This is a genomic window from Rhodococcus sp. IEGM 27 (genome assembly GCF_033142305.1).
Lineage (GTDB): Bacteria > Actinomycetota > Actinomycetes > Mycobacteriales > Mycobacteriaceae > Rhodococcus_F > Rhodococcus_F oxybenzonivorans.
Genome location: NZ_JAWLSG010000011.1, coordinates 1 through 115,343 on the forward strand (window position 1 = coordinate 1; position 115,343 = coordinate 115,343).

General features: G+C 64.4%; 93 protein-coding genes and 1 pseudogene (1 of these 94 running past the window's edge). 28 read left to right on the forward strand and 66 right to left on the reverse strand.

All coding sequences use genetic code 11. The features are described from left to right. From R4P95_RS27725 to R4P95_RS27745, 5 genes are all read right to left on the reverse strand, one after another. Positions 1-1,299: zinc-ribbon domain-containing protein (locus R4P95_RS27725; RefSeq protein WP_317840484.1), on the reverse strand; the 1,299-nt coding region annotated here is incomplete at its 3' end. A gap of 164 nt (positions 1,300-1,463) precedes the next feature. After that, entirely contained in the window at positions 1,464-1,811 is a 348-nt protein-coding gene (locus R4P95_RS27730) for an Lsr2 family protein (RefSeq protein ID WP_317747384.1), read from the reverse strand. A gap of 326 nt (positions 1,812-2,137) precedes the next feature. After that, positions 2,138-2,584, reverse strand: coding sequence for a hypothetical protein (locus tag R4P95_RS27735; protein WP_317747385.1), 447 nt, complete (start codon positions 2,582-2,584; stop codon positions 2,138-2,140). 53 nt (positions 2,585-2,637) lie between these two features. After that, the gene (locus R4P95_RS27740; RefSeq protein WP_317747386.1) at positions 2,638-3,135 is read right to left on the reverse strand and encodes a winged helix-turn-helix domain-containing protein; all 498 of its coding nucleotides are present in this window, start codon (positions 3,133-3,135) and stop codon (positions 2,638-2,640) included. 128 nt (positions 3,136-3,263) lie between these two features. Further along, positions 3,264-3,800 (reverse strand): CopG family transcriptional regulator, encoded by a 537-nt coding sequence (locus R4P95_RS27745; protein ID WP_317747387.1) that lies wholly within the window; start codon positions 3,798-3,800, stop codon positions 3,264-3,266. A gap of 876 nt (positions 3,801-4,676) precedes the next feature. On the opposite strand from R4P95_RS27745, the gene R4P95_RS27750 reads away from it, so the two are divergent. Further along, complete coding sequence (locus R4P95_RS27750) at positions 4,677-5,402, forward strand: neutral zinc metallopeptidase (RefSeq protein WP_317747388.1); 726 nt, start codon at positions 4,677-4,679, stop codon at positions 5,400-5,402. Positions 5,403-6,023: 621 nt separating this feature from the next. Here R4P95_RS27750 and drmC read toward each other — a convergent pair. The 5 genes from drmC to drmD are packed head-to-tail and all read right to left on the reverse strand — an operon-like array spanning position 6,024 to position 20,316. Further along, the gene (gene drmC, locus R4P95_RS27755) at positions 6,024-6,797 is read right to left on the reverse strand and encodes a DISARM system phospholipase D-like protein DrmC (RefSeq protein ID WP_317747389.1); all 774 of its coding nucleotides are present in this window, start codon (positions 6,795-6,797) and stop codon (positions 6,024-6,026) included. Between the two features lie 4 nt (positions 6,798-6,801). Continuing rightward, positions 6,802-8,718 carry a DUF1998 domain-containing protein gene (locus R4P95_RS27760; RefSeq protein WP_317747390.1) on the reverse strand — a complete coding sequence of 639 codons (1,917 nt, stop codon included), beginning with the start codon at positions 8,716-8,718 and terminating at the stop codon, positions 6,802-6,804. Continuing rightward, on the reverse strand, positions 8,715-12,515 hold the full coding sequence (drmA, locus tag R4P95_RS27765) for a DISARM system helicase DrmA (protein WP_317747391.1): 3,801 nt from the start codon (positions 12,513-12,515) through the stop codon (positions 8,715-8,717). Before drmA ends, R4P95_RS27760 begins: the two co-directional genes overlap by 4 nt. Further along, the gene (locus R4P95_RS27770; RefSeq protein WP_317747392.1) at positions 12,512-16,621 is read right to left on the reverse strand and encodes a DNA methyltransferase; all 4,110 of its coding nucleotides are present in this window, start codon (positions 16,619-16,621) and stop codon (positions 12,512-12,514) included. Before R4P95_RS27770 ends, drmA begins: the two co-directional genes overlap by 4 nt. After that, complete coding sequence (gene drmD, locus R4P95_RS27775; RefSeq protein ID WP_317747393.1) at positions 16,618-20,316, reverse strand: DISARM system SNF2-like helicase DrmD; 3,699 nt, start codon at positions 20,314-20,316, stop codon at positions 16,618-16,620. The genes R4P95_RS27770 and drmD overlap by 4 nt, the downstream gene beginning before the upstream one ends. A gap of 405 nt (positions 20,317-20,721) precedes the next feature. Here drmD and R4P95_RS27780 point away from each other — a divergent pair, with 405 nt between their 5' ends. Together R4P95_RS27780 and R4P95_RS27785 are read left to right on the forward strand one after the other, a co-directional pair. Continuing rightward, positions 20,722-21,171 carry a hypothetical protein gene (locus R4P95_RS27780; protein ID WP_317747394.1) on the forward strand — a complete coding sequence of 150 codons (450 nt, stop codon included), beginning with the start codon at positions 20,722-20,724 and terminating at the stop codon, positions 21,169-21,171. Next, positions 21,168-22,622: a hypothetical protein gene (locus R4P95_RS27785; RefSeq protein ID WP_317747395.1), complete on the forward strand. Its 1,455-nt coding sequence runs from the start codon at positions 21,168-21,170 to the stop codon at positions 22,620-22,622. Before R4P95_RS27780 ends, R4P95_RS27785 begins: the two co-directional genes overlap by 4 nt. Before the next feature lie 27 nt (positions 22,623-22,649). Here R4P95_RS27785 and R4P95_RS33695 read toward each other — a convergent pair. The 4 genes and pseudogenes from R4P95_RS33695 to R4P95_RS27800 all read right to left on the reverse strand — a co-directional run. Further along, positions 22,650-22,979, reverse strand: a pseudogene (locus R4P95_RS33695) (DUF6924 domain-containing protein); the annotation flags it as partial. Positions 22,980-23,222: 243 nt separating this feature from the next. After that, on the reverse strand, positions 23,223-24,905 hold the full coding sequence (locus R4P95_RS27790; protein ID WP_317747396.1) for a ribbon-helix-helix protein, CopG family: 1,683 nt from the start codon (positions 24,903-24,905) through the stop codon (positions 23,223-23,225). A 476-nt stretch (positions 24,906-25,381) separates the two neighbouring features. Further along, a complete protein-coding gene (locus tag R4P95_RS27795; RefSeq protein ID WP_317747397.1) occupies positions 25,382-25,591 on the reverse strand; it encodes a hypothetical protein in 210 nt (69 codons plus the stop codon). A gap of 198 nt (positions 25,592-25,789) precedes the next feature. Further along, positions 25,790-27,064 (reverse strand): hypothetical protein, encoded by a 1,275-nt coding sequence (locus R4P95_RS27800; RefSeq protein WP_317747398.1) that lies wholly within the window; start codon positions 27,062-27,064, stop codon positions 25,790-25,792. Between the two features lie 270 nt (positions 27,065-27,334). On the opposite strand from R4P95_RS27800, the gene R4P95_RS27805 reads away from it, so the two are divergent. From R4P95_RS27805 to R4P95_RS27840, 8 genes are all read left to right on the forward strand, one after another. Next, positions 27,335-29,224 (forward strand): dynamin family protein, encoded by a 1,890-nt coding sequence (locus tag R4P95_RS27805; RefSeq protein ID WP_317747399.1) that lies wholly within the window; start codon positions 27,335-27,337, stop codon positions 29,222-29,224. Beyond that, entirely contained in the window at positions 29,221-30,648 is a 1,428-nt protein-coding gene (locus R4P95_RS27810; protein WP_317747400.1) for a GTPase, read from the forward strand. The genes R4P95_RS27805 and R4P95_RS27810 overlap by 4 nt, the downstream gene beginning before the upstream one ends. 242 nt (positions 30,649-30,890) lie before the next feature. Continuing rightward, the gene (locus R4P95_RS27815; protein ID WP_317747401.1) at positions 30,891-32,789 is read left to right on the forward strand and encodes an Hsp70 family protein; all 1,899 of its coding nucleotides are present in this window, start codon (positions 30,891-30,893) and stop codon (positions 32,787-32,789) included. Between the two features lie 216 nt (positions 32,790-33,005). Further along, positions 33,006-33,875, forward strand: coding sequence for a hypothetical protein (locus R4P95_RS27820; RefSeq protein ID WP_317747402.1), 870 nt, complete (start codon positions 33,006-33,008; stop codon positions 33,873-33,875). 135 nt (positions 33,876-34,010) lie between these two features. Continuing rightward, the gene (locus R4P95_RS27825; protein ID WP_317747403.1) at positions 34,011-34,937 is read left to right on the forward strand and encodes a C39 family peptidase; all 927 of its coding nucleotides are present in this window, start codon (positions 34,011-34,013) and stop codon (positions 34,935-34,937) included. Positions 34,938-35,111: 174 nt separating this feature from the next. Continuing rightward, entirely contained in the window at positions 35,112-35,507 is a 396-nt protein-coding gene (locus tag R4P95_RS27830; RefSeq protein ID WP_317747404.1) for a hypothetical protein, read from the forward strand. Positions 35,508-35,648: 141 nt separating this feature from the next. Then, positions 35,649-36,191: an RNA polymerase sigma factor gene (locus R4P95_RS27835; protein ID WP_317747405.1), complete on the forward strand. Its 543-nt coding sequence runs from the start codon at positions 35,649-35,651 to the stop codon at positions 36,189-36,191. Between the two features lie 88 nt (positions 36,192-36,279). After that, entirely contained in the window at positions 36,280-37,350 is a 1,071-nt protein-coding gene (locus R4P95_RS27840) for a YhcG family protein (protein WP_317747406.1), read from the forward strand. A gap of 583 nt (positions 37,351-37,933) precedes the next feature. Here R4P95_RS27840 and R4P95_RS27845 read toward each other — a convergent pair. The 3 genes from R4P95_RS27845 to R4P95_RS27855 all read right to left on the reverse strand — a co-directional run bounded on the left by R4P95_RS27845 (position 37,934) and on the right by R4P95_RS27855 (position 40,543). Further along, positions 37,934-38,554, reverse strand: coding sequence for an SMI1/KNR4 family protein (locus tag R4P95_RS27845; protein WP_317747407.1), 621 nt, complete (start codon positions 38,552-38,554; stop codon positions 37,934-37,936). A gap of 63 nt (positions 38,555-38,617) precedes the next feature. Then, positions 38,618-39,742 carry a hypothetical protein gene (locus R4P95_RS27850; RefSeq protein WP_317747408.1) on the reverse strand — a complete coding sequence of 375 codons (1,125 nt, stop codon included), beginning with the start codon at positions 39,740-39,742 and terminating at the stop codon, positions 38,618-38,620. Between the two features lie 153 nt (positions 39,743-39,895). Continuing rightward, positions 39,896-40,543 (reverse strand): MspA family porin, encoded by a 648-nt coding sequence (locus tag R4P95_RS27855; protein WP_317747409.1) that lies wholly within the window; start codon positions 40,541-40,543, stop codon positions 39,896-39,898. 256 nt (positions 40,544-40,799) lie between these two features. On the opposite strand from R4P95_RS27855, the gene R4P95_RS27860 reads away from it, so the two are divergent. Then, on the forward strand, positions 40,800-40,991 hold the full coding sequence (locus R4P95_RS27860; protein WP_317747410.1) for a hypothetical protein: 192 nt from the start codon (positions 40,800-40,802) through the stop codon (positions 40,989-40,991). An 87-nt stretch (positions 40,992-41,078) separates the two neighbouring features. Continuing rightward, on the forward strand, positions 41,079-41,570 hold the full coding sequence (locus tag R4P95_RS27865; RefSeq protein ID WP_317747411.1) for a hypothetical protein: 492 nt from the start codon (positions 41,079-41,081) through the stop codon (positions 41,568-41,570). A gap of 320 nt (positions 41,571-41,890) precedes the next feature. Here R4P95_RS27865 and R4P95_RS27870 read toward each other — a convergent pair whose 3' ends face one another. Together R4P95_RS27870 and R4P95_RS27875 are read right to left on the reverse strand one after the other, a co-directional pair. Beyond that, positions 41,891-42,604: an HNH endonuclease family protein gene (locus tag R4P95_RS27870; RefSeq protein WP_317747412.1), complete on the reverse strand. Its 714-nt coding sequence runs from the start codon at positions 42,602-42,604 to the stop codon at positions 41,891-41,893. A gap of 155 nt (positions 42,605-42,759) precedes the next feature. Then, positions 42,760-43,032, reverse strand: a complete 273-nt coding sequence (locus tag R4P95_RS27875) for a hypothetical protein (RefSeq protein WP_317747413.1) — start codon at positions 43,030-43,032, stop codon at positions 42,760-42,762. Between the two features lie 519 nt (positions 43,033-43,551). On the opposite strand from R4P95_RS27875, the gene R4P95_RS27880 reads away from it, so the two are divergent. From R4P95_RS27880 to R4P95_RS27895, 4 genes are all read left to right on the forward strand, one after another. Beyond that, positions 43,552-45,429 (forward strand): RNB domain-containing ribonuclease, encoded by a 1,878-nt coding sequence (locus tag R4P95_RS27880; RefSeq protein ID WP_317747414.1) that lies wholly within the window; start codon positions 43,552-43,554, stop codon positions 45,427-45,429. Between the two features lie 205 nt (positions 45,430-45,634). After that, positions 45,635-46,348, forward strand: a complete 714-nt coding sequence (locus R4P95_RS27885; RefSeq protein ID WP_109336429.1) for a ParA family protein — start codon at positions 45,635-45,637, stop codon at positions 46,346-46,348. Then, on the forward strand, positions 46,348-47,211 hold the full coding sequence (locus R4P95_RS27890) for a ParB/RepB/Spo0J family partition protein (protein ID WP_317747415.1): 864 nt from the start codon (positions 46,348-46,350) through the stop codon (positions 47,209-47,211). The genes R4P95_RS27885 and R4P95_RS27890 overlap by 1 nt, the downstream gene beginning before the upstream one ends. Before the next feature lie 1,758 nt (positions 47,212-48,969). Next, positions 48,970-50,085, forward strand: coding sequence for a DUF4268 domain-containing protein (locus tag R4P95_RS27895; RefSeq protein ID WP_317747416.1), 1,116 nt, complete (start codon positions 48,970-48,972; stop codon positions 50,083-50,085). Between the two features lie 327 nt (positions 50,086-50,412). Here R4P95_RS27895 and R4P95_RS33700 read toward each other — a convergent pair whose 3' ends face one another. The 5 genes from R4P95_RS33700 to R4P95_RS27915 all read right to left on the reverse strand — a co-directional run bounded on the left by R4P95_RS33700 (position 50,413) and on the right by R4P95_RS27915 (position 56,175). Beyond that, complete coding sequence (locus R4P95_RS33700) at positions 50,413-50,916, reverse strand: HNH endonuclease (RefSeq protein WP_397517957.1); 504 nt, start codon at positions 50,914-50,916, stop codon at positions 50,413-50,415. Between the two features lie 134 nt (positions 50,917-51,050). Then, on the reverse strand, positions 51,051-52,571 hold the full coding sequence (locus tag R4P95_RS27900) for an AAA family ATPase (RefSeq protein ID WP_317747417.1): 1,521 nt from the start codon (positions 52,569-52,571) through the stop codon (positions 51,051-51,053). Positions 52,572-52,960: 389 nt separating this feature from the next. Beyond that, the gene (locus R4P95_RS27905; RefSeq protein ID WP_317747418.1) at positions 52,961-53,974 is read right to left on the reverse strand and encodes a hypothetical protein; all 1,014 of its coding nucleotides are present in this window, start codon (positions 53,972-53,974) and stop codon (positions 52,961-52,963) included. Between the two features lie 3 nt (positions 53,975-53,977). Further along, a complete protein-coding gene (locus R4P95_RS27910; protein ID WP_317747419.1) occupies positions 53,978-55,144 on the reverse strand; it encodes a site-specific integrase in 1,167 nt (388 codons plus the stop codon). Positions 55,145-55,737: 593 nt separating this feature from the next. Beyond that, the gene (locus tag R4P95_RS27915) at positions 55,738-56,175 is read right to left on the reverse strand and encodes a hypothetical protein (protein ID WP_317747420.1); all 438 of its coding nucleotides are present in this window, start codon (positions 56,173-56,175) and stop codon (positions 55,738-55,740) included. A 129-nt stretch (positions 56,176-56,304) separates the two neighbouring features. Between R4P95_RS27915 and R4P95_RS27920 the strand changes: the two genes are divergently transcribed. Then, positions 56,305-56,505, forward strand: coding sequence for a hypothetical protein (locus R4P95_RS27920; protein ID WP_317747421.1), 201 nt, complete (start codon positions 56,305-56,307; stop codon positions 56,503-56,505). Positions 56,506-56,612: 107 nt separating this feature from the next. Here the strand turns inward: R4P95_RS27920 and R4P95_RS27925 are convergent, their stop codons facing one another. The 13 genes from R4P95_RS27925 to R4P95_RS27985 form a co-directional block, all read right to left on the reverse strand. Continuing rightward, entirely contained in the window at positions 56,613-57,152 is a 540-nt protein-coding gene (locus R4P95_RS27925; protein WP_317747422.1) for a hypothetical protein, read from the reverse strand. A 271-nt stretch (positions 57,153-57,423) separates the two neighbouring features. Continuing rightward, positions 57,424-58,413 carry a TniQ family protein gene (locus tag R4P95_RS27930; protein ID WP_317747423.1) on the reverse strand — a complete coding sequence of 330 codons (990 nt, stop codon included), beginning with the start codon at positions 58,411-58,413 and terminating at the stop codon, positions 57,424-57,426. Beyond that, positions 58,410-59,438 carry an ATP-binding protein gene (locus tag R4P95_RS27935; RefSeq protein ID WP_317747424.1) on the reverse strand — a complete coding sequence of 343 codons (1,029 nt, stop codon included), beginning with the start codon at positions 59,436-59,438 and terminating at the stop codon, positions 58,410-58,412. The genes R4P95_RS27930 and R4P95_RS27935 overlap by 4 nt, the downstream gene beginning before the upstream one ends. Next, complete coding sequence (locus R4P95_RS27940) at positions 59,429-61,384, reverse strand: Mu transposase C-terminal domain-containing protein (protein ID WP_397517774.1); 1,956 nt, start codon at positions 61,382-61,384, stop codon at positions 59,429-59,431. The genes R4P95_RS27935 and R4P95_RS27940 overlap by 10 nt, the downstream gene beginning before the upstream one ends. A gap of 119 nt (positions 61,385-61,503) precedes the next feature. Further along, positions 61,504-62,262: a TnsA-like heteromeric transposase endonuclease subunit gene (locus R4P95_RS27945; protein WP_317747426.1), complete on the reverse strand. Its 759-nt coding sequence runs from the start codon at positions 62,260-62,262 to the stop codon at positions 61,504-61,506. Between the two features lie 398 nt (positions 62,263-62,660). Beyond that, positions 62,661-63,110: a hypothetical protein gene (locus tag R4P95_RS27950; protein WP_317840485.1), complete on the reverse strand. Its 450-nt coding sequence runs from the start codon at positions 63,108-63,110 to the stop codon at positions 62,661-62,663. Continuing rightward, the gene (locus R4P95_RS27955; protein WP_317840486.1) at positions 63,107-65,203 is read right to left on the reverse strand and encodes a hypothetical protein; all 2,097 of its coding nucleotides are present in this window, start codon (positions 65,201-65,203) and stop codon (positions 63,107-63,109) included. Before R4P95_RS27955 ends, R4P95_RS27950 begins: the two co-directional genes overlap by 4 nt. Then, positions 65,200-67,122: a hypothetical protein gene (locus tag R4P95_RS27960; RefSeq protein WP_317840487.1), complete on the reverse strand. Its 1,923-nt coding sequence runs from the start codon at positions 67,120-67,122 to the stop codon at positions 65,200-65,202. The genes R4P95_RS27955 and R4P95_RS27960 overlap by 4 nt, the downstream gene beginning before the upstream one ends. Beyond that, positions 67,122-68,585 carry a site-specific integrase gene (locus R4P95_RS27965; RefSeq protein WP_317840488.1) on the reverse strand — a complete coding sequence of 488 codons (1,464 nt, stop codon included), beginning with the start codon at positions 68,583-68,585 and terminating at the stop codon, positions 67,122-67,124. Before R4P95_RS27965 ends, R4P95_RS27960 begins: the two co-directional genes overlap by 1 nt. Before the next feature lie 43 nt (positions 68,586-68,628). Further along, positions 68,629-68,862, reverse strand: coding sequence for a hypothetical protein (locus R4P95_RS27970; RefSeq protein WP_317840489.1), 234 nt, complete (start codon positions 68,860-68,862; stop codon positions 68,629-68,631). Then, positions 68,862-69,527, reverse strand: a complete 666-nt coding sequence (locus R4P95_RS27975) for a hypothetical protein (RefSeq protein WP_317840490.1) — start codon at positions 69,525-69,527, stop codon at positions 68,862-68,864. Before R4P95_RS27975 ends, R4P95_RS27970 begins: the two co-directional genes overlap by 1 nt. Next, on the reverse strand, positions 69,464-69,898 hold the full coding sequence (locus R4P95_RS27980) for a hypothetical protein (RefSeq protein WP_317840491.1): 435 nt from the start codon (positions 69,896-69,898) through the stop codon (positions 69,464-69,466). Before R4P95_RS27980 ends, R4P95_RS27975 begins: the two co-directional genes overlap by 64 nt. Continuing rightward, a complete protein-coding gene (locus R4P95_RS27985) occupies positions 69,895-70,332 on the reverse strand; it encodes a hypothetical protein (protein WP_317840492.1) in 438 nt (145 codons plus the stop codon). The genes R4P95_RS27980 and R4P95_RS27985 overlap by 4 nt, the downstream gene beginning before the upstream one ends. A 177-nt stretch (positions 70,333-70,509) precedes the next feature. Here R4P95_RS27985 and istA (R4P95_RS27990) point away from each other — a divergent pair, with 177 nt between their 5' ends. After that, entirely contained in the window at positions 70,510-72,048 is a 1,539-nt protein-coding gene (istA, locus tag R4P95_RS27990) for an IS21 family transposase (protein WP_159929406.1), read from the forward strand. Positions 72,049-72,112: 64 nt separating this feature from the next. Further along, a complete protein-coding gene (gene istB / locus R4P95_RS27995) occupies positions 72,113-72,877 on the forward strand; it encodes an IS21-like element helper ATPase IstB (RefSeq protein WP_159929404.1) in 765 nt (254 codons plus the stop codon). A gap of 123 nt (positions 72,878-73,000) precedes the next feature. Here the strand turns inward: istB (R4P95_RS27995) and R4P95_RS28000 are convergent, their stop codons facing one another. After that, positions 73,001-73,954, reverse strand: a complete 954-nt coding sequence (locus R4P95_RS28000; RefSeq protein WP_317840493.1) for an alpha/beta fold hydrolase — start codon at positions 73,952-73,954, stop codon at positions 73,001-73,003. Between the two features lie 669 nt (positions 73,955-74,623). Between R4P95_RS28000 and R4P95_RS28005 the strand changes: the two genes are divergently transcribed. After that, a complete protein-coding gene (locus R4P95_RS28005) occupies positions 74,624-77,467 on the forward strand; it encodes an NACHT domain-containing protein (protein WP_317840494.1) in 2,844 nt (947 codons plus the stop codon). Positions 77,468-77,678: 211 nt separating this feature from the next. Here R4P95_RS28005 and R4P95_RS28010 read toward each other — a convergent pair whose 3' ends face one another. The 4 genes from R4P95_RS28010 to istA (R4P95_RS28025) all read right to left on the reverse strand — a co-directional run bounded on the left by R4P95_RS28010 (position 77,679) and on the right by istA (R4P95_RS28025) (position 81,800). After that, a complete protein-coding gene (locus tag R4P95_RS28010) occupies positions 77,679-78,014 on the reverse strand; it encodes a hypothetical protein (protein WP_317840495.1) in 336 nt (111 codons plus the stop codon). Between the two features lie 71 nt (positions 78,015-78,085). Continuing rightward, positions 78,086-78,949 carry a hypothetical protein gene (locus R4P95_RS28015; RefSeq protein ID WP_317840496.1) on the reverse strand — a complete coding sequence of 288 codons (864 nt, stop codon included), beginning with the start codon at positions 78,947-78,949 and terminating at the stop codon, positions 78,086-78,088. Positions 78,950-79,473: 524 nt separating this feature from the next. After that, positions 79,474-80,265, reverse strand: a complete 792-nt coding sequence (gene istB / locus R4P95_RS28020) for an IS21-like element helper ATPase IstB (RefSeq protein ID WP_317747508.1) — start codon at positions 80,263-80,265, stop codon at positions 79,474-79,476. Further along, on the reverse strand, positions 80,265-81,800 hold the full coding sequence (istA, locus tag R4P95_RS28025) for an IS21 family transposase (RefSeq protein ID WP_317747509.1): 1,536 nt from the start codon (positions 81,798-81,800) through the stop codon (positions 80,265-80,267). Before istA (R4P95_RS28025) ends, istB (R4P95_RS28020) begins: the two co-directional genes overlap by 1 nt. A gap of 146 nt (positions 81,801-81,946) precedes the next feature. On the opposite strand from istA (R4P95_RS28025), the gene R4P95_RS28030 reads away from it, so the two are divergent. Next, the gene (locus R4P95_RS28030; RefSeq protein WP_317840497.1) at positions 81,947-82,300 is read left to right on the forward strand and encodes a hypothetical protein; all 354 of its coding nucleotides are present in this window, start codon (positions 81,947-81,949) and stop codon (positions 82,298-82,300) included. A 99-nt stretch (positions 82,301-82,399) separates the two neighbouring features. Beyond that, positions 82,400-82,990, forward strand: coding sequence for a hypothetical protein (locus R4P95_RS28035; protein WP_317840498.1), 591 nt, complete (start codon positions 82,400-82,402; stop codon positions 82,988-82,990). 370 nt (positions 82,991-83,360) lie between these two features. Here R4P95_RS28035 and R4P95_RS28040 read toward each other — a convergent pair whose 3' ends face one another. The 13 genes from R4P95_RS28040 to R4P95_RS28100 form a co-directional block, all read right to left on the reverse strand. Then, entirely contained in the window at positions 83,361-83,747 is a 387-nt protein-coding gene (locus R4P95_RS28040; RefSeq protein WP_317840499.1) for a hypothetical protein, read from the reverse strand. 577 nt (positions 83,748-84,324) lie between these two features. Beyond that, a complete protein-coding gene (locus R4P95_RS28045; protein WP_317840500.1) occupies positions 84,325-84,963 on the reverse strand; it encodes a hypothetical protein in 639 nt (212 codons plus the stop codon). A gap of 11 nt (positions 84,964-84,974) precedes the next feature. Next, complete coding sequence (locus tag R4P95_RS28050) at positions 84,975-85,535, reverse strand: hypothetical protein (RefSeq protein WP_317840501.1); 561 nt, start codon at positions 85,533-85,535, stop codon at positions 84,975-84,977. Beyond that, the gene (locus R4P95_RS28055; RefSeq protein WP_317840502.1) at positions 85,532-88,735 is read right to left on the reverse strand and encodes a LysM peptidoglycan-binding domain-containing protein; all 3,204 of its coding nucleotides are present in this window, start codon (positions 88,733-88,735) and stop codon (positions 85,532-85,534) included. Before R4P95_RS28055 ends, R4P95_RS28050 begins: the two co-directional genes overlap by 4 nt. Next, entirely contained in the window at positions 88,732-89,193 is a 462-nt protein-coding gene (locus R4P95_RS28060; RefSeq protein WP_005560298.1) for a TadE/TadG family type IV pilus assembly protein, read from the reverse strand. Before R4P95_RS28060 ends, R4P95_RS28055 begins: the two co-directional genes overlap by 4 nt. Further along, on the reverse strand, positions 89,190-89,642 hold the full coding sequence (locus R4P95_RS28065) for a TadE/TadG family type IV pilus assembly protein (RefSeq protein ID WP_317840503.1): 453 nt from the start codon (positions 89,640-89,642) through the stop codon (positions 89,190-89,192). The genes R4P95_RS28060 and R4P95_RS28065 overlap by 4 nt, the downstream gene beginning before the upstream one ends. Beyond that, positions 89,639-90,055 carry a hypothetical protein gene (locus R4P95_RS28070; protein WP_317840504.1) on the reverse strand — a complete coding sequence of 139 codons (417 nt, stop codon included), beginning with the start codon at positions 90,053-90,055 and terminating at the stop codon, positions 89,639-89,641. The genes R4P95_RS28065 and R4P95_RS28070 overlap by 4 nt, the downstream gene beginning before the upstream one ends. A gap of 190 nt (positions 90,056-90,245) precedes the next feature. Next, positions 90,246-90,503 carry a hypothetical protein gene (locus R4P95_RS28075; protein ID WP_317840505.1) on the reverse strand — a complete coding sequence of 86 codons (258 nt, stop codon included), beginning with the start codon at positions 90,501-90,503 and terminating at the stop codon, positions 90,246-90,248. 126 nt (positions 90,504-90,629) lie between these two features. Further along, positions 90,630-91,529, reverse strand: a complete 900-nt coding sequence (locus R4P95_RS28080) for a type II secretion system F family protein (protein ID WP_007299973.1) — start codon at positions 91,527-91,529, stop codon at positions 90,630-90,632. Next, positions 91,526-92,401, reverse strand: coding sequence for a type II secretion system F family protein (locus R4P95_RS28085; RefSeq protein WP_317840506.1), 876 nt, complete (start codon positions 92,399-92,401; stop codon positions 91,526-91,528). Before R4P95_RS28085 ends, R4P95_RS28080 begins: the two co-directional genes overlap by 4 nt. Beyond that, positions 92,401-94,047 carry a CpaF family protein gene (locus tag R4P95_RS28090; protein WP_317840507.1) on the reverse strand — a complete coding sequence of 549 codons (1,647 nt, stop codon included), beginning with the start codon at positions 94,045-94,047 and terminating at the stop codon, positions 92,401-92,403. The genes R4P95_RS28085 and R4P95_RS28090 overlap by 1 nt, the downstream gene beginning before the upstream one ends. Then, positions 94,044-94,823 (reverse strand): hypothetical protein, encoded by a 780-nt coding sequence (locus R4P95_RS28095; protein ID WP_317840508.1) that lies wholly within the window; start codon positions 94,821-94,823, stop codon positions 94,044-94,046. Before R4P95_RS28095 ends, R4P95_RS28090 begins: the two co-directional genes overlap by 4 nt. Positions 94,824-94,868: 45 nt before the next feature. Beyond that, positions 94,869-95,576 carry an SAF domain-containing protein gene (locus R4P95_RS28100; protein ID WP_317840509.1) on the reverse strand — a complete coding sequence of 236 codons (708 nt, stop codon included), beginning with the start codon at positions 95,574-95,576 and terminating at the stop codon, positions 94,869-94,871. Positions 95,577-96,382: 806 nt separating this feature from the next. Between R4P95_RS28100 and R4P95_RS28105 the strand changes: the two genes are divergently transcribed. Further along, positions 96,383-97,165 (forward strand): helix-turn-helix transcriptional regulator, encoded by a 783-nt coding sequence (locus tag R4P95_RS28105; protein WP_317840510.1) that lies wholly within the window; start codon positions 96,383-96,385, stop codon positions 97,163-97,165. 1 nt (position 97,166) lies between these two features. Here R4P95_RS28105 and R4P95_RS28110 read toward each other — a convergent pair whose 3' ends face one another. The 3 genes from R4P95_RS28110 to R4P95_RS28120 all read right to left on the reverse strand — a co-directional run bounded on the left by R4P95_RS28110 (position 97,167) and on the right by R4P95_RS28120 (position 99,092). Then, the gene (locus R4P95_RS28110) at positions 97,167-97,955 is read right to left on the reverse strand and encodes an alpha/beta fold hydrolase (RefSeq protein ID WP_317840511.1); all 789 of its coding nucleotides are present in this window, start codon (positions 97,953-97,955) and stop codon (positions 97,167-97,169) included. Between the two features lie 127 nt (positions 97,956-98,082). Then, positions 98,083-98,649: a hypothetical protein gene (locus tag R4P95_RS28115; RefSeq protein ID WP_317840512.1), complete on the reverse strand. Its 567-nt coding sequence runs from the start codon at positions 98,647-98,649 to the stop codon at positions 98,083-98,085. Positions 98,650-98,759: 110 nt separating this feature from the next. Then, positions 98,760-99,092 carry a hypothetical protein gene (locus R4P95_RS28120; protein ID WP_317840513.1) on the reverse strand — a complete coding sequence of 111 codons (333 nt, stop codon included), beginning with the start codon at positions 99,090-99,092 and terminating at the stop codon, positions 98,760-98,762. 1,739 nt (positions 99,093-100,831) lie between these two features. Here R4P95_RS28120 and R4P95_RS28125 point away from each other — a divergent pair. Next, complete coding sequence (locus tag R4P95_RS28125; RefSeq protein ID WP_317840514.1) at positions 100,832-101,299, forward strand: helix-turn-helix transcriptional regulator; 468 nt, start codon at positions 100,832-100,834, stop codon at positions 101,297-101,299. 23 nt (positions 101,300-101,322) lie between these two features. On the opposite strand, the gene R4P95_RS28130 is transcribed toward R4P95_RS28125, so the two are convergent. Next, positions 101,323-101,598 (reverse strand): hypothetical protein, encoded by a 276-nt coding sequence (locus tag R4P95_RS28130; protein WP_317840515.1) that lies wholly within the window; start codon positions 101,596-101,598, stop codon positions 101,323-101,325. A 379-nt stretch (positions 101,599-101,977) separates the two neighbouring features. Between R4P95_RS28130 and R4P95_RS28135 the strand changes: the two genes are divergently transcribed. From R4P95_RS28135 to R4P95_RS28145, 3 genes are read left to right on the forward strand one after another with little or no spacing between them, the layout of a single operon-like run. Next, complete coding sequence (locus R4P95_RS28135; protein ID WP_087562104.1) at positions 101,978-102,358, forward strand: TIR domain-containing protein; 381 nt, start codon at positions 101,978-101,980, stop codon at positions 102,356-102,358. Then, positions 102,348-102,821, forward strand: coding sequence for a hypothetical protein (locus tag R4P95_RS28140; protein ID WP_317840516.1), 474 nt, complete (start codon positions 102,348-102,350; stop codon positions 102,819-102,821). Before R4P95_RS28135 ends, R4P95_RS28140 begins: the two co-directional genes overlap by 11 nt. After that, entirely contained in the window at positions 102,818-103,111 is a 294-nt protein-coding gene (locus R4P95_RS28145) for a hypothetical protein (protein WP_317840517.1), read from the forward strand. Before R4P95_RS28140 ends, R4P95_RS28145 begins: the two co-directional genes overlap by 4 nt. 29 nt (positions 103,112-103,140) lie before the next feature. Here the strand turns inward: R4P95_RS28145 and R4P95_RS28150 are convergent, their stop codons facing one another. The 7 genes from R4P95_RS28150 to R4P95_RS28180 form a co-directional block, all read right to left on the reverse strand. Beyond that, positions 103,141-106,017, reverse strand: coding sequence for a TIR domain-containing protein (locus tag R4P95_RS28150; RefSeq protein WP_317840518.1), 2,877 nt, complete (start codon positions 106,015-106,017; stop codon positions 103,141-103,143). Between the two features lie 550 nt (positions 106,018-106,567). Next, on the reverse strand, positions 106,568-108,925 hold the full coding sequence (locus R4P95_RS28155; protein WP_397504829.1) for an FtsK/SpoIIIE domain-containing protein: 2,358 nt from the start codon (positions 108,923-108,925) through the stop codon (positions 106,568-106,570). A 965-nt stretch (positions 108,926-109,890) separates the two neighbouring features. After that, positions 109,891-110,703 (reverse strand): ATP-binding protein, encoded by an 813-nt coding sequence (locus tag R4P95_RS28160; RefSeq protein WP_054246178.1) that lies wholly within the window; start codon positions 110,701-110,703, stop codon positions 109,891-109,893. Further along, a complete protein-coding gene (gene istA, locus R4P95_RS28165; protein WP_082359731.1) occupies positions 110,700-112,394 on the reverse strand; it encodes an IS21 family transposase in 1,695 nt (564 codons plus the stop codon). The genes R4P95_RS28160 and istA (R4P95_RS28165) overlap by 4 nt, the downstream gene beginning before the upstream one ends. Before the next feature lie 383 nt (positions 112,395-112,777). Continuing rightward, complete coding sequence (locus R4P95_RS28170) at positions 112,778-113,767, reverse strand: TniQ family protein (RefSeq protein WP_317747423.1); 990 nt, start codon at positions 113,765-113,767, stop codon at positions 112,778-112,780. Then, the gene (locus R4P95_RS28175) at positions 113,764-114,792 is read right to left on the reverse strand and encodes an ATP-binding protein (protein WP_317747424.1); all 1,029 of its coding nucleotides are present in this window, start codon (positions 114,790-114,792) and stop codon (positions 113,764-113,766) included. Before R4P95_RS28175 ends, R4P95_RS28170 begins: the two co-directional genes overlap by 4 nt. Next, positions 114,783-115,343 carry the 3' end of a Mu transposase C-terminal domain-containing protein gene (locus tag R4P95_RS28180; RefSeq protein ID WP_397517774.1) on the reverse strand. The gene runs 1,395 nt beyond the window's last position, so 561 of the gene's 1,956 nt are visible here — the last part of the coding sequence; its start codon lies off the right edge, out of view; the stop codon is at positions 114,783-114,785. Before R4P95_RS28180 ends, R4P95_RS28175 begins: the two co-directional genes overlap by 10 nt.

The window sequence follows — 115,343 nt, forward strand, 5'->3', positions numbered from 1 at the left end:
AGGGAAGACAGCGCCTGACCTGCTCATACAGCGGCATTTCCGCTCACTCTCCGGCGCGGACCCCCAGGGAACAAGGGGATTCGGTGTATGCAGCGGGTCAGGCTCGCCGATAAGAGGGTGATCGGTGAGTGGCTCACCGAGGATGGCCAGGCCGCCCCGGTGCAGGGTCAGTCCGGCGATCGACGCAATCAGCACAACGGTCTTGTCGTGGGCCAAAAGCATGATCTTCGAGGCAGCGACATGATCTGCACGGAACTTCCAAATCCCCCGGCCGCGCTCCCACAGTTCCTGTGACGTGAGACCTGGGGCGTAACCGACGTGCGTTCTGCCGAGAGGGTCGTCAGGTTGGGCGGGTGAGGATGCGGTGAGCGTGACCCGTAAGGCCGCTGAACGCGGGGGAAGCTGCTTCGGCCGAAACCGCCGCAGCTCGGACGACGCACCCTTCTCGCGGTCACGGGGGAGGTGAGCGAAATTGGGGTAGTGCCGATTCGCGAGGTGGACTGGAGGCAGCTCACCGGTCCGGGTGAAGCGTTGCTGCTCGCAGAATTGCACGCGTCGCTCGATATCGTCGTCTAGGGATGCGTCGAGGATGCCGAAGCCGAGTTTCTTGAGTGCCCATCCGATCTGGGTGGAATGCTCGCCGGGGAGATACCGGCCATGAAAGTGGCCGGCATCGTCCGGCACGGCCGAGTGCATCTCCTCGCGGCAACTCTGCGGCAATGGTTCGAGGATGCGCAGCATGCAGGCGCCGAGCAACCTCGATGCCGGGTAGCTCAACGTGGGACGATGCTCGACGGTCTGGATAGCGACGTACAGGCTCACCATCCGCACGAAGTACGCCTCCACCAGCGGGAAGATCTCTACCCACCACTCGACGGTGTCGGCCGCTCTGCCGCAGAAAAGGGCGTAGTGCGGGCTGTCATCGAGGATGCGGACCGCGGCCGCGGCCGAGTCCTCATGCGCGTCGAGGATCAGCCGCGTGTGCTCTGTGATCTCGCACTTGTCGCACGGGTGGGCGAGCACACGAAAGGTGGATTCGCTGGGCCTGAGGCTGCGGTGGCCGCAACTGTGCACAATGCAACCGGGAGCGACGCAGTACAGGCATGCGTGGAGGTCCCCCTTCTTCCACGTCGCGGGTGATCGCCGTTGCAACGGCGTTTCTTGCCACTCGTGGCCCACGGGGCATCGCCACCACAGCATCTTCTGCGACGAGTTCGGGATCGCATCGAGGTCGACCCCGGCATTGCGGGCTCGGTGTAGTTGCTGAAACAGTTCTGGGTGCTCGTCTTTGAAACGCATACCCCCCTTGGGTCTTAAGCGGTATAGCTACGCACTCTTGTATCAACTGCGCGGAAAAATAGTTGGCGCAACCCCCTCGACTGTGGTGGAGGTGGTAACGGGTCGATGGGCGCCAGAAAGCCGCCGGGACGGGATGTCTCAACGAGCCAAGGTGAGCGGGGGCGTCAGTGGGCGTCGTGGAAGGCCTGCTCGATCTCGGTGGGGATACGACCGCGGGAAGCTAGTTCGTAGCCCTGCTCGATCGCCCATTCGCGGATCTTCTTCGTTTCTCCCGATGCGCGCTTTGCGGCAGGCGGATTGACCGGTCGGTCCGCGCGGTGTTTGCGGCCGCCGACCCGGGTGGAGTGGGCGATGTAGTACTCGAAGGTTTCGCGGAGTTCCTTCGCGTGCTCGTCCTTCAAGTCGATCACGTACTCGACGCCGTCGACCGCATAGTGGATGCTCTCGCCGTCCTCACCGAAGACGGTGCCGTCGATATCGTCAACCATCTCTACTACGACCTTGCGTGCCACAGATTCCACTCCTCGAATTCTTCGCTAGGGACCAGATGACAGTACTGGTAGTACCAGGAATCCCCAGCGGACCCAGCAGGGCCTATCGGCGCCCCACCGCCTACGAGAACTGCGGCTCGGCGCCCTGGTGACGCGAGAGCAGTTCTTCCCATGTGCGCGTGGGCAGCCGGGTGGGTTCGTAGACGTCCAGGGCCAGTGCGGCGTCAGGTGGTCGGCCCACGTTCTCTCCGTTCGTTGTCTTCGATGGCCGCGCGGGTACCGCGTGCATCGGTGAGTTGGTCGCGTCGTTCGTCAGTTCCTTGGCGGCCGCCCGTTGCTGCACCTGGTCAGATCAGTGGAGTCCCAGTATTTCCTGGCCAGGCGGCTACGAGACGTTCTGTGCTGGCGTGCAGCTGGTTGAGTCCGTCGACGACCAGGGCCAGGAATTCGCCGGGCTGCTGGGTAGGGTCGGGGAAGCTCGCCGGCACGTCTGTTTCTTCTTCCGTGGTCAGCTCGTTCCAGTTGTCCGGGAGTTCCGCGTGGATCCCTCCGGTGATCGTCGGCCCGTCCTTCGAGACCATGTAACTGATCACGAGTTCCCGGGGACGTAGGTCGTCTTTGTTCTCGGGTTCGACGCCGAGAATCAGGTGCCCCCACACCGCTTTGTCCCAGGTGATGATCTCGGCGTCGACGGCCTTCTGCAGAAGCCAATGTCCAGCGAGATAGTAGCCGTCGCTGACCTGGCTGGGGATGAGTCGGTCGAGTCGGTCGGTGTGCAGTGTCAGCAACGTCATTCGGGGTCCTTACGGGATGAGGTGTCGGGCGAGATGGTTGCATTGGCAAGGACTCACACTGCGTCTTCCACCTTCTGCCGGAGCCGGTCTGCCGTTTCGGCCCACTCGATGTGGTGGGGACCGTTCGGATGATCGGGTTCGTCCTCGACCCGGTCACGCATTCGACCTGCCCATTCTTCAAGTGCATCGGTCAGCACGAAGTACAGATGAGGCTCGGTCGGATCGTCGAGATCGATGGTCAGGCGATGGCGCTTCTGGCCGTCCATCGCGGCGAGGACCGTAGTGAGTCGATCCCGGATTTGTGCCAGTTCTCCGTGCACGTCGACTGCCGTCAGCGATTCGGTGCCGACGACGAAGGCGCCGACTCCTTGGCGGGTCTCGAGCAGTCCTTCCTCGGCGAGGCGCTGCTGCGCGGCGCGCACGGTATTCAGGCTGCGGATCCCGTACTCCTCTTGCAGTTCGCTGATACTGGGCAGCTTGACGCCGACTTTCCATTCACCAGACGTAATCCGATCGCGAAGTCGGTCGGCGAGATCGTGGTAAACGGCCATGCCAACACTATAGCACTCTGTGTGATGAGTTGAGATAAGTTAGGCACCCAAGACCGCGCCTGGCCTGGTGCGCGAGCACTACGGTCGTCGCGAACGCGCTCACATGGCATCACGCTCACATGGCATCACTACTTTGCGCTGAAAGGTGTCTGTACAGCGTCGCACGGCCGATCCCCAGGACTGCGGCAAAAGGTGTGCGGTTGATCAGTCAGGGGGCGTGTGGCGCCGCGCCTGGCGACGGGCGTGGCGGGCCATGAGAGGCGCTCTGTTCTTTTCCTGCGGAAGATCTCGTGGTTCACTGCCTGTTCGATCATTCCGGGGGCCTCGAGCACACGCTGCGCGGCCAGACGCATCAACTCGGCGCGATCGGACCCAACCCGTGCGGCCAACCCGTCGAGCCTGTCCCGCAGCGGGGCGTCGAAGTGCACATTCACCCTGGCCGGATAGATCTCGGGCCGAAGATCGCGCAGCGGTGCGATGGCCTCCAGGCCCCCCGTGAGGTCACCGGGCTCATCGAGCAGACGGCGTAGCGCAACCCGAAGAAGGGCGGTGCCCAGTTTGTCCCCGTGTCGGCCGGCGAGGCGCCAGATCCGGTGCTTGCTCGACGGGTTGACCATTACCTCGACCTTGTCGGGCAGTCCGGTCCGCTCCGCCTCGCGGAGCATCGAATGTTTGTAGCGGCCGGGGGTTTGAGCATGACCAGCGGGACCGAACGCCGCACGTACGAGACTCGCCGCGCTTCGGCGAGGCCGGTGCCGACGGAGTGACCAGGCGGTGGCAGGCGACGCGGATCAACGCCCCGAACCGGCGCGGGCCGAGGCCCTCGGCCAACTGCTCGAGTCGGTGTTTGGTCTCCGGGTCGAAGCGCAGCGCGACGGGATCGCCCACCGGGATCCGCCCCGGCCTCGACTCCGTCATTGCGTGCCCTTCTCGTCCGGCTGTGCGCAGGGTTGTGCCCCGGCATCGGGGGGGGAGGTGATGCCGGGGCACAGGGGGTGTTCTGAGAACGAATGGGGGGTGCTCACCAGAACGAATCCGAGTCTACGGATCGCCACCGACAGGGAATCGCGCGGCCGCAACTTGCGAGTCGGCAAAGTATCTCGTGGATCCGCTACGGACATCATGCTCACCGAGGCCGGTCGGCACCATCGTCATCCGACTGGAGCGAGACAAAGGTCTACCAGCTGACCTACCAGGAGAAAGGGCGACTACGAGCTACCGGAATGACGCCGGTTACGCAAGGACCGGGGCTGAGACTATCGATCCGTTTCGACACCACGCCTGAACAGCACATTCGCGAGCTCAGGGGCGTCGAGAACCTATGTCGAAAACTGTGTCGAACCTCAACTGGCCGTTGATCGTCCACCTCTCACTGGAGCGGGAGGAAGCCACCTACCAGACGTACCCTGAAATCCGAACCACATGCGCGGTTCCTTCTGGTCCTTGCTAACGATCAGTGACTTCGAATCGGCCATAGAGGAAGATGGAAAGAAACCAACCAGCCTCCATTGCGAGCCGAGCTCGAGAAACGATCCGCGGTCATGTGTACGCGTCAAACTTTCGCTTCGGTCGTTTCCGTCATTGCGGTGCTGATCTGTGCCTGCGGAAGCAGCGATGTCGGAACTCCCACTGCAATCTCAGCATCAGACGAGCTGGCACCCCAGGTCGCAGGCCCACAACGAGAACAACCCTCCGGGACAAACACCGACGACATGCTCACCGATATCGATACGGCTGTCAGCGTCGTCAATCAATTCTGGGCGCAGCATTGGAGCGAGCTGTTCACGGGAAAATACACCGCGCCTTATGTGGTCGGGCTATACGATGGTGGCACCAGCAATGCTGCCACTTGCGCGGGCGAGCCGTTCGTCGCGAACAACGCGTTCTACTGCCCCCCTCCTGAGGATTTCGTGGCGTGGGACAGAGGATTGATGGCGGAAGGTTATGCCGAGGGCGATGCCTGGGTCTACCTGGTAGTGGCACACGAGTGGGGGCACGCAATACAGCATCGCCTTGCCGATGACTTAGTTTCAATAGGAAAAGAATTGCAGGCGGACTGCCTTGCGGGTGCTGTGCTATACGGGGCAGCGAGCGATGGAACATTGCTTTTCGAGGAAGGCGACCAGAAGGAGTTGGCTGCCGGGTTGGTAAATCTCGCGGACGAGACTCCGTGGACGGATTCCAAGGACCACGGCGACCCATTCCAGCGGGTAGATTGGTTCGACCTCGGAAGAGCGGGCGGAGTTAAGGCGTGTTTCCCGTCGTGACGTCACTTACGGGTGGGGCGCTGATATGCCAGATGCGTGACTCAAAAGGAAGTGCTCTTTGCGAACTCCACAGACTCGAACTCGGTTCTCTCACCTGTGAACTGTGCCCCGTGAACAATGTCGCCGTGCTGGCGAACTGTGTCTTCAAGAACATGGTCACACTTCCGTTGAACTGCGTGTTCATGGCCACCGGAAGTGGGCACAGCTCCCGACGTGTTTACGTCGATTGAGGTAAAAGCGTCGATGGACCCGGGCAAGCCGAGTACACATGGCCAACTTGGGCCGACAGAGTCCGACTACCTTGCCATACAGCTTCAGCGCGCAAGGTCACCAGGAGCGCTGGCCGGCATACAGGGGCCGACCGCGACAAGACGTACATCGTTAACGGTGAAGAATATTTGTCTTCGACGACCGCAGCTAACGTCTCGGTGGATTTGTGCGCCAAAACTGCTGGCAACAGATATTTTCGAAACGCCGATAATTTATATTATGTCAACTTTGAGCAGGGATATGTTCTACCTCAATGAATTTCATTCTCCTCCCCGCACAAGCATTTCCGATTCTCACGCCCGGGATGGATCCTGCTGCGGGACGATGCCATCAACCGGATTCTGGGCCGTGTTAAGCCCAGCGCAGAACCTGCTGTTGAAGTAGTTGGTTGACGTGGCCGACGAGACGTTGCGGGATGTCGCCTCCGCGTACGAGCAGACCGGCTTCGATGTTGTCGCCGGCAGCGCGTTTGGTGATATTTGCGCTGGTGATCAGGGCAGTGTCCTCGTCGATGACGACGACCTTCGCATGCAGGGCAGCCCCGGTAGGAGGACGTTGATCGGTGTGCCAGCGCAGTCGGTTGACGACGAGGCCCGATAACGCTTTGGTTGGTGTGCCGGAGAACTTGGGGTTGTCGTCGGGGTCTTCGGCCAGGACGGTTACTGTCACGCCTCGAGCGGTGGCCGCGGTCAGCGCGTCCCTCAGGTGCTCGTGCATGTGCAGGGCGTAGGTGATGAGCAGAATACTTTGTGTGGCCTGATCGATCAGTTGCAGCAAGACCTGCTCGGTTCGGCGGGCGTGGATGACCTTGCTCGTCGGTCCACTGACGACGAGTTCGAGGTGCGGGTTACGCCGTGCGTCCTGATGGGCGTGGGCTGCGGCCGCGATAGCGGTCCCGACCGTGAGGCCCCGTGGTCCGGGATGCTCCGACCACGCCGCGAGCAGGAGTTGCACGCTCTGCCCGAACGCGGGCGTCGGTATGAGACCGACAAGATGTTGCGCCTCGTCCGCGTGTTCCAGGGGTGCGAGAGCGGCCGCGAGCCGTTCGGCATGGGCGGGCCGCAGCCCGCGTCCCACGCTCGCTGCCGTTTCGAGGAGCTGCCGGGATGCGAGTTCGCCGTCCACGGGATCAGCCGGTCCCGACCGTGAAGTACCCGTTCAGTGCCAGTTCCGGTTCGACCGGGTCGATCGGCACAATCAGCCTGCGGTCGAGAAATCGGTTGCCCCGCTCGCAGGTGGTTTCGGACGCGAAAAGGCAGGCGTGGCAGGCGGCCCCGTGCAGGGTTTCCTCGGTCACCAGGGGGGCGTGCTCCGCACACAGGGGATCGGACGAACAACGGCGGGCGTTGGCGAAGGCGGCCCGCAGAAGCCTGTCCATCTGGATGGGGTCGGACAGCCGGACGAGACCGCCGAGGGTTCCCTCGCTGTCGCTGGCCGCGGTGTACAACAGAATCCCCGCCTCGCCGCGTTCGGTGTTCGAGTAGATCCGCTCGGTGATGCTGGCCGAGGAATACCCGCACTCGAGTGCTATTTCGCGGACCAGGAGATGAGAAAGGGTGTGCAACAGGAGGTATCGGTCGCCCGGCCAATGGTCCTCAGGGGGGCCTTCCATTTGACGATTGTTGCGCCACCGGACATGCGCCGCCCGCAACCGGCTCAGGTGGGTGCTGCGCTCGGCGGCTTCCTCCCAGGCAGCAATGACGTCGGGTTGTAGCACCAGGAAGATGCCTTCACCGTGGGTTGTGGACGCCGGAACCCAGTCCAATTCGGCCTTGCTCAGCGGGGCCCGTTGGCTGCTGTCGGGTTCACCCCAGTCTGGGGCGTCCACGCGGGTGAACCCGACCATGGCTTTGGTTTCCCGGAGCCGGCTCAGCCGCACCACCTTGGACACCAGGCCCGTCCACGCGGTCGGTGTGGTTACCACGTCCGCGGTGAAGTCACGATCACGCCGGGCCTTCGTGGGGTCGACCAGCGCCTCGTATTCCCGCGCTGTCAAATCCACCGGTTCGTCCGGCAGATCCTCGTCGGCCTTCTGCCGTGCCTGGATCTCGGCCCAGATCGCCGCGGGGTCGTGTTCGCGCAGTTGTGACAGTTCGAGGATGGTGTCCAGGGCGAAGGCCAGAATGTCGAGGCTACCGACCTTGGACAGGCGTCCCCAATGTTTGTCGACCAGTGCCGCCAGCTCGCTGCCGAGGGCCGGAATGTAGAGGGCTTTCGCTAGAAGGCTGAACCATTGATTGCTCGCCCCGAGGACCATCGCCCGCACGGGCGCAGTGCACCCTTTGGGGTCGAACCACCCCAGATGCGGGTGACGCGCCCGGCACCCGGGCAAGGCATTACTGCCCGCCGTCCGATGATGTTTCAGGGCGTCACGCATGTTGCGCCTGGCCCCGCAGGAGCACCGAATGGTGATTTGAGAGCCGTAATTGCCACCGGGATCGAGCAGCATCAGCCGCCCCTCGCGGCCCTTTGGGCAGGATCCCGCGTGGTGGACGTACTCGACATACGGGAATTCATCGAGATGTCCACCGGTGCAGGCGGTGACGAAACGTGCCGGCACCACGGTCGGCTGCAGAACCTTTCGGCCCCCGGGAGCGGTTTGGCGACAGTCGTGGACGAATCGGGCCTCGTCGGGACGGTACTTGTTCTTGTTCTCGAACCGGAACGGACCGGTTCCTTCGGCGTTGATACCGGCGAGGGTGTTGCAACTGGTGCAGCGCATCCAACGCGGAAAGGGAGTGACCGGCACTCCCACCCGGTTCGACTCGGTGTCGTCGGGGTCGGTGCTGTCCTCCCGGTGGGGAGTGGCGCGGAGCTGACGCACGTGGGGGCCGAGGATCTGTCGGACCCGTTGGAGCAGGCGAGGTTCGGTCAGTTCGAAATCGGTGGCTTGTCGATAGTCCCAGTAGTCCAATCCCTGCACCACCACCGACAGGTGCGGCAGGTCGACGACGGAACCGACACCGTCGGAATACAGCAGGGCGTTGGGGCGTTGGCTGCCCACCCGGCGAAGGTACTTGTCGGAGCTGGTGGATGTGGTGCTCATCGGTGGGGCTCTCCCTCTGCTGCCGGGACCGGCTGCGCCGTGAGCAGTCCCGCCTCGTCGGCCGGTTCCGTCTCGTCCTCGTCCTCGTCGTCGACTGCCGGACCGGATCCGTCACCGAAGGCCCACTCCGGTCGATTGGCCACTTCGGGGGCGGCCAGGTTGATCAGCAGGTTCGTCTCCGGTTCGACCTCGCGCAGCGACCACCCCGCCGACCAGGTGCCCCACCGGCCGACACCGGAGTCCAGGAGTGGGTCGAGGCCGTTGCGGTCACTGGTGTAGGAGAGGCCGCCGACCTCGAGACCCTTGCGGCGCCGGTCCCAGTCGTCGAGCAGGGCACGGCACATGTTCTCGATTTCGGCCACCTTGACGGCATCACCGAGCACGTCCCCGGCGCGTTCGGAGATCCACTCGATCGCGGCGTCGACATCGGGATCGGTCACCGGCACGGCGTGGGCGTCTGGTTCGCTTTCCCAGTCCTCGCGTGCGTGGCGCAGTGCCGCGACGAGCACCGCCGCCAGCCCGCGGTCGAGGGCCCGATCGGCGAATGGGGTCACCGACAGCGGTTCCACTCGGGCGTAGAACGTTTCGTGGAAGTGGGTGAAGGTTTCCAGATGTCCGAGGTCGCGGGGGCGGGCCCAGTTGAACAGGGTCACCACCAGTCCGGGTCGGGAGGGGTCTCGGCCGACCCGGGAGGAGGCCTGAATGTATTCGGCGCTGTTCTTCGGTTGGCCGGTGACGACCATCAGTCCGAGCCGCGACACGTCGACGCCGACCTGCAGCATGCTGGTGGCGAGGAGCACGTCGATTGGTTTCTTCTCCCACTCGTGCCGGGGCAGGGCATCGAGTTCGGCGCGGGCCGCTCGCGCCTCCGGTGTTTTCCCGCCGCCAGCCCGTGACTCTTTGCGGAGCCTCGCGGCGGTGGCCTTGGCGGCGCTCGAGTCGATGTCCGGGTCGAATGGGTTGGCCAGCGCACTGAGTGCTTTGCCGATGTCTTGGCTGTTGATCCGCGCGGTGAGTTCGCGGACCTCCAAGTTGCGGCGATCACGCAGTCCGCGGCGGGCCTGCTGCCGCAATCGGGTCGAGATGTCGTCGTCGACCAGGCGTCGCATTCCGGCGAGTTCGGTGGTGGAGGAGAAGTAGTCCACGAGTGTCATGTACGGGTCGGCGGCGTCGCCGTGTTCGTCGAATAACAGCTGGCCCGCTGCGAGCAGTAGCTGCGCGACCCGGATCTGGACCTGTTTGAGGCGTTGCCCGTGCGCGCACACCCCGAGGTAGCGGCGGCCGGGGTGATTGTCGTCGACGGGAATCTGGGTGGAGAAGAAGGTTTCCCCGGCGTCGAGGACCGGGGCCGGGAAGATTGCCAGATCCCGGTTGAACAGACCGTGCACCTGCTCCTTGGCCCGGCGGACCGTCGCCGTGGACGCGACCACCTTCGGGCGGATGGTGGTGCCGTTCACCGACCATCCGGCGAGCCGATCTACCGCGGTTTCGTATAACCCGACCATGGTGCCGAGCGCCCCGGAGATCAGGTGCAGCTCGTCCTGGATGATCAGATCTGGTGGCCGAAGGGGTCCGCAGTTCTGTGGTTTGGTTCCCGGCTGGGTTCCGCGCCGGGGGTGTCCGCCGTCCTTGCAGTCGGTCTTGCGGGTCAGATCCGGGTGCCGGTAGCCGTGGCGTTCACACCATGAGGACGTTCGCCCGAACAGCAGCCCGGTCTGTCCCCGCAGCGGTAGCTGCGCGAATTTGTCGACGGTTCCGATCACCAGGGAGGGGGCCAGCCGGAACACCTCCTCGTCCACGGTGACCACCGGAAGGCCCTCACCCCACCTGGTGGACTGTTTGCGGGAGAACGCGCACAACCCGTCCGGGTCGCCGCACCACACCAGCACCCGTCGGCGGGAGTCGTCGCATTCGGCATCCTGTCCGGGTTCGATGTCCCGTCCGCACCACGGGCAGGCCAGCACCTGAATCGGGTTGGTCGCTCCCGCCCCGGCATACCGGTGGCGCATCGCATCCAAGGCCGATTTGGCCTGGTCGTACCAGTTCGGGGTGACCTTGGAGCCGACCCATAACCCGATCCGGAACGGTTCCTCTCCCCACGGGTTCAGCGGCCCGCCGGCGTGTTGGGCGGCCGCAGCGGTGCGGCGTAGCTGTTCGGCGGCGCAGATCAGGGTGGCGGCGCGCTGAAACTGCTGAGCGGTCAGCAGGCGCAGTGTGTACCGCATGAGGACCGCCACCCCGGCCCGCCCATCACGCGCGTCCGCGCCTTCCCCGATCACGCCTTGGAGTCGGCGGATGGCGAGCGTGAATGCGGTCAGACCGAGATAGGCCTCGGTTTTGCCGCCACCGGTGGGGAAGAACAGCAGATCCGCCATCCCGGGTCCGTTCGTCGCGCCGGCCAACGCCCGGTCCGGATGCGCCGGATCGGTCAGAGAGGGCAGATTGAGCAGAACGAACGCGAGCTGGAACGGCCGCCACGACCGCCGCCGAGGCTCGTCGACCAGGGCTGCGGCGGCAGCGAGGGTGAGGTCAGGATTCTTGGCGCGTTCCGCCGCGATCTCGGTGTGCTCGCGCTGCATCGCCATGGCGAGGTTAGCGAACTGCCATGCCTGCCAGGCCTTCTCGTCTGCACCCAGCAGGTCGATCCCCACGGCGATTCGCCGCGCCGCCTCGCGTGCATCCCTCAAATGACTGTGGGCCGCGACACCGTGTCCAGTCAAAGTCGGATCGGACGCGAGCCGTTGGTCCTGCTCCTCCAGCCACTGCAAGTACCCATCGGTCAACGGACGCAGCGCAGCCAACACCTCGGTGCGGGGTGCGGTCGCCAGAGTGCGCATGTCGACCTCGAGTCCCGTCAGCTGCGGCACCTGGGCGGGTGCGGGAGCGACGGTCTGCTCCACCTCGTAGGCGGGCATGTTGGTGGTGGCGACACGCCACGCGGACCCGTCTCCGGGGCGCTGATCCACATCGACGCCGGCATTGCGGCCAACCGCGAATTGGCGGGCGCGCCGGTACAGCATTGCCAGGCCCTGCACCTCCAGATCGGTACCGGGTGCGGTCTCGTCGGCCACGACATGGGAGGGGTCGTTGTGCGGCAGGAACACTGCCTTGTGTCCATCGAGCGCAGTGACCTCGATGCGCACCTGGAAGATCTTGGCGGCGTCCTTGCGGTCGGGAGGCTCCGGCTGGGCGTTAACGATCGCCACATCAACGACCCGGCACTTCGCTTGAGGGCGGCACCGGGCACGCACCACCACGCCAGGCTGCTCTGGGTCCGGTACTTCGGTCGACTCCGGTTCGGTTACATCGAGGTCGACCGATCCTCCGGCAGATTCCCGCCGCCACACCAGCCGCGGCGCCCCTGCGTCGGTGACATCGGTAGCGGATTCGCCCTGCACGTACCGCCCCCACGATGCACGAACGCGCACCGAGGAAATCTCCAGGGGCAGGCTGAACGAGAGGCCGAGTGAGGCCGGGGCCATCGAACCCGCGGCCGCCGCCGCCGTCACCTCGGCGGCCCCCTCCCCAGAACCGTCGTCGCTGGCGGTGTCGTCGGTGACCTCCGCATCCAGCGATACACGAGCCGGAGACAACACCCCGAGGATGTACCGCTCGGACGGGATGGTGCCGGCGGGGAGCTCCTCCGTGTCACCGGCCCACGGGCCCAGGAGATCCCGGACCAGGAAGCGTTCGAGTTCTGCGCGGGCCTGACGCGACGACCAGGCTTGTGACTCAGATGGTTCCGGTGCCGATTCGTCGGTGCCGGCCTGTCCGGGGGTTGTGGCCTGAGTATTCATGCATCCTCATCGGTATCGAACAACGTGGCCTCGGCGGGTTGCGCGGACTTGGCACGCTTCTTGTGACTTACGGGCGATGCGGTCGAAGCTGCCCGCTCTTCGGCATACCGGACTTGGTTGAGCTCCAACAACCGATCAAGCAGCTCAAGCCGTGCGACCGGGGAAACAGTCCAGCGGACACCCTGGCGAGTGTCGTGATGAGCATGGTCTAGGGGCAAGTCGTCCCAGCCGTAGGCGGCGCACACCGCCTGATCGACCTCCACATGCATTGCCCGCAGGTGCGCGACCTCAACATCAGCGACCGTCGGATCATGGAGAAGGTTGTAGGTCTTCGTCAGACCCAATTGGCGGTCCAGCATGAATTCGCGTCGGTGACGATCGAGTGCTTCTCCCGCCGAGCGCATCCGATCGGTCAAGACGGGTCGCGGCAGTGTCTCGAACACATCCGACGGTGTGTAGCGGGTACCCGCACCGACTCCAATCGTCGATGCGCGTGTGATTGCCCACCAATAGTGCGGTGCACTAGAGAGCAGCGCGAGGTCTGCAAAGTCGTCCGTTGTAAATATCGCTACCTGATGCGAGAAGACCTGACCGGTCGGTACCCGCACCGGCATGACGACTTTGCTCACGAGCGCAATCGCAAGGACGTGCGTCAACCCCTTAATCGCCCTATACAACGCCGGACGCTTGTCAGCGTACTGCCAGTAACGCTCAGGAAGAGGGCGGCGAAGAACATACTCCCCCGATTCGTTCACACGCTGCCGCTCTGGCCTTACTTTCTTTTCCACAATCTCGAAGCAATCGGGGTACTGCTGGGCACGAGCTTTGGGCCAATCGAAATAATTGATGATCCAGCGGCTTCCGCTCGAATCGGGACGGGAGTTCAGATCTTCGCCATGGGCATACGGGAACAGCACATCAGCATTACGTGGGTCACGTTCGATAAGCCCCAGAGCTGCGCTCTGATCCATTGTAAATCCGAGGCCAAGCACATAGGAACCGATAAACACACGGCCTTTGTTATCAGCGAGCCGGTGTGGGTTCCCGGTAGCGCGACCTGCGGCATCTAGACTGGGGGTAATCCCTTGCACCGGATGTCCATCCGAGGATGCGAGAACACCGTCTCCCCTGACGTGCCGTGAAGACCAAACAATGCTGTATTCAAGTTTCGCACCCTTTGTGGGCCACTTTTCGCTCTTGACGGCGGCGTAGATGTCAAAGCCGTCGTCGGTGATCTGGTCAAGTCCGACCTCGCGGGTGTCGCCCTGGGCGACGGTGTTGGTGCCGATGAGGCCGAAGCTGCCACGATCCCGATCACACAACGATGCCGCGGTCAGGAACATGTAGGCAATCAGGTCGGCGTGGCCGCGCACGCCGTGTCCGATGGCGCGGACCAGATGTTCGCGGTAGGGCACTCCGTACGCGCCGGTGAGCTTCTTCCCACCCAGAAACGGCGGGTTGCCGACGACGGCGTCGAACCCGGTCCGTGGTGAAGCGAACACTTCAGGAAACAGCAGTGGGAAATGCGCTGGTCGACGAAGTTGGCCGCGTTCATCGGTGAGTGCGAACTCGGTGTTGCTCTCGAACTGCTTCGAAGCAGTGTCACTGCCCGAACCACTGGTGGCTAAGCCGAATCCGGCCGCGACTTCGCCGTACTGGCCCGCAGTTCCGCCGGATAGACTCGCCCCGGACAGCGCGTCCGCCAGAACGGTCAACCGCTGCGTCAGTTGCTGGGACTCCGTGAGTAGTCGGGCTTTGTGTTCGGCTGAGTGGCTGTCGATCAGATCGATGTCAGCAATTCTTTGTCGCAGCGCGGCGGACTGTTTCATCAGCCCGGGCAGGTCGGCGGTGTAGGCGGCGATCTGCTCATGGTTGCGGACTTTCCGTCCTTCCCGCGGGTCGAGATGCATATCGAGCAGCTGCTCGGGGCTGGTCAACCCAAGCAACGAATCTCCTACGGCAAGACGGTCGTCGAGGAACCCGAACGGGCGGGTCCGGTCGAGGGTGACCAACCACAACGATAGCTTGGCCATTTCCAGGGCCATCGGGTTGATGTCGACGCCATAGATGCAGTGGTCGAGGATCTGCCGGCGGGCGTCGATGACGGCCTGCTCGTCATCGATCTCGATACCCTCGTGGGTGGGTTCATGGATACGCCGCGCGTCGAGAAGCCGGTCGGCGAGGTATCGGGTGGCGGCAACCAGGAATGCGCCGCTGCCCACAGCGATGTCGATGACCTTGAGAGCGAGGATCTGCTCCGGAGTCCGGATCCTCCATGCGGATTCGTCCTCGGTGTCCAGCGGTCCCGGTGATTTCACCAGCGGTTCGAGGGTGCGTTCCACGACCTGCTCGGCGAGGGCTCGGGGGGTGTAAACGGCGCCGGTGTGCGCGCGTAGCTCACTGTCGGTGAGGTACAGGCTGCCGGGCGGGTAGATGACTGGCAGGTCGCGAGGGTCGCGGCGCAGCAGTTTCGCGAACGGCAGGATCGACTTCGCGGTGGTCTCGTCGCCGCCGCAGGCCTCGAGCACCCCGGTCCAGGCGGTGTCGGCGGCGCCGCCGGTGGGCGCGGTGAGGGTCTTGGTGATTGCGGCGGGGCTGCGGTTGCCGCCTCCCGCTTTGATCGCACCCGAGAGCCAGGTGGCGAAGTGCTCGGCGCCCTGGTCGAGGTGCTCGATCAGGTCTGTGAGCGGAATCTCGGGGCCGTCCTTCTCGCCCTTGCTGTCTCCGGCGATACCCAGGATCCAGTCGTAGGCGCGGCGGGCGTCCTGGTCGAGCAGGCCTTCGTAGACGTAGCCGATCTGTTCGACGTCGAGGACTCGGAAGGAGACATGTCGGCGTTCGCCGGCGAACCGCAACCATTGCAACGCTTCGAGGGCGCGCAGCAGCGTGCGGTCGTCTATGGGAAGGGGGTCGGCCTCGTCGAGGCCGGCCGCGGCGTCGGGGCGGCCTTCGAGCCATGGGAATCGGTCGGGGTCGAACAGGCTGCCGCCGTAGCCCGGCAGTGCGAATTGATCGTGGCGGGCACCACGATGGACGGCTCGGAAGGTGGCGAGCATGCGGTGCCAGGCGGTGCTGGACCGCTCCAGGGTGTCCTCGCCGACGTCGCTGGCGTGTTCGCGCAATTGCGCCGCGAGGGTGCTGATGGCGTAGGCGTCGGCGTAGGTGTCGTCATCAATGGGCAGCAGGCCGCGTTCTTCGGCGTAGAGCAGGAAGACCATGCGCATGAGCACTGTGACGGCGCCCTGGTACACCTCGGCGGGTTCGACCTCGGCAGGCAACAACGGCGCACCATGTTGCGCGCGGTGTTCGGCGTCGAGTCGGCCGATGGTCGCGACCAGCATCTCGACCACCGCCTGGGACTGTTCGGACAGCCGGGTGGTGATCTCTTCTTGCCGGTCCAGGCTGGCCGCGAGTAGCGCGGGCAGGGTCTGGTCCTCGGGGACGCCGAAGAATCGGAGGCGGCCCAGGAGTGCGGCGAAGGCTTTGAGGGTGTCCGGTTCGTCGAACCAGGTGTGCCGGGTCCAGGTGGCGGTGGTGGTGGCCCCGCCGGTGGGGGCGCAGACCAGCGTCCATTCGGTGCCGTCGGTGACTAGGCCGAGGGGGACCTTGCGTGCCCGCAGGGCGTGGCCGAGTCGGTCGGCGTAACTTGCCGGCCACTTGCCGGTGCCGGGGGTGCCGGGGTGAGGGCGGGCGGTCGCGCGTACCCCGGGGTCGAGGACGAGGCCCAGCAACAGGGCCGGTGAGGTTGGATCGTCCGGTTCGGTCAGTAGCGCGAAGTCGGGGCGGACCTCGGTGCCGTATTCGGGAACTGGCGTGGTCAGCGTGGGGGGCACATGGCCGGCGCCGAGGTGATTGGCCTTCCAGCCGAGGAAGTTGGTCAGCACATGGCGGATGAAGGTGTCGCGGGTGCCCGGGCTGGCGTCGAGGATGCTGCTGGTCTCGCGCAGGGTACTGACGTCGTCCTTGTTCAGGGCGGGCAGTCCACCGGGCCAGACGTCCTTGACGACCGGGGCGGCCAGGAACGGGCCGTCTACTGCGAGCAGTTCCAGCCATTCGGTGGTACTCGACTGACCCCGGGTGCGGGGTCGGCGGGCGGTCCGGGTCATCGGGTCCTCCTGGCGGGAACGAGGTGCACGACCGCGGCGGGGAACCACAGCACCTGCACCGAGGTGTAGCGGCGGGCGATCGCGGCCATGGCGGCCTCTCGCTCCCCGGGCAGCGAGTCGAGACGTTGCCGCCATGCGGCTCGGTCCGCGGTGAGTTGATCGCGTTCGTCGGGTTCGAGATCGGCGAAGGACAGCTGTTGCGCCTGGTCCTGTCCTGCAAGCGCATCTCGCAGGGACTTCTCGAATCCGGACAGCAGTGCGGCGGTGCGCGTCTCCTCGTCCGCCTGCCGCTTGGCCAACGACTTTTCCAAGGAGGTTTGCCGTTCCTTCGCGCGTGCGGTGATCGCCGCCTCGAGGCTGCCGGACAGCTTGGGCCAGGACCGGACCAGCTCTTCCTTGTCGGCCTGCCTACTCTCTCGGGGGGAGGACGCCGGGCCGAGGGCGGTGTCGAGAAGAGCGGCGAGCGCGGTGACGCCCAGCCTGGAGAACGCGGCGCCGCGTACCCAACCGCCGGCGGGGAACAGTTCCTCGTGCAGACGTTTTCCGTCCGCTCCGACCAGAACGAGACGCGAGTAGGCGGCCAACACCGGGTCGGTCAGGTTGGGGTCGTCGACCACCAGGCTCGCGGCCCGCTCGAGATGGCCGGCTCCCCATACCTCGGCCCGCAACAGCCGGGTGGCCATCGCGACCAACGGATGATTCAAGTGCGCGAGCACAACGTCGTCGCGTTTCGCCGCCAGCGACGCGTCGAAGCTGATGGGGCGGGCGCCGTAGTCGCGGTCGACGAGGTCGGCGGTGGTCCGGGCCCACGACCCGGTCAGCGGCGGTACCCGCCACACGGTGTGGCCGGTCTGGGCGTCGGTGACGGGCTGCAGCGTGGACTGGCGGCCCAGTTCCAGTCCCATTCGGACGACGCGTTCGACGTCGCTGGGGGTGCTGTGCAGCTCCTGGGCGGACTCGGTCAGTGCAGCGCGCAACCGGTCCGCCTCGGCACGCAGGTTCCGCTCCACCTTCAGCGCATCACGGGTGGCCGATTTCGGTTGCACCGCATCGACCCGGAATGCCCGGTCGGGGCGTCCGAGCATCCGTCGTTCAACCGCAGCGGCGAGCACGGGGTTGACGCTTCCCAGGTCCTCGCGCATGGTCGCGACCTTTACCGCGACCCGGGTAAGGAAGTCCAGGTCGGCTTCGGCGCTTTCGGGCGGTGCGTTCTTCCAGTGGGCGCCGACGAAGTGGAGGATCTGCGGCCGGTGGGTTTGCCCGTAGCGGTCGATCCGACCGGCGCGTTGCTCGAGCCGGTTGGGGTTGAACGGGATGTCGTAGTTGACCAGTCGGTGGCAGTAATCTTGCAGGTCGATGCCCTCACTGGCGGTGTCGGTGGCCAACACGATCCGCACCGGATGCAGGTGAGGCGGCTTCTGGAAATCGCCCTTGATGCGTTCTCGCTGTTCCTCGTCCATGCCGCCGTAGAGCAGTTCCAGGCGTCCGCCCTCACCGAGATCGTATTTCTCGAGCAATTCTTTCAGCCAGCGTTGGGTGTCGCGATATTCGGTGAAGATGACGACGCGTTCGTCGTTCCACTGGCCATCGGTTTTGCAGACTCCATCGAGGTAGTCGATCAGCGCCCTGGCCTTGGCGTCGCTGTCCTGCCCGTGCTCGTGCACCCACGTTTCGAGTCTTTCCAGCAGGTCCTGTTCGGCGGCGCCGGGTTTTCCGGCAGCCATCGTGGCGGTCTCCGCCGCGGCGTCCTCGGCCTCGTTCAGCGCCTCGTCCAAAGACCAGTCGCCGTACACCAACTCCGCTTGACGCTCGCCGATCCAGGCACCGTCGATGTCCAGTGCCTCGCCGGCACCTCGGACACCACCCAGATGGAGGGTCATGGTCCGAGTGAATGCCGCCGGACTCGAGAACAACCGCTTCTTCAACAACAACGTCACCAAATCGGCGGCTTGGCCCGCGCCCCGAAACGACTCCCGCGCGAGCCGCTTCTGCCGCGCAGCGGTGTAGTCCCGCAGCAGGGAGTGGACTTCCCGCTCATGTTCGGGGTAGTCGACGGTGATCTCCTCCACCACCCGCTCCGGGTAACGGGGGGTCCCGTCGGGTTTGGTCAGCTCGGACTTGAGCCGTCTGATGAGGACCTGCTTCAAGGCCGCCGGGTCCGGGGGTACCCCTCGGGCGAAGCGTTGGGGGTCCAGCATCGCCAGCAGCGCCGTCCAGGACTCGGCGTAACCGTTGTGCGGGGTCGCGGTAAGGAACAGGCGGTGTTCGCTGTGCGCGGACAGACGTGAGATCGCCCGCGTCTGCTGGCTGTCGACCGCGTATTTCCCCTTGCCGGGTGGCGCACAATGATGCGCCTCGTCCACGACGAGGAGGTCGATTGCGCGGGGCCGGGCCGGGCCACCATCATCGAGGACTTCGGCGAGGAGGCGTTGACACCGGGCGCCGCGCAACCACGGCAGGCTGACAATCGTGTGGGGATGCACCCGAAACGGGTTGGCGTGCAGGCCACGTTCCCGACGGACGCGTCGCACCTCGGCGGTGTCGACGATGTGGAAGTCCAAGCCGAAGCGGGTGGCCATCTCCTCCTGCCACTTGATCGTCAACGGTGCCGGACACACGATCATCACTCGTCGCGCACGCTGGCGCAGCAACAGTTCCTGGATGACCAGCCCGGCCTCGATGGTCTTACCGAGACCGACATCGTCAGCAACGAGCAGATTCACCCGTGGCATGGTCAGCGCACGCGTAACAGGTTCGAGCTGGTAGTCCTCGATCGCGATGCCTGCGCGAAAGGGTGCCTGCAGGACTGTTGTCTCCGCATTCGTGACCGCCCCCCAGCGCAAGGCGTCCAGAAACGCGCCCAACGTCGCCGGGTCATCGAACTGCCCTCGGGATAGGTCTGGGAGTGTGGCTGCGTCGAGGATCTTGCGGCCGGCCTCGAGCTCCCACAGCACCCGGAGCTCTTCACCGAGGCCATCGTCCTCCACGCTGGACAAGGTGACCAGCGTTTGGCCCTCACCGACCGAGGCGGATTTGATATCGAAAGGGAGCGCGGTCGGTGCCACATCGGTGATCACCCAGTGTCGGCCGCGGACCCTGGCCAGCTGCCCCAGTACTGGCAACTCGGCGGAACTCAACGCGGTGCTCACGTCGGCAACCCACTTTCCGGTGTTTCTCGATGACGTCGATTCGTTGCGGGCGGTGATGCCGGCGCCGTCCTTGTTATCACCATCGTCGGTGCGGACTCGGGAGGCGCGTGTCTTTTCTTGTGGTCGGGCACGTGTCTGGGTTGAGGCTTTCTGTGTTGCCTCTTCCTCGCCATGCTCGACGGGACGGTCCATTTCACCGGTGGCGACCAGTTCCGTCCACACGATCTCCCGGAGGATTCTGGAGTTTCTCAGCTCCCTGAGGTAAGCCATTTGAGCCCTCGAGCCCTTCAGAAGCCCCCTCTCGTTACGGGCTTCTTTGAGCGCCTCCACCACCCAGTCCCGGGACTCCTTGGTGGTCCTGAGCCATGACTCCCTGAGCGTCGGCCACGCTTCCCGAACGAACTCCACCGTGGGGCGGGCACCGTAGACTGCTTGCAGCGCGACGGCCGGGTCTACCTCCTGATCGAATACGTCTACTAGTTCGTTGCACAGGTCCAGCAGAAGCTCCGGCGGTAGATTGGACCACTTGAACTTGTACCTTGGCACCGCAATCCTCGAGCTTCCACATGTCCGGTGTCGGCCTTCAGTACGGCCTCAGCCGACCGCAAGTTGAACATAACTTCTATCGCACGAAGCGTAGGCCACGTTAACTCGACAACCCGACGAAATACCCACTCGAAATCTTGATGGAAGGAGGTGAGCGAACCTCGAAGTCGAGTCGGGAACTTTGCCAGCGGCGCGCATCGGACGGGAACGTAGAAGGATCTCTTCTGATAGGTCTGCAGATCCCAGACCAGCAAGTATGTGTAGGTTGATCCCATGCCCAGGGAAGCCGCGCAAGAGCAGGGTCGTGTCGGAGCCCGGACAGCCCAACGGTGGCTTGAGGCCACAACGTTCGTCGAGCTTCCATGGAACTCGTACAAGAACGAGGCTCAGTGCGAGGTGGAGTGTTTGGACGACTCCATCAAGGTTTTCGATCTAGCTGGGTACTTCCTTCATGAGGACCGGACTCCGGTTTCCGTGGAGGTAAAGAACGTGACTACAGACGCCCACCTGCGAGACAAATACCACGAGTTTCTTGCCGTGGCTTATAGTTCGACGGCTCGACGCTCAGCAAAGTCCAGAGTGGATGACAAGCGCCAGTTCATGTGGGTCTCCTGGCACCCGTTTGGGCCGATTAACCGCTGGACGCAGCTGGAATCTGTGGATGAGATCGAGTCTGCTTTGAAAGAATACGGGCATCTACTAGCAGGGCGCCCAATTGATCCCGCCATCCTGCGACTGGTTTCAGACCGGATTTGGGTTCTCACCTTCAATCCGAAACAGGAGAGATTGAGCCTCGATGCCGAAGAATTGGCCAAGGTGCTGACCGCACTCCCCCGAAAAAGGACGACGTTATGACCTTCAGGGCATCACTTCGGGACGCAATGGACACTACGGATGGGTTGGCCTACATCGATCGCGTGAAGGCCGTGGTTCACAGCCAACTCGAAGAACTCGACAGCACGGCACACATAGAGGACACGAAATACTTCAACCACAGTGCGGTGCCCGACTTCGTGATGAGCTGGCCAGGCGAGCGCGGACAACGGAACGTGTATCTTCGGGACTCCTACGATTCGATAGTTGCAGGTGAGGACGAGAGCTATCTTGCGAAGGTCGAACCAGTCTTACTCGCACTAGATACGAGTGCCGAACGGTCTGAAAGACTGAGTAATGATCACACCGAGCGCGCGGATGCCGTTTCCGGGCGGACACTTGTGACGGATGTCGAAGCAGTCGAAGTGATCGCTGGAGCCGAAAGTACTGCACAGTCTCCTCTGAGGCGACTTGTGCGAGCTAACTTCGTCCGCGGGGCCAGAGGGCATATCGATCACGATCGAGCTGAAATGCTGGTCGGCGGCCCCTCCACCCCTGACTCGGGTGTGGATCAGCAAAGTTTGGCCACTCTAATTTCTAACAGTTTTGTTGAGGATGCCGCGGCCCGCATCACGCGAACCGCGCAGCTCATCGAACTCGCGATGCACGCCACCTCGGACGACTTGAGAGCAGACTCCTCGCTCGTCGGAGGCAAACTCTCTCTTGCCGAGCTCCGTCACCTTTTGCCGTGGCTCCTAACACAACCGGAAGCAATCAGGAACGCGGCCTTCTGGCGGTATGTCGGGACATTGATGTCCTTCGATGACCTCGAACGCATCCGAGACGATCTCTCCAACCTCGATGTCACGCCTCTTATCACGGCGAACGCAGCGAACTGGGAAGCGAACTGGGCCTACCTTGGAGTATCGAAACCGCAAAGGAGTGACGAGGCGGGCTTAGCCACGACGACCGATCCTGGCGGGCAAAGCAGCGATTATTGGTCTTTCGACTCTGGACGACTCGGTCTCAATATCGGAGAGCAACGGATTTTGGTCGCCCGCAATGGTCAGTTGATCCGAGCTAGGGATAACCGATCCTCTGCGTCGTGGGAAGACCTTCGCGGCCCGCTGGCCAACTACCGTCTAGCAAGAGTGGCTCTGCACGGGATTAGACGGTCGATCACAGTCGATGCCGAACAGAGTCCTGATGTCCGGGGAGACGTGGAAGAGGTCGCTACCTCACTTGAGGATCGGTATTACGTAACTGAGGCGACGGTCCGAATCCCTTCAGAGGCGGCGGCCGAAGGCATGTCAAGCCTGCTCGTCGACTTTGGCGGTAGTACCGTTCACACTCGAACCGGCGCAAGCATCAGGGAATTGGCTACAACCGCCGCCCAAGTACTCAACTACCACTCGCCGCAGTTGTTCACTCAAGTCACCGAGACACTCGGTACGCCGAGATTTGCGATCGAGACCGGGTACGAGGATGCGTGAGAGCGTGTAGACCTGGCTGTTCCAGGTCTCGACGGCAAGTATGGGATGCTCCGGATCGGTGATCATGCATTCGTCGGCGAGGAAGACGTAAGTTAGATCCGGATCGCGCAGTTCCCGTACTTCCTCGACCGTCAACCCCTCGAAGGCCCTGTCGTCAACGACGGTGAACTGCGGCCAGTAGTCGTCCTCGTCGGTGTCCTCACTGGTCGCCCGCAACGCCTCGATCCAACCTTCATCGCTGGAGAAGTCGGTGCGCACAAGAAGTGACGCACCACTGGGTAGTCGACGGTCCATCAGAGATGAGTACCGCCACACACGCCGATCCGGCTCCCCGTGTCGACCACTCCTCTGTGGCATGAAACCAGAACTAAGACAGTGGACTCGGAGTCTCTGAGCTCTGCGTCGACCTATTGGACGGCCTAATTAATCACTTCCGCGATCTCAGTGTCTACGCGGCTGCGGATCTACAAGACTCTCAACGGGACCCCACGCGAAGCGACAGGGCGGCGGCCGCCGCGGACACGATGAGGGCGAGGCGCATAAACCTAGACATGGGGCCCTCCGGTGGTGCGGGGCCGACCCACGCACCATTCTCGCAGGTCAAGCACCATCCTCGCGGTGACTCCGGCGCCTTCGCTCGCGGCGGGCATGTCTGGTGATCAGTTTCTGCCGGTTGCCTGGGGCTCGATACATCTCGTCGAGCATCCGGGTTTCGATGTGGGTGTGGTCGCGGAGAATGCGTGTGGCGGCCAGGTACACCAGTTCCTGCCGGGTGGAGCCGAGCCGGTCGGCGAGGGCGTCGAGGTGCACGAGGAGTTCGTCGTCGAGGGCGACGGCGATTCTGGCAGTGAGCGGCTCCGGCCGCAGACCACGCACGGGGGCAACGGCGGTGAGGTCGGCCGTCAGGTCGCCCGGGTTGTCGATAAGTCGGCGGACCGCGACACGCACCAGCGCCGAGGTCAACCGTTTCCCGTACTGGTTGGCGAGCTGCTCGACCTCGCGGCGGATCGAGGGGCGGATCGACGCGCTGAACTTCGCCTCGAGCTGGACCGCGGTGCTCTCGGCCAGCAGCACATTCCGGAAGTCACCGGGTGCGGTGAGGAATCGGTGCAGCGCGACGGCGACGAGATCACCCGGTGTCGCCGCATAGGCGGCGGCGAGGGCGGCGAGGCGGGCGGCGGGCGGCGGCTCGAGCCGCACGGTGATTCGCTCGTGCGGCACCTCCCGGGCCTGCGCGGACACGCGGCGGGCCTGCGCGAGAGCAGCTCCGGCGTCCGGGTAGGCGATCAGTCGGCGGATCCCCACCCGCACCAGGGCCGAGACCCGGCGGGGCCCGTACGCGTCGGCGAGCTCGTGCAGTCGGCGTTTGGTGTCCTCGTCCACGAGGAAGGAGTGTGGCTTCCCGAACGGGCGCCCGGCCGGTGACGGCGCCTTCACCGCCGCGGCGGGCACAGTAGCGGCCGCGGTGGTGGTTTTGCGGCGTTCGTTGCGGGCGAGGAGCTGACCGCGGTTCGCGTCCCCCCGGTAGATCTCGTCGGTCACCGCCTGCTCGAGGTCCCGCGGATGAGCCAGGAGTTGCTGGGCGGCCAGGCGCATCAGTTCGCCGCGATCGGACCCGAGCCGGCGCGCGAGGGCGTCGAGTTGATCGCGGAGATCGTCATCGAAGTGCACATTCGTGCGCGGGCCGAAGACTTCGGGTGCCAGGTCCCGGACGGCCCCGATCGTGGTGAGGTCGGCGGTGAGGTCACCCGGGTCGTCGAGTAGCCGGCGTAGTGCGACCCGCAGTGCCGCGGGGGTGAGGACGTCACCGTTGCGGCCGGTGAGCCGGTCGAGCCGCACCAGTGTGGAGGGGTTGACGTGCAGGCGGGTTCGGCAGGTGAGGTCGTCGCGGGCGTCCTCACGGAGCACGTGGGGTCGGAAGCGGCCCGCCGCGGTGAGGAAGCGGTGTGCGGCGACGCGGACGATCGCGCTGCGTTTGGTGTGGTGGTCGCGGGCCAGATCATCGAGGCGCCGGTCGGTGGCCGGGTCCAGGTCGAAGAATACTTCCACCCTTGGGAGGCTCCGGGCGGCGGCGCAGGCGCGGCGGTACTCATCGAGTGCGGCGGGAACGCGGTCCGGGTCGGCGAGCAGGCGGTGGGCGGCCACACGCACCAAGGCGCCGAAGCGGCGGGGGCCGATCCCGGCGGCTACCTCCTCGAGGTGTTGCTTGGTCTGCGGATCGAAGCGGAGCGGGATCGGATCGCCGACAGGGACGCGGCCCATGCTGCTGGCGGTCTCGGTCATCGCTGTCATTCTCCGTGAGGATGGATGTTCGAAAGCTGGTTCGGGATGGGAAGATCAGATCCGGAGGTTGCTGGTCGATGGAACGCAATGCGCCCCAGCACCGGGGGGTGGCACTGGGGCGCGGGTGTCCAGATCCGGGGGGACGCTGGACACGGGGGGCGTTCAACAGTGCAAAACTTGGGGGGATGCTCTGCGAACGTCGTTGAGTGTACTTCCCACGAAACGGTCGCGCACACACGCCTGGGCAACGGCCGGTCATCCACACACGATGAGTACCGGGCCTGCGCCGTCTGAAGGGAGGGTCACACCAGGGTCAGGTGTCCGGGTTATGAGTCCGGGGGACAATGCCGAGCCTCGGCCTGGGCAGCACCGTCTGGAGATCCGATCCATAGTGGCGCCGAGAGCGAGAGACCCGAGGACGGCGGCCGCGGAGCCCACGGCCGCCATCCTCGGGCGAATCATCTACTCGCGCAACCTTAGTTGTGCTTGTATCCCATCTCTAAACCGTCGAGGTCGAGGTGCTCGAAGACGCCGTGCTCCTGCGACCAGCAGGTGCTGCCGTCGTGGAAGCCGCTGCACTGGTTGTACAGACCCTCGGTGTCGATGGCCGAGGCGGTCGGCGCCAGAACGAGGCCGGCCGAGGTGATGCCCGCCAGCAGTGCGGCACTGGCGATGAGCTTCTTCATGGGTTCTCCCTGTCTCGGTGGATTTCTGCTGATGGTGCGGATTTGTGGCCGGTCAGCTGCCCTTGGCAGCTCGGTGGCCGCGATGGTTCAGAGCGGGTTCGGGTCGGTCGACGACCGCGCCGGTGTCGGCGGCGACCTGTGCAGCTCGAAGACGTGGACCGTCGGGGCGGTGCCGGCGAACAGTGCTTGTCCGGGGGGTTATTCGGCGTCCTGGTCGGCGTGCTCGAGGATCAGATATTGGGCGGAGATCTGCTGATCGACGTCCTTTTTGTTGTCGGTGCCGCTGGCTTCACCGACGTAGCGGCCGTTGGCGACCATGCAGTAGTCCTGTGTGCCGTTGACGGTGTCCTTGGTGACGCACTTGGCGTCGGGCAGCCCGGGCGGGGTAGGGGCGGCGGTGAAGCCCTCGGCGAGGAGATCGTTGTGGAATTCGGTGAGAATGTTTTGGGCGCCGGCGTCGTCCTTGGCCCGGTAGACGGTCGTTTTGTAGACGGCGTTGTGCTCGGATCCGGCGCCGGTGAGGACCTTGTACGTCAGGGGCGGGTTGGTGGAGCGGTGCGCCATGCCGCGGGGGCCGTAGGCGGCCATGTCGTCGCCGAGTTGGGCTTGGGCGTCGTCTTCGGGGATGGCGTAGATGAGGATCTTGTCCTGGTCGATCATGGGCAGTTCCGGGGACTGTCCCCCGTTCTGGGCGCGGGTCGGGGTGGCCGGGAACTGGTCGATCAGCGGTTCCTGCAGGGAGAGGGCCTTCGCGACGGCCTTCGCGGTCCAGTCCTTCTCGGCGGCGGGGGCTTTCGCCCAGGTGTAGAGCAGGTAGTTCCCGTGGGGGGTGAACGCGTTGACCGAGACCTCGGGGCCGGCCGAGAAGTTCGTCTGGCCGGTCGAGGCGAGGGTGTTGGGCAGGATGCCGATGTTCTCGGCGGTCTCGAGGCCGGTTCCGTCGTCGACGGTGAGCAGGTTCTGGTGGATCTCGCGGGCGGTGGCGGCGGCGTCGTCGGGGTTGTTGAACCGCATCACCGCCTGCACAACGGATCGGGACGGGTCGGTGGTTTTCGTGGTGGGGGTGGTGGCGGTCGAGACGTAGCCGTAGAGCATCTGGTGGTTGTGGGCGATGTCGCCGGCGGCGTCGCTGAGGACGACACCGAGGTTCTTGCCGCTGCGCATCACCATCGTGGGCATCTTCACCGAGGTCAGTTCGGGGTCGATCTCGAAGGGGACGACGGTGAACTCGGCGAGCCGCTGACCGTCGACGTCGAGGATCGTCTCCTGGGTGGCGCGCCCGAACTCCGGGGCCGGGGTGGTGGGGTAGCTGCCGGTGTCGAGGGCGGCCGGATCGACCTGTGCGCTCGGGGCGGCGTCGCCGCCGGATTTGCCGGTGGGTTCGGCGGCGGGGTCGTCGGTGCTGGCGCAGCCGGCCAACAGCACGGCGGCGGCGAGCACAGCCGCGGCCGGCCTCCACATGGTGGTCCTCATCGTCTTTTCGGTCCCTTCCCTGTTTTTCGCCCCGCGCTGGTTGTGTGCGTGTCCGTTTTTTGGTGTCGCCGGGCGGGGGCGTGTGGTTCTGGTAGTTGGAGGCCGTGGCCGCCTGGAAGGTTCCCACATCGGGCGAGTGTCCTGCGTCACACAGGTCGGGTGTGGGGGTGGGCTGGGTTGGCGGTGCCGGTCCGGGCCCGCTCACGCTAGGGTTCGAGCGCGCCCGCATACCGGTGCGCGCAGGTCGACGACGGGAAGGGGGGGGTGGGCGTGGAGAGTGCCGCACGCGCCGGGCAGCCGGCCGATGACCCCTCCCCCGCAGCCCCGGCGCCGCCCCGGGAGCGCGCCGAGGTGTTGCTGACGTCGATCACCGGGAAGGTTCTGCGGCCGTTCGGGTATGACGCGATCAGTGATCTCGCCGAGCAGCGGGCCGCCAGTATGGGGCAGACCCGGTCGGTGGTGGTGGTCGGTGAGGTCAAGCGGGGCAAGAGTTCGTTGGTCAATGCGCTGGTCGGGTGGCGGGATGCGTCCCCGGTGGGGGTGGACGTGACGACGTCGACGACGATCAGCTTCGGTGAGGCCACGCCCGAGCAGCCGGGTGGAACGGCGCAGATCCTGTTCCCGGACCGGACCGAGCAAATCCCGCACGCCGATCTGGCGGACTGGGTCTCCTGCGAGGGCGCCCATGTCACCGACGCCCGGGCCCAGGAGTTACCCACCCGGGCGATCGTCCCGGTGCCCGGCAGTCGGCTCGGTGACGTCACCGTGATCGACACTCCGGGGGTGGGCGGGTTGGATCCGTCCTACGCGGTGCTGGCGGAAGCGTCAGCATCGCAGGCGTGTGTGTTGGTGATCGTGTGCGATGCGAGTACCCCGCTGACGGCACCGGAGATGGCGTTCATCGAGCGGACCGGGTCCGCGGTGGAGTCGCTGATCGTGGTGGTCACCAAGACGGACAAGAACATTCGCCGTTGGCGGCTGATCGTCGAGGAGGATCGTGAGCTGCTGGCCCGGCATCTGGGCCGGCAGGTTCCGGTGGTGGGGGTGTCGAGTCTGCGGGCGGTGATCGCCGCGGAGATGCCGCCCGGCCCGGACCGGGACGCAGCGGAGGTGCGGTCGGGGATCACCGAGCTGCGGGAGCTGATCGGGGCGAAACTCGGCATTGCCGAACATCTTCCGGCGATTACCGGGTTGCGGACGGCGGCCGAGGGGTTGGCGGCGTTGGCGGCGGATATGCGCACCCAGATCGGGGCGATCACCCGCAGCGGTGAGGTCATCCCGGATCTGACCGCGCAGTTGGCGCAGTTACAGAGCCTGAAAGACCATTCGGCGCAGTGGGAGCAGTATTTGCAGCGGGATCTGACGTTGATTCGTCAGCACGCCACCGATGATCTCGACCGCAGCCTCGACGGTATCCGGGAGAAGTGGACGACCCGGATCAACAAGAACGGGATGGCGGTGTTGCGGCGGAACCCGCAGCATTTCACCGCGGAGATGGAACGCGATTTTCAGGCGGCGATGGCCGGGGCGGTGAATCTGTTCCTCGAGCAGCTCTACACCCAGATCGTGCAACCGAGGTTCGCCTCGGAGGTGATCTGGCACGAAATCTCCGAGAAGGTCCTCGCGACGTTGTCGAACCGCACCCTGGACACGCATCAGGTGGCCGGGAAACGGCAGGGGCTGCTCGATCCGTCGATGATCACCATGGGGGTGATGGGCTCGTCGATGCTCGGCGGTCTGATCGGGGTCTCGGCGATGATGGGGGTCGGTGCGGTCGTCGGCGTGGCGTGGGTGGGGTTCAATCTCGGGTTCAAGGCGATGCGGGCCGGTAAGACGAATCTGCTGGCCTGGTTGCGGGAGACGATCGCGACCACGAAGACGACCACCGCGCGGATGCTCGAATCCACCCTCGCGCTGGCCCGCCCGGAGATCGTGATCCGCTACCGCGAACACGTGAAGACCTCGATCGAGACCCTGCAGAAGCAGATCAAGGACGCCGAGGACACCGCCCGGACGGATAAGGCCACCCGGGAGAAGAAGCTGACCCGTCTGGAGAACAATCTGCGGGTGGTCGAGAACAACATCACCCGCGCCGAAGCGTTGATCACCGAACTGTCCACCCCCGCTCCCCCATCCGCCATGGGGGGTGGTGTGCGGTGACGGCCACCCCCACCGCCCCGGCCGGGGATCCGGTGCGCGCGGGTTTGGACCGGGCGTTGCATGCGCTCGCCGCGCTGGCCCCCGATCTGGCCGTGCACGCCAACCGGATCGGCCAGATCCTCTGGTCGCCACCGCGGATCGTGATCGTCGGCCGCCTCAAGGCCGGCAAATCCACCCTGGTGAACGCCCTGATCGGGGCGCCGGTCGCCGAAACCGCCGCCCTCGAGGCCACCAGCATCGTCGCCGTCTACCAGGATGGTGCCCCCTCCCGCGCGGAGGTGGTGCTACTCGACGGCGGGCGGGCGCCGGTGCACCTGGTCCGCGGGCACACCGCCGAGCTGGGGGTGCCGCCGGAGCAGGTGGCGTACCTGCACCGGTGGTTACCCTCGGCGGCGATCCGCGATTTCACCCTGGTCGACACCCCCGGTCTGGCCACGCTGACCGCCGAGAACGAGGCCCGCACCCGCCGGGTCCTCATCGACGGATACGAGCAGACCCGCACCGCCTCCGTCGACGCCGACGCCGCGGTGTTCCTGTTCGACTCCGCACCCCGCGCCGACGAGATCTCCTTCCTCAAACAGCTCGGGTTCACCCCGCTCAACACCCTCGGGGTGCTCTCGAGGGCGGATGGGTTCGGGGAAGGAGCGTTGGGGCAACGCAACCCGCTCGAGCACGCCATCGCCCACGCCCGGGTCCTGGCCGGCCGGCTCGCCGACACCGTGATGACGGTGCTGCCGATCGCCGGGTTGCTCGCCGAAACCTCCCACACCGGGGCACTCACCGAGGCCGACGCCCGCGTCCTGGCCTCGCTGACCGGGCACGGGCCCCTGGACGTCCTCGACCTCCTCGACACCGATACCCCCACCGCCCTGCCTCCCGCGGTACGTGATCGGCTCCTCGATCTGCTCGGCGAGTACGGCATCGTTCATGGCCGCGACGTCGCCGCCCGCGGAGCCGCCGCCCTGAACGAGTGGTTGACCGCGCATTCGGGGATCCCGCAACTGCGGGGAGTGCTCTCGCAGCATCTGGGCCGATTCGCCGCCGTGCACCGGGCCAGCCGGATCATCCGCGAACTCGACCAGCTCGCGTTCACCCACCCCGCCCGCGACCAGATCCGGGCCGTCGTGGACACCCTGCGCCGCGACCCCGCCCTGCACACCGTCGTGCTGTTCGAACACCTGCGGTCCATGCTCGAGGCCGACCCCCGCTCCCCCGTCACCACCGAACTGCGCCGGCTCCTCGAACACCGCACCCCGGCACGGCAACTCGGGCTCCCCGACAGTGCGGGCCCGGACCAGATCCGGGCAGCGGCGCAGCAGAAGCTGAGCTGGGCGCACACCCAGGCCCTGTCGACCATGACCGCCGCCGAGGACGCCGCCCTGATCGTGCTGGCGCACACCTACAGCACGATCGCCGCCACCTGACCCCACCATGGCGGACCCGATTTTTGGTGTGGCCGGGATGGGAACCTTTTACCCGCGGCGCGCATCGAACTGTTACCCGCTTGATCGAATCGAAAGACCCCCTTTGTGTGGAAGGACCCCTGTGATGTTCTACCGACCGTCCGAGCCGCTGCCGGTGTGCCGGCGTGACATGATGCCCGGGCGCGGCCGCGCCGTCGTGGTCGCCGGATGTTCTTCGTGGGGTTCGATGTCGGGGGGTAGCAATGTCTAGGCAAGACTGGTTGCTGGGAATCGACTTCGGCACCTCCAACACCGCCGCCGCGCATACCGGTGCGGTCAGCGGTGCGGTGGAAGCGCTGCAGCTCAGCCACAACCGCACCACGATGTCCTCTGCGGTGTTCGTCGAATCACCGGACCAGATCGCGGTCGGGGACGTGGCCACCAACCGCGCCGAAACCAACCCGGCCGCCTACATGCCCTCACCGAAACGGGTGATCGGGCAGGGAGTGGTCAACATCAACGGCTACGAGATCCCGTCGTCGGTGCCGGTTGCCGCGGTCCTCGATTCGGTGATGGCCCGGGCGCGGGCCGCGCACGCCGGGCAAGCGCCCGCCCAGCTGGTGCTCACCCACCCGGAGGCGTGGTCCCCACGCGAGATCCAGGTACTCCTCGACGCGGCCGCCCGGCTCGGTCTCGATGCCTCGCAGGTGACGACGGTGTCCGAGCCGCGGGCGGCGGCGCACTACTATTCGCGCTCGAAGACCCTGCCTCCGGGCGCGAAGATCGCGGTGTTCGACTTCGGTGGCGGCACCCTCGATATCGCTGTGTTGGCCGCGAACGACCGCGGCACCTTCGACGTGGTGGCCGCGCGCGGTGACAACGGGCTCGGTGGGAAGAACTTCGACGCCTACATCCGCCGGTGGGTCGACGAGCAACTCGATGCCCGCAACCCCGAACTCGGTGACTATCTGCGGTCGGCGCCGATCGATGTCCGGCACGCCCTCGATGATTCGATCCGCCGCGCCAAGGAACTGCTGTCGGAGGCGCCGTCGGCGACCATCACCGTCGCCGGCGGCGGGCACACCGAGAAGTTCCAGATCACCCGGGAGGAGTTCGAGGAACTCGTCACCCCGGCGTTGGAGAAGGCGGTCACCCTGACCCGGGCCACGCTCGCCGACGCCCACGTCACCGACCCCACCGGGCTGCACGCGCTGTATTTGACCGGCGGGTCCTCCCGGATCCCGATCGTGCAGGAACACCTCAAAGCCCTCGGGCCGATCGCCACCCTCGATGACCCGAAGACCGTGGTCGCTCAGGGGGCGATCGCCGCGGCGGCCCCGATCGTCCGCGGCCTCGGCAACACCACCCTTCCGGGCGGAGCCCCGCCGCGGTACACCCATCCCGACCCACCCCGCAGCCCGGGCGGTCCGGCGCCGACGGCACCCATCCCGTCACCAGGTCCCGGCCGGGCGACGACGACCTGGCACCCCACCCCCTCACCGGCACCCACCGGCGCCGGTGCCGGTGCCGGGAGGAAGAAGTCGTTGGTGATCGGCGCCGCAGCCGCCGCGGTCGTGGTGATCGCCGGGGTGATCGGGGCGATCACCCTCACCGGCGGCGACGAGAATGCCGCCGATCCGCCGGTCGCCGCCGACACCGCCGCGCCGGCCGGTGACCCCGCGGCCGCGGAGCCGGCGGGCACCTCCGGGAACGGGAGCACCGAGGTTCCGACCACGAAAGAGGCTGTGCTGGCGGCGCTTCCGGCGTCGCTGCGGTCCGACCTGACGGACTGCAAGACCACCGGGGAAACCGAGAACGGTGGCGTGGAGATGCAGTGCACCGTGAAAGAGGGCAGCGCGTTGACCACCGGGATCTCCGATCAGGACTACCAGTCGATCATCGTCAGCGTCGACGCCGCGGAAGCGAAGAAGCGGGTCCTCGGGATCCGGCAAGGTTTCCAGAACGACACCACCTCGACCGACAACGAGATCGTGGAGAACATTCCGCGGACCGCGGCCGCTCACATCGACGGTCCGGGCTACGCGGGCACCTACTCGATCTGGTACGCCAACGGCTCGACCGGGGTGATGGCCAGCTTCGGCGACGCCCAGGGCCTGGCCGGGGCGAAAACGTTCCTCTCCCGCGCCGGCCTGATCAACTAACCCCCGGAAGAACACGCCAGAAGTTCCCGCGCCCGCCCCGGCTTGTCCGGGGCGGGCGCACCTGTCTTACCGGGCCTTTCACACCGGCTGCGGCCGGTGTGAAAACTTTTTCGGATCTGCCGGGAACCTTTCGGGTCGCTCACCGCATCCAACTCTCGACAACACAAGGGAACTCCGCTTCCCGCCCAGCGACCTTCGACGACAAGGACTGTGACCATGAGCAACCCCCGCAGCGCACAGGACAACCAGAACTCCACCGGCACCACCTCGCCCAGCCCGAACCTGACCGGGGATCCGCAGGACGCCACCTACACCACCTCCCCCGCCGCGGGTGCGCAGCCGCCCGCGGGTGATCCGATCCCCGCCACCGCGGCGGCCCCCACCGGCCGGGAAGCCGGAGCCGATACCGATCTGGGTGCAGGCGCCGCCGGCGAGGCCGTCCCGGGCGTCGGCGGGGAGTATTACTCGCCGCGCGACGTCGACGGCGACGGGGACGTCGACCTGATCCACAGCCGCGTCGAGGGAGTCGAGACCATCACCCATATCGACGAGGACGGTGCCATCACCCTCGTCGAGCAGGACACCGACGGTAACGGCACCTACGAGACCGGGATCGCCCCGACCGCGGGCGGGGTGCGGCTCGCCGAGGACCTCGACGACGACGGAACCGTCGACCTCGCCACCCACCTCGACTCCGCCACCGGTGCACCGGTCCGCCAGGACGTCATCGCGGGCGGGTTGATCACCGACACCCAGTTCGACACCAACTCCGACGGCAACCCGGATCTGCAGGTGATCGACAGCAATGGTGACGGCCGCTTCGACACCGCGGTCCTCGACACCGACGCTGACGGGATCACCAACGAGACCCTGGTCGACACCAACGCCGACGGCACCTTCGACCTGCGCACCACCGACACCGACAACGACGGCTCGCAGGAGTCGTTCGACACCGCCACCGACGGGCACCTCGGGTCGATCGAGCAGTTCGAAGCCCTCATCCCCGCCGAGGACCACTACCACGAGCAGGCCGGCACCTACCCCGGCGAGACCCCGGCCGACGTTACGGCCACCGACCTGACCTGACCCCACACCCAACCCGACCCACCCACCACAGCGCCGTCGCACCCCGCCGTCGGTGTGGCCGGCCGGTGGGTGCAACCCCACCCCTGCCACCTGCCGACGTCGGGTGCGGGTCGAACCTCACTCCGGGAGAGCACAATGGATGACATGCACGCGGACCTCACGGCCGCAGCCTGGTCCGCCGGCCCACTCGACGACGACACGTACCTCGGCGAACCGGTCCCGATCGAGGAGGACCTCGACGCGATCCCCGGACCGGTCGAGGACGACCCGTTCGCGGTGCTCGCCGACCCGGCGGCAGCGGTGGATCTGTCCGGCATCGACCTGAGCGCACTCGACCCCGATCTCGACGAGCCGCCGATGCTCCCGCCGCCAGGGGACGAGGCAGAGGTGGACGCAGCCGACCCGGTACCGGGCACTGAGCCGCAGTCTCCGGTCGAGGGTGCGGGCGGGGACGGAGTGTACGGGGACCCGGTGGAATGGTCGGTGAACTGGTTCTACCAGCAGGTCGACGGCTACTGCGGGCCGTCGAGCGCCGCGCAGGTGATCGCCGAGTACACCGGGGTGGTCATCGACGACCCCCAGCAATTGGTCGACCGGGCCCTCGAACTCGGACTCATGCAAGACGGTGACCCCGCCCGCGGCATGACGTTGCCGAACCTCGAGATCCTCCTCGAAGACCAAGGGGTGCCCTGCACCGTGCAGGACAGCTCGATCGAGGACCTGAAAGCCAAGCTCGAGGGCGGCTACGGGGTGATCGCGATGGTCGACTCCGGTGAGATCTGGAACCCGGACACCGAAGCCGGGGAAGACGCGACGGCCGACCACTTCCTCGTCGTCGCCGGCATCGACGAAACCCGCGGGGTGGTGATCCTCTCCGACCCCGGCGCCCCGAACGGCAACCAGCTCGAGGTTCCCATCGACCAGTTCGAGGACGCCTGGGCGGATTCGGGCTGCCGGATGCTGGTCGCCGACACCCCCGACCGCGACCTGGCCGACCATCCGGACCCGGCGGCGATGGCGGTGGCCTCCCCCGATCGCCGGTGGGCGATGATCGACCTGTAGTCGCCGGTCGCTACCAGCCGACCACGCATGGGGCGTGCACACTGGAGAGGCCACACCGGATGTCGACGGTGATCGGAAGAAGGCCGGTGATCGGCGGGAACCTTTCGACGATCCGATGCATCCAACTGGTAAGGGTGCGCCGTGGTGGCGCACCGAGACACTGAGGGAAACGAGGTGAGAGCAGCAGTGGACGACGACTCCGTCCTTGCAGCACTGGGGATATCGGGCAGTGCGCTGCCGCCCGTGCCCGACGATGTGTGGGCGCGCGCGCTCGAGATCGCTCTCGACCCGACCACCGCCCTTGCTGACTCCGATCTCGTCCCCGACATGGACGACGTTCCCGTCGTACCCGAGGACGACGACCTCATCCTGCTTGACGACGAACTCGACACCGACGGTGACGGCGGGGTCACCGACCTCGATACCGATACCGGCGAACCGGATTTCGACCTCCCGGCGGGCGAGGATCTTCTCGATGACGACAGCGTCGACCCGTCCACGCTCGGCGTCGACGACCCGGCCGATCCCGGCATCGACCTCGGCGGGCACCACGACATCGACCCACTCTGACCACCAACCGATCCTCACCCGCCCCGGGCGTGGTCCGCAGCAGAGTTCCTGGTCGACCTGGCTGTATGTGACGGCGGGTACGATTCCCTCGGCGCCCGGGGGGCGGCGAATACAGTGATCACGGCACGGGGGGAACCAGACATGGACGACGCGGACCTGATCGCGGCATGCCGCGGCGGCGATCATCACGCCTTCGCCGAGCTCGTCGGCCGCTACCGCACCAACGCCTGGCACGTATGCCTGCAGATCACCGGCAACACCCACGACGCCGAAGACGCCCTGCAGGACACCCTCACCGCCGCCTGGCAGAACCTGCCGAAATTCCGCGGCGACGCACGCTTCAACACCTGGCTGCACCGCATCGCCGCCAACGCCGCCCTCGCCGTCGTCCGCCGCCGCAAGAACACCGACAGCCTCGATGACACTGACGGCGAGTACGGCATCGTCCTCGAAGACCCCGCACCCCGATTCGACGAGCAGGTCGCCACCATCGACGCGGTCCGCCGCGCCCTGGCCCAGCTCCCGGAAGACTTCCGCGTCGCCATCGTGCTCGCCGAATTCGCCGCCCTGCCCTACGCCGACATCGCCGAACACCAAGGCGTCACCGTCGCCACCGTGAAAACCCGAATCCACCGCGCCCGCAAGCAACTGGCCACACTCCTCACACCCGCGACCGATCCGTAGATCGCACGCGACGAGATCCGTTCGCGACGCGTGGTACGTATCGACGGTGACCTACGTTCGTGTTCCGGCCGTGCGGGAGGATGGGCGGGTGAGTGATTCCGGACTGCTGCCCGACGACTACCGCGACTTCCTCGACCACCTCAAGACACAGGTCCGGCAGGCGCGGGTCCGGGCTACACGAGTGGTCAACACCGAGTTACTCCTGCTGTACTGGGACATCGGCCGCGCAATCCTGGACCGCCAGGAGGCCGAGGGTTGGGGGAGCAAGGTCATCGACAGACTTGCCGTCGACCTGCGTTCGGAGTTTCCCGAGATGCGCGGGTTCTCCCGGAGCAATCTGCACTACATGCGGAAGATCGCCTCGGCGTGGCCGCGGAGTGCATTTGTCCAGCAACCTGTTGGACAAATCCCGTGGGGACACGTGACGGTGCTGATCGACCGTCTCGACGACCAGGGTTCCCGCGACTGGTACGCAGCCGCGGCGTTCGAGCGGGGCTGGTCCCGCAACGTCCTGTCCCATCAGATTCGCAATCGACTCGACCAGCGGATCGGCGCGGCGCCGTCGAACTTCACCGAACACCTGCCCACCGGTGACTCCGACCTGGCGCAGCAACTGGTCCGCGACCCGTATGTCTTCGACTTTCTCGATCTGACCGATCGGGTTGCGGAGCGGGAGCTCGAGGCGGCGCTGATGGCCCGGTTGGAACGGTTTCTGCTCGAGCTCGGGCACGGTTTCGCGTTCGTCGGCCGGCAGTACCATTTCGCCGTCGACGGTGACGACTTCTACATCGACCTGCTGTTCTTCAACTGGATCCAGGCCCGTTTCGTTGTGGTCGAGCTGAAGGTCGGCCGGTTCGAGCCCGAGTACGTCGGCAAGCTCGGCTTCTACGTGTCCTGGATCGACGACAACTTGCGCGATCACAACCAGCACGCGCCAACGATCGGGATCCTGCTGTGCGCCGGACGAAATGACAACGTCGTCCGCTATTCCCTGGCGGGAACCACAGCGCCGTTGGCGGTAGCCGACTACACCTATGACACCCTGCCCGCGCCGGTCCGGGAGCTTGTCCCCACCGATGATGAACTGGCTTCCGCAGTCGGGGAGACCCTCACCAATCTGACGGAGAGCTCGTCATCACGCGCTGACACCGATCAATAGACCAACGGGTGTTGCCACTACTCGTGATCACGCCTAGAGGAACGGCATTACGCACTACGGAGCGCCTCGGCTGCCCACGGCACGAGCGAAGGAACGGATACGGCTGCGGATCGCCCCAGCCACACTTCGATCTCCTCGACGGCATCGAGCGGGCGGGGCATCGGGCGCGGAGTGGCGGAGATCGGCGAACAGAAAAACCCGCGGATACCTGACCCGAGGAGGAATGGCACCACCTCAAACGCGTGCGATCTATCGAGGCCGCAGGAAAACCCACCCGCGGACCGGTCCACACATCCAAACGGGACATCACCGGAAATCATCAAGTCGTCCCGGGGTAGATGTGCTTCTCGCCGCGCATCGTGTGCCGGTCAATGCCGTGGTGCGCCTTTAAGACGCAGCGTATTTCGACGCCGCCGCTTTTCATCACCCGCGGCCGCCGACAGGGAGCGGAATCCGATTTCGGGTTGAACGACGATGAGTACGCCGACACCGATTCTTTGGTGCTGGCGCTCCCGATCTTCTGGATGGGAGGGATCGGGAGTTGGTCCGACCGCTGGGTGGTGGGACTGTTAGTACTGGCGCGTCACCACGGGTTGTTCACCTGATCTTTGGCCAGATCGATGTTGGCCTGGATGAAGTCCTTGAAGCTTGTGTGCGTGAGCACCCCACCGCCGAACTCGTAGACCGGTGCTACCTCTCGGCTCTGGTCGGAGCGCACCGTCGCGATGTAGAACGCACCCTCCGCACCACCGATTACTATCAGATCGTCGAAGGAGTCGACGCCCACATCGGTCGGCGTGAGGTCGGCATTATCGAGCCAGATGCGAAGCGCTTTTGCTTTGGGCGAATCTTTCGAAACGTCGCTGAGGGGGAAGAGGGTGTCAGCGCCACAGTAGAACTGCCACCCGTTGACGTGGTGCAGCCAGTCCTTGAACTGCTTGTCGAACTTTGTCCCGAGCCGGCCTTCGGCGGCGGTGATGTCCGCGTCCGTTGCCGGGGGTTCGGGTGTGGTCAGCATCCAGGCGTAGTCGTTTCCCTTGTTTTTCTGACGTTCGTATTCCGCCTTCTGCTCGTGTTTCAGAGTTTCGATGGCGGTGCTCCACCAGTCGGTTTCGCCGGCGTCGGTTGTTGAGGGTGACTGCGAACACGCCCCGGCGACAGCGAGTACCGCAAGAAGTGTGAAGGTGGTTCTCAGGTGCTGCATACGGGGCCTCCAGGCGAAAATCGACTTCAGGCGACGAGTCGTTCGATGATTGGTCATGGTGCATCAGTTCCCAAGATACGTCGGAGGCGTGTTGAGACCCGGTGACGGGAACCCGAGGGATGGGGAACAGCGATTCGCCGAGTCGTAGTCTCCAGGGACGAACGCGAGCGCCCGATAGCCGTTGGGATAGCCGTTTCCTTGGCCTCCAATCGCGCCGTTGAGCCCTTCGTCCATCGGCAGCCACGGTTGGATCGAGGCGGGGTTGCCGGGCGGTGGGCCTGTCCATTGCGTGTCTGGCACGTGACCGACTACCAGTCCCTGGTATTTCTCGGGATGTCGTTCTCGCTCCTGTTGGGCGAGAGAGCTCGCTGTGCGACGTAACGGTCCAGTCGTGGACATCTTCTGCGCCGGCCCGCCTGGCCCATTCGTATAGGCATTTGCACCCGCGATGTAGGCGGTGCGTTGAGCCACGATTTCGGGCGTGACGGGTGCATTTTGCTTGTAGCAGACGGCCACAAGCCCCTCACAGTCCTTGGACTTGTTGCTCGTGGAGCAGTCCTGGCGGCTGTTTCGGGTCAGAAACCGATCCCGGTAAGCCTGGTACCACTCGTCTTTGAACTCGGACCAGACTTCTTGTTTGATCTGATCCTTCGACCCGAACGCGCCACGGTTGAGCGTGTTGACCCGGTCGATGACCTTCTGAACAAGGATCGGATCGTAGCCCTCGTCTTCGAGCGGGCCGATGATCTCGGTGACGACTTCGTGAATCTCTTCACGGCTCATGACAGTGCACCCGAGTGAACATCCCGTCTCATGGAGAGGGAGCGTGATCGGCTCAAGCCCGCCGCTGGGCGGCGGACCCCCGTCGGATGAGCCAGCGCCGGGGAGATGCTGCGGAGCCGGAACCGGCTGCCCCGGCAATACCGGCGGCGCATGGCCCGGAACGACTATGGGGCCGTTGAGGTTCGGTTGAACGGTCAACGGCGAGTTCGCATCGGGATTGGTTTCGGTGACCAACCCCTCGCCTGAGTCGGCGCCGGGATCGACCGGATCAGTCGGATCGAATGGCTCGTTTTCCGGCTCCGGGCCAGGGTCGTAGCAGGTGTACGGGGCGGGAGGCGGCGGAACCGGTCCCGGATCACCCGGATGCGCGGACAGCCACGACGACTCCCACGCATCGTTGTACATCTGTGTTTCTCGTTCGCATCGCTGCGCCGGTGTCTCCGGGGCCCCATACGCCGGTTGCGTGAGCGCCACCACCGGAGCCGCCACCAGTACCGCACACACCAACGCCCGTAGTGCACGTCTCACGATCTCGCCTCTCCCCCGCACCACGGCTCTCTACAACCACATGACAGGGCCGTAAGCAGCGACGGTGTCGTCGAAAGAGTCACTAGTGGTGGAGAAGGTGACGTAGGAACGGATCGAGACCGGGCCCATGCACCCATCGATCTTGAGGTGCACGTTCTTCACCGACACCCCAGCCTTCCCGTTCGCCAGTTCCTTCGTCTTGAACGGCACATCCGTGATCGTGCCGGGCTTGAGTGTCGTCGACACGTTCGGCTGAACCTGCGCACCGAGGTCGGCTTTCGGCCCGGTGGCCGAGATCCCGATCGAGGGCCCCACCGAGAGGCCAAGGCCCACCGCAAGTCCCGATGAGACATCGATGCCGCAGCCCACCTGATACCCCGTCTCGAGTGATGCCCCGTTCACCGGGGCGTCACCGTTACCGGTGATATCGGCCTCCGCTCGGTACGAGACGAAGCCTTCCCTGCTGAACTGGGAGGCAGCCAGGTTCGGAACCTGATTGACGATCTCTCCGGTCTTGCGGATGTTCAGTACCCAGCCATCACCGGCAGTGGTGGTTTCGAACGCATCGGGAACCGGATTCGGCTCCGCCGATCCTGTGCCCGCGGCAAGTACCACAGCCCCCACGGCCACAATCGACCCGATACTCAACCCGCGCAGCACTCTGCCAGCAACCGACATCGACAATCCCCTCGTGAACACGCGAATCGGGGGGCGGGCAGCCGGAGGTGATGCCCCACGACCCCCCGCACGGCTTGGGGAACGGTAACAGACAAACAACCCCAGCTACCTTTCCACTGTGACAGGTCACCGCGAATACAACCCTGGTTTGGTGCGAAGAACAGTTGCTAAGGTCGAGGTCGGAGAGGCTGTTTCACGCGCATACTTCGGAGGCAGGCGCCGTCGCACGACGAAAGATCAGGAAGGGTGTGGCTTTGTGACCACAGATCAAGAAGTTGTACAACTTCTGGCGACGCGGCATCCGTTTCACGATCTCGAACCAATCATCGCCGGTCAGTTGAGCGACGACGAGGCCGGCACCATCCCCCGATGGTGGATCGACGCGCAAACGGCGAGCAATCCCGTCGACGTCGCGCTCCGGGCGTGGGAGAACGCGATCCCCGGGTAACTCCCGCGCACCACACGCATCATCCGGGACGCTGCACCCAGCCTCAGACTGTGCCGCGCGACCCTCTCCGAAGGCGGCCGGACCGCGATGGTGCTGGCCTACATCTTCGGGGAAGCCAACTCTTCATACTTTCAAGTCGCATACGGGCTAGCGCCGCTGCCGCAGAACGAAATTCCGTTGTTCGCTGCGGGGATCGATCACGGGCTCAAGACCTTCTATACGACCGTGCAGAACGGATTCTTCAACGAGGACCCCATCGGCCTGATGCCAGCTCAAGACATGCCGCGGATTTCGAACTTCGGGGAGGCAGCCGATTTCGAGTACGTCGGGCAATCACGGGACCCGGTGAGCAACGAACTCCGATTCGTGGAGATCGTGGAATCCGAACTACCCGACATCGACCAACTCGTCGGCGTCTGCCGCGACGCCTCCGACAACGCAGTCGCTCTGGATACACGCGACGACACCGGTCGAGTCTGGGAAATGTGGCACGGAGGCCTCGAACGCGTCGACAAAACCCTTTGGGAGGCGATCGACGAATGGGTAACACGCCTGTTCGGCATCGATGACAACCAGTGACAACTGGTTTCACCTCCACCCGACCCGCACAGAGACAGCGCATGATGCCACCACTGCTCGTCCGCGCGATAGGGCGTCGTGCCCTCGCGTGCGACTCGTAACCTGGGAGCAACGCGCCGTCCCATAAAGTCTCGCTTTCCTCGCGCGACCAGAACACAGCGGACGGTGATCGGGTTATCCCCGCTTTCGTAGGGCGGAGTTAATCCGGTGCTCATCCCCCCGGCTCAACTTCATGGTCCCCAACCGTGGCTACCGGCTATACGGTGACGCACCTGCCACCGCAACCTTCCTGCACGGGGCAGACATAGGCCGGGTTCGCTTCAGCAGGTATGCAGAACTTGCCTCATTGCGTCCTTCTCGGCCTGGGTCACCCACAACCGGTAGAGGGCCTTCACATCGATCTGCCGGGAGACGTAGGTGCACCGGTAGCTCTTGTTCGGCGGCAACCAGGATGCGGCGTCGGAATCAGACTTCTTCGAATTGGTGGGCCCATCCACCGCCTGCAGGTTCCGTGGGTCGTTGGCCAGGTCGCGGCGCTGCTCGGGGCTCAGTTGCTGAGCGCCCTTCTGCCACGCATCGGACAGAGCGACGACGTGATCGATCTGCACCGCGGTGGAGGTGTCCTGGCCGCGGACGAAGGCGATGGTGGTGCCGGTGTAGGGGTCGTGCAGGGTGCCGGTCGCTACGACGCAGTCGCGGGTGCTGGGCTTGTAGGTGATCTCGACGAGGTCGCGGCGCAGGATGTCGTTGCGGGTGTCGCAGCCGTTATGTCCGCCCTCGACACCGTTGTCGTCGGACCACGACGGGCCGAACTGCTCACGGGTGTAGCCGGTCTTCGGGGCGCGGCCCTTGACCACCAGGGTGTCGAGCTTCGCCAACGCCGGTGCCGCATCGAACACCACCGACGGGGCGGCCGGTGCGCCCCCCAGAGAGCCGGTGCCCGGGTTCGCATCGGCATTGGCCGAGCACCCGGTCAGACCGAGCACGGTGACCGCCCCGAGTGCGAGAAGAGCGGTCCGGGGTCGATGACGCATGCGTTAGTTCTCCTGTTACCTGTGTGACTGATGTGCACACGAGTATCGCCGGTACCTCCGACAACCGCGGTAGCGGGGCCGACTGAAATGCAATGATGCGAACCGAAGGTCTCGCTCGCTGCGTCTCTACATCCCTGAGTCTCTGACTGCTCGGGTCAGGCTGTGCGGCGGATCAGCCGCCAGCCGCGGCGTGCCGCGACGAGACCGGAGACCGCCCCGAGGACCGCACTGAAAATCAGGCCCGCCGCGAGGAACGGCAAGGGATTCACGGAGTCCATGTCTCCTGCGACTCCCCCGGAGGCGAACGGATCGCCCACATAGCCCACGGAGAAGCGCACCGGGTACGACAGCCACCAGGCGAACAGGACCGTGCACATCAGGCCCGCACCGAGCCCGAGGGCCGTTCCGATCAGTATCAGTGTCCGCACACGATCAACTTCGTAAACGTCAGCTGTGCTGTTACCGACGGCGCCCGAACGCTGCACGGCGCCGTCATCACTCCGGCAGCGCCGGTCTCCACCGTCAATGAAGGCTCGGGAAAACGAGAGATGTCCGTTTTGTCTGTTGTTCACCGCGGTGAACAAACCGTACCCGAAGCCGGTTTTAAGGCCGATGTCCCGATTCGGTGAAGGTGGTGACGACTCAGTGAATCTGGCGAGTGTGGCGGTCGATCTGGCGGACGGCTCAGCGAACCTGGCGAATCCGAGGTGGTCACCCGTGACCGGGAATGAATCGAGGCACCGAGTTCCATGCTCGCCACGTTCTTTGAATCCGAAGTCGCCGCGGCACTAAACAGACCTGGCGAACAGCAGGTGCGGCCGCTGCGATCTTGCCAGATCCACTGAGTCAGGACACTGCAGGTGATGTTCCAGGGGCGCGTCGCTGACGCCCCTGTGCGAGATTTGGTTATCGTCGGAGGCCTGTAGAACCAAAGGGGAACGGTGACCATGAAATCTTCGACAGTCACCAACGTGTCGACGCTGCTGATGATCGACTCGGCCTCTGCGCGCGATCGGGACGACGCGTTCTCCGTCATCCCTCGCGACGACGGCCGCGGGTGGGCGGTGGAGGTCCATATCGCCGGTGTGGCCGATGTCGTCGGTCGTGGGTCGGTCGCCGACGAGCAGGCGTTCCTGCGGGCGGAAACCCGCTACTTGCCGAACCGCACCATTCCGATGCTCGGCGAAACGGCGGAACAGGCCGCAACCCTGAGTTCCGAATCCGTGCGGACCAGTCTGCGGGTCACCGGCACCGTCACCACCGACGGGCGGTTGGTCGACGTCACCGTCAGCCGCGGAGACATTGCGTCGGGCCGTTGCGTGGCGGTCGCTCACGCCGAGGTGCCTGGAATCTTGACCGACCCGGCACATTCGCTGCATCCCCAGCTGGCCGCGGCCGATGCGGCCGCCCAGGTCCTGTTGACCGCCCGCCGCGACGGCGGTGCCCTGGCGTTCTACGACCTCACACGCGGCTGGGCGAGCAACGAGGACGGGGCGATCGTGGCGATCGCCGCCGAACTGCGGACCGTCGCCTACGTCATCGTGCAGGAGATGATGATCGCCACCAACGAGGCGGTGGCGCTGTGGTGCGTCGAGCAAGGATTGCCGATCCTGTTCCGCAACCACCGTCCCAACCCGGTCGCCGGCAGCACCGACGAGCTGATGACCGAGATCGCCGCCGCGGCCGGGGACCCGGACCTGTTCGCGAAACTGCGGGGACGCCTGCTGTCCACGCTGCGGGCCGCGACCTACGATCCGACCGTGCATGGCCACTACGGATTACGCCTGAGCGCCTACACCCACGTCACCTCACCGCTACGGCGGGTGGCCGACCTGATCAACCAGCGGATCATCTTCGCCCACCTCGACTCCTCCCCCGCCCCCTACACCGGGGAACAGCTCGCCGCCCTCGGCGCCGACCTGAACCGGCGGACCCGCGCCGCCCGAGAGGCGAAGAAGAATCACTTCAAGCACGCCGACCAACGCATCGTCGCCGAGCAGGCCACTGCCGATCTCGCCGCCCTGGACAGTCGCCGGTTCCACAAGGTGTTGAAAGCCGAAGCCGCCGGGCCGCTTCGGGCCGAACTCGCCGCTGAGCTCGCCCGCCGCGTCGACACCGACCTGATGACCGCCCCGGACGTCGCGGTCCTGATCGACGCCGCCGCCCCCAGCTGGCTTCCCATCCAACTCCGCGTCCTGGACACCCTCGCCGACACCCACCCGGAGATCGGCCCCAGCGTGGCGTCGGTGTGGCGGCAGACCCACCCCGATCAACCGTCCACCGATCTCGAGATCCGGCGCAATGGCGCCGACCACAACCCATTGTTCGCGGCCCGTGCCACCCACCTGGGCATTCGCGGACCGTGGGCCACCGCAACGGCGAAGAAGCCGGCCGAACAGGCCGCCCTCTGGGCGGCGATGCGGGCGCAGCTGACCGGCACCGACCACACCGACGCGGAACCGGACTGGCCCACCACCCCGCCGCCCCCGCAGGCAATGACTCCCCCACCAGTGCCGGAAAATCCCGGTCCCGCCCCCTCCGCTACACCGCACCGGACAACCACTCAGTCCGCGCTGAACCTGGGCGGGGCGAAGAAGCCCAAGGCACTCTCCAACCCCACCGCCTGGCTGATGAGTCTCGCCCAGAACAACAATCAGACCCCACCCGCATGGGAGTTCCACACCGACGGCCCCCCGCACGCGCCCCGATTCACCGCCACCGTGTACCTCGCCGGCCACACCGCCACCGCCACCGCCACCACGAAGACCTCGGCGAAGACCGCATCGGCCGCCGCGCTCGTCGAGGCACTCTTCGCACGGCACTGAACTACCAATGTCCGTTTTGCCCGTTGTTCACCGCGGTGAACAACGGACAAAACGGACATTCAAAAGGCGGGATGGACGCTTCAATCCGCGCATCATTCCGCCGTGCCCCCAGCGTGTCGGACCAACCCCGCCCCCTCTGGTGCCGTACCGTGCTCTCCGTCCGAAGTAGCCCACACGAGTGGGTGAAGCAAACGGAAAGGGTCCCATGACCATTCATGTCCTTCTCAACCAGAAGGGCGGCGTCGGAAAGAGCACCGTCGCCGTCAATCTCGCCGCCGTCACCGCGGACGTTCTCAACCAGGACGACGATCCCGATGCCACCTCCCCGGTTGCCGCGGTCTCCGTCGACCCGCAGGGCTCGGCGATCTGGTGGGCCGACCGCCTCGACAACCTGCCCTTTCACGTCGTGCAGGCCCACGACGACCTCAACGGTCTCCGTCAGCTGGGCCAGCTGCCCGGCATCCGCCACGTGTACGTCGACACCCCCGGTTGGATCGACCTCAACGCCGCCGACGACACCTCCGACCCCCTCGGCCGCGGACCAGCCGCAGACGCCTTGCGAACGGTGCTCGAGGTCGCCGATCACGTCATCGTGCCGATGGAAACCGAACCACTCTCGTTCGACCCGACCGCACGCACCATCCGAAAGATCCTCGAACCCCGGGGCATTCCGTACACGGTGGTGATCAACAACTGGGATCCCCGCGACGGCAAACTCGACCTCGAGGAAACCAAGGACTTCGTCCGCGCCAACAAATGGCCGCTCGCGAAAACCGTCATCCGGCACTACAAACTGCACGCCCGCGCCAGCGCCGACGGCCTGGTCGTCACCGAATACCCCGCCAACCGGGTGGCACTGCAAGCCCGGGAGGACTTCTACCGGCTGGCCCTGGAACTGCGAATCGACGGTGGTCGGTGATGGCCCGCGGTACCCGCACCAACCTCGCCACCCTCGCCGGCGTCGTCGGCGAGAACTCCCCCGTCGACCGACCCGCCGCCGGCGGGACACCGACCAACGTGCCACTCAGCGAGCTGGCGCCGAATCCGCGCAATCCGCGTGATGACCTCGGCGATCTCAGCGATCTGGTCTCGATCACCGGCACCCAACTCCAACCCGCCCTGGTCGTCACCCGGGACGCCTACCTGCGGCTGTATCCGGAAGACGAATCCAAGATCGGGCTCGCCCGCTGGGTGGTAATCAACGGATGCCGTCGCCTGGCCGCCGCCGAAAACTTCGGTCGCCCCAACCTCGACATCGTCGTCAAGGACGAGGTCGCCAAGGACCGGGAGACCCTGCTCGCCGCGGCGGTCATCGAGAACGTCGGCCGCCGCGACTTCGATGTCATCGAAGAGGCGAAGGCCGTCGAACTTCTGATCAACGAGTGCGGAACCGTAGATAAGGCGGCACTCAAGCTCAACAAGTCCAAGGCGTGGATCTCGTACCGCCGATCCCTGCTCAAACTCGCCCCCGAGCTGCAAACCGCACTCCGCAACGGCGAACTCGCGGTCCGCACCGCCCGCTCCCTCGCACAGGTCCCGCCCGAGGCCCAAGTCCAGGCCTGGGCCGCCGAACAACAGCGGGAACACAAGAAGCCCGATCCCGATCCCGCACCTGAATCCGAAAACCGATTGCTGGCAAGAGCTCCCGTCACCGCCGCGAAGGTCACGCGCACATTCCGCCGCCTAGAGGCCGACCCGACCACGCTCGCCGACGCCCTGGTCGACTACCTCGACGCCGACGGACTGCAAACCCTCATCCAGGCACTCACCGATCGACACTGATCCAGAAGCCGTTACTGGGGCTGTTCACCACGCGTGAACAGCCCCAGCACCGAAAATCCCTGTTGCACAAGGGTGCCGAATCGAGTAGACGACCTAACGCTTCCGACGACGCACGTTTCGTCGACTATGCCTGCGTCTACCCATTCTAGAGTGAGCCGTAGTTGACGGTTGCACTCATCACTTCGTCAGCTGTTACCGAGGCCGGCACGGGGGCGAAACTGGTCCACGAGAGTGCAGTCGGGTGTTGACGGCGTGCAGCCGACTTCTGAAACTGACAACCAGTTCGTCACGGGTGGCGGTGTCCAGGTCGACCCGTATCTCGGTCATGCCCACCACAACAGACCCATGCTGTCCAGCCAGTAGATCCACTGGTAGATGTCCGGATGGATGAAGTAGTTCCAATCCATCACACACATCCTTCCGCAAGTTTCGGATCGGGACGGTGGATGTACACGTCGTCACACAGGATGCGCGACTGGTGCGAGACCGTCAGCGGGTTCTGTCCCGGTGCCCATGCCGACAGAGTCACTGTTGCGAACCAAAATGACCGCGTTATCGATGGTCCACTCCAAGGTGTCATGACGCACTCCTGGTCCTCCCGACCTGCATCAACTATCGCTGACAGTGGGAGCGCCGTTACCAGCGAAGCGGCCACACAGGCCCGCTGAAATCACGAGGGCAGCATGCTACCCAGCCTGGTTGAGGAGGCGAAACGGGCTTAACGGCGTTCTGCGGTCACCAGGCTCCTTTTTGGCCATCGCTATACCGGAACACCAAGAAACAGCGCGCCACACTAGACCTGTCAGTTTCGGGATGTCGAGTGCACCGTGAGCACGGTGAGCACGGTGAGCACGGTGGGCAGGTAACGGGCGTCAAGTCGTCAGCGATACATGGGGCATGGTCGGGGAGGACCGGGAGTTGATGCATGCGTTCGATCCGCACCATGGCCGTTCTGGGAACAACGTCCTTGATGATGGTTCTGGTGACTGGCACAGCGTCAGCAAGCCCACCTAGCCCTGACCCGATTTGGTATTCATGGTTCCCGACTAGGGAAATGGGCGATGCGTACAGCCAGTTCATGTGGGTTATTACCGGCTGGATGACTGGCTACGGCCACTTCTAAGGAGTCATAATGCCTAATTCACCGTGGGACATTTTCCCGTACAACCTGTTCTATTGGATCGGTTCAATGATCATGCCGTTCCTAGGCGGTCGATCATGACGAACATTTGGCTATGGCCATGGAGCATCGTGGGTGACCTGATCATCGGTATATATCGATTGTTTGGTGCAGCATGATCGGCCTCTTATTTGACCTTCCTCTCTGGCCGGGTCTAGATGCAGACTTCTTCTTTCCTGGCTCTTGGTGGAATCCGTTCGTTCATTGGTTCAACCAGTTCTGAGAGGGGCAATGATGTTCGGAATTCTTACTGATGCGGCCGATTGGTTTAACCAGTACGTCTCGCAACCGAGTTAACCAGGCACTTCGATCCGATACGTGGGTTGTCGGGGCAAACTTCAACGTGTGGAGGACACCATGAGCGAACTGAGCTGGTGGGGAGTACCCGAATGGGCGCAGCCTGGCATCTATGCGATTGCCAACGGGCTCGCGCAGATCGCCTTTTGGTGGTTCAGCATCACTTGAGCGGCGCTCCATGTGACCTGCGCCTTGACGAATCCGCCAGTCTTCCGCATGTTGAGAGCAGATGGAATCGGCACTCCCCTTGTCTTCGCGCTCCTCAGGTCATGGTCAGTCAGGTGTTAGAGAGCCCGTCCGAAGAGTCGAGACGGGCTGAGCGCTGTTCTGCGGCTACCAGGGTCCGTTTTGGCCTTGATCAAAGCGGAAGTCAGATCCGGAATGACGTGCAACTGTCGGCACTGGATGCGAACCTATGTGCCATGACTACCACCGGCCTCGGCCGCCTCGAGATCGTCGCCCCACGAACGATCTGGCCAAACGAAGCTCGCGACTTCACACCGTGGCTTCTACAAAACGTCGACGTCCTGAGCGACCTTCTTGGCATGGACCTCGTGCTCGATGTCGCAGAACACCCGGTGGGTAACTTCAGCCTGGACCTGAAAGGCTACGACGAAACCACCGGTGAAGTCGTGATCGTCGAGAATCAGTTGGAGCCGTCAGACCACACCCACCTCGGCCAGATCATCACCTACGCCGCAGGGACCGATCCCACCACGATCGTGTGGGTGACCACGGGCTTCCGGCCGGAACATCGAGCAGCTATAGACTGGCTGAACCAGCGCACGGACGAGAACACCCGCGTGTTCGGAATCGTCATCCGCGTGGTGAAGATCGGAAACTCCCCATCAGCACCCAACTTCGAACTAGTTGCACAGCCGAACGACTGGGAAAAACAGGTAAAGAAAGCGACCGCGTCGACCCCTGGTGAAGCGTCAGCGAAGGCCCGACAGTATCGAGAGTTCTGGGAAGCCGTCCTTGAGCAGATCCGGGTAGATCATCCAGACTGGACGCGCGCTCGCACCAATGGGGCGCCGTGGTGCAACACCACCCTGGGCCTCAGCGGCATATCGCTCTCAATGGCGTGGGTGAACGGCTCACTGGTGAACCAGATCTACTTCGACTCGCGCGACGCTGATCTCAACCAGGCACGATACGACTGGCTTCACCTGCACCGCAGCGCCTTCGAGACGGCACTCGGCCAGCCACCCTCCTGGGATGCGATGTCGGGCCGAAAGGGCGCACGGATCGTTGTGACGTCCACGTTCGACGACCTCTCCGCCACGGAACGTTGGCCTGAGATGATCGCCTGGCTCATCGAACAGCAGATCCGTTTCCGTGAGGCACTCACCGCTGTCGGCGGAGTCGCCGCCCTGCGTGACATCAGACCGCTGTGACACCTGGAGTGTGAGTGCAGGCGAATGGGACAGGCTTGGTCGCAAACCCTCGGGCAGTCCGTATTGCGCGCAGGCCCCCGCGATCGCCATTGGGCTCCGGAAGCTGTTACCCAAGACTGGTCGAGGATTCGAAACGGGCTGAGCGGGCTTCTGCGGTCATCACGTTCCGATCCAGGGGGTATGCGCCGACGTCGGTGACCGCGGCCACCGTGCCGCTAATCGGGCCCACCCGTCCGTCTGTTCCCGCGGACACTCCCGATCGACGACGGTACCCCTGGTACGCCCACACTTTCGAAGAAGAGGGGCCAGTCCAGCACCGGCACGTTGTTATTCAATAGGGAAACCCGACTCGATTGCATACGCCCGAAGGACACCGGAGAATTCACAATCCTTAGATACGGCATCCCTTACGTCTTCTGCAAATAAGTCCTTCTTTTCTATTTCGGATTCGCCGTGCCACAATCTGAGTCGGACATCCAGTTCTTCGATACGCCGCATTCGTGACAGGAGCAAGTCCTCGCGGGAACTCAGCTTTAGTTTTCTGATCGTATTAGCGCCTCGGGTACTGTGCAGGTGCGCCACCGTCAAAGGTCCACGAAATGTGATGTGAGCATCTAACGAGTCTCGGTATGGATTGAGTAACTGTAGATCTACGTCATCCGTCCAGTACCGACCTTTATTGGTGTTACATCGAGAACAGGCCAAACCAAGATTATCCCAGTCTAGGACCAGCTCTTCGAAAAGATGCTTTGGTTTGATGTGTTCTACGGCAGAATAGGAAACGTCGTCGATTACACACTCACAATACATACACTTCTTCGAGCATTCCATTTTCAATGCTGATACAACTTCGTCTGCGCGCCATGGGGATGGCTTCTTGTCGGAAGGTGCCAATTTATATTCAGCAGTCTTCGACGCCTGATTTAGTTGTAGCCATGCAGGAACCTCGGTTTTGTGAAGTTCGATCACTGCTGCCCGCCCAACGACCTAACCGCGGCCGGGAACTGTCGGTCCAGTCCGAGTAGCTTCAGTTGTTCGCGAAGACTACGTAGATCGGCAGACGAGGGCGACGCAGGTAATTCATCCATGAGTGCGCTGAGCTGGTCCTCCGCCCACAGGGGTAGCGTGGTGTCAAGGCCGAGCACAGACATGAGAGTTTCGTCAGGAGTGGCTGATGAGTTGATGTTGTCCATTCTGTGCGAAGTAATCTGATTCCGGGAATTCGGGCCCAATACGTAAACAAAACAATCTTTTACCGATGTCACCACGAATGGGCTATGCGTTGCTATTATAAAGCTGACATTAGGGAATCCCGCAAGCAGTGACGGTACGATAGACCGTTGAAGCTCAGGATGAAGGTGGTTCTCTGGTTCGTCCAAACAAACAGTGAATGACTGCTGATTACCTTGTCGAAGAAAAATTTGCCAGGACAACTCAAGCATGGCGCTTATCCCACCCGAAGCGGCTTCCAGGGGGAATTGCGCACCTTCAGTGACCAGAATTATTTCAGAATCTTCGACTTGCAGCTCTTTGAATCGTAGTGAGCGAGGCAAGAATCTCTTAAGTGTAGATTGGTAACCCTCCCACAACTTTCGTGCTGAATCGTTAGGCCGAACTGCTGGACTTCCGTACGCCCACATGGCGGCCGCGACCAACGCCTCTTTCATCCTGTACAGAGGGGAAAACTGCGAGCTCCCTCCGGAGTAACGAATCTGAATTTCTCCCGCAAACTGCTGCTGAAGTGTTTCCCATTCGGAAAATCTAGGTGGCAATGCGTTCAGGGGTTGATAAGCACTTACTGAGCGGTGGGAGTTTATAAAGAGACCGGGAACTGTCTGCATCTGCGGAATAGTCAACGGCGTACTGCTGACTCCCGTACTGGGGTTTAGGATAAGCGGTGATCTTCCTCCATTCGTGTAACTAAGCTCTCCAACCTCTTCGGAATTATGCGCCGGATCCCCATGGGTCCGACGGGTGAGCAGCTGTGCCGACCAGTTGAAATGAGGAGCGAGAATGTTCAGTAGTGTCGTTTTTCCGGCACCATTAGCTCCCGTCAGTATCGTCACTCTCGGATGAAACGTTAATTCGATATCGGAAAACTGTCTCCAGTTGTGTACTTGAAGCCTGTCAATCGTGTTCTCGCTTGATGTTCGTTGCTCATTCAGCGCTTCGAGCAATTGTTCGGTCTCAACCCATTCCTCAAGCCAGTCTGCAGCCAATGTCGTTGGCCAGCCGTTGGTGCTTACACTGCGGCCGGTTTCGGATAGCTCGTAGGCATATCCATTGGGTTGTAAACGGATAAACCCGAGTCGTCTCAGTAGATCCAGTGCGCGCATATTCACTCGCATCTGCGCTGGATTTCCTTGCCAAGCCGGATCGTTCTCGTACGATAGGGTGATCACCGAGTTGACGTCAGCGCCGCCTTGATATCGCGAAAGCGCAGCTAGAATTAGCTGCGCGCGCGATACGACTTCATCGAGGTCCATGGCGAGAGTCTAGTTCTGACGGCAGCCGGAAGTCGGTCTGACCGTCCTCTTGGGCTTCGAACCGACAGAGCAAACAGGTATGCCGGGCAAGACCTCGATCGCAGACTCGGACCGCTCCAAATCGCATCGGCTCGATCAGCTGTTACCGAGGCGGGGCAACGAGTAGGCGAAACGAGCTGAGCGCCGTTCTGCGCCCACCATGGTCCGTTTTGGCCTTCGTTATACCGGCACACCCAAGAACGGCGCTCTGCGGCGATCCTGTGGCTGGTGAATCGGTCGCGATCCGTTCGGTTTAGATGTCCGCTTGCAAATTCCGTTATGACGCGCTGGGTAACGAACGATGCGTGATGTCGCGCTGGCTGGTGCTACCGAACCCCGGCACTGGACGCTCACGTGACGTCGTCGAGGATGCCGAGCAGCTCGGCCAGCAGTTGGTCGGCGCGGTCTTCGATGTCATTGAGAAGGGTGGTGACGTCGGTCAAGTCCTGGTGGGCGCTGCGGCGGGCCTCGATTCCCCGTTCGTAGTAGTGCGGGTCGAGGGCACGGTCCGATTCGATCGGGCACGTGGTGGGCGCCGATTCCGGCCGGAACCGTCGTTGCGGAATGGTATGTGCGGGTGGCCTGCCGGACAGGTAGGCCTGGGTGATTGCGGTGACAGCGCGTGCGGTCAGCGGTGCCGGGACCAACGGAGTGTGACCCCAGCGGTTGATCGATGTCAGTAGCGGTCTGTCGTCGGCGCGGTAGGCGGCGTCGAAACCGGCGAGGTCGCGGCCGGCTTCAAAGCGCTCGGCGACTGTGCGGGTGCCGTGGTTCTGGTCGAGAAATCCCAGGACCTCTGTCCACCCCCGGTAGATCGCCCCTATGGGTATCTCGGGTGACGCCGGCAGGTCGATTCGGTCGCCGTCGACGCTCAGCAGTAGGGATGCACTGCGATCGGCTGTTGCGGTGATATCCCGGCGTCGAAGCCGGGCGATCTGCTCGAGACCCACTCCCGCCGCGGCCAGGGCAAGGATGAGCCCGTCGCGGCGGCCGAATAGTCCTGCCGGCCACCCGGTGACCGGAATCTGCGGGAGCCGCTCGGCGACGAGAGCTGATACGCGTTGCAGCCGAGCAGCTCTCGTGGTGTTGAGGGCACCGCGGATCGCTTCATCGGTACCGGGCGCCGGGTACCCCTGCCCCCGCTGGACGGTGTTGATCACGCTGACCCGACGTCGTTGGGTGGCCGGCGCGGCGGGGTTGTCGTGCAGGAATCGGGCCAGCTGATGCGGTGTGGCGGGTGTCGACGGCTGGTCGGTCGCAGCACACCAGTCGGTGAACAGCGCCCAGACATGCTGGTCTCGGGCGGACAGACGCCGTGCGGGCTGCGCAGGTGCGGCGCCGGTGCCGGATGCGGCAGCGTACACCCCTTACAGCCCGAGGACGGTGACAGCGTTGCCGACGAGCGGGGTGCGTTCGCGGGCATACACTTCGACCATTTCCGGGGTGGTGTGTCCGGTCTGGCGCATGATCGCGTGCGCGTTCGCGCCGTTACGGAAGGCTTGGGTGACGAACCCGGCGCGCAGCGAGTGTCCGCCGAGCTGATTGACCAGGGCGGTGTCATACCCGGCTTGTTCGGCGCGGCGGCGGATCGCCTTGTGCACCGCCGCACCGGACAGCGCGGTCTCGGACAGGTTGCCATTCTTGCGGATCGACCGGAACAGCGGCGACCGCGCTGCGGTGCGTGGGACCGTACCCCGGCACACGTGCGTATCAAACGACTCGGCGGTGGTGAGGAGCCGGATCACCCCGGGGCGGCCGCGGGTGTCGAACGCGGCCACGACCTGCGCCCACCGAGCGTACGCGCACGGCGGGCAACTGTCGTGGCGGTCGGTGAACGGCAATGCCCGCACGGTCCCTTCGCCTTCCTGGTCGGTCTTCGACCGGCGCAACCGCACGTGCACGCCGTCGTGCCGGTGCACGCTCACGTCGGCGCCGTCCAATCCGACCAGCTCGCTTCGCCGGAACGCACCGGCGAACCCCATCAGAATCAGTGCGCTGTCGCGGCGTTCGAGCACCGCGCCGGCCCACCCGTCCACCGCGTTCCGGGCGGTGGCGACGATGGTGATGATATCCGTGGTCAGCAGGGCGGCCCGCGGGTTGCGGGGCCGGTCCCCCACTGCGGCGTAGTCCCGGCGGATCCCGGACAACGTGGCCCGCACGATCTCGTGCCCGGTCGGGGACTCGTGGCCGGCTCTGTGGTGATGATGGGAGATCGCGGCCACCCATTTGGTCAAGGTTGCCGGCGCATACACCCGGATACCGTCCGGGCCGATGGTGTCGGCGGCATCGACGAGGTAGGCGGCCACCGTGGCCGCGTGTGCCGGCAACGGAGTATGCCCGTGGCTGTGGCACCAGTGCTCGAATCGCCGCCACGCCGACGCGTAGGTGCGGCGGGTGCCCTCGGACCGGGACTCTGCCATCGACCGCCCGATCCGCCCCACCACCGTCTCCGACAGGTCCGGAAACACCGCGGCGACGCCGGTAACAGCAGCCGCGGGCAGCGCGCGGAGACGCAGATCCTGGTCGATCGTCATGCCGGGACGATAGCGGCTCCCTCCGACATTTAGCCTCTGTGGGGAGTCCGCAGGCGGGCCGAACATCCGACCCCAACAAGCTGAAACCACCGAGCGAAAATTTTGGGCCCCATCGCTATCAACGCTGCCTCATCTTGTCCCAAGACCACACTGGAGCGTTCGTCGGACCAAATGTCCCTGCGGCGTCGGCATCCTCGCAAAGAAGTGGCGTGTAGTCGTCATACGTGCCCGTCGTTGCCGCGGTGAAATGGTGAGATGCCTCGAGCGCCCCGACCCATCGCTGCTGACGCAGCGCAACAAGAGCCGGCCAACGCAGTCACTGCATGTGGCGACCTGGAACCTTAACAATGCAGTGGAGGAACGCTCGCACCGGCAAGCCGCGCACTTTCTAGAACTGGTTGAACCAGCGTACAAACTGATTCCATTGCCATAGGCCAGGCCACGTGTCATCCAAGAACACGAAGCCGATGTCAGGCAGCATGCCAATCATGTGATCTCCTCCCACCATGCCAGAAGCGGTATGAACAGCGGTCGACCCTGCGCAGTGAACCATTCATGAAGCAGTCCGTTGGTTTTCTCGTTACAGCTGTACGTCACGGGACATTCCAGGCACCTGCGCCGGGCAGTGCGGTGAGGGTCCCCACACGGTCGGACCAGCCATTGACGGTCAGAACGGCGACCACCGTTCCCGACCCCGTGAGCACGGGGCCCGTGAATAACGTCGGAGCCACGGCGCCGGCGGCACCGGTCGTCAGATTGCGCCAGTGCACGGTGCAGACGCAATATTGGATGAACTCAGTGATACCCGGCGTCTCCGGGTCGGTGCGCACCGTCATTTGTGAGTAGACCGGGCTGAGGAAACCTGTGGGCAGGTTGGTGATCCCAATGACCGGCACCGGCAGCACGGCATCCGTGGGCGCCGCGGTCGCGACCGGCGCAGCACCCAGGAAGAAGGCGCCCAGTCCGCCCAGGACAGCGGTGACGATCGACGTTCGGCGTCTGAATGGGGCGTTCGATGTGCGGTGGCGCATCGGACCTACCTCCCGTAAGGACCCGGCCTGGTCGCTCGGACACGACTGGCGACGTGCCGTGGGGTCACTGATACCGTCGTCGAGCCCTGGTCATTCGTTACGGCACAAGCGGACAGAAGTCATAGGTGAGTGGCTAGGATCGCGTACCTCGCCGACCGGCTGACAATCGCAATTGCCGGGCGCAGCGCGTTTCGCCGCTTCCAGGACGTGCTCGCACAGGCGCCGAACGAGTTTCACCGCTACCGGCTATTCACCGGCGAGGGCAGCCGCGGACGTGCACGCCAATGGCTTGCCGACCAGGGATACCGGACAACTCCCGGCCAGCGGTAACAGTCCTGCTGGTGGAGTGGAGGATTTCGGCACCAGACGAGTACCGTCTTCGGCCCCTGGCCCACCGCCTGTCCTGCTCGGGCCTCGCCCAGCCCCTCGAGCGGGACCTATGGGACCTCGAAGACGCCGAACCCCGAGCTCACTGGGACGTGATCACCCGAACGCTGGGCGGAGGCGACCACGTCCGCGGTCGCGGTGACGATACCGCCGCCCGTGGACACCGTCGCAGGGACATATCGGCACCATTCGTCCGGTGTCTGGGCCCGGCTGTAGTCGCGCGGCACACGTCGGATCTCGGTCGTGCCCGCGTCACCAGTGGTCAGGTTTCGCCAGTTCACCGTCACGTCGATGCAGTCGATAGTGGTGATCGAAATCGTCGAAGGCGGCCCTGTCGTGAAAGTCACCGACCCGGGTGCCTCCGCCGTCGCCGAGGGCGTAATGAGTGCCAGCGTTGGCACATAGCACCGAAATCCCACCCCGCATCCCGATCGGAACGTCACCGGAACCTGAAACGCCGTGGTCGATGCGACCGGAACCGGCAATGGGAGCGGGACCGCTGCGGCGGACGAGCCGAACGCCAGGGTCGAGATGGCCACGAACCCCACCGCCACGGCGGCGAAGGAACGGTGAACCGCTAGACAGCGCATGGGCGCGACCTTCCCGCTCGGGGCCCGGATACGTCCAGTTCACCACATCCGCGTGTCCGCTTTGCCCGAAACCGAGTCACTCCAGACCCATTCACGCCGCTGTTACCGCGAGCCGTCCACTCCAATGTCCTCGCTCGAGATAGTTGTCGGGAGCCAAGGCTCTGAACTGCAGTGCAACAATTATTTTGAGCGATGATGGAGCCGGTCGCTCGAGATAGTTGTCGGGGTTCATCGAATCCATCTCGCAGGAAGGCGCGGATGTCGTTGCTGGTTAACTATCGGTCGTCGGCGTGAAGTTGCTCGGCCCCTCCCTGCTGTGACCGCGACGGCCAGAAGTCGAGACCGGGATGTGGTTCGGGATTTCGCCGGGACGAATGACGGTTTCGGCGGGTCGGGGCGGGGCGAGGCGACGCTGCTCGAGGCGTCGTATGAGCAGCCGATCGAACACACCGCCCGGGACGGCGCCCTCGGTGACGGTCTCCGTGAGAGAGCCGATCGCATCGTACTGGTCCACCGCGTCCATGTGCAGCAGCCGTTTTCGCCATGCAGGGTCGGCGAGGACAGTGGTCAGCGCGACGGTCACGGGGTATTCGGCGATACGGCAGATCGCCGAAGTCAGATACCACCGCCCTGGGTTCGGTTCGAGGACGGCCCACCGGGCGTGGATGGCCCGGAACGGCCACGCCAGTCTGGTGTGCCACTCGTGGACGAGGTAGGACGCATCCTCGAACGCGTGACGGACCTGTTCGCGGCCGAACCGCACGATCAGCCGCTGGTGGCGGCGGTGCGCCGCAAGAACATCGGGCAGTGACGCGATTCCGATTGGTGGCCCTCGGTTCTCACCTGTCAGTACCGGTCCGCCGGTCCAGATCCGATGTCGCCGGCACAGTACCTGCTCGTGGGTTGCCCACACACGCACGGGCCGGGCCCGTCCGTGCATTCCTGCGCAGGACGGGCAGTAGTGCGATGAGCCGACCGTCATCGGACGGCCCAGCAGTGCCCGGTAGGTGGCGAGGTCGTCGGGGGCGCGCAGTTCGGGGAGGGCAAAGATCAAGGTGCGCTCCGGCAGGCCCGTGAGGTCGTGGACGGTTTCTCGGTCGGGGATGGCGACGTGGGTGATGTGCTTGTCGAACTCGCTGCCCGGCAGTCCGTTTGCCTCGCTCAGTCGGTGTAGGTAACTCGACAGCTGCTCGCTGGGGAAAGGGACGACGCGACGGGGCAGACAGCGCGCGCGGTAGTGGCGGGTCGCCGGGGGCATCATGTGCCGGCGGCGGCGCGGTGGGCGGTCGCGGTCTCGGCGGCATGGTCGATGATGGTGTCGTCGAGGGCGCCGCGGGTGATGGCCTCGTCACCGGAGAGGATCACGCTGATCGCGGCGACGCGGATCAGGTGAGAGAGGCTGCTGATCGATCCGCCGGTGCGTTGGTGCAGGTATTTCGCGTTGCGGGTCAGTGTGCCGGGCGTGTGGTCGTAGAGGCGCAGCGCGGTTTCGAGGGAGGCGACGAGGGCTTTCCATTCGCTGTCGTAGGTGAAGGGACCGGTGCGCACCAGCACCGAGCGGGCGGAGATCTGCTGGCCGCGCACCCCGGTGAACAGGCCGGAGCGTTCGACGTTGATGCCGGCGTAGACGAAGGTGGCGGGCATGTGTTCGGTGAAGTACTTCAGGTGATCGGACATGTCCTCGCCGACGCTCGTGGCCAGGTTCAGGTTGTGGATCTCGTCGACGATGACCAGGTCGGTGCGGGCTTCGGTGAGTACCCGGCAGACGGAATCGGCGATGTCGGTGGTGTTGTGGCGTGATCTGTCGGGGAGGCCGAGGAAATACGCGAACTCGGAGGCGAGTTTGCGGGGGGAACCTTTCGGTGGGGTGGTGATGTAGACGACGGGGATACGGTCCTGGTCCGGGTATTTGCGGCGGACGTTCTGTTCGTGAACCTTGCCGAGCAGCTTGATTCCGGTCGTCTTGCCGCTGGCCCACGGTCCGGAGACGATCATCCCGCGACGGGCGCCGCATTCACGTTGGTTGAGCAGGGTCAGTATCCGGCCCTGGTGGGTGAGGTGGCGGACAGTGGACGTTTCGATGATCACCAGTTCCGAGTGATAGGCGATGCGCCGGTCGTCGTATGCCGTCCGCTGTGCAGGAGAGAGCGCGTCCCGGGTGTGGGTGTCGAGGAGGGTGCAGGTGGCGGGTGTGGCGTCGACGAAGGCGCGCCACCCGTCCAGGGTGACCGAGGGAACCTGACGGGGATCGAGCTGTTCCTCGTCCGCCGCTGCGCTCACCACCATGTGCGGGACTCCTTGGCGGCGTCGAAGACGGGCAGCGGGACGACGTCGGTGAGGTCTTCGTCGTCTTCGGGCGCGAACATCGTCGCCGCCGGCGGCGAGGTGTCAGGGATCGGTGTCGGTGCGCCGCCGGCCGCTCGGGTGCGGGCGGCCACCCGCCGATCCTTTGCGGTCTTGGTGCGCCGTTCGCTGCTGGAACGCGTTGGGGGTGTCGGGCCGGCCCGGTCGAGCAGGTCGTCGACGGCGGCCTTGATCGTGGTCTCCGACGGTGTCGTTTCGCCGCGTTCGGTGACGATCCTGCGGGCGTGCTCCCATGCGGCGTCGCCGAACGGCTGCGGCGTGGCGTGCAGGTGCCGCCAGTAGGCGAGGAGGAACCCGCCGTCGTGGTGGTTGCGCACCCAGACGCGGGTGACGTCGTACGGGTCGTAGTGCACCTCCCACCGCGTGCCCAAGGCGGTGGGTCCCGAGAGCTGGCCGCGGTAGCGGTTGAGTTCGTCGCTGTCGTAGATCCGGTGGTTGATCTTGATGCCGTAGGAGTTGATCACCCGGGGTGTCGACGGCAACAGCGCGATGTAGTCATCAGGTGACAGCGGGACCGGCACGTAGCCGGCGACGGTGAGCAGCGCGGCGTACTTCTCGTTAGGGGTCAGCACCCGCTGCGGGTTCAGCGGGTCGCGCAGGCCGTCGTGGGGACGGTTCTGCCAGGAGGTGACAATCCATTCGTCGAGCAGGTCCTGCATCTCGATCAGGGAGAACACCGCCTGCTGGTCGGGATCGACGCCGCGGTGTTCGACCGAATCCCCAAGATAACCGGTAATGTACTGGGCGAAGAGGGTTTTCACCGATTCAAGGGTGCGTTCGACGATCGGTTTGTCGGTGGGAGTGTCCTCGTGCGCGGGCTGCGCATTGATCCCGAAGGTGCGGCAGGCGCTGTGGAACGTCGACGACAGGTAGACGCTGCCGTGGTCGTAGACGATGGTTTCGGGCACGATCACCGGGCGCGTCGCGGCGTTCTCGAGTCGGGCGTCGACCTGGCGCATCACCTGGTACGGCAGCGCGGAATAGGCCATCGACACCGCCTGTGGCCAGCCAGGGCGCATCGGCTCGGGGGTCATCGCCTTCGCTAGCAGCAGGGACGCGTCCACCGCTCGGGTCGTCGGGCGCAGCACCGCCGCGGCGATCGTGCGGGTCGCGACGTCGACGAGTCCGGTTAGCTCGACGCGCCCGTTCACCTCCTCGTCGAGACGGATCGCGACGTCGAACGGCGTGGAGTCGATCTGCATCCACTCACCGGGCCGGGTAGCCACCACGGTCCCGAATGGACCTTCGGGCTGGTGGGCGAGGCTCCGGCGGGTGCGGGCCGAGCCAGTCGCGTGGCGGGCTTCCCGCAGCCGCCCCAAGAGCCTGTTAAACGTCTGCTGGGAGGGAATGGGCACCGTCTCGTCGCCGTGTTCGGCGCGGACGGCCTGGTCGACGGCCCGTTTCAATCGGGTGGCCGTGCCGGTGGAGGCGGTGGTGTTCGCCGCGAGCGCGTGACGCAGGGCATCGACGTAGCGGTCGTCGACCCGGCCGGTCGGCGAGGTCCGACGCACCGGGCGCTTGTCGATCAGCGCCTCGAGTCCGGTGGCCGCATAACGGCGCCGGTAGCGTTGGAACACCTCCAACGACATCGGACGTTCCGATCGTGCGAGTTCGCCGATCTTGGCGAGTTCGCGCTGCCGGAGCGTGGTGCGGGTGATGTCGTACTCGGGGCGCGGAGCACGTCCGGCGCCGCCCTCGGTGATCGGGATCCCGTCGAGCACCTCGGTGACGTGAGCCTCGAGCCACAGCGCGCGCTCGCGTATCCGTGGGGGCAATGCGTCGAAGTACAGGGGCGCGAGGGGTCGGCGTCGATGCGCCGACGAGATGGACTCGAATGTCGGATCATTCAGCAGCGCAGTGACCTTCATCGCCGTGGTGCGGCCGTCGGAGGTGGCGAGCATCGCGGCGTGTCCGTCGATCCCGACCAGCTCGTAGGGCGTGCCACCGAACTGCAGGAAGTCACCGAGACGGAGGTGGGCCGACGCGGTCACGGCGCGCCGCCGGCGGTGACGACGGTGTCGAGCATCAACGGCCGACGGGAGAGGTCGGAGTGCAGCCGCTGGCGCCACAAAAGATGAAACAGAGTCGGCACCACGATAACGCGGTCTCCGACCGCGTCCGCCGCCGCGTGGATCGGCATGCCGCCCGTGCCGGACACGGCGGCGACGAGCGCATCCGCGATGTCGTCGTCGGCGGCTCGATCGTGCCGGTACCCGGCGAGCCAGCGGAGGTTCGCTGCCCGTACCGGCGGCTGCTCGCCGACCCGGTGGTAGACCCAGCCGACCTTGTCGCACATCTGCGCGGTGGCATCGAACGCAATCGCATCGTCGGGCCCGATCCGATCGTCCGGGCGCACATCGACGACGATGCCCTCACCGCTCACCGACCGCAGGAAGAAATCCGGCGTGTGTGCCCGACGCCGCTCGCCAGCACCCGAGTATTCGAGTCGGAACGGTTGCGCGGCGATCCCGCAGACCTGGGCATCGAAATCCGCGTCGATGAGGAAATCCCGCTCCACCCACGACTCGAACGTCACGTGACGATGCGTGGTGGCACACCACCATTCCCCGCTGAAACTCTTCTTACCCTTGAACGACGGGCACCCACGGACCGGCCGAACACGGCTGAACTCGATCGTCCACAGCTCATCCGTCGTCACCGAGAGCGTGGTGTCCCCGACGGCGGGGAGATAGGTGATCGTCTCGCCGCCGGCCCGCTGACGTGACACCGCGGTGGGGACCGGCATTCTCACAGAGTAGAAGCGCAGAGCTCCGAAGTCCGACAACTATGTGAGCGTGTCGCGGACAATGCAGCAACTTCAGTGGAATTCCGACAGAAACACTGAGCGAGGACAGACACGAGCTCGACGCGAAAAGTGCGCTGAGGTGCAGTTTTCGGGGAGATGGTGCGGGAAGAGAAATTCTCGTCACCGACCGCGCACAAACCGGAAGTAAGCCGCCACAGGACCCTTTCGCGCTCTGTTGGCGTGTAGGTTCCGCGAAGCGGTGTTCTCCAGAATCCGTATGTCTCATGAGACACCGGAGTCTGGCGTCGAGGCTGATCAGTGAGGGGAACGTGCCGGCGGTCGGATCGCTGCGCCGACCTGGCTCGTGAGACGACGCCTATCGGCTGAATGGCTCGGTGTCAGGGGTGGCTGCGGTGAGCGTCGAGGGCGACGAGTTGACCGCGGTGGTCGAGTTCTTTGCGTAGCAGTGTGTTGTCGTGATGCAGGGCGGCGATCGCGGTAGCCGCGGCGTCGAGTCGATGGGACAGTTGGGTGCATTCGCGGGTCTTGGCGGCGAGGGCGGCGCGCAAGGTGGTGATTTCGTCGTTCTTGCGGGCCTCACCCGGCGTGAATCCGTTGCAGGCGGCGACGCGAGCGTCCCATTCGGACATGATCTGGGTGGCCCGGTTCATGGTGGCGCGGCTGACGTCGGCCTCTTTCCAGAGGTTGTCCTTGATCAACCTTCCGTCGGTGCGCTGCGGCCGCCCGGCCATCAGCCGTTCCATGGCCTCGCGCAGGCGTTTGGCGGTGTCGGCAGACACTCCATCCTCGGGCTGGGCCGCCTCTGCAGCCTCGGGGATGGTGGTCACTCTTGCTCCTTGTCCGTTTGAGTTTTGCGGATGACAGTGTCGATATCGCCCAACTCGCGCTGCAGCACGGCTTTGCGGCAGGCCGACAGCCCTGGTGTGTCGATGAGGGTGAGCAGGGTTTGGCGCTCCGAGGCCCAGATCGGCACGTGCTCGGGGCCGATGACACTGTTGGCGCATCGGTCCGGACGGCACCGGTCCTGTAGCGGTCCCTTGTGGCCGTCGGGAACGACGGCGTTTTCGAGACAGGCCGCGCCGACAGGGTTGTTCTCGTCCATAACGCAGTGGTTGAGAACGCCGAACCGGATGGAGAGCCGCGCTTTGCGCAGCATGGCCCGTTCGACGATCGCGTCGCCACCTCGAGCTTGCACCGTCTGTTGAATGCCGCTGAAGGCTTGCGTCATCCGTTCGGCGCCGGGGCCGTAGCCGATCGGTTCCCCGGCCTTGTGGGCTCGGTAGAGGTCCTCGACTCGTCGGAACCTGGCCGCCTCGATAGCTGACTCCAAATGCTCGGCCCAGGAGCTGTCCGCGTTGGCGTAGCCCTGGGTCGAGCGATTGGCCAGCGCCCTGGACGCGATGTGCTTGAGCTGGATGCCCAGGGCGATCTCGCTGCCGGGGAACTGGTCCGTCAGCATCGCCATCGTCCGCCTGAACATGTGCGGTCGCGTTTTGCCCGGCGGGATCTCCTGCAATCCGGTCCCGGCGCGGGTGGTGTTGACGTGGGCTGCGAATGCCTCCAGCATCTGGTGGCTGCGCGAGACATCAGCAGATTTGCGGACCATGGGCGGGAAGAGCCGGTCGTGCCGTTCGGACAGCCGCTCGGCAACGACCACGGCTTCAGCGACCGGTGCGGTGATCCACCAGTGCTTGATCGGCAGATCGGGGTCGTGTTTGCCCTTGGTGGACTTGAGGGCCGGTGTTCCGTAGTACTCCACGATCGAGCCGGGAGCGATTTCGTGGATCTCCGAGTCACGCATCATCGACAAACCCACGACCAGCACGTAGCAGGCGTTACGCAGCATGCGACGTTCCAGCCCAATGGCGCGAGGGGCGAGCCCTCGATGCCAGGGGGTGCTCGTGCCGTCGCCGCGCTGGACCAGGGCGAGGTCGTCGATGACCCCGGTCGTGGTCCGGTGGCCGGCCGCGACAGCGTCCTCGACTCTGGCGATTCGCTGACGGCCGGCGGCTCGGTTACGGCCGAAAAGGGTTGCCACGCAAGAGTGATCCCAGCCAAGCATCAACGTCAGCAGCGACCAGTTCACCTCACCGCGATCCTGGCCGACGTCGTGCGGTCCGGCATGAACAGGGATCGGGTTGGCGGGGTCGGCCAGCCAGTTGGTCAGTCGCGCGTCTTGGTCACCGGTCAACTTCTTCGTCGCGTTGCCGACGAGCTCCTGGTAACGCTGGTGCGCTCGCAGGATGTCGGCAGCGAAGGTGTGGACGTAGGTCCAGGCGGCACGGATCAACGGAAACCATTGCTCCGGCGGAATCGCAGGAGTGGACACGACAGCGGCCCCAGAAGTTTGCGATGCTTCGCGGGCACTTTTGCCTGCCCACGGGTCGGTGCGCAGTCCTTCGCCGGTGAGAGCGGGACCGTATTGGTGCAGCATTTTCAAGGTGCCGATGTAGTGCCTGACGCTGCTGCCGGACAGCTGCTCGCGCAAGTCGCTGACAAGGCGCCGGAGGTCGTTGTCCTGCCAGGAGGCCAGTTCCGGCGGCAGCCCGTTCGCCTCAGCCCATCTGGCCAGCCGCCGGAGGTGGCTCAACTCGCTGATCACCGTGGACGGGTTCGCCGGTGTGGGTTTCAGGGACAGCCCCGCCGCGGTGACCGCCGGATGGCGCGGGTTGAGCATGACCATGCTCAGTTCCCGCGCCAGCAGATTCCACGACGGCTCCGCTAATTCGTCGGAGAACACCAGCGTCCAGGCGGCCGCATAGAGCCGGGCGGGTCGGCGGATGACGCCGTTGAGGTTCCATTCCCGGGTCTCGCCGAACTGCGGGACCTGCGCGGCGGTGAGCAGGGGGTGGGACTGGATGGTGGGTTCATCAGCGTCGAAGGTGGTGCTGGACCGGGGGCTCGATCGTTCTATGCTCAACTGTCGAACTCCACGTTCGCGACCAGTGGCAGATGCAGAGCGGCCTGACCGGCCTCGATGTGCTTGCGGGCCAACGCCTTTTCCTCGTCCGTGCGGTCGGCCAGGACCGCGTGGAGGTTGGTGTGGGTTTGTCCCCATAGCTGGCCGAAGTGCTGCGGGGACAGTCGCATCCGGAGCCGGTCGAGGTGGTCGGCAAACAGCAGAAGCTGGGGCAGGTCGCTGGGCAGGATCCAGGCGTTGCGGCATTCCAGACAACGCAGGGGCGCCACCGGGCAAAGCTCTCCCGACCGGCCGTAGGGCGAGTTGTGGGGGTCGGCGCACTGGGTCAGTCCCATGTCCAGTGCGCCCCGGCGGATGTCCTCGGCTTGCTGCGTGCTCAGGCCCAAGGTCTCCGCCTGATCGGGGGCATCGAGCACCTCGGTGGAGGTGGTCAGCACGGTCGGTCCCTCCAACGCCTTGGTGAACCAGTGGTCCTGGGCGGTGGCGATCACCTGGCCGGACATCACGCGCAGGGTCGTGCCCTGCGCGTAGTGGCCCCGGAACACCTCCTCGTGGTGGTCGTTGGCCGTGTCGGCGATGCGGCCACCGAAGGCGATGGCCTTCTCCACCTTCGTGGATTTACGCAGTCGACGAATGTCGGGCGCCCCGTCGACCGTCACGTCCGCGGCGGCCAGCCAGTTCACGAAGCGGGACCGGGGAAGGTTGTAGTCCCATCGCGCGATGCGCAGCTCGTAGTCGGCCGTGACCGATGCCGCCAGGAACAGTCGTCCTTCGTCCGGTGCTCGTAGCCGGAGCTGCTCGGTGACGTGCATGAGACGCCGGATGATCGCGCCGATTTCTCGGTGCGGCCGGTCGGTGAAGTCGACAGGCTCGCGGACCGTCGTTTCCGGAAGAGTCTCGGTGCCGAAGGTGCGGTGCCGCACCTTCTGAGCCCGCTGCTTGGTAAGGGTCAATCGAACGCCCGAGGGCAGGAACTCGACATCCTCCCCGGTCAACGCGGTGACCTCCTCGGATGTGTGCCCGGTGGCGGCCACGAGTAACACACGGTAGGCGTGCAGGTCGAGGTGACCGGGATAGAGCTGACGCACCAGCCATCGGACGAGCATCCCCTTCGCCCGCGCCGGAAAGACGGGCCTGTCGGGGCGTTCGATGCAGGCCCGCAGCTCGGGCGGCCACCGATGGATCACCGGAAGGTTGTCGCGGATGTCGAGCGGGCTGACCTGCTGACGAGCCAGTCCCCAGAGCAGATTGGCGACGCTGGTCCAACCGTGCTCGGCCGGGTCGCGGCCCTGGGCGGCCCACGCCCACCCCTCGGAAAGACGGGAGTCCAGCTCATTCGCCCAGGCCCATGCCGCCCGGACGACGGCGCGTTTGTCCTTGCGGGAGAACTCGTCGACTTCCTGCGTGCTGCCCGCAGCCACCCCGACCTCGCCGTCGACCAGCCGACGCAGATGCGGGGCCACCGGTCGCTGATCGTGTTGTGCGCGACGGGCGATCAGTGCCCGCACCATCGCCGCCAGGGTGGACGGCGTCGTCGAGCCCGCCCGGTAGTCGGCGGGAAGGGTTCGTTCCCACTCGGCCAACACGGCCGCGATATCAGGGTGCTGTTTGGCCAGGCCGGCCTCGCGCGCGTCCTCGGCGAGCAGGAAGTCGACTTTCGTGCAGAAATTGCGTATCGCTCGGCGGCCGAGGGCGGCCGACCCGCCCGAGATCCTGCTGATCTCGGCGTAGTCGACCCACTCGTCGGCCAGCTCCCCAGCCAACGCGGCGCACCGAAACCCGGCAGGGTCCAACGTGATCTCCCGCGGTATGCCGGTTCGGTCCGGTGCCCGCACCAAACGGATGCCGATCCGGTCGACCGGAGCCTCCGGCTCGGCGACCCCAGGAAAGTCGTGTTGGTGGTCGCCCCGGCGAGGCATCAGCGCTCACCACCCTCGACGAGCACGTGGCGGGCGATATCGGCGTAGGTGTCGCCTTCCTGCACCGTCCACTCGGAGAACGCGGCGTCCACCGCGTTCATCGGATCGTCGCTGTATTCCAGATAGGCGTACGTCGTTGCCGGGCTCGAATGTCCAAGTCTCCGGCTGACGATCAACAACGGGTTGTGCTTGATGTGACCACCCAGGTAGGACATGTGGCGTCGACGCCGCGCCACCGCGTCCGGTTCGCCGCCGTCCATCTGCTGTTCCAGATACGACAGCAGCTGCAAAGCGAACGTATGCCTGGTGTCGTGCCATCTCCACCGCCGCCGCGGCAGCAACGGTGCGCCAGGAGCATCGGCATGAACACGCATCCGCGCCCACGCGTCGCAGCGGATCCGATACCAGGATGAAGGGCCGAGCATCTGACCGCCGTGGCCGACGAACACCGCCAGCGGCTCGACACCATCTTCATTCTCCCGCACGGTGATTCGCCGCAGTTCCGGCCCCATCGCGGACATCGCGAACGTCCGACGCCGACCGTCCAGGACACCGCGCAGCGTCCCGGCCTCGTGATCGATGTGGTCGACGACGAACAACTCCCGGCGTCGACGCGCCAGGGACTTCGATGAGGCGGCGACCAGTTCCGGACGCTCCACCAGCAGAAAGGTGTCCACTGCGTCCAACGCTCCGGCAGGCACGTAGATCTCGCGGTACTTGCCATACTTCGCGCAGGCCTGCACCGGGAACTCCACAGATTCGCCCGGTCGCCGCCGCCCGACACCGAGCTCGGGCAGCAACACCGTCGACCACTCCTGCGGACGCATCCCGGTGCACAGCGCCAAGTCGGCGGCGGCCCGACTACGGAGCGGCGCTCGACCACGGAACACCGTGCTGGCCTGCGAGTCCGGCAGCTGCCCACCCAAGCCGACGTCGCGGAAGTAACGGTATTGCGGCAAGCTCATGTGCCGAATATCCATGCCTCGCCGCAGTCGGGGCGCCAGCGGATTGCGTCCCCTATGGGTCATCCGCAGCGGTCGGTGACGCAGGTAGCCGTGCTCGACCAGCCATCGGTAGAGCTGGTTGAGCAACTGGGCCTCCTTCCCCCACGTCGCATCGCCGACCGGCTTGTCCTGCACCTGTGTGCGCAGAACGCGGTACGCCCTGAAGTCGGATTCGGTCGCTTCGAGCAGGGCCCGGTCGCGGGACCGTAGGAAGTGGACGAACCGCCGCACGATGTAGGCATACTCGCGCAGCGTCTTGGCGTCCTTCTCCTCGTAGACCAGATGTCGGAACCACGAGCACAACGGCTCGACAGGCCGCATCGTCAGCTCGTCGAGGAACACCGGTGTCCCGGCCGGGATCGCTCGATACTCGAGCAGCCGAACCACGCCGGCCGAGTCCACGCCGTGGCCGTCCAGGTGCGTCCGAAGCAACGAGGGATCCACAAACGACAGGAACACCCAATCCTCCTCCGAGACGACGGAGGACATAGATACACGAGCGCTACGACACAGCAATCTCTCGGCACAACACAGACAGGCCGATGAGACAGATTTCAACCATGAAAAGAAGCGGTGCGAGTTCTCGTGCACCGCTGCGGAGATCGGCGCGGGTGTCGTAGGCATGCTGCGAGATCAGGGCGCCTTCCTTGCGGGTGGCGACGTCGCTGTCGCCCCGGTCGGGATCGAACACACCGTTGCCGCGATCTGGACTGATCCGGTCATGGCTGCGGCCCATCAGTTTCGCCGATCGAATCCGGTGACGTCACCGCGCAGCTGGGCCAGCGCCTCTTCCCGCGCCTGCTGCAGATCGGCCAGGTCGGTGGCCAGGTCACCGATCGCCGACGCTGCGAGGTCATCATTCGCCGAGTTGACCAGCAATTCTTCGAGCGCCGGTGCGTGAGCGTCGATGCGACCGAGAACCGCAGTACCGTCGACGGAGTCCTGAAGCATCAGTAGGTCTCGGTGATACGTCCACAACGCTGCGACCCGCCCGATCAGTGATTCTTTGACCTGGTCGAACCACCGTCGCTGCTCGTGGTGGGCAGCCCGAGCCGCATCAGGCTCGGCACTGACTCCCGTCGTGGGTTCGCCGACGCTGGCCCGGAAAGTAGCCGGCTCACCGCAGTGGCAGAGAATCACTCGGAGTTGATCCTCGATATCGAACCGGATGCGGTGGATGTCGAGGCCCTCGTGACTCCATGCCGGCACTTCACGAATATCGTCGACGATCGCGGACGCAATCATGGCCAGACGAAGTTCGAAGAAGTCGCCGCCGGCCCAGACGTAGGCATCGAGCCTGGCAATGCTGCCACGGATCATCTGCTTGTCCACCGCGATCAGCATGAGGGGATCGCGGCGGATCCACCACCACATCGCGAGGACCTCCACACCTGCAGCCACGGAATGAATACCGTCAGATCCGTGATCGGAGACTGAAACAGCGGATACATGTTGAGTAGGACAGGAATCATGCCGATCAGAACAGGTGCGATCACGACGAGGGGAATCTCGACAACGACACCGTCGTTCGTCCGCCCGAACGGAACCTGCGTGCGCCACATATTCCGTCGGGGATAGGTATTCACGTCGTAGGCGGTAAATCCCAGCTCCACTCGCCTTGTGACGATCGTGGCCACCCTCGGCGAGAGGAGTTGTAAGTGGATACGGTCGAGCGCCGTCAGAAACTGGTCGCTCTCGGGGTCGATCTCGACGCGGTCGATCATGTCCAGCACAGCGCGGGCCGCGCGGCCGCCCGCTTCTGCCGGGATCATCGGCGTAGCTCGCTTCGCCCGATGGGCCGCTGCTCGCTGACCTGCCGCGATTCGGTGTCATGCTTTCCGAGATAGGTCCGTGGATCCGGCCGGCTAGAGGGGTGATAAGGGAAAACCTCGAATGCTTCGACGGCGATGTCGAACTGCGCATGCTCGCCGGCCCACCGGATGTGACCGCAGCGGCAATAAGTGACGTCTTGCCACGGGTTGTAGGTCTTCGGTTCGTGATGCAGATCGACGCACCGGTGCCGCGCCCCGACCTGCACACCACACGCTGCCACCCGGTTCAGAACATGACGTGTCCACGACCTCGCGCCGCGGTGAACGAGCTCGTCCGGCCGGTGGTGCGCCGGACCGGACGACAGGTCAACGTCCTGGTGAATACTCAACACTTCTCCCATCAGTGGTTGTCTCGTCAGGTTGTCAGCGGTCATGTAATTCCCCAGGTTGAGGGGTTTGTCCGTCACGTAATTCCCCACCCCGCCGTCACGTAATTCCCCACCCTGGGGCGTGTTGGCGGGGGTTCGGGTGCTGCTACAGGTTCGCTCCTGACTGGGCCACCGACAACGGGCCCGGGAAGGGGCCTGACGGTGGCAAGGAGAACGTGGACGATGACCGATCTGATGGAGTTGTTCCGGCACTGGCATGCCGGCCGATCCCAGGTGCAGATCTCGACGGCCCTGGGAATCGACCGCAAGACCATCCGGAAATACCTGGCCCCGGCGGTCGCGGCCGGGTTGGCGCCGGGCGAGGGCGGGAAGTTCGAGGAGGCCCTGTGGTGGGAGTTGATCACGGGATGGTTCCCGGAGGTCGGCGACCCGGCAGCGCGGGCGGTGACATGGCCGGCGATCGCCGCGCACCACGACTGGATCGATGGGCAGCTGACCGCGTCGGTGACGGTCGCGACGATCGCGCAACGCCTGCGTGACGACCACGGCGTCATGGTGTCGGAATCGACGGTACGTCGTTATGTGGCAGCGCAATTCGCCGATCAGGTCGCCGAAGCGAAGGTGACGGTGCCCCGGGGCGCGGTCCCACCCGCCGACGAGGCCCAGGTCGACTACGGCAAGCTCGGGATGTGGCGCAATCCGGTCACCGACCGTCGGGTGGCGGTGTGGGCGTTCGCGATCATCCTGAGCTGCTCGCGGATGCTGTTCGTCCAGCCGGTGCTGCGGATGGATCAGTCCTCGTGGTGCGCCTCGCACGTGGCGGCGTTCGAGTTCTTCGGCGGTGTCCCCGCCCGGATCGTGTGCGACAACCTCAAGACCGGGGTCGACCGGCCGGATTTGTACGACCCGAAGATCAACCGGGCCTACGCCGAACTCGCCGCCTACTACGGGGTCCTGATCGACCCCGCCCGCGCCGGCAAACCGAAGGACAAGCCGCGGATCGAACGCCCGATGCCCTATATCCGGGATTCGTTCTGGAAAGGACGGGAGTTCACCTCCTTGGCGCAGATGCAGGACGCCGCCCTGGCCTGGTGCATCGACGTGTACGGTCGGCACAATCACCGCGGCCTCGACGGAGCCCAGCCGACCGCCGTCTTCGACGCCATCGAAAGACGCAGGCTCACAACACTTCCACCCAGACCGTTCGAACCGGTCCTCTACCAGGTCGGCAAGGTCGCCCCGGACTGTCACGTCAAGGCCGGCAAGGCCCTGTATTCGGTGCCCTGGCGGCTGATCGGCCAGCAGATGCTGGTCCGCACCTGCAACGACATGGTGCAGATCTTCGCGGGCGAGCAGGTGGTCGCCACCCATGTGCTGCACCTGTCGGGGCGGTCGACGAACGTCGAGCACTACCCACCGCACAAGATCGCCTACGCACTGCAGACGGTGTCCTGGTGCCGGGCGCAGGCCGAGCAGATCGGCCCCGGCGCGGTCGCGATCGTCGCCGAGTTGTCACAGGTCAACGCCCTGCACCGGCTCCGGGCCATCCAGGGCATCGTGCGGCTGCGGGACCGTTACGACGACGCCCGCCTGAACGCGGCGTGCGCCCGCGCCCTCGAGGTTGGCGACCCCAGCTACCGCACCGTCAAGGGCATCCTCGCCGCCGGCACCGAACACGACGGACAACCCGCCCCAGCCGTCGCGCAGGCGCCGGCGTTCCTGCGCGGACCCGACGCGTTCGGCAACGAACGCACCGCCTAAGCGTTGAGCGAGGCTATGACATGCACTGCACAAAAATTACTTTCACAAGAGCAAGGGGATGGTCATGACAATTCACGACCCCAGCCTGCGGGCTGCGTTGAAGACGTTGAAGCTGACCGGGATGCTCGACACCCTCGACGCCCGGCTGACCCAAACCCGGGACGGGCAGCTCGGGCACCTCGAGTTCCTGCAGGTGCTGTGTGAGGACGAGATCGCCCGCCGGGAAACCGCGGCGCTGGCCCGTCGGCTGCGGCGGGCCAAGTTCGAACAACAGGCCACCTTCGAGGACTTCGACTTCACCGCCAACCCGAAACTCCCGGCGGCGATGCTGCGGGATCTGGCCGCCCTGCGCTGGCTCGACGCCGGAGAGTCGGTGATCCTCTACGGACCCGTTGGTGTCGGCAAAACACATGTGGCACAAGCACTCGGCCATCATGTCGCCCGCCGCGGTGGGGACGTGCGGTTCGTCAAGTGCTCCCGGATGCTCGCCGACCTCGCCGGCGGTCATGCCGACCGCACCATCGGTCAGCGGATGCGCGAATACACCCGGCCGCTGGTGTTGATCATCGATGATTTCGCGATGCGCGAGCACACCACGACCCAGTCCGACGATCTCTACGATCTGGTCTCGGACCGGGCGATCGCCGGCAAACCCCTGATCTTGACGAGCAACCGCGCCCCGAAGGACTGGTATCCGCTGTTCCCGAACCCGGTCGTCGCCGAATCGCTCCTCGACCGGCTGATCAACACCAGCCACCAAACCCTGATGGACGGCCCGTCCTACCGGCCCCGCAAACGACCCGGGCACCGCACCGCCAACGCAACCTGATCCGAACCCCCATCCGCTCGGGTTACCCTCGACTCAGCACACCCGAGCATGGGGAATTACGTGACGGACACCCCTGGGGAAATACGTGACGGTCGACAGTCAGGTCTCAGGCACGCGCAGATCTCACGCCCCGACGAGGTCGGATTTGGACCTGCGGGTGATGTCCTGTTCGCGGCGCCCTACCGCGCGGCCGAGCAGTCGATCGAGACTCTCGCTCACCACGTCAGGGCGCTCGAGTCCGACCATGTGCCGCGCTCCGCTCACCGGGATCAGTTCGGCGAGGGGTAGAGCCGCGGCGAGTCGCTGTGAGTGCCCGATCGGGGTCACCCTGTCCCGGGTTCCACAGATGATCGACGCCGGCACCCGCGCGAGCACGTCGAGCGCCGGGGAAGCGTCGTAGATCCGCAGATCACGAAGGAAGGCGGCCACGGTGGCGATCGGCGTCGCGTGGACCATCCCGTAGGACGTGGCGGCGGCACGGACACTTGCACTCGGAGCAAGCGGGCAAGTTACGCCGACCACTGGCGACAAGATGCGACGTGAGAAATTCCAGCCCCGGCCGACGAGCCCTGGGGCGTGAGCTGATGCCGTCCGCAGCAACGTCACCGCCGGCGTATTCAGAGCGCGCCCGATGCCGGCGCCAGCGACATTGTCGACGGCGGTCGAGATCAACCCGACCCCGACGATTTGCGCGGCCGCGGCCTCTTGGTGATGGGCGACGTAAGACATCACGGCCATCCCGCCCATCGAGTGCCCGACGAGGACAATCGGACCCTTTGGCGCCACCGTACGAATCACCACATCCAGGTCCCGTCCAAGCTGGCTGATCGTGTAACTGTCGGTGTCAGCCGCGCCGGATCCGCCATGGCCGCGGTGATCGAAGAAGACCAACCGGGCACGCCCCCGCCAGACCTCGGCCAGGTAGGCCCGTTGCGGTGCCCAGGCGTCCATGTGGAGACAGAATCCGTGCGCGAAAATTACAGTGACCGGCGCTGTCCGGGATCCGATCTCACGCACCGCAAGAGAGGTGCCGTCGGCGGTGAGGACGAGGTGTGTGCGATCCCCGGGGGCTCTCATCGCTGGCCATCCAGGCCTCGGACCGACCATCCGCATCCATACTGGTCCGCGCGGTAACGCCCGGTGAGCGACTCTGAATGAGGTAACCACCAACGATGAGGGTGGCGGATCTTCTTCGCGTCCGTCGGATGGATGCGGCGAACCTCAACATTCATCGGTACCACTCCCTAGTCCCAAGGGGGTGCGGCGACCATGACATCACCGACACCACGACAGCAATTGCGAGGACCATAGGTCCGGACCTGGACTGCCCCCTGAATCGCGCAACTCCGCCACGACAGGCGCACCTCCGTCCTAGGAAGTGCCGCCACTTCCCCTCATTTGGAGGAAGATCCGCCCCACCGGGGATGTGTGACATTGCTTTGGACCGGACACAGTGGTCCCAATTGACACCGGCGACGCAGTTAGACAGCCTGAACCTAGATCCCCTGTACTCGGGAGGTCGATACATGGCGGCCTGCCGGCAGTCGACTCCATGGACACGCAGGCCTTTCCCCGAGGGAGCAGGATCCGCGAACGAGACCGTCGCTGTCGCAGAATCGGGCGCTGGGCTCCGAGCGATAGCGGTTGGGATGCCGAGCCGACGCTGTCAACTCCTGGCACATATATGGCACATGTCGTCACGACCTCTGCCGCAGATCGTGGTCATTGGCACCGTACGATCGACGGATGATTGATCCGGGGAGCGCTGCCGTCGCCATCGGCGCCACAAACGCAGCTACGACTCTATCGATGAACGCCCACAAGGGCGTCGGGGCGGCGCGGCGCAGGTTCCAATTGCTGGGAACATTCGATGCTCAATGGCTTTCACTGCGCCCTGAAGATGCGGAGTTCGATGGACTCTCCGCAAAGGACGTGGAGGATATTGAGGAATTCCTCTCGTCGCGCCAGATGGAGCCGATACTTGCGTTCTACTTGATCACGATGCTCTCAGGTCCTGGTCCCGAACGCGATCAAGCACTCCTCACTTTTAAGAAAATCTTTGCAAACGAGGCTCAAAAATGGCTTGCGGACAGCAAAGGTAAATGGAAGAATCAGATCTCCTTGATTCAATCAAGGATTGAAGCGCTCTACGACGGCACGCTCGAACAAGGTTTGTTCGAGAGCTACCATCAGCAGGATATCGAGGGATTTACGGCCTTCATCAATTCCCCTGTATTGGGCGGAGCCGGAACAAAATCCCGCGGTGAACAGCACCTAAAGCGGCTAATCGACCTAATGCGTGACGTTCCGGGTTTAGTGAAGTCCCTAGAGACTAGTCGCCACCTCGCTCAGACCATCAGCGCAGTCGAACACCAGCCCATCATTACCCACACGGAACTCGATGGTCCGTCCGATTTCGAATCCCTGTATGTTCAGCGCAATTTCGTCCGAGACGACGATGAACAGATCGTCGACGCCGCTGACCTGAACCCCTCGACCGCCCCATTCCGGATGGTGGTTATGGGTCATCCAGGAGCTGGTAAGTCCACCTTCGTCCAGCATTTCAGAAAAACCGTGTCGGGTCTGGACTCTGCGATTCCAGTAGTCGAGCTAGTGTGTCGCCACTATGTAAAGTCTTTTTGGGACAAATCGATCGTGAAACACGCGGTTGAATCAATCAAAGCCGAGCATTCAATAGCGATTTCGACCGAACAATTTGAGAATATGCTTCTGCTGGGACGGGTGTGCCTGGTTTTTGACGGCCTGGACGAAATTACCGAACAGGCGAAGCGCGCTCAAATGATATCGCGCATCGAAAGCCTGGTCGGGCAGTATCCGGTTTGCTCTGTCCTGGTCACGTCGAGGCTCATGGGGTATGAGCGCGCCCCACTCACGAACAGCATATTTGACCACGTCAGGCTAGATCAATTCGATGATGAACAATTCGATGAGTATTGCACTCGGTGGTTCGGCAAAAAGGGTCGAACCGATTTGGTTGACAGCTTTATTCACGATTCCGAATCAGTGTACGACCTGAGATACAACCCCCTGATGCTCTCGCTCTTGTGTGCTCTCTACCGAGAACACGGATCACTGCCTACGGACCGTCGCGACGTGTACGCCAAATGCGCGGACCTACTTTTCCGGCGGTGGGACAGCCATCGCCAGATTGAACATTCGGGTGCGATGCCTAAGTACGCCGAGCGACTCATGCAGGAGATTGCAAACTGGGTATATACCTCAACTTCCGTCCAAGACGGAATCGAGGAGCAACAATTGGTGAAAGTACTAGCTCATTCACTCATTGACAGGGATGGCTTCGACTCCATCGATGCCGAGCGCGACGCGAAGAGTTTCGTTGAGTTCTGTGCAGGTCGCGCCTGGCTTCTCGCGAGTTTTGGCACCAACAGTCGAGGTCAGCGAATGTTTCGCTTTACACATCGCACGTTCCTCGAGTACTTCGCCGCCGAATCCTTCGCTCGGCGAGCCGAATCTCAAGAAAAAATCTGCGACGAGATTCAAAGTGTGTTCGATCGGGACCCAACATCCGTGGTTCCCGAGTTGCTCATACAGGCCTACGATTTCCATCGAGACGGTGGCGGTCCGGCTGTATTCAAGCAGATTCTGCGGTCGAATGCCCGGAATCTTCTGTTACTTCGCCTAATGGAGGGCATAGGGATGTCCTCGCAGCTCCGCAGCCAGGCATTTCAAAGCATCGTTTGGGGATGGTTGGAGCACCCCAACAGTATTTCTGCACTTGAATTCGAAATAACATTGAGCCTGAACGAGCAAGCGCGCGCACAACTAGTACGTGAATTCCTTGTTGAAGAGGCTGGGCCTCAACGTGACTCAGTGCGCGCAATCTTCCTCGACGGATGGGCGGGCCTGATGCTAAGCGGCTCGTTCTTTCGCTTTCAAGAATATTGGGCACCGATCTTCTCCAGCGTTGCTCACAGCATGGTCAGTCGCGGAGCGGAACTGGAGTCGCAGACGACCGTAAATTGGACGATCTCCCTTGGTTTACGCCCGGAGCAACACACATGGAACGGGTGGGATGCAGTCGCGTGTGTCAGCATTTATGACGTAGTCCCTGGGCTCGTCTGGTGGACGATAGAGGCACGTCTAGGTCGGATGGAAGAACTTCCAGATAACCCTGTGCAGGTGGATGCCATTCAGGAGGCCCACCGAAAGATAGTCGATGGCTCGCGGATACCAGTTCCCCTACTCGTGGAACTTCGAAGCATCCTGCTTCGAAATGGGACCGAGTACTTGCAATGGGATCGGCCGAGTAGCTTCGCCACTCACGCACTGGACACGATCCTCCTCGAGCTAGTCCAGTACGTGATTTTCGCAATGCATGAGGCCCAGCAGGACGTTGAACCCTTCGTACGGATGATGAAACCAAGCTTGTCAGGCGGCGATCTAGGTGCCGCCCTCACCTGGCGGGACTTCAAGGTAGGACTGAGGAGGCGCCCAGCACGAAAGGTCGAGAGAGCTGCCAGGGATGTTATGCAACGCCAACCCGCATGGCTGCGGGACTGGTGCGACGGCCGACGATCACTAGTCCTTTGGGATGACGAAGTGCGGTAACCGTACAACGTTCAGCGCGAGATTGTTCCTGCCATCCTCAGTACAGGGGCTTTCCCTCTTCAAGCTGCGGTGCCTCTCTCTGGAGCGTCTCCCCGGACAAGTCCCGCACATACGCGATTGCAGACGCAAATTCGGCCAACAGCGCGCCGTCTGACAGGGTTACGCAAACGGATGCCTGCGGTACCAGTCAACGACCCTATGGATTCTGCGCCTATCGACCGATCAACGGCCACGCCCCGTCGGCCGTCCGCCCCAGTGGGATCTCGGTACACACGATGTCCTCGACCGAGTAGGCGATCGCCCCGCACCGAGGGCACTGGCCGGGCAGCTGTTGGTGTCGGATCATTGCCCAGTGCTCGTCACACAGCAGGTAGTCCACGCGAGCGTCGAAGTGACAGCAGTCCTTGACGACCGCTGCCCAGCGGGCCGCACGCACGAAGCCGACGGGGTCTCCCGTGAAGTACTGGGGATCCTCCGCGCAGAACTCACACGGCAGTTCCGTTTGAACGATCGATCGCACCGGAGCGGAGTGAGCCACCTCGTCCATACCGATGCACTCCCCACTCTCTGAAGACCAAGTATGCAACCGATCCTCCACACCTTCCCGTCAAAAGGCGTTCAGATCCAGACGATCCACCACAGCGGTGGGACCGCGATTGCCACGGCGGTTCCAGCGATGAGAAACGGTGCGAAACCGAACTCTCCCAGGTCTTTCTGACGCCGGATCGCCTTCACCCCCGTCATCACCAAGAGGGCCAGGACGTTCGGTAGCAACATGCCCGAGAGCACATTCATCCATCCGACCCACCCCAGCGCTGCCCCGAGGATGCAGCTCAGCCGCACGTCGGCGAGCCCGGGATAGCCGCGGGTGACGATCGCGAACGCAAGGTTGAATGCGAACACCAGCACACCGGCGAGAAGTGCGCGCCCACCTGCCGCTGGATCTTGATCCACCGCCACCGCGAACGCCCCCAACATCAGGCCCACTGCGGTGGTCAGCCGGATCAAGGTCAGCGGAAACCGCAGCGTGAAGTGATCGATCCACGCTGCCCACACGCACAGCAGGCTCAGCGCTAGCCAGGCAGGCAAGATCGCGTCGCCGCCGGCAAGCATCACGGCGCCGAACCACACGCCCGCGGTCAGAGCCGCGGGACCGAGCCGCCGGGAGCAGCCCTCCGTCGCGATCTCGACGGCAGCACACAGCCTGACCATCATCGGTGCCGTCGCCACGCTCAACGCCGCACCAAACGCGGCACTGGTGACGGCAACCCACCACAGCCCTGTTGTGCCGTATTCGGCATCAAGCCACCGAATTGCGAACCACACCACCACACTCGCGACGACGACAATCCCAGCAGGTGCGTACACTGTCGCCGACAGATGATCACTTCGTTGCCCTGCCGCATCTTCAGCACCGACGGCCGGCGATTGTGGCTCCTCGCTGGGGCCACTGCCCGCCAGCTCGGACGTCGGTTCGGTCATCTTGGGCACTCCTCCGCAACTGCGCGACAGACATAAGGGATAGTCGACACTAGCCGTCCACCTGGACAGTCTCAGCACCACCGAACCAATGCGGGAGCCCGCCCACTGGAAGGGCCCTTCGAGAAACCGCTGCTTGACCCGCTGGTGCGGCGGTGGTCGCGCCGGGCGTCGTTTTGTTCAGGTCATCACATATCACTGGACTCGACATTACGTCCTCCCTGTCGGACTGGAATAGAAGCGAGTACTCGTGAATCGACGAACCACCACGGAAAATTGCTGCACTGTCCCTCATCACGGCCGCCATCCTCACCGGGTGCAACAACACAGAAGCCGAGACCGTGTCCCCGTCAGCCGAACCAGCTGGTGCTTTCACACGCGTCGAGTGGTCGACGAACCCCACCGTTGGTCAAGGTTGTCAATGGCCAGTGGGTCCTCCCCGTAGGCGGCCACGAGTTCTCCCCGGTGGCGGCCAGATAGTGTTCCCCAACGGCGGCCAGTTATCTCCCCGCCGTTGATGTGCGGGTTCAGCTGAAGGGCTTGACCCCCTTCCCTGCGGTGGCTTGGGCGAGACGGTAACTATCGCCGGCGGTGACGACGATGTGAGCGTGATGCATGAGCCGATCGACCGTGGCGGTGGCGAGGGTCTTGGGCATGATCTCGTCGAATCCAGACGGATGCAGATTGCTGCTCACAGCCAACGCGCGACGCTCGTATGCGGCATCGACGAGCCGGTAGAACCCTTCAGCGGCATCCGGGCTCACCGGCAACAGCCCGATATCATCAACAATGATCAGGTCGGACCGGATCAGGCGGGCCATCGCCCGGGCGAGGGAGTCGTCGGCGCGGTGCCGCCGCACCAGCACCCCGAGATCCTCGATGGTGAACCACGCGACGCTGAGTCCGGCCTCGACCGCGGCCTGCCCGAGCGCCTCACAGAAGTGGCTCTTTCCCGTTCCGGATGGTCCACAGACACAGAGGCTTTCGCGACGAGCGACCCATTCGAGGGTCTTGAGGGCGTCCTGGGTGGGCCGCGGAATCGAGGACGCCTGCTCGTCCCAGTCCCCGAACGTCTTCCCGGCGGGGAACCCGGCTCGTTTGCGGCGGGTGTGCAGGTTCGCTCGGTCCCGGCCGGCGGTTTCCTCGGCGAGCAGCACCCGCACCAACTCGGCCGGATCCCAGCGTTGTGCCTTCGCGGTGGGAATCACATCGGGCAGCACCCGCCGGATGTGCGGGAGTTTCAGGCGTCGGGTCAGCTCGATCGCCTCGGCGAGCGGATCTCCGGTGGAGGCGGTCACGGTGCGCAGCGGTGCGGCCATCAGGGGCGGTCCTCTTCGTTGTTGTCGGAATCAGGCAGGGCGGCAGTGCCGGTGGCGCCGAATCGGGCCCAGGCGGCGGTGCCGGGTTGCAGACTGTGCGTTTCACTGGCGCGGGTGGGTTCGGCTCCGCCGCCGCCGAGTTGGTAGTCGAGGATGGCCAGCAGATCGTGTTCGCCGAACCGCCCGGTGACCGCGGCGGTGCCCAAGGCTCGATCGACCGCGGCCGGGGTGTGCAGTTTGGACAGGGCAACGGCCTCGGCCATCTTCGCCGCGATCCGGCGGGTTCCCGCGGCGGCGGCCTCGACCAGCCAACTGCCCGCGCCCGGCCCGATCATCAGAAACGCCGCCTCCGCGGCGTTGACCGCCTTCGGCCTCCGATCGGTGTCCTTGTCCTCACGAGGTGGGTAGTGGGCGTCGTCGATAACCGGGGATCCGGGCATCCCGCGCAGGTGGCGAGCCACCTCGGTGGGTCCGCGCTCGCCCACCGCGGTGACGATGAGCTCGTCGCCGTGGAAGCGGGCCCAGACCCGGGTGTCGACCAGTTGGTGCGGCACCGAGTACCGCACCGCCTCCACCGAGATCGTCGCATCCCAGTTCACTCGCCGGGTGGTGCCGAACGCGATCGTGAACGGGGCCTGCGGCAGCGGATGCAGCCGGGTGCGTTCCTCGGCCAGCATCTCCTCCGGGCTGCGGCGGGTTTCCCGGTGCATCCGCTCGTTGACCATGGTGCAGAAGTCGCGGCAGGCGGCCTCCAGGGCGCCGAAGGTGCGGTATTCGTCGAGGAGATTGACGTCGGTGGGCACCAGATCGGCCTTGGCGATCCGCACCGTCGCCTCCGACCCGCCCTTGGTCTCTGGGTCCGCCGGCACACAGGTGCGGATCGTGACCCCGTAGTGGCGGCCGACCTCGACGATCTCGGTGTTGCGGACCGCGATTCCGGCGATGTGGGAGGTGGTGACGGTCTTCTCGTTATCGGTCAGCGCATATGCCGGGACCCCGCCGATCCGGCGCAAGGTGGTGTCCAGGCACGCGACGATCGTTGGTAACGTCTTGTCCCAGACCGGGATCACCACCCGATACCGCGACCACGCCAGCCAGGCGCACCAGAGCGAGGTGCGCCGGCCCCGGATCATCGGGCCCTCGCCCCAGTCCCATTGCAACCACAGCCCGGGCTCGGTCACCCAGGGCCTGTAGACCCTGCGCCGGCCGGCCCGGTACTGCGCCTTGGCCTCGGCCACAGTGCGGCGAGTGGTGCGTTCCCCGCCGGTGAATCCCATCGCCTGCAGGCGCTCGTGGACGACGTCGGCGCGGATCCGTCCGTTGGAGCGGCCGACCAATTCTTCGATTTTCGGCAGAAATGCATCGATCGCCCGATCCCGGTGCTTGCGCTCGGTCGGCGACTGCCCGGCCTCGCGCATCTTCACGTAGCGGGCCACGGTGTGGTGATCACACCCGGCCAGCTCCGCGGCGGCACGGTAGCTGCCGGTCAGGTCGTATGCCTCGAGTATCTCCATGATCTCCCTGCTGTTCTTCACCCGTCCGAGCCTTCGCCCGGCGGAAACCGATGAGACGGGCGGGGAGTTATCTGGCCGTCCGCGGGGAAAATGCTGGCCATCAGTGGGGAGAGAAATGGCCGCCTATGGGGAGTATTCCGTGGCCGCTGTCACAAGGTCAGCCCGGCGTGACCGACGCTCAGACCCGGATATCCGAGACACAGCCGGCGATGACTGCTACGCAGGCCACCGCTGCCGCCGAATTGCCGCCCACGAGCGCTCAGTGCGGAATCGTCACGAACAACCTGAACGGTGCGACTGCACCTGTGATCATCATCGCCGGAACTCCGAGCTGCCCGACAGCACTGAGCATCAGTGATCGCTACCTCAACGACCGCACGGTCGCCGCACAAGGACAAGGGCGATTCGCTGTCATTGACGGTTGGAACTGCAGCTGGCCCTACCTTCCGGACCGATCACACGCCGACTCCTATCTGCAATGCGTCGACCCGACCGGGAATGCCGTCAAGATCGGCGACTGACACAGAACACCGCGGCACACTGAACCTCGTTTAGCCCACGCGCGACGCGCCGACATCGGCGCTCGCACGAACGACACCAGACGAAGGCAGTATTGACTCATGGGGGCACCAGTGAAGAAATCCACGCGCAACTCACGTCGGCCGCGTCGTGGCTGGTCCGCATCGCCGGTCCGCAGCTATGCGGAATACACCAAGCGTCTCGCCGCTGGAGCGAAAACCGTCGTCATCGATGCCGACCCGGAGAACTGGCTGGACCTTGGCCACGTCCCCAGCCAAGTCGAGGTCAAAGTTATCGGACAAACCTGCGCGGGAATCGCCGGCGGCTCCATCGCAGCCGCCGGCCGGTGCTTCGTCCAAGCGTCCAATCACGCCAGGGTCACTGCCTATGAACATGCTCATATCGAAGCGTTCGACGACAGCACCGTCGATGCCCGCGGTAAGAGCCATATCGTTGGCACCGACAACGCCAGGATCCGCGCAGAAGACAGCGCCATCGTCTTCGCGCACAGTCATTGCCACGTCCAAGCCAACGGTCAAGCTCTGATCGCCGCTACCGACACCACCACGGTCCGCATCGATGGCGAGGCCCACGTCCGAGTGAGCGGTGGCGTGCGCATCATCGGGCCCGGTCGACCCGCGAATGTCGAAACCCATCCGATCAGCCGTCCCGCACGCCACCTCAATTTCTGAGCGAGGCGATCCCCGCTGTCCGGATGCCGCGGGGCACAAGTGTCGAGCTGGGCAGCTAATCCACGCCCCACGCTGCACTCACTCCGTTCTGTTGGTTTCCTCAGGAGACGACAACTCGTCTCCTCGTAAGCGAGCCAAAACGTAGCAGTGGGCTTCTCCATCACACCCTCACTCGATCTGGCAACCAAACTCCAGCAGCAGCACCACTTCCCGATCTGAGCTACTTCACGGACTCATTGCACAGCTCGCGACGTCGACACCACAGGCGACGCGAGGGCATCGATCCGCGGACTCAGTCCTGCGCGTCCAGCGCCACTGAGTTTCTGACCGAACCGACGCCGCACCAACATCGAACGGAGTTCACGTCGAATCAATTGGGCGTGACCAGCACCTGCAGCTCACCGATTCGCTGTTGGTAGTTGGAGGTCAACGGAACAGGCACGACTCCACCTGCTCCGCCACCTGGCCATACTGCTGTCCAGTTCACAATCCACGCCGACGTCGCCGATACGTTGTTCACGCCGCCGGGCTGCGTAATCGATGTCTTCTCGATGTGGTGACCGCATGTCGGGGATGGCAATCCACTCGGTGGGGTCAGCGGACTGGCGTCGATCAGGTCGTTGTACGGGGTGAACGGCAGAAGCGCTCCCGGGCAGATTGTCGGGAGGGACCCGTCCCCCCAGTTGATCGTGACACTCGAGTTGACAGCTGTGGCAGTCACCACGACGCCTCCCGGACCGGGGACGATCCGTGTCACGGGGCCGACGGTGCTCTCCCGGATCTGATCCGGGCAAACCCACGCCCACGCGTTCTTTCCGACCAAACCGGTTCTACCACCAGGGAAGTTGGCAGGTTCGGGGGTCCAGCACATCGGCGGCTCCTCAAGTTGCATGCCGGTCACGGCTGTTCCCACCACATTCATGACTTGCGCCATGCTCACCGGAGTGGCCGGCATACCGACATCCGGACTCAGCGGCACGCAGTCCGTGAATCGGCCGCACGCCTTCAACTGCTCCCGAACCGGAGGTCCCGTAGGAGCGGCCACGACGTCACTGCCACCACCGCTGTATCCAGACCCACCACCGCCCGTCCCCGCTGCGATCCCCCCTGAGGAGCCGCCGGAGCCAGGCGACGCCGAAGGTACCTGGACGTAGCTGCCTTGAACGACAATGTTCGCACCCAGATTTCCGGAACCTGGAGCGACGTCTATTCCTCCGGAACCGAAGCCGGGTTGTCCAAGCGCTGAGTGTGGCGACGCAACCAGGCTCCCCAGAACCAGCGCGCCGATCACGGCCGCATGAAAACGACGACGATTTGGCATGTGTTCTCCTTGGTTATGGTGCATCGCACGGCACGTATCGGGCTGCTGCATCGCTGGTGACTCGCCAGCCGTTTGCATCGGGCCACTCCGCATTCCGGACGGTCAACTGGGCGAGGACAAACTGCGGCCGGTTGACGTCGTAGGCGGGACTACCGTCTGACTTCGTCCAGGTCATACCGGAGATGTCGGTGCAGGCGCGCACGTGGACCCAGGCGGGCCCGGAGATAGCCTTGCCGTCGTCGCCTACAGGTATGCCGGCGTCGGTAATCCTCGCATCGACAACCTTGACGTCGCCCGCTCCGACCACGTTCTGCGATCGACGCAGGGTGATATCTCCCCGCCAGCTATCCAGCACGGGACCACCGGCAACGGTGTCGAGCTGCTCAATCGGCGCAGCGGCATCGCCATCAAGCTTGCCCACGACAGCGTAGAAGTCATTGACCTTCGCAAGCGCCTGTTCACGTGCCAACTCGTCAGGAGTCTTGTTCGAGGTGTCCGCCCCGTCGGGACCCTCGAACGCCGGGTCACCGGTGACAGTGAGCTCTACCGCCGGATCCGCCGCGTCGGTATCGGAGCAGGCGGCCACGCCGACCAATAGGGTCGTCGCAGCCAAGGCAGCGACGGCGGTTCGGCGGATGGTGGTGTGTGCCATAGTCGTATCTCCTAGAAGAGTCCGGCGTTGCAGGGCGTACCGGGCAGTGTGTAGTCGGCTGTGACTCTCCATCCTGCTGGGTCGGGCCAAGCGGTGTTCGTCAGGATCGGCTTCCCGAGCTCGAGAACGTCGGTAGCGCGGGCCAGGCAGACGTCCATCTCGATGGTTGCGGTGCCGGGCGTAGGGATGCCGTTTTCGTCGATCGGGATGTTGTGGCGGGTGATGGTGTTCTTGAGAACCTTGACCTCGCCTGCGTTCGCCTCGATGCGATGCGCAGTGATGTCCCGCCTTGTCGATTGAAGGAAGTTGCCGGCCGCGACATTGTCGAGATCTGCGGGGTTGGCGGCGGGATCGGCGCTCAGTCGCGCGAGCACCGTGTAGTACTCGTTGACCTTCACCAGTGCGGCTTCACCGGCCTGTTGCTCGGGGGACTTTCCGGAGCCGGGTGGTCCGGTGAACGTCGGTCCGGTGTTGGTTTCGAGGGTGACCGGTTCTGGGGTCAGGATGCTGCAGCCGGCTGTCAGGCACATCGCAGCAGTGAGTGTCGCCAGTGCGGCGATGCGGCACGTCATGATGCTGCTCCGATCCGGTAGTGGCTGCCGTAGGTGGAGTCGAGCTGACTCAGGAGCATCTTGGTTTCGTGTTCGGGCTCTTCTTCAAGGGCGTCGAGCTCGGTGATCATGCGATCGATCAACCTTTGGGTGGTATTTGTGTCACCCGAGAAGTGGGTGGCGATGATCGCCGCACGCCAGCACCCTTCGTGGACAATGTCGACCTCGAGGCCCGTCTCGGCGGCGGCGTGTGCAGCCGCGAGGTCCTGGGGAACCTGTTGGCCGCGGATGTAGCGGGTGGCGAGCTCCTCGGCGACGTCGGCAACGGCGGAGATCATGTCTTGCTTGGTGTGGTCGGCCCACCCGTAAGCGGTGGGGTCATCGCTACTGAAAGGTTGACCGGTGACCAGAGCTAGTGCGGCGGATAGCCGGGCGGTGTCGACGTCAGCGGGATGGGCGTTGACGAGTTCCTGCCAGTAGTCCCAGTCGGTCGTGACGGCGTCGTGGAGCCGTTGCGGGGTCCGGCCGGTTCGATCTCCGGACTTGATGAGGGCGGGTTCACCGGTCTCGGTGTCACCGAGCCACTTACGCAGGCGAGAGAGCGCTTCGTTGCGGCGCCGGCGGAGCCGGGCCTTCGCTTCTTTCTCCTGCTCGGCTGTGCCGGTTCTGGCGGCTTCGACGTCATGGGGCCAGATTTTGCTGTCGATGTCCGCGGCGAGGACACCGCCATCCGTGGTGATGAGAAGCGCGGCGATTTCGGTCAGGCTCTTCTCTCGGCCTTCTGCCGGCCCTGGTGACGGGGGTGTGACGGCGGGTTCGCCGAGCAGCCTGATCCAGATGTGATCCGCCTCCGGCAGCACGCCTTCTGCGGTGACCTCATCCGAATCGGACGGCTCTGGTCGGTCGACGGCATGGTCGAGGCTCCCGACCACGCTGAAGGTGGCGGGATCGGAGCTGGTGATGAACTCCAGGGTCGAGAGGTCGTTGTCGAGACGGGCTGCTTCCCATCGAATGTCAGGGTTATCGCCCGTGTAGGCAACGCGAGGTTCGCGTGAGGTGGTGGTCAGTAGGTCCAGGACAGACGCGTAGCTCTCCTCATCGAGGGTGGTCACTGTGATGCCGGCCGTCGCGATTCCTGGACGAGCAAGGACGGCCGAGCCGTTGTCGTCGACCTCGAGGGTCCATTTGGCGTTGGTATGTGCGCTCTCGGTAGTCACTGCGGCGAACGCGATTCGGGGTGCGTGCCGTGCGATGCCGACGAGTAGCCCGGCCTGTGCCTCGGTCACCGGATCGGCGATCAGAACGATCTCGGGTGCGGTCAGCTCGCTGGTGGTGTACGACGTGCGTGCCTGCGCGATTGACTCGAAGTCGTTGTCCGCGAGGATTTCGGAGTCGAGTTCGAGGTGATTGGCGAGTGTCGTCAGGACCGTGTCGGCGTCCTCGGAGTGGGTGATGCGGCCGTTGTCGATTGCCTCCGGCAGGTCGGCGCAGTATCCGACGAGGTTGAGGTGGAGGCTGTCGGCGATGGGCGAGACTGCGAGCTCGACGGCGAGCGCACGCAGCACCCCGGCTGTTGCAGTCGGGGTGCCGCTGATGGCGAGGTGGCCGATCTGTTCGAGGTTGAGCAAGAGGTCGCGACCGTCGTCGCTGGTTCCGACTGCCGTCAGCGCCGGGTACGGACTGATCTCGGCCTCGGGAACGCTGCGCGGAAACAATCTCGGATCTACTGACCAGGTGGTGTCGTCGATCTGTGTCCAAGGCGCCGGGAGTGAGACCTGTTCGACGAGTCCGAGCTCGATGTCGTTGTCACCGACGAAGACCGCAAGCAGGCCCGGCAGAGCGATACCCGTGGACCTGCGGTGGTGCGCGAGGTGCCGCAATGCGATGTCGACGTGGGTGGTGGTGAGGGGATCAGCGGCGGCCGTGAGTGCCTGCTCCGCCTGGATCGCGGTTTCGGCGGGAAGGGCGATGCGCTCGCCGCGGCGGCGGCGATGTTGTTGCTTGCGGCGACGAAGAGCGAGATGCCCGGTCAGTCCAGCTGCAGCAACCGCTGAGATTCCGAGACCGATGAACACGACGTCGGATGAGCCGTCCTCGGTATCGGTCTCTGCCGGCGCGTCATTGGTGAGGAAGTCGGCAGGCATTTGAGGCTCGACGGGGTCGAGTTGCCAGTTGGGGGCGACATCCACAGGCGCGGGCGCCGGAGCGGGAGCCGAAACAGCTTCCGGAGCCGGAGCGGGGGCGGGAGCGGGGGCGGGAGCCGGAACAGCTTCCGGAGCCGGAGCGGGGGCGGGAGCCGGAACAGCTTCCGGAGCCGGAGCGGGAGCCGAAACAGCATCAGCCGGCGGCACCAAGGCCGGCGCCGGCGTAGCGTCCGCCGCCGCGGAGGCGGCGGTGGGCATGATCAATTGCTGGCCGACCGTGATCAGCTCGCCAGCCGGGGTGCCGTCGGGAGTCGTGATCTCCATGAAACGCAAAGGATCGCCGAGCTCGCGCTCGGCGATATCCCACAGGGTGTCGCCCTGCTTGACCGTATAGGCGCCGCGTACCACCTCGGGCTGGGATGCGGGCAGCTGCAGGGTCAACCCTTCGGCCAGAAACCCTGGCTCGGGGACAGCAGTCCGGTTGAGGTCCAGGATCTCGGCGTAGCGGCGGCCCTCTCCGAGATGCTGCTGGGCCAATCCCCACAGGGTGTCTCCCCGCACGGTCGTCACTGTCGGCCCCGCCGGTTGTACCGCCATTCGGGTGACCCGCGGATCCACCTGTGTCTGCGGTGACGCGCTCGGATCTTCCTGCTGTGAGTGCGGCACGTACGGAGAGGTGCTTCCCACGTCCGCAGGCTGGGTCAAGGCGGGTGCGGCGGTGGCGGTTCCGGCGGTCAGGAGCAAGAGAGCGCCGCTGACGAGGAACGTCGCCGTCCGCTGTTGTGAGCGAAGAAGGCGCAGCTTCGGCGCTTTGACGCCACGCAGTGTCGCCGCGAGTTCGAGCAGAATCGGGACGGTGAAGGTGGCCCAAGCAGCCCAGCCAACAAGGGGAAGAAGGGCGATGAGAAGACTGCCGTCATCTGGACTCGCGAGCAAACCTTCGAAATCCGACCACGGTATGTCGAGCGGATTGCCGCGCAGCGCCCAGAGCGCGGCCGGGATCCCGGCGACAAGCATCACCAGGATCAGGAGGTAGCCGAGTCCGGCAAGGCGGGACCGCGCGGCGTTTGCGCTCACGGAATGTACACCTCCCCGGCGTTGGTGCGGTTGAGATTCACAGCGGCCGTACCGACGAGCAGTTTCGTTCTGGGGTATGGCAGAAGTTTCGAGTTGTAGACGATGCGGGTCGTGATCAGGAGGGTGCGCGGGCCGGTGGGGATCACGTCGCCGTCGACGCCGGCCTCGAACAGGTATCTCTTGGCGGCTGCGGTCGCGCGGACCGGGTCGACGACCGTGTCGATGCCGCGGGCGCTCACCGATCCGATGATCTGCTGACCGGCTGCTCGGGCAGCATCCTCGGCGACGTTGTCGGCTCGCTGGTCGGCGGTGAGCATGCCGCCACCGTCGACGATCAGTCCCCAGACGAAAAAGATCAGGACAGGGGCGAAGACCACCGTCATCAGGGTGACGGCACCCTTGTCGCGGTGCTCCTCCGGCAGGCGGGAGGCGAGTCGCTTACGCAGGGCGTTGGTCATCGTGTGCGCTCCCGGTAGGTATCGATCGGCGAGATTGCGGTAGCGGTGACGGTGCGGGCACCATTGACTCCGGGCCATCCAAGTGCGTCGAAGGAGACCTGGCAGGTCACGGTGACCTCGACCGTGGCGGGGACACCAGGTCTGGTGCGGAAGCCGCTGGTATCGGCGTTGACGTTCATGGTGGCGCACTTGAGGCCTTGTCCGTCCATGCTGCCGGCCGCTGCTTGGTACGCCAGCGGGGTGGCGGTGGCGATGGTGCGGGCGAGTGAGGCTGCACGGGCACCCTCGGTGGCGGCGTGTTCAACCTTCTGGTGCGCCTGTCGGTTGACGCCGTACGCATACATCCAGCCCAGGAGCAAGATCAGGATGACGGTTGCGAGGCACAGCTCGATCGTGACGTCGCCCCGGTCATCTCGGCGGGCGTGGGATATCCATCGGGTGCCTCTCATCCGATTCCTCCCGGGTTGGTGACGCGTTCAGTCGGTTTGGTGTGGTTGACGACGATGGGGAATTCGAGACCCGGGACGAGGGAAGGGGCCTTTCCGGTGATGTTGACGGTTGTTTCGCGGATGTTCTTGCTGACGAGGACAACCGGGATCTGCAGGTCACCGGCGCCTGCCTGGGCGATGCAGGCATAAGCGGCAGCTGTTCCGAGCGCTTGGTTGCCGTACTGGGATCTCGTGTTCTTCAGTGCCTTTTCGGCGCAGCTGTTGGCGACGTCGCGGCCGTGGAAGAACAGGGCGGTTTGCAGCAGGACCGAAAAGATCAGAAGGAATGCGACCATCGCGATGACCGTGACGAGCGTCGCCGGGCCTCGGTCATCGCGGCGCCATCGGTCGATCAACTGTTCCAGTGTGACCATGGTCTGCTTTCCGATAGTTGTTGGACGGCTGGCTTTTCAGGACGGAATAGGGATATACGGCCACGGCCAGGAATCGATTCCGAGCTGCACAAGCAACGCAGCGACCGCCACCATCGCAGCGACCTGGAAGGCCCTCACGAGGTATGTCACGTACTCACCGTCTCTCCAATCGATGCAGCGCTGTCTGATTTCAGTCGGGGATTGCGTTTGCGCGGGACATGATCTTGCGGACGACGATTGCACCGGCTGCGGCGGCGGCGCCGACGACCAAGACGGCCAGGAAGACGTATTCGAGGGTGGAGGGTCCGCGGTCTGAGTCTTTGCCGCCGGCGCGGTGGAGGAGGGTGCCGGCCAGTGCGGCGATGAACATCATCGTGAGGGTGATGTAGGAGGTCACGGCCTCGCGGGCGGTGCGCCGGGTGGTGGTAGCGACGGTGGTGATGCTCATGGTGGGCTCCTTGTGTTTGGTCGATGTGTAGCAGGTGAGCTGGACTGGATGATCGTGGCCGGCCAGGCTCGGCGGTCTGGGCGTCTCGCTCCTTTCGCGGCGCGGGAGGCGCAGCGTCGAATCGGATTAGCCGGTGATGATGGTCAGTGCCGGGATGAGCAGCAGCATGATGAACAAGCCGGCGAGTCCGGCCAGCGGCATAGCCAGCTTTTCGGTGGCCTCCGCTGCCGCACCCTGTTCTGCGCTGGCCTGAGCGGATCGCAGGCCCGCGGCCTTTGCCCGCAGTGATGCGTAGACGGATGCGCCTTTGTCTCCGGTCATGTTCATGATGTCGGCCAGGTCGCCCAGCTCGGTCAGGCCGAGCTCATGGGAGACGCGTGTCAGGGCATTCCACGGGGCTTCGCCGGAGCGCCCGGCTTCGTACAGTTCCTCGTCGAGGCGCAGGAACACCCATGAATCTCCCACCTGCGCAGCGCGCTCGAGGCTCTGGGTGGTGCCGATTCCACCGCGTCGGCACAGCGCGACGAGATCGATGTAGGAGCTCAGTGCCTGCGCGAACTCGGCTCGTGCCGCGGTTGCCCGGCGTCGGATCTCGATGTCGGGGATGAGGAAGAGCAGGAAGGCGGTCGCAATCGACAGGATGGCCGGGATGGACCATCCCAGGCCGACCCCGAATGCAGTCAGGACGAGGTTGAGGAAGGGGAAGATGAGCAGTCCGAGCAGTGCTGCGACGAGCTTTTCCCCGAGTACGTGGGCGGGATCTCGGTGCAGCAGGGCGAGATCGGCGTTGGGGAGCGTGAAGAATTTGCTGTCCTGCAGGTAGGGGTGGACCCGGATGCCGAGTTTGTTCGCCATCCCGTCGATCAGGGAGGTTCCGGCTGTCGACGTGCGCTCCGGGGCCGGTCCGGACAGGCGCGACATGGCATCGCTGAGTGCGGGTTGTGCGCGCATGAAGTAGAGGGCGACCAGGTAGATGCCGATTGTTCCGACGCTCGTGTAGAGGATGACCGTCATCTGAATGCTCATCGCTGCGCTCCTACGAGGTCGGTGCGGTTGACGCGATCATTGGTGCCGATAAAGCGGGGGTAGGTCGGCGGTTTGGTGGCCTGCTTCATCCAGTACAGGTCGGCCGCGAACAGGGTCAGCAGGATCAGTAGCACGATCTGCATTCCGCCCGACTTGTACGGTTCCATGAAGTTGGTGAACAGGAACGCTGCCGCGAGTGTTGTGATCGCGATGATGGTGACCCATTTCGCCTGTGTACGGCTGGATTTTCGGTCGGCCTCGGTGCGGCGTCGGCGCGCGACCATGTCACCGACGTCTTCGGCGAGGCCTTCGAGCACGGCTGCAAGTCCAACGCCCCGCAGTTGCATGCTCAGTAGCAAGGCGCCGCAGATCTTGTCGCCGACACTGTCGTTGAGGTCCGAAGCGAAACGTGTGATCGCATCCGCCGGAGGGACGTTGTTGCGCAGGCGGCTGATGAACGCCGTGATCTCCTCCCGCAGCGCCTCCGGGATCGGAGTGGAGATGATGGTGTGCTCGATTCCCGAACCAGCCTTCATGCTGCTGGACAGGTTGCGGGCCCACTCATCCATGGCCGCCAGCCGACTGATCTGCTGTTCTGCTTCGGGACGGCCGAGCAGGTACGGCAAGCCGACCAGCAGCGCCGGGACCAGAAAGAGGGTGAAGAGCCAACCCGAGAGGGACGACACGACGATGCCGGCGGCGAAGCCCACGACGAGCAGGATCTGGGTGCTACGCGGGATTTTCGACGAGCTGCGGCGCCGGCGCTGACGCGTGGGCGTGGTGGGATCGCGGCGGTCTTTCCATCCCATGACGATGCAGGCGACCCCGGCGCACAGCAGCAGTACCAGGAAGATGCCGATTTGCTGATACATCACGCCACCTCTTCATCGTCGTAGAGGTCGCGTTCTTCGTCGAAGTGGCGAAGGCTGTCGCTGGGGAGGTGGATTCGCTTGAATCCGCCGGCGAGCAGCTTGCGGAGCAGAGGTTGTGGAATGGATCCGAATTCTCCTGTGCCGTCCGAGTATCCCCGGTAGATCGTGGAGAAGGACGGCTTCTTGTCGTCGCCGGGCTCGACGTAGACGACTTCGTCGACGTAGCGGACCGAGGTGCGCGACCCTTCGCCATCGACGCGGACCTTCGTGCCGAGTTGGACGATCAGGTCGATGTGCTCTGCGAGCTGGCGTTCGACGTAGTCCACCGTCGCGTTCATCGGGGGTTCGGTCGCCAGGTTCACCAGACGGTCGACTACACCGCGAGCGGTGTAAGCGTGCGTCGTGGATAGCCCTCCTCTGGCCGTCTGCAGTGCCTTGAGAAGAGCGAGGATCTCGTGACCGGCGACCTCACCGACGATCATGTAGTCGAGCTGCTGTCGCACGAACTCGTACAGGATGTCCGAGAGGGTGTAGCTGCCGGCGAGCTCGCCGTCTGCACCGCGTTCTCCGCCGCCCAGGATTGTCTCGGCGTCGACCACGAAATCCTCGCGGCCTGGCAGTTCGTCGATGAAGAGTTCCCGTTCGGTTTCCGCGATTCCGATTCGCGTCTGCAGAGGAAGCGCATTGGCCAGTGCACGCGTGAAGGTCGTTTTTCCGAAGCCCATTCCGCCGCCGGTGACCACCGAGGCACCGCCACGGACCGCGCACGAGAGGATGGTCGCGAGCTCGATCGGCATCATCCGATGTTCGACGGCGAGCTGATCGAGGGCGATGTTCTTGAGGCGGTGGATGCGAATTGCCACCGAGGGCCGTTTGACCGAGTAGCCCATGACCGACAGTCGGTGGCCTCCGCGCATTGTCAGACGCAGTGACGGATTGAGCCGGGAGAATGGCCGGCCGCCGTTGTCGGCGCGTGAGGCCAGCAGTCCCATCCACTCGAGGAGTTCCTCGGGGGTGTCGACGACTGGGTCGCGGTGTTCATAGTGTCCGTCGGGGAACTTGACGTAGACGGCCGCGCCGTTGAGGAAGATGTCGGTGACGTGCGGCTCTTCGACGAGTTCCTGCAGCGGGCCCAGGTTGAACTGCGCGTCGAAGATGGCCTTGATCAGGGCTTCTTCTTCGACGAGTGTGAAGGCTTCGCCGCCGGAGTTGATGGTCTTCTGGACGTGGTTCTTGACCAGGCCGGTGATCGTCTCACGGCCGAACTCGCGTTCTTCCTCCTCGGTGAACGGGGCGAAGTATTTGCCGGCGTTCTTCGGGTCGTGGCGCTCGCGGTCACGCGCTGACCGGTAGTCACGCAACAGTTCCGCAGCTTCTTTCTGCAGAGCGCGGACCAGGGCGCGATCGACCTTGACCTTCGCGGCGGGCGGCACGGACCGTCGCGCAGTGCCGCTGTGCCCATTGGTGCTGGCCGGTGGCAGTTCGTGTAGGTGAAGCGATCGAAACGGATCAGTGTCGGGGAGCGTGATTTCCGATACCGAACTGCGGCCCCCGCCTGCGAGGTCGGCGTCCGGGATCGGGGCTGAGAAGAAGGGAAGTTCCGTGATCTTGTTCTGCGGAGGCTGAGTCGCGTCGTCGGAGTTCATCGACGTTCTCCTGTCAGTGTCGGCAGCGCAGCATTGAGCGCGGGACCGGACTTCCAGTCCGCCTGATGGCTCACCGCGAATTTGGTGATCTTCGGCCAGGTACTGCGGTGGAGGGTGTGCAGGTAGATCGAACGGCGACGGCGCCATTTGCTGATGGACAACCCGTCCGAGAAGACCTTGGCGTCATCGGAGTCGGGCAGCACTGCGATCACGTCAAGGCCGGTGACTTTCGTGACTTCCTCTGCGTTATAGGGGGAATCACCGATCAGGATCAACCCCAGACTTGCCCGTGATTGCACCGCGGAGAGCTGCTGTCGCAGGGCGTTCTGCGAGGCGCGTAACGCTGCGATTGCCGTTCGCTCAGTGCGGGTGACGATTGCGATCGTTGTCGCGTTGACGATCAATTCGACCGGAGCGCCTCGTTGCCCGATCCGGCCGGCGTCGACGATCACGTTGGTGTCGTCGACGCTCAATCCGGCCAGGTGGACACCCAACGGTCCCCACACGGGCCGCATCGCATCTGTCTGGGCGGAGTGGACCAGCCCCGGGAGCAATGACACCGACGATTCCGGGATCTGGATGAGTTGCTCGGTCAGAGCAGCCTTGAGGCGCCCATGACGATTCGCGTCGACGAGATTGATCAAGGAACGATCGTGATAGTGGTTACCGAGCATGTATCCGGCCAGGACCGGCGAGGACCCGATGGCATCCGCTTCGACGAGCAGAGTCCGGTCGGTCGGTGAGTTCAGGGCCAGCGCGAGCGCCGTGGTGCTCACACCGGGTGAGCGTGAGGCGGATGTCAGTGCGAGAAACATCGCCGATCACCGCACTCGGTTGTCGAGGACGATCGCGACACGCTTGGTTGCGCCGCGGGCGGCGACCCAGTTGGCCTCTGCCTCGGGCACGAGCAGGTTGAGCGTTGTCTCGCCGGCTTCGGGGATCTCCTTGGTGGAGTACACCTGCGCCTTCGTGTTGATCGGGCCCTGTACGGGCGGGTCGTCCTGGTCGCGTGGTGTGTCCACGACACGGACCATGTCACCGGGGACGATCTGCTCGGAGGGGAGGTGGCTGTAGCTCACCGTGATGCCGACCATCGTGAGGCCTTCCCCGGGAACAACCTGATCGGTGATCGCGGACGGGAGCAGGACGGTGCCGGCCGGCAACCGGGTGCTGGCACTCATTCCTACGACGCGGCCGCGTTCGCTGGCGGGCAGCGCACCGAGATCGGCATCGACGTTGACCGATTTGGCGGCCAAGTCCTTGGACTCGATGGTCTCGCCTTGCTGCACCTCGTTCGTCAGGACGAGCACATCGGTGGTTGCGCGCATCGCGTTGACCGCGGTGAGCATGCCGATCACTGCCACCACGACGAGTGCGACACCGATCGCCAGGTAAATGGGGCGTCGACGGACGCGCGCGCGGGTATTCAGATCGGGTGGGTCGTCCTGATCTGCGCCGTTGTGCGCCGGGGGCAGGTCATCCCCGGACGAGCGGAGCTTGTCGATTTTCTTGGTCAGCAGGGATGCCATGTGGTGGTCCTTCACAGTGGACGTGTGGACATATCGGACACTTTCGTACGGCGAACAGTAGAGAGCGACCTGGACAAGTTCGCTGCGACCACGTCACCTGCAAAGCTCCGACGGACTGGTGACGCCATCCGGTGCGACTGGTCCGGTGCGTGTGAGGGCGCCGCTGGGCGCGTGAACCAGCTGCGTTGCGTGGCGGATTTCGGTGGGGCGGCGACCGTGTTGCTCGCTATGGCGGTAGTGCACGCCGTTACGTTTTCGCCGGTATGTACATGAAAACCTGTGCGTCCAGCGATATCCCGACCTCGGGTGCCGGAAGCGACGGTTTCAACAATCCGGCGTTGGGCAAACTGTGCGGCATGCCGTTGACCGACTACTTCTACTGCCCCGTATAGACAGTCGGGTTCGAAATGGTCCGTGTAAACATTCCCGCGGCCCGTTTTGGGAGTCTCTGCTTGGGCCGACCATCGCCTCAGCACGACTAGCGATCCGTGCCGTGCCACGTCGAGCACGAGTAGCCGAACGCCGAGCACCGTCCCCGTCGATCGCACACGTGAACCCCATTGTGCTGCACGTGGCATAAACGCTTTCCCCTCCGCAACCCGCCTGGGCCCTCCCCCTCGGCGCGACTGTCGACCCGCACTTGTCTGCCTGCCACGCAGCTGTGAGTCTTCTGGGAAAACATTCCATCAGGTCAAGAACTGCGTTGTCCAGCAGGGGGGTAACACTCAAGAGTGTTACCTACAAGGCTTGACATTCCCCGGGAGTAGGGTATTGCCGCTGCATTCGCTATCGGAAAGGCCAAGCAAATGGACTCGATCAGTCCGCCGAGTCTCGGTGATTTCATTCGTGCTCGACGCACCAGGGCAACGCCGAAGCACCCGGATGGTATGACTCGGGCCCAACTGGGCGAAAAGATCTATTTGAGTGTCAGCTACATCGCGCGGCTGGAAGGAAACGTTAAGGACGCGAGTCCTTCTCCACAGGTTCTCGACGCCACCGCCAACGCACTCTGTCTCGATGATGCAGAACGTCGGCACCTTTTCAATCTGGCACGGCGAACACAGACTGAGCGTGAGGACACCACGACACCCTGGACGATCGCCGACTATCGGACACTGATTACACCGGACATGAAGACCGCCATCGCGGCGCTGAACCCACACCTGGTGGCGTACCTCGACGAACGCTGGAATGTCATCGACTGTAACTCGGCGTACGACAAGGCGTTCCCTGGACTGGTCGACGAGGGAAACGTGTTGCGCTGGTTCTTCTCGACTCCGGCATCAATGAAGGTCATGGTGGAGTGGGAGGCGGAAGCCGCCTTGACCGTCAGCTGGTTCCGAGCGTTGATGGGTCGCTACTACAACCCCGACTGGGCGGTGGAAACCCTCGAAGAGTTGAGCGCGTTCCCTCTCTTCCGCCAATTGTGGTCACGCGAAGAAGTTCGGTTCGGCCGGCACCAGCCGTTCATGCACCTCCGCGACGCCGAGAGTGGTGAGCATTACAGCGTGCACGTACAGGTCCACACGGAGATGCGGGGCAAGTATCCGCTGCAGATGTACCTCGGAGTGCGCCTCCCCGCCTCCTGAACTAGCGGAGCGCCTTGACGAACGCAGCGATCGCCGCGTTGACCGGCTCGGGGTGTGTCCAGTTTGCGGCATGGCCGGCCACCGGGATCGTGACAACTGGCGCAGCACCGGGAAGACCTGCTTTGAGCTCGTCCGCCTTCTCTGCGGGCGCTGACAGGTCATTTTCCCCACGGATGATCAACGCCGGAACGTCAATGTCGGAGAGTCGGTCCACGACGTCGTCGCGTTCTATAAGGCACTCCGCGGCTGGCCGGACAGCCATGCGATCGCTGCTGTTCCATTTGCTGATCCACGACGTCCAATCCGCAGGTTCTCCACCGATCAATTGGGGGGCAAGTGCGCTGGTGAGCGGTTCGAGTGGCTCTGTGCTGCACCACTGATCGAACAGGACGCGGTATCCGGACTTCTGCTCAGGAGTACAGGCTGAGGCTTCCGTGTCGAGCAAGATCAGAGCCGTCGTACGCTCCGGTGCGAGGAGTGCTGTGCGCAGCGCGGTATAGCCGCCCTGGGACATGCCCCCGATGATTGCCTTCTCGACGCCGAGGTCGTCGAGGACGGCGAGGGCGTCACGTGCGAGGTCCCAGTATGTGAACGGCATACCCGCATCGGTGGTCTTTCCGTGGCGGCGCGCATCCCAGGTCACAACCCGGAGGTCCGGGGATAGATCGCGCACCTGGGGCGCGAACATGGATGAGTCCATGAAGAACCCGTGCCCGAGTAGAAGTACAGGCCCCTCTCCCCCACTGTCGGTGTAAAAAATGTCGGCGTCGGGCGTTGTCACTGTCGGCACGTAGCCGATCCTAGGGTGAGGTGACTATCCCTGGTCCAGGCGATCCTCAAGGAGCGCTGTTGCCAGTGCCCCTTTCAGAGGTTGCCGCTCACTCTCAACAAGACCCTCTCGCCACAACCTGCGGAGACTATCGACGCGTTCTGTCGAGTATCCGTGATCGGTGGGGCTTCTCTGTTCGGGGGCCGCCCGCGACTGGGTGCGTTCGGTTCGTCCATTGAGCGCGGGCGATCCAGCATCGCGCTACCGCGGAGTCCCCTGCACAGGCGGCGAGGGCCTCGAATGCCAGTGCTATCGCGACTGTGAACTCGGGGTGCGTTTCGTCGAGGCATTCGAGTGCGATGTCGTTCGCCGCCGAAAGTGCCAGATAGGCGGCCTCTGAACTGGTTACGGCCGAGCCGTGGGCCAATCTCTCCGTGGCCTCGTACGCCGCGCGCCACGCGTCGGGGCTGAGCGCCTTCGTTTCCGATGTTCGGCACATACCGGCGACGCGCTTGAGTTCGTGGAGTACATCGTCGCCGGCGGCCGGGAGCCTGCCGGTCAAGCCCCAGTCTGAGTCGAGCACGTCGGCGAACCAGCACCAGCGAGCGAACTCCGGCGCGTCGTCGAGCGCGAGTTCAACGGTTCCGGACGCCAGCTGCATCACTGCATCGACGACCGAGATCTCGTTGAGAGCGGAAGAAAATGACTCACGCATGATCCGTTTCCCGTCTCCGTGTCCCGAAAGGGACGTGAGGGTCAAGCGCAGGGTTGAAACTTGTTGTGGTAATTGCCAAACGCCGCACTGCGGAGCGTGCACGACCGAGGTCAGAGCGTTGTCAACCAGCACTCGACGGCGCGCTTGGCAGCGTCGGTTGGATCGGCGAGGTCGACCGCAGTGGTGGCATCGACCCCCTCGGTGCGCTCCCAGCTGCCGTCGTCTCGTTGGTGGTCGACGATGGCCCAGATTTCGACCGTGGCTTCATGCTCACCGCGGGTGATGAGCCGAAGAGCCGGGACGAATCCAGGGCAGAGGTTGCTGAGGGCGATGTATGTGCGGTCCTCGTCAACGGCGAGGTCAAGGTCGTTGTGATCGTTCGCGTCGTGGGCGGCCGCAATGAACGCCGTGTGGAAGTCCTCGGGGATTTCTATGAGGGCCATCGGGTCTGGTCTCCTTCAAAAAGGTCGTGATCTGGGGTGCACAGCAATGCCTCACACGATCGCCGGCGTCAACAGGTATCAGCGAACTGGAACAAGGCCTGCCTGGTCGACCGGGTCGGGGTGCCGATGCCTGTTCGGCGAGGCGATGCCATCGTTGACGCGAAGGGGTGCGACCCCGACGACAGCCGCCATCGCTCATCTGAGTCAGGCCAATTCTGCTCGGCACCTCAGCTCTCGTTGAACCCGACCGGCAGGCCGGCCGCCATAGCTTCGAGCGCCGGGCTATCGGCCAGCTCCCTGGCACCCCACCTTCCGGCGCTGAACGAGCACAGTCGATCGTTGCCTCGTGGAACTGTGTGCTTGCCGTGAAGGCGCCGGTCCAGCGGCGCCTGATCGCACTCACTCGGTTGGCGGAAGCCCGCGCAGGCGCGTTCACCCTGGAGCCGGCGGGTGACTGTGACTCGGCGGCATCCGACGTAGCTGCTGCTTCTCGCGGAGAGTCAGAATCGGGTGCGTCTGTCAGATCGGCCGCGGCAGCGACTGCGGCAGTCTCGCCCGTTCCACGCTCCCCCGTAGGCGCGTCGGTCGGGGTCGACGTCTCCGCCGTGGAATCGGAACCGGCGACGTCCGTCTGGACGAGAGCTCGGCGGTACCGGCTCAGCTCCGTCACGGCCGAGTCGTACTTGATGGCGAGCTTGTCCGCGAGGAGGCTCGGTGACCAGCGCTGCTCGTAGGCCATCCGAATGATTTCTCGTCGTTCGCAGTTGCGCATGGGGACTTGTTCGCCGCTCAGGCGACGAACGATGACGACCTCGTCGGCCGCGACCGCTCCCGTGGCCCGCTCGCGCTGGTGACTACGCGCCTTAGGATTGTCGATCTCGTCGTCGTCCCATCCGAGAGGCGGCACCAGTCCTTCTGCGCGTGCTTGTTCACGGAGGTCGGCGTCAGGTCCGGGGCGCATGGAAAGCTCGTCGTAGATCTCGTCGACCGCTTCCCACAGCTCGCTCGGGATGAGACCTTTTTCCGGCATCGAGGTGACGACGTCGACCTCGACGTTCAACCGGTGAGCGAGGCTCGGATCGCCGTAGCCCATGGCGTTGAGTGCGCGCAGTCGGCGGCGAGCCCCCACTGCTGGGGTCAGATCACGCCCACTGCTCGGGTGAAAAGTGATCGAGAGGATCGCGTCCGCGATGGCGGAGGTGGTCGTGCGAGTCGAAGTGCTCCTCAGCGACCGGACTATCGCGACCGGCACAGAGGCCAGGTCAGCGATCAGAGCGGTCGTCATGCCAGCGCACATCAGGGCATTGATGTGGTAGCGCACATCGACCGTGTCGACAGATGTATCGACGTGACGGGCAGGTGTCCAAGCCTGCCCGTCACGTCCCCCTAAACCCGACTGTCGCGATGTCTGGAACCACCCGTCGTCGCGACTGGGCAAAGCAGACCGGGCGGGGAATCCGGCTGCATTCAGTCTAGCTAGCTGAGCGGCGCATACGGACGAGCGTGCGTCGCGTCGATGCGCAGAAGTCTGAGACAAGGGTGGGGCAGCTGAAACGGTAGTCGTCATCGGATGCTCTTTTCCGTTTAGCGGCTGGTCAGGCCGCATGTACGTGGGAACTGTTCGTACTCGAGCGCACCGGGTTCGAGTTCAGCGAGTGATCGTCAGCGCTGCACCGCATCGCATTTACCACTGGCATTTAAACCCGGTATACAACAATGGTATCTACATCTTCAATAGGATGTCCAGCGATGAACGGAAAATCGCAGTGAGAGCGCCCCTGAACGGCTTCAAGCCCCAGGCCCTCGAAGACGCGCGCACTACTGCCGGAATTACGCGCGGCGACCTTTCCCGCGCAATAGGCGTCGACCCGACCACCATCCACAACTGGGAAACCTCGCGAACGCACCCTCAGCCCGACCACCTCGCCCGGGCCGCCGAAAAGCTGGGAATACCCCTCGACCGCCTCGTCGTCGTCCCGGAAGACAGTCGGACCATCGCCGACCTGCGGAATCTTGCGGGATTGACGCAGAAACACGTCGCAAACCGAACCGGACTCAGCACCACCACCATCGGCCGAATCGAGCGGGGCGAAGGAAGCCTGTCCGATCGACACGCCACAGCAATCGCTGAGGCTCTGCACCTGGAAGAACGCACAATCCGCGACGCATTCCTCCGCGCACGGAATCGACCGCTTCCTTCTCGATAGCTCGGCAACAATCACCCCCGTACTCATGCACTGTCCCCGCGGCGCAACCGCTGCTGCCGGCGACGATCGAGCGAGCGCCGCGCTCCGCTGAGAGCCAGAGTCGCAGCGAGCACCAGAACTGCCGCGACGATGATCAGCCGGCGGAAGTCGAGGCCGGCACCTTCCGTGCCAGGGATAGTCACCAGCGGTGATGCCGAGGCCGCAACGATGAGATCGTGAGCGAGCAGCCACGCAGTTGCCTTGGTCGACATCGCTGGAAGAGCCGCGACAAGGAGGCCCAGAATCAATGGGGCCACCATCAACAAAGAAAGTTGATCCTGGTCAGAAAGGCCTGCGGCACTCTGTACAGGTTGAACGGACCGCTGCGGCTGAGTCGGGTGCATAGAAAAATCTCCTCCTGAAATGGGCTTCTATCAGGAGGAAGATCCGATCGAGCAGCCTTGAGTGACAGACGTAGGCATCTTTTTCGAAATGCCCAGATACATGAGTTCCCGTGCCACTCATCCCAAGAAGACTGGGGGAAGCGGCGGAGGGAAAACACGGAGGGAAGACCCCTGCACCGCGACCACTCGTACGACTCGACCGCCCGCGTAGACAGGCCGGGCCGCAGGTTCGTAGGCTCCAGGACGCCACGCGTATGTACGGGCGGCGGATGAATGGAAGAGGGGATACTGCGGCATGGCAGTGGATGTGTTCGTCAGCTTCGACTACGACAACGACGCGCGACTGAAGGATCTACTAATCGGGCAGGCCCGACACGATGACTCGCCGTTCGAGGTGGCGGACTGGTCCATCAAGACAGCAAGTCCCGGATGGCGCGACGATGCTCGGAGTCGGATCCGGAGAGCGGATCAGGTGATCGTGTTGTGCGGAAGGAATACCAGCAGCGCCACGGGTATCGACGTCGAGATGAGAATCACGCGTGAGGAAGGAACACCTTACTTCCTCCTCGCCGGCTATCAGACAGGCTCGCTCAAGCCATCGGCCGCACTATCGACCGACAAGCTCTACAACTGGACATGGCCCAATTTGAAAGCCTTGATCAACGGTGCCCGGTAGCGATAGTCTCCCTCCCTCAGAGCTTCTCGATGTATACAAGCTCGCAGTGGAGATGGCGGACCGGGTATCGGCACGGCGAGGTCTGGCGAACCAGTTCTATCTCTCTCTTGAGACCTTGATCCTTGGTGTACCCGCACTGCTACAGGTTTCGGACAACGGCCCCGCTCTCGGGGAAGGACGCGCATCGATCCTGTCGATACTCGGGATCGTCGTCGCACTCGTATGGTGGCTCCAACTCCGCAGCTACCGGCAGCTCAACAAGGCAAAGTTCGATGTCATCAACAGCATCGAGGGCGAGCACATGACAATCCGAATATTCTCGGACGAGTGGAAGTCCCTGAAATCGGACCACGTGGAGAGGTGGAGGCCGCGTTACGCCGAACTCGGAACTGTTGAACGGGTTGTTCCAGGCATCTTCGCCGCGATGAACCTCGCAGTACTCGTGTTGGCGGCCCGGACGTGAACTACATCGACCGCGTAGCCGCGATGATCGAAGACACGCTCGATCCTTCCTACAGGCCGGACACACACGGCGCCGACCTCTACCGGCTGTACGCGATCCTCGCTCTCGGACAAGGCATAAACACCAGGCTCGCAGACGTCCATAACGCCTGGTCCGTATGGATGATCACTCAAAAACCCGAGCACCCAGCGATCGTCCCTTTTGACGAACTCTCCGAGGAAAAGCAGAGCGAAGACGCTCCCTTTCTCGACGCGATCCGAAAGGTCTCGTCACAATTAGCTCACGAGTAGGGGTTCACGAGGCGGACTTCCGCTCCTGCTTAACGAGAACCATCGGGCGCGACCGGAAGGCCGGGGCATACCTCCATATAGTCAACGTCTGGCGAGACCCAGTCGTCCCATTGTTGGTGGCTGATGTTGTAAGTGAGCTTGGCGCACAATTCCTCTGGCCATGTCTCGGGGCCGGGCCAGACCCGAAGGGTGCCATCCACGCCACCGGAGACAATTTTGCGAGAATCAGAGGTGATCGCGACGCTCGTCACCGCTCCCGCGTGTCCGGTCATCGGTGGGCCGATTGGTTGACTAGTGGTCGCATCCCAGACGCGCACGGTTCCGTCCCAGCTCCCCGAGACGATGCGGTTACCGTCCGCGGTGAACGTCACCCCTACCACCCTCTCCTGATGCCCAACCATCGTCGGACCGATCTGCTCACCCGTCGTGGCGTCCGATACCCGCACCGTGTTGTCTCGGCTGCCGGAAACAACGCGCTGGCCATCTGGGCTGAACGCCACGCTCCACACCTGGCCAGCGTGTTCAGCCATCGGCGGGCCGATCTGCGCTCCGGTAGTCGCGTCCCACACCCGCACAGTGCCGTCATAACTACCCGAGACAATGCGCTGACCGTCCCGACTGAACGCCACACCGGTCACCTCATTCTCGTGTCCGGTCATCGTCGGGCCAACCTGCTGACCGGTAGTCGCGCCCAACACTCGAACCGTGCCGTCGACCCCGCCGGAGACGAAGGTTTGCCCATCGGGGCTAAATGCGATTTTGGGAGAGCGGGCCACCTGTGGACCGATCTGCTGGCCAGTGGTCGCATCCCACATCTGCATGCCTTTGTAACTGCCAGAGCCAATACGGCGACCATCCGGGCTGAACGCCACGCTGGTCACCGATTCCGGTTGCCCGGTCATCGATGGACCGATCTGCTGGCCGGTGGCCGGATCCCACACCCGCACGGTGTCGTCACTACCGCCGGAGACAACACGACGCCCGTCCGGGCTGAATGCAACAGCATCTACCGGTCCCTGGTGCCCGGTCATGGGTACACCCATCGGCTCGGGTGTTGCATCCCATACAGGCACTGTGCGGTCGTTGTAACTCGTCGAGACGACGCGCTCCCCACCCGGGCTGAACGCCAGACCCCCCACCGAGTCTCCGTGCCCAATCATGGCTGGGCCGATCTGCTCGCCGGTGGCCGCGTCCCAAATCCGCACGGTACGGTCGCGGCTGCCGGAGACTATGCGCTTCCCATCCGGACTAAACGCGAAATTGGTTACTGGCTCCTGATGCACCATCGGTGGACCAACAGGCTGACCGGTAGCCGTATCCCACACCCGCACCGCCGTATTCGAAAGCTGCACCGACCGTTCGTCCCTCGTATCTACGTCGTCAGTTCCGAGGGCGCGTTGCCCGTCTGGGCTAAGTTTCGCGCTCCAACCTGGTCCTTGGCGCCCGGGCACTGGAAGGGCTACCGCGTTGCCGGTGGCAACGTCCCACTGACGCACCGTGCGGCCAGCAGCTCCGACGATTTGTTGCCCGTCCGGACTGAACGCCACACTCCCGCCCCCCCAGCGCATCGCCGGGCCGATCTGCCGGCCGGTGGCTACGTCCCACTGACGCACGGCGTCTTTGGTGTCTGGGTCATACGGACCCTGACCCGTGATGTACTCCTCACCGCTGGAGACTATGCGCTTCCCATCAGGGCTGAACGCCACGTCGTACACCAAACCCTGGTGTCCGGTCATCGCCGAACCGATCTGTAGCCCGGTGGCGACGTCCCACTGACGCACGCTCTTGTCGTTACTGCCGGAGACTATGCGCCTCCCATCCTGACTGAACGCCACGCTGCCCACAATCCCCTGGTGTCCGGTCATCGCCGAACCGATCTGCAGGCCGGTGGCAATGTCCCACTGGCGCACGCTCTTGTCGTTACTGCCGGAGACTATGCGCCTCCCATCCGGACTGAATACCGCATTCGTCGGACGTCCAACCGGCTCGATAACCTTGAGTAGGTAGCGGCGAGCGATCACAGCATCAAGGAGGGCGCCCTCATTCGAACTCGGCGCGAGGGCCTGGGCGGCGAGCACCTGTTGCAGCCCGCGGGCATCGCTGGGACGGATGCCAGCGAGCATGGACTGCGACTCGGCCGCCAATGCGAGAGCTATCGCCTGATTGCGCTGGTGTATTGCCTCTTGCCGCTGATCGATCGCGGACTGTCGTTGAACGATCGCGACCGCTGCAGCGATAAGAGCGATGACGGTCAGTACAACGAGACCAGCGACCGCGACGCGCCGCACACGGCGGTACCGGCGCAACTCTCGCAGATCATCGCTCGCCAGTTCGTACTTAGGCTTGCCATGGATGGGGGCGGCCAGGTCCGTTACCTTCTCGCGGAAGATCGCTGTCTGGGGATCCCACGGCGAATCCTCAGTGACATCGACGTAAAAGGGCTCAGCGGCAAGGGCGCCCGGTTGCGTCAGCACGGGGAGAGCAACATCGGACTTGTCCGGATCAAACCTGCCAGTCGTTTCATCCCACGTGAGGTGGCCAGCAACCACGACAAACATCAACTGATCCGGCCCTCGCTGCTGGAGCCAGTACGTGACCTCCTTGTTGACCCAGACGGAGGCCACCGAGTCCGGGGAAAGCACCACAATCAAGTAGCGGGAACGATCCATCGCCTCACAGACCTTGCCCCACAAGTCGGGGCTGGCGGTGACGTCCGTGGCATCACGAAACACCCGTAGAGCATTCAATCGGCCCAATTTCCGACCGATACGGTGCAAGCCTTTCTGAATACCAGCAGCAACAGGCCGATCATGGTGGGTGTAGGAGATGAAGGCGTCGTAGTCGAACTCCCCTAGGTGTTCGGTCTCTCGGCTCCGCGGCGGTGTCGGTAAAGCCGAACGCCTCACTGTCCGAGTCCGTTTGGGTGTCACCCGATTTACGGTCATCGTACGACCTTCCCTTACTCCCAACGAGGAAGCACCAGGGCTTCTCGACCCCAGTCCGACCGTTGACCGAGTGAAGAAGAACAAGAAGTCACACTGACTTTGGGGGCGTGCCGGTGTTAGATATTTCCCGCAGCATCGCTCGCTTCTGTCCTCGAAGTACTGCCTGTAATTCCCTGGCCGCTATCGACTTGAATGCGGCAATCCGTTGCGGTGCGCCGCTCGGAATATCGTCGGGGCCGGACAGTTAATGTCGTCGTTGCGGGGGTGGACGGGAGGAAGGGGACGAGGTTGGTCGCCGCCCCGCCGAGCGAAGGCGAACACCCTCTTGGCCTCCTCCACACCTTCCGAGAACCGCCATCTTCGATCCAACTGCCAGGTCAACCATCGGTTCCACCTTCTTCACAGGAAAGACTGGTCGGTTCATTCGATCGTGCTCCCCCGTCTGTGCCGGTGTCACCAATGGTTCGCTGCTCTAAGTTGTCGGTCGGCCGAGATATTCGCTGAACCCCCTTCAGCCTGATATCTGGATGGGTTTGCGGATTGATACGTAGGAACTGTCAGGTAAGGCGAGGTCGCCGTACTCATCGGTGTCGCTGCGCCAGGTCAGTGACAGCAATGAGTCTTCGATGATGTCCGGTTCGGGATCGGTGTCTACGACGACCCATTCGTCGATGTCCTCCATCAGCAACAGGTCTCCGAGTGCGACATCGGCAGCGCGAACATCGCGGACCGACCCGTACTGGTCCTCGTAGGTGTCAGGTGAATCGTCCGGTATGTCGAAGCCCTCGGCTCCGCCGTCCGCCGGTATCTCTGGTTCGGTTGCTGCCCGTTCTTTGACCAGGGCTAGTCGAGCGCGTGAGGACTCCCCTCGCGCGGCGGAGGATTCACCGAGTTGTGGAGCAGAGAGCTGATCGAGGAACGAGGCGGCATCGGTCGCGCCGGCGGCTGTCGGGGTGCGGTAGTCGTCGAGCTCTACCGTCGCTTCGTTGGTGGGCTCGGCGCGGCCCCCGAGTAGCCCGAGAAGCGCCGTCGGTGACGCGAGACGCCGATCGGTTTCGTGGGTCATCTTCGCTCTTCTGAGTACCGGATCGAGGTCGGGCCGGTCGCTGGCCAGTACCCATTCGGCCTCGATGTAGTCGAAGTACGTTAGCGGCGCCGGTTCGGACGTGTCATCGGTGGCGTCGATGTCCGGAAGTTCGTCCGGCGGGACGATCAGCAATCGCGGATGGCGTGTTATCGAGGGTCGGAGGGTGTCGAGCAGATCGGACTCGAAGGTGCCGGCGCGCGTCTTGCGCGGGTCGGGTACGCGGTAGCACTGGATCTCGATGGGCTGATAGTTGTCGGTGACGGTGGTGCCGCGGCCGCGGCACTTGCGGGGCACGCTGGTACCGATCGTCGGTGATTGCCACATCATGAGCGCCCCTTGTGGTGAGAGCCGGCCCATGGAGATACGCATGGCGAAGTTGTCACGCATGTCGCCGAGGAAGTACTGCGCGTCGGGACGCTGAGTTCCGAAGACCAGATGCACTCGCGAGGTGCGGGCCTTGCGTGCCATCGACGCAAGCATGTTGAGCACCGGTGGCTGTCGGGCGCCGCCCTTCGGTTTGACCCTGGAGTACCAATCTTCGACGTTGCCGCGGAACTCCGCCCATTCGTCGAGAAAGACCAGTACTGGTTCGAAGTCCGCTTCTGTCGCCTCGCCGGTAACGATCTTCTGGTAGCGGAACTCCATGAGATCGCGGGCGCGGTGGACCAACGCCACTTGCTGCTCGATGGTCGTCGCGACGACTTGTACGTTGGGCCAGTCCTGGAATCCCAGGAATTCGACGTACTTGCCGTCGAGGACCCAGATCGGCCATCCACGTCGCGAGAAGTTGACCAACAGATTGTGTGCGGTCACGGTCTTACCGCTTCCGGGTGGGCCGATCAGCATCAGGTTCGGGTCGATCGCCGGCCGCCACACAACCTCGTTGCCGTCTTCGTCGATTCCGTACGGAATTTCCACCGAGTCGTAACTGGCCAAGAGATCGGCACCGGGATCGAGGTCCGGCGCCGGCAACCAGACGCTGTCCGGGAATGCTGTGCGTTGCTCGAATCGAACCCAATCCGTTTCAAGGTTCCACCGTGCTCGCCAGCGACCGGGCAACGTCGCACTCATTCCTCGTTCGACGCGGGTCCGGTAGCCATCCGATTCCAGTTTCGGACCAAGTTCGTGACGTACTTCCATTGAGGTCACTTCGCCGGTTTCGGCGGCGACGTCGATCGCGGTTACGGTCGCGGTCGGGCCCAACAGCTGGGCGATGATCCGCTTCGCGCGCACAACCTGGTCGGTGTCGGAGACTTCTCGTTCCGGCTCGGCAGCAGGCGTGAAGATCAGGCGCCGGCGGGCGGGGTCGTGCTTGTCGAGTTCGAAGAAACCCCACCCTTGATCTTCGAAGACCCCGCAGATATCAGCGAGCCACGTCTCGTCATTCAGTGCCTGTGTCGAGTCGTAGTGCACGATGAGTTTCCCCGGAAGTCCCGGCCATCCACGACTCCATTTCGACGTCGACAGCACCGCCCGGGTGGCCTCCGGCAGTCCCACGATCGGGCACAGCCTTTCGATCACCTCGTCGACGTCGACATCGCGAAGCTGCTTACGTTTGCCGGCTACTCCGGCGTAGACGGCAGCGATCGACAAGCCCGCCGCGGCGGGCATCGCGAGGGCGCTGTATCCGAACAGCGGAGCGGCGGCGCTGGCACCAACCGCGGTGGTACCCAAGCAGAAACTGTCGCGAAGCCAGGTGTGCGGCCGCGGCGGCAAGGAACTGATTCGGGGAGAGCGTGCGAACCGCGCACCAATTTGCTGCGGAGGTGTGGTGGTTGTCATCGCCAGGCCTCCCCTTCACCAGTCGGCGCGGAGATCGAGCGTGCCGGCACTGCGATGGCCTTCCGCTCGCCGATTCGTACTTCCTGACTCGGCGTATCCAACTGCCGATCCGTGCCGCGGCCACCTTGCGTTCGCAGTTCGCTGATCAGTTCGCATTTTCACGCTGCTCCCTCCTGCGCGAGCGAGCACACCACCTCGCCGCTGATTGATCTCTCCTACTCGGAGGAAGATCTCGGTAAGGGAGCTTGTGTGACACGCGCTGGCCAAGTTTTCTGGTCCGTGCTCGCTCCACATCTGGAAGCGGTGTGCTGATCGCCTCATGGTGGAGTCCTCTGGGAGGCGTCCCATCCTCATCCCATTGACCTGTCCTGTGCCAGCGAATCGTCCTTGAAGCCGACGCCTGGACCTGGGGTGAGCAATTTTTAGTGGCGAACGGGGACCTGGTCAACGCTGCTGTTGAACCGGAGGGATCCGGAGGGTTTCGCCATTGGATGTTGCTTGAACATCGTTCGGAGCAGTCGGTTGCTCGGGCATCCCAATTGAGCGCAGTGAGGCCGATCGCGCCAGGTGGGTTGCGCTGTTGGCGAGAGCGCCCTGGCCGCCAGGCTCCCCCTCGCAGATGAAGTGATCTCGAAAGGAGCAAACTGTACTGGCAGAAACACGAGAACGAGCAAGATTCACTGACAAAGCGGACGATCAACTGTCACAGGACATGACCCGACCTTGCGACACCGCCATGCCGGTACGGCAATCCTGTCCCGACTCAGTGAAACTGATGCCGCAACGACGCTCCGACCTGCGGTGCGTCAGATTGTCTGAGTCGCAATGTTCGACTCCGGCTCATTGAATCTGATGCGCGTGGAATCTGTTTGGCGTGCCGCCTGACCGATTGCACTCGGCCGATTGTCGCTTGCCAGGGTGATGGGACCACCTCGTTGCCACGAGCATGGGACCACCCGAAGGTGTCATCGAGCATCGACCTCGCCTTCTGAACTGTCAACCGCGCCATGCCCCGGACGGGTGCGTTGCCGGTAGGACGGGCCCTCGATGACGAGGGTGTGCGCCGCGGAGGTGAGCCGGTCGATCGCCGACTGCGCGAGCAGGGCATCGGTGGTCATCGACAGCCACTCATCTGGGGACCTATTTGAGGAGACGATCGTCGCCTTGCGGCGATGGCGCTCCACGACCAACTCGTAGAAGTCGTTGGTCTCGGTCGCGTCCAGGGGCCGAAGCGCAAAATCGTCGAGGACCAGGAGATCGACGGTGGCGATGCGCCGCATCTCCGCCTCGACCGAGTTGTCGAGCCGGGCGGCGCGCAGACGGGCGAACAGCTTGTCGGCGCGGGCGCAGAGCACCGTCATCCGCCGCCGGATCGCCACGTGCCCGAGGGCGGTCGCCAGGTGCGTTTTTCCGACCCCGACCGGTCCCAGAACAAGGACCGAGTGGCCGGCCTCGGCGAACCGCAGCGACACCAGATCCGAGAGCAGGGATCGGTCGTAGCGGAGGTCGTCGAGGGCGTTCCAGGTGTCGATTCGCATCGACTGATCCAGACCGGCCTTTGCCGACCGCAAAGTCGCCGAGCGTGATTCCCGCCGGGACACCTCATCGGCGAGGAGCAGTTCCAGGAACGCGACGTGGCTGAGTTGGTGCTGGCGGGCCAGCGCCAGTCGCTCGGGCAGGGTGTCCTTGAGGGCGCCGAGCTTGAGGGCCTTGAGAAGGGCGATCAGGTCGGCGCCGATCGGATCGACCGGCCCCGTGGGGGCGGGTGGGGTGGTCATCGTGTCTCCTTCGTGTCGGTGTTGCCCCCGGCGATCACCGTCAGATGCCCGGTCCTCTCGGTGGCGACGCCGGTCCCGGCAGTGGCGACGGTGGTCCCAGATGTGGCGGGGCCGGTCCTGTCGGTGGCGAACTCGGCGGGGTCGCGGGTGAAACGGGACGGTGCCGCCGATCCGGCGGCTGGCAGCAGCGGCGTGGTGGTCTCGGTGGCGCGTTCGAGCATCGAGGCGATCTTGCTCACCGACACCACGTCCAGATCCAGCGCCGTGCTGCACGCAGCTTCGACCGGGTCGGGCCCGTAGCGGCGGACCAGCCCGAGCAGCCGGTAGACCGCCCGCATCCGGATCCAGGGCAACGGATCGTCGAGCAGTCTTTCGGCGTAGATCCCGACGGCGCGGCCGTGCCCGGCGCAGGCGCCGATCAGCCGGTCCAGATCGCGCATCGCATACCCGATCTTCTCGGTGGGCAGATCCTCCGGGTCGGTGCTGCGCCCACCGGCGGGCTGGCGCGGGTGCACCTTCACCAGGTTTCCGCGGGCGTAGAACTTCACCAGCGCACTGTCCGCCCGCACCTCGAGCACACTGCCGATCCACTGTCCCGGTATCGAATACAGCGCCTTGGCGACCTCGGCATGAAAGTCGCGGTGCACCTTGACCTGTTTGAAGATCGGCACGTCGTAAACCGGCGGGACGGGCAGCAGCATCGGTGCCTCGTCCTCGTCGAACACCTCGAGCGGGCGGGCGGCGGTAGTGCCGTGGGTCCGCATCCCCGCGGTGTCACGGCACCATGCCTCGGCACGCTGTTGCGCCTCCGCTAGATCTGCAAATTCCTCACCGGCCCAGTAGTTTCCGCGCACATACTGAACGGCCCTTTCGACCCTGGGTTTGTCCTTCGGTGATCGGATCCGGGCCGGGTCCGTCACGAACCCGGTGTGCTGGGAGTAGTCCAGCCAACCCTGCGACAGCCGCGGGTTGACCGCGTCCGCGTCGGTCACAACCGGTCTCAGGTTGTCGGGGATGAGGACCTTGAACACACCGCCGAAGAAGGTCCACGCCGCTTCGCAGCCAGCGATCACCGCCGCCAGGGTCTGCGAGTACGTCAGCCACACGAACATGTGCCGCGAGTACACGGCGGTGAAGATCAGTGCGTGCACCTTGCGGCGCCGCCCGGTGTCCGGGTCGGTCAGGTATCCCAGGTAGCCGAAGTCGATCTGGCATTCGCTGCCGGGATCGCCGTCGACGATGCGGACGGTGGTGTCCTTGCGGCCGAAACCGCAGCGCTCGGTGGCGAATCGGTGCAACGTCCGATACGGCACCACACAGCCCTGACGGGCCAGCAGTGTTTCGATCTTGGTGATCGTCAGGGGTGGATGCGGCCCGTCGCCCGCGACCCACGCCCGAATCTGGTCCTCGAACCCCAGCAGCTGGTCCCAGGCGGCGCCGTGTCCGCTCGGGCGGGCCGGGCGCACCGCCTCGATCACCGCGCCGATCAGCCCATCGTCGAGGGCGTCGACACAGTCGCCGCGCTGCAGCCCCGCTGCCTGGGCGGCCTCGATGTATCGGCGGGCCGTTTTGCGGTCCACCCCGCAGTGCGCCGCAATCGTGCGCAATCCCGGCGGCCGGGACCCGGGCACCCCGAGCCAGATCCGGAGCACTTCCTTGACTTCGTTCACATTGACCTCCCGAAACGCCATGCCCGTCCGCCTTCGTGACCGGGGATACCGACACGACGATCAAACGAGCGATCCGACGGGACTTCGGCGCGACGCGCCGGGTGGTCCCATGACTGGCAATCCGAGTGGTCCCATGAGGGTGGCAGAAATCAGGTCAAGACGGTCCCATGCTCATGGCAGGCGACAGCCGATAGTCCGACGCACGAGGACGTCGGCCGTGACCTGGGGGACCCGCATCAGATAGACCGCCAGCCGTATTGTCCTCGCTCGAGATAGTTGTCGGGAGCCAAGGCTCTGAACTGCAGTGCAACAATTATTTTGAGCGATGATGGAGCCGGTCGCTCGAGATAGTTGTCGGGGTTCATCGAATCCATCTCGCAGGAAGGCGCGGATGTCGTTGCTGGTTAACTATCGGTCGTCGGCGTGAAGTTGCTCGGCCCCTCCCTGCTGTGACCGCGACGGCCAGAAGTCGAGACCGGGATGTGGTTCGGGATTTCGCCGGGACGAATGACGGTTTCGGCGGGTCGGGGCGGGGCGAGGCGACGCTGCTCGAGGCGTCGTATGAGCAGCCGATCGAACACACCGCCCGGGACGGCGCCCTCGGTGACGGTCTCCGTGAGAGAGCCGATCGCATCGTACTGGTCCACCGCGTCCATGTGCAGCAGCCGTTTTCGCCATGCAGGGTCGGCGAGGACAGTGGTCAGCGCGACGGTCACGGGGTATTCGGCGATACGGCAGATCGCCGAAGTCAGATACCACCGCCCTGGGTTCGGTTCGAGGACGGCCCACCGGGCGTGGATGGCCCGGAACGGCCACGCCAGTCTGGTGTGCCACTCGTGGACGAGGTAGGACGCATCCTCGAACGCGTGACGGACCTGTTCGCGGCCGAACCGCACGATCAGCCGCTGGTGGCGGCGGTGCGCCGCAAGAACATCGGGCAGTGACGCGATTCCGATTGGTGGCCCTCGGTTCTCACCTGTCAGTACCGGTCCGCCGGTCCAGATCCGATGTCGCCGGCACAGTACCTGCTCGTGGGTTGCCCACACACGCACGGGCCGGGCCCGTCCGTGCATTCCTGCGCAGGACGGGCAGTAGTGCGATGAGCCGACCGTCATCGGACGGCCCAGCAGTGCCCGGTAGGTGGCGAGGTCGTCGGGGGCGCGCAGTTCGGGGAGGGCAAAGATCAAGGTGCGCTCCGGCAGGCCCGTGAGGTCGTGGACGGTTTCTCGGTCGGGGATGGCGACGTGGGTGATGTGCTTGTCGAACTCGCTGCCCGGCAGTCCGTTTGCCTCGCTCAGTCGGTGTAGGTAACTCGACAGCTGCTCGCTGGGGAAAGGGACGACGCGACGGGGCAGACAGCGCGCGCGGTAGTGGCGGGTCGCCGGGGGCATCATGTGCCGGCGGCGGCGCGGTGGGCGGTCGCGGTCTCGGCGGCATGGTCGATGATGGTGTCGTCGAGGGCGCCGCGGGTGATGGCCTCGTCACCGGAGAGGATCACGCTGATCGCGGCGACGCGGATCAGGTGAGAGAGGCTGCTGATCGATCCGCCGGTGCGTTGGTGCAGGTATTTCGCGTTGCGGGTCAGTGTGCCGGGCGTGTGGTCGTAGAGGCGCAGCGCGGTTTCGAGGGAGGCGACGAGGGCTTTCCATTCGCTGTCGTAGGTGAAGGGACCGGTGCGCACCAGCACCGAGCGGGCGGAGATCTGCTGGCCGCGCACCCCGGTGAACAGGCCGGAGCGTTCGACGTTGATGCCGGCGTAGACGAAGGTGGCGGGCATGTGTTCGGTGAAGTACTTCAGGTGATCGGACATGTCCTCGCCGACGCTCGTGGCCAGGTTCAGGTTGTGGATCTCGTCGACGATGACCAGGTCGGTGCGGGCTTCGGTGAGTACCCGGCAGACGGAATCGGCGATGTCGGTGGTGTTGTGGCGTGATCTGTCGGGGAGGCCGAGGAAATACGCGAACTCGGAGGCGAGTTTGCGGGGGGAACCTTTCGGTGGGGTGGTGATGTAGACGACGGGGATACGGTCCTGGTCCGGGTATTTGCGGCGGACGTTCTGTTCGTGAACCTTGCCGAGCAGCTTGATTCCGGTCGTCTTGCCGCTGGCCCACGGTCCGGAGACGATCATCCCGCGACGGGCGCCGCATTCACGTTGGTTGAGCAGGGTCAGTATCCGGCCCTGGTGGGTGAGGTGGCGGACAGTGGACGTTTCGATGATCACCAGTTCCGAGTGATAGGCGATGCGCCGGTCGTCGTATGCCGTCCGCTGTGCAGGAGAGAGCGCGTCCCGGGTGTGGGTGTCGAGGAGGGTGCAGGTGGCGGGTGTGGCGTCGACGAAGGCGCGCCACCCGTCCAGGGTGACCGAGGGAACCTGACGGGGATCGAGCTGTTCCTCGTCCGCCGCTGCGCTCACCACCATGTGCGGGACTCCTTGGCGGCGTCGAAGACGGGCAGCGGGACGACGTCGGTGAGGTCTTCGTCGTCTTCGGGCGCGAACATCGTCGCCGCCGGCGGCGAGGTGTCAGGGATCGGTGTCGGTGCGCCGCCGGCCGCTCGGGTGCGGGCGGCCACCCGCCGATCCTTTGCGGTCTTGGTGCGCCGTTCGCTGCTGGAACGCGTTGGGGGTGTCGGGCCGGCCCGGTCGAGCAGGTCGTCGACGGCGGCCTTGATCGTGGTCTCCGACGGTGTCGTTTCGCCGCGTTCGGTGACGATCCTGCGGGCGTGCTCCCATGCGGCGTCGCCGAACGGCTGCGGCGTGGCGTGCAGGTGCCGCCAGTAGGCGAGGAGGAACCCGCCGTCGTGGTGGTTGCGCACCCAGACGCGGGTGACGTCGTACGGGTCGTAGTGCACCTCCCACCGCGTGCCCAAGGCGGTGGGTCCCGAGAGCTGGCCGCGGTAGCGGTTGAGTTCGTCGCTGTCGTAGATCCGGTGGTTGATCTTGATGCCGTAGGAGTTGATCACCCGGGGTGT

Coding starts and splice junctions, on each gene's coding strand:
- R4P95_RS27935 (WP_317747424.1), bottom strand. CDS start 59,438: ATGGTGGTGAGCGCAGCGGCGGACGAGGAACAGCTCGATCCCCGTCAG.
- R4P95_RS27820 (WP_317747402.1), top strand. CDS start 33,006: ATGAGCAACCCCCGCAGCGCACAGGACAACCAGAACTCCACCGGCACC.
- drmA (WP_317747391.1), bottom strand. CDS start 12,515: ATGAATACTCAGGCCACAACCCCCGGACAGGCCGGCACCGACGAATCG.
- R4P95_RS28015 (WP_317840496.1), bottom strand. CDS start 78,949: ATGACCGAACCGACGTCCGAGCTGGCGGGCAGTGGCCCCAGCGAGGAG.
- R4P95_RS27940 (WP_397517774.1), bottom strand. CDS start 61,384: ATGAAGGTCACTGCGCTGCTGAATGATCCGACATTCGAGTCCATCTCG.
- R4P95_RS27850 (WP_317747408.1), bottom strand. CDS start 39,742: ATGTACAACGATGCGTGGGAGTCGTCGTGGCTGTCCGCGCATCCGGGT.
- R4P95_RS27845 (WP_317747407.1), bottom strand. CDS start 38,554: ATGCAGCACCTGAGAACCACCTTCACACTTCTTGCGGTACTCGCTGTC.
- istA (WP_082359731.1), bottom strand. CDS start 112,394: ATGGCGTTTCGGGAGGTCAATGTGAACGAAGTCAAGGAAGTGCTCCGG.
- R4P95_RS27980 (WP_317840491.1), bottom strand. CDS start 69,898: ATGATCCCGGCAGAAGCGGGCGGCCGCGCGGCCCGCGCTGTGCTGGAC.
- R4P95_RS28070 (WP_317840504.1), bottom strand. CDS start 90,055: ATGGTCACACTGGAACAGTTGATCGACCGATGGCGCCGCGATGACCGA.
- R4P95_RS28115 (WP_317840512.1), bottom strand. CDS start 98,649: ATGCGTGAGTCATTTTCTTCCGCTCTCAACGAGATCTCGGTCGTCGAT.
- R4P95_RS28090 (WP_317840507.1), bottom strand. CDS start 94,047: ATGAACTCCGACGACGCGACTCAGCCTCCGCAGAACAAGATCACGGAA.
- R4P95_RS28130 (WP_317840515.1), bottom strand. CDS start 101,598: ATGGTGGCCCCATTGATTCTGGGCCTCCTTGTCGCGGCTCTTCCAGCG.
- R4P95_RS28080 (WP_007299973.1), bottom strand. CDS start 91,529: ATGAGCATTCAGATGACGGTCATCCTCTACACGAGCGTCGGAACAATC.
- R4P95_RS28135 (WP_087562104.1), top strand. CDS start 101,978: ATGGCAGTGGATGTGTTCGTCAGCTTCGACTACGACAACGACGCGCGA.
- R4P95_RS28155 (WP_397504829.1), bottom strand. CDS start 108,925: ATGACAACCACCACACCTCCGCAGCAAATTGGTGCGCGGTTCGCACGC.
- R4P95_RS27855 (WP_317747409.1), bottom strand. CDS start 40,543: ATGTCGGTTGCTGGCAGAGTGCTGCGCGGGTTGAGTATCGGGTCGATT.
- R4P95_RS27870 (WP_317747412.1), bottom strand. CDS start 42,604: ATGCGTCATCGACCCCGGACCGCTCTTCTCGCACTCGGGGCGGTCACC.
- R4P95_RS28005 (WP_317840494.1), top strand. CDS start 74,624: ATGATTGATCCGGGGAGCGCTGCCGTCGCCATCGGCGCCACAAACGCA.
- R4P95_RS28085 (WP_317840506.1), bottom strand. CDS start 92,401: ATGTATCAGCAAATCGGCATCTTCCTGGTACTGCTGCTGTGCGCCGGG.
- istB (WP_317747508.1), bottom strand. CDS start 80,265: ATGGCCGCACCGCTGCGCACCGTGACCGCCTCCACCGGAGATCCGCTC.
- R4P95_RS27880 (WP_317747414.1), top strand. CDS start 43,552: ATGAAATCTTCGACAGTCACCAACGTGTCGACGCTGCTGATGATCGAC.
- R4P95_RS28010 (WP_317840495.1), bottom strand. CDS start 78,014: ATGGACGAGGTGGCTCACTCCGCTCCGGTGCGATCGATCGTTCAAACG.
- R4P95_RS28105 (WP_317840510.1), top strand. CDS start 96,383: ATGGACTCGATCAGTCCGCCGAGTCTCGGTGATTTCATTCGTGCTCGA.
- R4P95_RS28100 (WP_317840509.1), bottom strand. CDS start 95,576: ATGGCATCCCTGCTGACCAAGAAAATCGACAAGCTCCGCTCGTCCGGG.
- R4P95_RS27885 (WP_109336429.1), top strand. CDS start 45,635: ATGACCATTCATGTCCTTCTCAACCAGAAGGGCGGCGTCGGAAAGAGC.
- R4P95_RS27825 (WP_317747403.1), top strand. CDS start 34,011: ATGGATGACATGCACGCGGACCTCACGGCCGCAGCCTGGTCCGCCGGC.
- R4P95_RS28175 (WP_317747424.1), bottom strand. CDS start 114,792: ATGGTGGTGAGCGCAGCGGCGGACGAGGAACAGCTCGATCCCCGTCAG.
- R4P95_RS27985 (WP_317840492.1), bottom strand. CDS start 70,332: ATGACCGCTGACAACCTGACGAGACAACCACTGATGGGAGAAGTGTTG.
- R4P95_RS27910 (WP_317747419.1), bottom strand. CDS start 55,144: ATGACGATCGACCAGGATCTGCGTCTCCGCGCGCTGCCCGCGGCTGCT.
- R4P95_RS28000 (WP_317840493.1), bottom strand. CDS start 73,954: ATGAGAGCCCCCGGGGATCGCACACACCTCGTCCTCACCGCCGACGGC.
- R4P95_RS28125 (WP_317840514.1), top strand. CDS start 100,832: ATGTCCAGCGATGAACGGAAAATCGCAGTGAGAGCGCCCCTGAACGGC.
- R4P95_RS28045 (WP_317840500.1), bottom strand. CDS start 84,963: ATGGCACACACCACCATCCGCCGAACCGCCGTCGCTGCCTTGGCTGCG.
- R4P95_RS27815 (WP_317747401.1), top strand. CDS start 30,891: ATGTCTAGGCAAGACTGGTTGCTGGGAATCGACTTCGGCACCTCCAAC.
- istA (WP_159929406.1), top strand. CDS start 70,510: ATGACCGATCTGATGGAGTTGTTCCGGCACTGGCATGCCGGCCGATCC.
- R4P95_RS27890 (WP_317747415.1), top strand. CDS start 46,348: ATGGCCCGCGGTACCCGCACCAACCTCGCCACCCTCGCCGGCGTCGTC.
- R4P95_RS27835 (WP_317747405.1), top strand. CDS start 35,649: ATGGACGACGCGGACCTGATCGCGGCATGCCGCGGCGGCGATCATCAC.
- R4P95_RS27740 (WP_317747386.1), bottom strand. CDS start 3,135: ATGGCCGTTTACCACGATCTCGCCGACCGACTTCGCGATCGGATTACG.
- R4P95_RS28160 (WP_054246178.1), bottom strand. CDS start 110,703: ATGACCACCCCACCCGCCCCCACGGGGCCGGTCGATCCGATCGGCGCC.
- R4P95_RS27795 (WP_317747397.1), bottom strand. CDS start 25,591: ATGAAGAAGCTCATCGCCAGTGCCGCACTGCTGGCGGGCATCACCTCG.
- R4P95_RS27785 (WP_317747395.1), top strand. CDS start 21,168: ATGACCTTCAGGGCATCACTTCGGGACGCAATGGACACTACGGATGGG.
- R4P95_RS27865 (WP_317747411.1), top strand. CDS start 41,079: ATGGTGCTGGCCTACATCTTCGGGGAAGCCAACTCTTCATACTTTCAA.
- istB (WP_159929404.1), top strand. CDS start 72,113: ATGACAATTCACGACCCCAGCCTGCGGGCTGCGTTGAAGACGTTGAAG.
- R4P95_RS27915 (WP_317747420.1), bottom strand. CDS start 56,175: ATGCGCCACCGCACATCGAACGCCCCATTCAGACGCCGAACGTCGATC.
- R4P95_RS27750 (WP_317747388.1), top strand. CDS start 4,677: ATGTGTACGCGTCAAACTTTCGCTTCGGTCGTTTCCGTCATTGCGGTG.
- R4P95_RS27945 (WP_317747426.1), bottom strand. CDS start 62,262: ATGCCGGTCCCCACCGCGGTGTCACGTCAGCGGGCCGGCGGCGAGACG.
- R4P95_RS27760 (WP_317747390.1), bottom strand. CDS start 8,718: ATGAGCACCACATCCACCAGCTCCGACAAGTACCTTCGCCGGGTGGGC.
- R4P95_RS33700 (WP_397517957.1), bottom strand. CDS start 50,916: ATGGAATGCTCGAAGAAGTGTATGTATTGTGAGTGTGTAATCGACGAC.
- R4P95_RS27930 (WP_317747423.1), bottom strand. CDS start 58,413: ATGATGCCCCCGGCGACCCGCCACTACCGCGCGCGCTGTCTGCCCCGT.
- R4P95_RS27925 (WP_317747422.1), bottom strand. CDS start 57,152: ATGCGCTGTCTAGCGGTTCACCGTTCCTTCGCCGCCGTGGCGGTGGGG.
- R4P95_RS27800 (WP_317747398.1), bottom strand. CDS start 27,064: ATGAGGACCACCATGTGGAGGCCGGCCGCGGCTGTGCTCGCCGCCGCC.
- R4P95_RS27770 (WP_317747392.1), bottom strand. CDS start 16,621: ATGACCCGGACCGCCCGCCGACCCCGCACCCGGGGTCAGTCGAGTACC.
- R4P95_RS27900 (WP_317747417.1), bottom strand. CDS start 52,571: ATGGACCTCGATGAAGTCGTATCGCGCGCGCAGCTAATTCTAGCTGCG.
- R4P95_RS28065 (WP_317840503.1), bottom strand. CDS start 89,642: ATGAGAGGCACCCGATGGATATCCCACGCCCGCCGAGATGACCGGGGC.
- R4P95_RS28035 (WP_317840498.1), top strand. CDS start 82,400: ATGGGGGCACCAGTGAAGAAATCCACGCGCAACTCACGTCGGCCGCGT.
- R4P95_RS28170 (WP_317747423.1), bottom strand. CDS start 113,767: ATGATGCCCCCGGCGACCCGCCACTACCGCGCGCGCTGTCTGCCCCGT.
- R4P95_RS28060 (WP_005560298.1), bottom strand. CDS start 89,193: ATGACCAACGCCCTGCGTAAGCGACTCGCCTCCCGCCTGCCGGAGGAG.
- R4P95_RS27960 (WP_317840487.1), bottom strand. CDS start 67,122: ATGCCTCGCCGGGGCGACCACCAACACGACTTTCCTGGGGTCGCCGAG.
- R4P95_RS28120 (WP_317840513.1), bottom strand. CDS start 99,092: ATGGCCCTCATAGAAATCCCCGAGGACTTCCACACGGCGTTCATTGCG.
- R4P95_RS27735 (WP_317747385.1), bottom strand. CDS start 2,584: ATGACGTTGCTGACACTGCACACCGACCGACTCGACCGACTCATCCCC.
- R4P95_RS28050 (WP_317840501.1), bottom strand. CDS start 85,535: ATGACGTGCCGCATCGCCGCACTGGCGACACTCACTGCTGCGATGTGC.
- R4P95_RS28075 (WP_317840505.1), bottom strand. CDS start 90,503: ATGAGCATCACCACCGTCGCTACCACCACCCGGCGCACCGCCCGCGAG.
- R4P95_RS27790 (WP_317747396.1), bottom strand. CDS start 24,905: ATGACCGAGACCGCCAGCAGCATGGGCCGCGTCCCTGTCGGCGATCCG.
- R4P95_RS27970 (WP_317840489.1), bottom strand. CDS start 68,862: ATGGGCCGCAGCCATGACCGGATCAGTCCAGATCGCGGCAACGGTGTG.
- R4P95_RS27745 (WP_317747387.1), bottom strand. CDS start 3,800: ATGCTCCGCGAGGCGGAGCGGACCGGACTGCCCGACAAGGTCGAGGTA.